The sequence below is a fragment of the Stenotrophomonas chelatiphaga genome (genome assembly GCF_032054965.1).
In the GTDB taxonomy this organism is placed as follows: Bacteria; Pseudomonadota; Gammaproteobacteria; order Xanthomonadales; family Xanthomonadaceae; genus Stenotrophomonas; species Stenotrophomonas chelatiphaga.
In genome coordinates this window covers 172142-287484 of the sequence record NZ_DAMBRS010000003.1, presented here as the reverse complement: position 1 = coordinate 287484, position 115343 = coordinate 172142, and the positions used below count along the sequence as shown (strand labels likewise).

General features: G+C 68.2%; 99 protein-coding genes (1 of these 99 cut by a window edge). 84 read left to right on the top strand and 15 right to left on the bottom strand.

The annotated features are described in order from the left end of the window. The 27 genes from RTX79_RS07455 to RTX79_RS07325 all read left to right on the top strand — a co-directional run. Positions 1–25, top strand: the 3' end of a protein-coding gene (locus RTX79_RS07455; RefSeq protein ID WP_312683003.1) for a hypothetical protein. Its footprint begins 1064 nt before the window's first position; the window shows 25 of its 1089 coding nt (coding positions 1065–1089); its start codon lies off the left edge, out of view; its stop codon occupies positions 23–25. Next, entirely contained in the window at positions 22–954 is a 933-nt protein-coding gene (locus tag RTX79_RS07450; protein ID WP_312683002.1) for a FliM/FliN family flagellar motor switch protein, read from the top strand. Before RTX79_RS07455 ends, RTX79_RS07450 begins: the two co-directional genes overlap by 4 nt. Continuing rightward, positions 951–1625: an EscR/YscR/HrcR family type III secretion system export apparatus protein gene (locus RTX79_RS07445; protein WP_312683001.1), complete on the top strand. Its 675-nt coding sequence runs from the start codon at positions 951–953 to the stop codon at positions 1623–1625. Before RTX79_RS07450 ends, RTX79_RS07445 begins: the two co-directional genes overlap by 4 nt. Positions 1626–1668: 43 nt before the next feature. Further along, complete coding sequence (gene sctS, locus RTX79_RS07440; RefSeq protein WP_309682186.1) at positions 1669–1926, top strand: type III secretion system export apparatus subunit SctS; 258 nt, start codon at positions 1669–1671, stop codon at positions 1924–1926. Beyond that, a complete protein-coding gene (gene sctT, locus RTX79_RS07435) occupies positions 1926–2726 on the top strand; it encodes a type III secretion system export apparatus subunit SctT (RefSeq protein WP_312683000.1) in 801 nt (266 codons plus the stop codon). The genes sctS and sctT overlap by 1 nt, the downstream gene beginning before the upstream one ends. Beyond that, positions 2723–3805 carry an EscU/YscU/HrcU family type III secretion system export apparatus switch protein gene (locus RTX79_RS07430; protein WP_312682999.1) on the top strand — a complete coding sequence of 361 codons (1083 nt, stop codon included), beginning with the start codon at positions 2723–2725 and terminating at the stop codon, positions 3803–3805. The genes sctT and RTX79_RS07430 overlap by 4 nt, the downstream gene beginning before the upstream one ends. A 27-nt stretch (positions 3806–3832) precedes the next feature. Next, positions 3833–4366 carry a SycD/LcrH family type III secretion system chaperone gene (locus RTX79_RS07425; RefSeq protein ID WP_312682998.1) on the top strand — a complete coding sequence of 178 codons (534 nt, stop codon included), beginning with the start codon at positions 3833–3835 and terminating at the stop codon, positions 4364–4366. Between the two features lie 193 nt (positions 4367–4559). Further along, positions 4560–6236 (top strand): type III secretion system translocon subunit SctE, encoded by a 1677-nt coding sequence (gene sctE, locus RTX79_RS07420; RefSeq protein ID WP_312682997.1) that lies wholly within the window; start codon positions 4560–4562, stop codon positions 6234–6236. A gap of 38 nt (positions 6237–6274) precedes the next feature. Further along, positions 6275–7555 (top strand): hypothetical protein, encoded by a 1281-nt coding sequence (locus RTX79_RS07415; RefSeq protein WP_312682996.1) that lies wholly within the window; start codon positions 6275–6277, stop codon positions 7553–7555. A 134-nt stretch (positions 7556–7689) separates the two neighbouring features. Beyond that, positions 7690–8628: an IpaD/SipD/SspD family type III secretion system needle tip protein gene (locus tag RTX79_RS07410; protein WP_312682995.1), complete on the top strand. Its 939-nt coding sequence runs from the start codon at positions 7690–7692 to the stop codon at positions 8626–8628. 13 nt (positions 8629–8641) lie between these two features. Continuing rightward, positions 8642–10615, top strand: a complete 1974-nt coding sequence (locus RTX79_RS07405) for a hypothetical protein (RefSeq protein WP_312682994.1) — start codon at positions 8642–8644, stop codon at positions 10613–10615. Next, positions 10612–10869, top strand: a complete 258-nt coding sequence (locus RTX79_RS07400; protein WP_312682993.1) for an acyl carrier protein — start codon at positions 10612–10614, stop codon at positions 10867–10869. Before RTX79_RS07405 ends, RTX79_RS07400 begins: the two co-directional genes overlap by 4 nt. Positions 10870–10922: 53 nt before the next feature. After that, positions 10923–11444, top strand: a complete 522-nt coding sequence (locus tag RTX79_RS07395) for a lytic transglycosylase domain-containing protein (protein WP_428695971.1) — start codon at positions 10923–10925, stop codon at positions 11442–11444. A 113-nt stretch (positions 11445–11557) separates the two neighbouring features. After that, positions 11558–12745 (top strand): PrgH/EprH family type III secretion apparatus protein, encoded by a 1188-nt coding sequence (locus RTX79_RS07390; protein ID WP_312682992.1) that lies wholly within the window; start codon positions 11558–11560, stop codon positions 12743–12745. A 29-nt stretch (positions 12746–12774) separates the two neighbouring features. Further along, the gene (locus RTX79_RS07385) at positions 12775–13086 is read left to right on the top strand and encodes an EscF/YscF/HrpA family type III secretion system needle major subunit (RefSeq protein WP_312682991.1); all 312 of its coding nucleotides are present in this window, start codon (positions 12775–12777) and stop codon (positions 13084–13086) included. Positions 13087–13138: 52 nt separating this feature from the next. Continuing rightward, positions 13139–13429: a type III secretion system inner rod subunit SctI gene (gene sctI, locus RTX79_RS07380; RefSeq protein WP_312682990.1), complete on the top strand. Its 291-nt coding sequence runs from the start codon at positions 13139–13141 to the stop codon at positions 13427–13429. Positions 13430–13432: 3 nt separating this feature from the next. Next, positions 13433–14233: a type III secretion system inner membrane ring lipoprotein SctJ gene (gene sctJ / locus RTX79_RS07375; RefSeq protein WP_312682988.1), complete on the top strand. Its 801-nt coding sequence runs from the start codon at positions 13433–13435 to the stop codon at positions 14231–14233. Next, positions 14226–14771, top strand: a complete 546-nt coding sequence (locus tag RTX79_RS07370) for a hypothetical protein (protein WP_312683031.1) — start codon at positions 14226–14228, stop codon at positions 14769–14771. The genes sctJ and RTX79_RS07370 overlap by 8 nt, the downstream gene beginning before the upstream one ends. Further along, positions 14752–15450: a hypothetical protein gene (locus tag RTX79_RS07365; protein ID WP_312682987.1), complete on the top strand. Its 699-nt coding sequence runs from the start codon at positions 14752–14754 to the stop codon at positions 15448–15450. Before RTX79_RS07370 ends, RTX79_RS07365 begins: the two co-directional genes overlap by 20 nt. Then, positions 15447–15731 carry a hypothetical protein gene (locus RTX79_RS07360; protein WP_312682986.1) on the top strand — a complete coding sequence of 95 codons (285 nt, stop codon included), beginning with the start codon at positions 15447–15449 and terminating at the stop codon, positions 15729–15731. The genes RTX79_RS07365 and RTX79_RS07360 overlap by 4 nt, the downstream gene beginning before the upstream one ends. Positions 15732–15811: 80 nt before the next feature. Continuing rightward, on the top strand, positions 15812–17596 hold the full coding sequence (locus RTX79_RS07355; RefSeq protein ID WP_312682985.1) for an autotransporter assembly complex protein TamA: 1785 nt from the start codon (positions 15812–15814) through the stop codon (positions 17594–17596). Continuing rightward, positions 17593–21447 carry a translocation/assembly module TamB domain-containing protein gene (locus RTX79_RS07350; RefSeq protein WP_312682984.1) on the top strand — a complete coding sequence of 1285 codons (3855 nt, stop codon included), beginning with the start codon at positions 17593–17595 and terminating at the stop codon, positions 21445–21447. The genes RTX79_RS07355 and RTX79_RS07350 overlap by 4 nt, the downstream gene beginning before the upstream one ends. Positions 21448–21809: 362 nt before the next feature. After that, positions 21810–28109 carry a hypothetical protein gene (locus RTX79_RS07345; RefSeq protein ID WP_312682983.1) on the top strand — a complete coding sequence of 2100 codons (6300 nt, stop codon included), beginning with the start codon at positions 21810–21812 and terminating at the stop codon, positions 28107–28109. A 167-nt stretch (positions 28110–28276) separates the two neighbouring features. Further along, positions 28277–28735: a hypothetical protein gene (locus tag RTX79_RS07340; RefSeq protein ID WP_312682982.1), complete on the top strand. Its 459-nt coding sequence runs from the start codon at positions 28277–28279 to the stop codon at positions 28733–28735. 87 nt (positions 28736–28822) lie between these two features. Further along, positions 28823–30970, top strand: a complete 2148-nt coding sequence (locus RTX79_RS07335) for a S46 family peptidase (RefSeq protein WP_312682981.1) — start codon at positions 28823–28825, stop codon at positions 30968–30970. A gap of 72 nt (positions 30971–31042) precedes the next feature. Next, positions 31043–34486 carry a PAS domain-containing hybrid sensor histidine kinase/response regulator gene (locus RTX79_RS07330; protein ID WP_312682980.1) on the top strand — a complete coding sequence of 1148 codons (3444 nt, stop codon included), beginning with the start codon at positions 31043–31045 and terminating at the stop codon, positions 34484–34486. Positions 34487–34584: 98 nt separating this feature from the next. After that, positions 34585–35787, top strand: a complete 1203-nt coding sequence (locus RTX79_RS07325) for a hypothetical protein (RefSeq protein ID WP_312682979.1) — start codon at positions 34585–34587, stop codon at positions 35785–35787. 18 nt (positions 35788–35805) lie between these two features. On the opposite strand, the gene mntP is transcribed toward RTX79_RS07325, so the two are convergent. From mntP to acs, 3 genes are all read right to left on the bottom strand, one after another. After that, on the bottom strand, positions 35806–36381 hold the full coding sequence (gene mntP, locus RTX79_RS07320) for a manganese efflux pump MntP (RefSeq protein WP_312682978.1): 576 nt from the start codon (positions 36379–36381) through the stop codon (positions 35806–35808). Between the two features lie 282 nt (positions 36382–36663). After that, positions 36664–37329 carry a response regulator transcription factor gene (locus tag RTX79_RS07315; protein ID WP_312682977.1) on the bottom strand — a complete coding sequence of 222 codons (666 nt, stop codon included), beginning with the start codon at positions 37327–37329 and terminating at the stop codon, positions 36664–36666. Positions 37330–37446: 117 nt separating this feature from the next. After that, the gene (gene acs, locus RTX79_RS07310) at positions 37447–39390 is read right to left on the bottom strand and encodes an acetate--CoA ligase (RefSeq protein WP_312682976.1); all 1944 of its coding nucleotides are present in this window, start codon (positions 39388–39390) and stop codon (positions 37447–37449) included. A gap of 280 nt (positions 39391–39670) precedes the next feature. On the opposite strand from acs, the gene RTX79_RS07305 reads away from it, so the two are divergent. The 5 genes from RTX79_RS07305 to RTX79_RS07285 all read left to right on the top strand — a co-directional run bounded on the left by RTX79_RS07305 (position 39671) and on the right by RTX79_RS07285 (position 45384). Continuing rightward, positions 39671–41092, top strand: a complete 1422-nt coding sequence (locus tag RTX79_RS07305) for a DcaP family trimeric outer membrane transporter (RefSeq protein ID WP_057507084.1) — start codon at positions 39671–39673, stop codon at positions 41090–41092. Between the two features lie 60 nt (positions 41093–41152). Then, the gene (locus RTX79_RS07300; protein ID WP_312682975.1) at positions 41153–42802 is read left to right on the top strand and encodes an MFS transporter; all 1650 of its coding nucleotides are present in this window, start codon (positions 41153–41155) and stop codon (positions 42800–42802) included. Positions 42803–42998: 196 nt separating this feature from the next. After that, positions 42999–43316 (top strand): DUF4156 domain-containing protein, encoded by a 318-nt coding sequence (locus RTX79_RS07295; protein WP_057507086.1) that lies wholly within the window; start codon positions 42999–43001, stop codon positions 43314–43316. A gap of 98 nt (positions 43317–43414) precedes the next feature. Next, entirely contained in the window at positions 43415–44431 is a 1017-nt protein-coding gene (locus tag RTX79_RS07290; protein WP_057507087.1) for a 3-oxoacyl-ACP synthase III, read from the top strand. A 62-nt stretch (positions 44432–44493) separates the two neighbouring features. Further along, complete coding sequence (locus tag RTX79_RS07285; protein WP_312682974.1) at positions 44494–45384, top strand: alpha/beta fold hydrolase; 891 nt, start codon at positions 44494–44496, stop codon at positions 45382–45384. Positions 45385–45512: 128 nt separating this feature from the next. On the opposite strand, the gene RTX79_RS07280 is transcribed toward RTX79_RS07285, so the two are convergent. Next, a complete protein-coding gene (locus RTX79_RS07280) occupies positions 45513–45938 on the bottom strand; it encodes a YkgJ family cysteine cluster protein (protein ID WP_312682973.1) in 426 nt (141 codons plus the stop codon). 104 nt (positions 45939–46042) lie between these two features. Here RTX79_RS07280 and oleC point away from each other — a divergent pair, with 104 nt between their 5' ends. The 7 genes from oleC (at position 46043) to xth (ending at position 52990) form a co-directional block, all read left to right on the top strand. Then, positions 46043–47701 (top strand): olefin beta-lactone synthetase, encoded by a 1659-nt coding sequence (gene oleC / locus RTX79_RS07275; protein WP_312682972.1) that lies wholly within the window; start codon positions 46043–46045, stop codon positions 47699–47701. After that, entirely contained in the window at positions 47698–48708 is a 1011-nt protein-coding gene (gene oleD, locus RTX79_RS07270; protein WP_312682971.1) for a 2-alkyl-3-oxoalkanoate reductase, read from the top strand. The genes oleC and oleD overlap by 4 nt, the downstream gene beginning before the upstream one ends. Before the next feature lie 63 nt (positions 48709–48771). After that, the gene (locus tag RTX79_RS07265; RefSeq protein WP_083491872.1) at positions 48772–48927 is read left to right on the top strand and encodes a DUF1328 domain-containing protein; all 156 of its coding nucleotides are present in this window, start codon (positions 48772–48774) and stop codon (positions 48925–48927) included. A 229-nt stretch (positions 48928–49156) separates the two neighbouring features. Beyond that, positions 49157–49792, top strand: a complete 636-nt coding sequence (locus RTX79_RS07260; protein ID WP_057507092.1) for a ubiquinone biosynthesis accessory factor UbiJ — start codon at positions 49157–49159, stop codon at positions 49790–49792. Further along, the gene (gene ubiB, locus RTX79_RS07255) at positions 49789–51444 is read left to right on the top strand and encodes a ubiquinone biosynthesis regulatory protein kinase UbiB (protein ID WP_312682970.1); all 1656 of its coding nucleotides are present in this window, start codon (positions 49789–49791) and stop codon (positions 51442–51444) included. The genes RTX79_RS07260 and ubiB overlap by 4 nt, the downstream gene beginning before the upstream one ends. After that, a complete protein-coding gene (locus RTX79_RS07250; protein ID WP_312683030.1) occupies positions 51441–52226 on the top strand; it encodes a pseudouridine synthase in 786 nt (261 codons plus the stop codon). Before ubiB ends, RTX79_RS07250 begins: the two co-directional genes overlap by 4 nt. Beyond that, entirely contained in the window at positions 52223–52990 is a 768-nt protein-coding gene (gene xth / locus RTX79_RS07245; RefSeq protein WP_057507094.1) for an exodeoxyribonuclease III, read from the top strand. The genes RTX79_RS07250 and xth overlap by 4 nt, the downstream gene beginning before the upstream one ends. 74 nt (positions 52991–53064) lie before the next feature. On the opposite strand, the gene RTX79_RS07240 is transcribed toward xth, so the two are convergent. Then, complete coding sequence (locus RTX79_RS07240) at positions 53065–53316, bottom strand: GlsB/YeaQ/YmgE family stress response membrane protein (protein ID WP_123700063.1); 252 nt, start codon at positions 53314–53316, stop codon at positions 53065–53067. Positions 53317–53400: 84 nt separating this feature from the next. Between RTX79_RS07240 and RTX79_RS07235 the strand changes: the two genes are divergently transcribed. The 12 genes from RTX79_RS07235 to RTX79_RS07180 all read left to right on the top strand — a co-directional run bounded on the left by RTX79_RS07235 (position 53401) and on the right by RTX79_RS07180 (position 66486). Then, positions 53401–54000, top strand: coding sequence for a 4'-phosphopantetheinyl transferase family protein (locus RTX79_RS07235; protein ID WP_312682968.1), 600 nt, complete (start codon positions 53401–53403; stop codon positions 53998–54000). Positions 54001–54038: 38 nt separating this feature from the next. Further along, positions 54039–54677 carry a 16S rRNA (guanine(527)-N(7))-methyltransferase RsmG gene (gene rsmG / locus RTX79_RS07230; protein ID WP_312682966.1) on the top strand — a complete coding sequence of 213 codons (639 nt, stop codon included), beginning with the start codon at positions 54039–54041 and terminating at the stop codon, positions 54675–54677. 111 nt (positions 54678–54788) lie between these two features. Then, positions 54789–55586 carry a ParA family protein gene (locus tag RTX79_RS07225; protein ID WP_309682301.1) on the top strand — a complete coding sequence of 266 codons (798 nt, stop codon included), beginning with the start codon at positions 54789–54791 and terminating at the stop codon, positions 55584–55586. After that, the gene (locus RTX79_RS07220; protein ID WP_425602090.1) at positions 55583–56509 is read left to right on the top strand and encodes a ParB/RepB/Spo0J family partition protein; all 927 of its coding nucleotides are present in this window, start codon (positions 55583–55585) and stop codon (positions 56507–56509) included. Before RTX79_RS07225 ends, RTX79_RS07220 begins: the two co-directional genes overlap by 4 nt. Before the next feature lie 8 nt (positions 56510–56517). Then, positions 56518–57483 (top strand): NAD-dependent epimerase/dehydratase family protein, encoded by a 966-nt coding sequence (locus RTX79_RS07215; protein WP_312682965.1) that lies wholly within the window; start codon positions 56518–56520, stop codon positions 57481–57483. Between the two features lie 91 nt (positions 57484–57574). Further along, positions 57575–58297 (top strand): glycosyltransferase family 2 protein, encoded by a 723-nt coding sequence (locus RTX79_RS07210; RefSeq protein ID WP_312682964.1) that lies wholly within the window; start codon positions 57575–57577, stop codon positions 58295–58297. Continuing rightward, positions 58297–58638 (top strand): lipid-A-disaccharide synthase N-terminal domain-containing protein, encoded by a 342-nt coding sequence (locus RTX79_RS07205; RefSeq protein ID WP_312682962.1) that lies wholly within the window; start codon positions 58297–58299, stop codon positions 58636–58638. The genes RTX79_RS07210 and RTX79_RS07205 overlap by 1 nt, the downstream gene beginning before the upstream one ends. An 84-nt stretch (positions 58639–58722) precedes the next feature. Continuing rightward, entirely contained in the window at positions 58723–60498 is a 1776-nt protein-coding gene (locus RTX79_RS07200) for a DUF885 domain-containing protein (RefSeq protein ID WP_428695970.1), read from the top strand. Between the two features lie 97 nt (positions 60499–60595). Then, complete coding sequence (locus RTX79_RS07195; protein ID WP_312682961.1) at positions 60596–60973, top strand: hypothetical protein; 378 nt, start codon at positions 60596–60598, stop codon at positions 60971–60973. Positions 60974–61032: 59 nt separating this feature from the next. Then, positions 61033–62322, top strand: a complete 1290-nt coding sequence (locus RTX79_RS07190; RefSeq protein WP_312682960.1) for a TolC family protein — start codon at positions 61033–61035, stop codon at positions 62320–62322. Continuing rightward, on the top strand, positions 62319–63290 hold the full coding sequence (locus tag RTX79_RS07185; RefSeq protein ID WP_312682959.1) for an efflux RND transporter periplasmic adaptor subunit: 972 nt from the start codon (positions 62319–62321) through the stop codon (positions 63288–63290). The genes RTX79_RS07190 and RTX79_RS07185 overlap by 4 nt, the downstream gene beginning before the upstream one ends. After that, positions 63280–66486 carry an efflux RND transporter permease subunit gene (locus RTX79_RS07180; protein WP_428695969.1) on the top strand — a complete coding sequence of 1069 codons (3207 nt, stop codon included), beginning with the start codon at positions 63280–63282 and terminating at the stop codon, positions 66484–66486. The genes RTX79_RS07185 and RTX79_RS07180 overlap by 11 nt, the downstream gene beginning before the upstream one ends. A gap of 74 nt (positions 66487–66560) precedes the next feature. On the opposite strand, the gene RTX79_RS07175 is transcribed toward RTX79_RS07180, so the two are convergent. After that, positions 66561–66950 (bottom strand): RidA family protein, encoded by a 390-nt coding sequence (locus tag RTX79_RS07175; RefSeq protein WP_057507107.1) that lies wholly within the window; start codon positions 66948–66950, stop codon positions 66561–66563. Between the two features lie 128 nt (positions 66951–67078). Between RTX79_RS07175 and RTX79_RS07170 the strand changes: the two genes are divergently transcribed. From RTX79_RS07170 to RTX79_RS07160, 3 genes are all read left to right on the top strand, one after another. Next, positions 67079–67975, top strand: a complete 897-nt coding sequence (locus RTX79_RS07170) for a LysR family transcriptional regulator (RefSeq protein WP_312682958.1) — start codon at positions 67079–67081, stop codon at positions 67973–67975. A 62-nt stretch (positions 67976–68037) separates the two neighbouring features. Next, a complete protein-coding gene (locus RTX79_RS07165) occupies positions 68038–69348 on the top strand; it encodes an AAA family ATPase (protein ID WP_312682956.1) in 1311 nt (436 codons plus the stop codon). Then, positions 69345–70220, top strand: coding sequence for a hypothetical protein (locus RTX79_RS07160; protein WP_312682955.1), 876 nt, complete (start codon positions 69345–69347; stop codon positions 70218–70220). Before RTX79_RS07165 ends, RTX79_RS07160 begins: the two co-directional genes overlap by 4 nt. Here the strand turns inward: RTX79_RS07160 and RTX79_RS07155 are convergent. Next, entirely contained in the window at positions 70154–71431 is a 1278-nt protein-coding gene (locus RTX79_RS07155; protein WP_312682954.1) for a glycosyltransferase, read from the bottom strand. The two genes, RTX79_RS07160 and RTX79_RS07155, sit on opposite strands and share 67 nt — an antisense overlap. A gap of 246 nt (positions 71432–71677) precedes the next feature. Here RTX79_RS07155 and rpmB point away from each other — a divergent pair, with 246 nt between their 5' ends. The 7 genes from rpmB to RTX79_RS07120 all read left to right on the top strand — a co-directional run bounded on the left by rpmB (position 71678) and on the right by RTX79_RS07120 (position 81084). Next, a complete protein-coding gene (rpmB, locus tag RTX79_RS07150; RefSeq protein ID WP_312682953.1) occupies positions 71678–71914 on the top strand; it encodes a 50S ribosomal protein L28 in 237 nt (78 codons plus the stop codon). Positions 71915–71924: 10 nt separating this feature from the next. Continuing rightward, complete coding sequence (rpmG, locus tag RTX79_RS07145; protein ID WP_182339464.1) at positions 71925–72092, top strand: 50S ribosomal protein L33; 168 nt, start codon at positions 71925–71927, stop codon at positions 72090–72092. Between the two features lie 112 nt (positions 72093–72204). Beyond that, positions 72205–73623, top strand: coding sequence for a cardiolipin synthase (gene cls / locus RTX79_RS07140; protein ID WP_312682952.1), 1419 nt, complete (start codon positions 72205–72207; stop codon positions 73621–73623). 34 nt (positions 73624–73657) lie between these two features. Further along, entirely contained in the window at positions 73658–75058 is a 1401-nt protein-coding gene (locus RTX79_RS07135) for an FAD/NAD(P)-binding protein (protein ID WP_312682951.1), read from the top strand. Positions 75059–75067: 9 nt separating this feature from the next. Then, on the top strand, positions 75068–77254 hold the full coding sequence (gene uvrD, locus RTX79_RS07130) for a DNA helicase II (protein WP_312682950.1): 2187 nt from the start codon (positions 75068–75070) through the stop codon (positions 77252–77254). Positions 77255–77270: 16 nt separating this feature from the next. Next, complete coding sequence (locus RTX79_RS07125) at positions 77271–77597, top strand: low molecular weight protein tyrosine phosphatase family protein (protein ID WP_312682949.1); 327 nt, start codon at positions 77271–77273, stop codon at positions 77595–77597. 376 nt (positions 77598–77973) lie between these two features. Next, positions 77974–81084 carry a hypothetical protein gene (locus RTX79_RS07120; RefSeq protein WP_312682948.1) on the top strand — a complete coding sequence of 1037 codons (3111 nt, stop codon included), beginning with the start codon at positions 77974–77976 and terminating at the stop codon, positions 81082–81084. A 15-nt stretch (positions 81085–81099) separates the two neighbouring features. Here RTX79_RS07120 and RTX79_RS07115 read toward each other — a convergent pair whose 3' ends face one another. Continuing rightward, positions 81100–81813 (bottom strand): ThuA domain-containing protein, encoded by a 714-nt coding sequence (locus tag RTX79_RS07115; protein ID WP_312682947.1) that lies wholly within the window; start codon positions 81811–81813, stop codon positions 81100–81102. A 129-nt stretch (positions 81814–81942) separates the two neighbouring features. Here RTX79_RS07115 and RTX79_RS07110 point away from each other — a divergent pair, with 129 nt between their 5' ends. Continuing rightward, positions 81943–82389, top strand: a complete 447-nt coding sequence (locus RTX79_RS07110) for a universal stress protein (RefSeq protein ID WP_123700078.1) — start codon at positions 81943–81945, stop codon at positions 82387–82389. Positions 82390–82507: 118 nt separating this feature from the next. Here the strand turns inward: RTX79_RS07110 and RTX79_RS07105 are convergent, their stop codons facing one another. Then, a complete protein-coding gene (locus RTX79_RS07105; protein WP_309682368.1) occupies positions 82508–82750 on the bottom strand; it encodes a hypothetical protein in 243 nt (80 codons plus the stop codon). A gap of 16 nt (positions 82751–82766) precedes the next feature. Continuing rightward, positions 82767–83063, bottom strand: coding sequence for a DUF2782 domain-containing protein (locus RTX79_RS07100; RefSeq protein ID WP_428695968.1), 297 nt, complete (start codon positions 83061–83063; stop codon positions 82767–82769). An 87-nt stretch (positions 83064–83150) separates the two neighbouring features. On the opposite strand from RTX79_RS07100, the gene polA reads away from it, so the two are divergent. Next, positions 83151–85928, top strand: coding sequence for a DNA polymerase I (polA, locus tag RTX79_RS07095; protein ID WP_312682944.1), 2778 nt, complete (start codon positions 83151–83153; stop codon positions 85926–85928). Between the two features lie 290 nt (positions 85929–86218). Here the strand turns inward: polA and hemF are convergent, their stop codons facing one another. From hemF to RTX79_RS07075, 4 genes are all read right to left on the bottom strand, one after another. Continuing rightward, positions 86219–87115 (bottom strand): oxygen-dependent coproporphyrinogen oxidase, encoded by an 897-nt coding sequence (gene hemF, locus RTX79_RS07090; protein WP_309682374.1) that lies wholly within the window; start codon positions 87113–87115, stop codon positions 86219–86221. 91 nt (positions 87116–87206) lie between these two features. Then, positions 87207–88490, bottom strand: coding sequence for a hypothetical protein (locus RTX79_RS07085; protein ID WP_312682942.1), 1284 nt, complete (start codon positions 88488–88490; stop codon positions 87207–87209). A gap of 37 nt (positions 88491–88527) precedes the next feature. Next, on the bottom strand, positions 88528–89091 hold the full coding sequence (locus RTX79_RS07080) for a hypothetical protein (protein WP_312682941.1): 564 nt from the start codon (positions 89089–89091) through the stop codon (positions 88528–88530). Between the two features lie 69 nt (positions 89092–89160). Beyond that, positions 89161–91530, bottom strand: a complete 2370-nt coding sequence (locus tag RTX79_RS07075; protein WP_312682940.1) for a S9 family peptidase — start codon at positions 91528–91530, stop codon at positions 89161–89163. Positions 91531–91972: 442 nt separating this feature from the next. Here RTX79_RS07075 and RTX79_RS07070 point away from each other — a divergent pair, with 442 nt between their 5' ends. From RTX79_RS07070 to RTX79_RS06970, 21 genes are all read left to right on the top strand, one after another. After that, positions 91973–93370, top strand: a complete 1398-nt coding sequence (locus RTX79_RS07070; protein WP_312682939.1) for a cytochrome ubiquinol oxidase subunit I — start codon at positions 91973–91975, stop codon at positions 93368–93370. Between the two features lies 1 nt (position 93371). Beyond that, positions 93372–94385, top strand: a complete 1014-nt coding sequence (gene cydB, locus RTX79_RS07065; RefSeq protein ID WP_312682938.1) for a cytochrome d ubiquinol oxidase subunit II — start codon at positions 93372–93374, stop codon at positions 94383–94385. Between the two features lie 115 nt (positions 94386–94500). Then, complete coding sequence (locus RTX79_RS07060; RefSeq protein ID WP_312682937.1) at positions 94501–95241, top strand: beta-ketoacyl synthase chain length factor; 741 nt, start codon at positions 94501–94503, stop codon at positions 95239–95241. Further along, positions 95231–96037 (top strand): lysophospholipid acyltransferase family protein, encoded by an 807-nt coding sequence (locus tag RTX79_RS07055; RefSeq protein WP_312682936.1) that lies wholly within the window; start codon positions 95231–95233, stop codon positions 96035–96037. The genes RTX79_RS07060 and RTX79_RS07055 overlap by 11 nt, the downstream gene beginning before the upstream one ends. Beyond that, positions 96024–96281 carry a phosphopantetheine-binding protein gene (locus RTX79_RS07050; protein ID WP_057507129.1) on the top strand — a complete coding sequence of 86 codons (258 nt, stop codon included), beginning with the start codon at positions 96024–96026 and terminating at the stop codon, positions 96279–96281. Before RTX79_RS07055 ends, RTX79_RS07050 begins: the two co-directional genes overlap by 14 nt. A 14-nt stretch (positions 96282–96295) precedes the next feature. Then, positions 96296–96553: an acyl carrier protein gene (locus tag RTX79_RS07045; protein ID WP_057507167.1), complete on the top strand. Its 258-nt coding sequence runs from the start codon at positions 96296–96298 to the stop codon at positions 96551–96553. 22 nt (positions 96554–96575) lie between these two features. Beyond that, complete coding sequence (locus RTX79_RS07040) at positions 96576–97127, top strand: hypothetical protein (protein ID WP_245625250.1); 552 nt, start codon at positions 96576–96578, stop codon at positions 97125–97127. Continuing rightward, entirely contained in the window at positions 97120–98808 is a 1689-nt protein-coding gene (locus RTX79_RS07035) for an AMP-binding protein (protein ID WP_312682935.1), read from the top strand. Before RTX79_RS07040 ends, RTX79_RS07035 begins: the two co-directional genes overlap by 8 nt. Beyond that, positions 98798–99568 (top strand): glycosyltransferase family 2 protein, encoded by a 771-nt coding sequence (locus RTX79_RS07030; RefSeq protein WP_312682934.1) that lies wholly within the window; start codon positions 98798–98800, stop codon positions 99566–99568. Before RTX79_RS07035 ends, RTX79_RS07030 begins: the two co-directional genes overlap by 11 nt. Beyond that, positions 99568–100515: an acyltransferase gene (locus RTX79_RS07025; RefSeq protein WP_312682933.1), complete on the top strand. Its 948-nt coding sequence runs from the start codon at positions 99568–99570 to the stop codon at positions 100513–100515. The genes RTX79_RS07030 and RTX79_RS07025 overlap by 1 nt, the downstream gene beginning before the upstream one ends. After that, positions 100505–102055 carry an HAL/PAL/TAL family ammonia-lyase gene (locus RTX79_RS07020; RefSeq protein ID WP_312682932.1) on the top strand — a complete coding sequence of 517 codons (1551 nt, stop codon included), beginning with the start codon at positions 100505–100507 and terminating at the stop codon, positions 102053–102055. The genes RTX79_RS07025 and RTX79_RS07020 overlap by 11 nt, the downstream gene beginning before the upstream one ends. Next, positions 102048–102464, top strand: coding sequence for an acyl-CoA thioesterase (locus RTX79_RS07015; protein WP_057507135.1), 417 nt, complete (start codon positions 102048–102050; stop codon positions 102462–102464). The genes RTX79_RS07020 and RTX79_RS07015 overlap by 8 nt, the downstream gene beginning before the upstream one ends. Continuing rightward, positions 102461–103087 (top strand): outer membrane lipoprotein carrier protein LolA, encoded by a 627-nt coding sequence (locus tag RTX79_RS07010; RefSeq protein WP_312682931.1) that lies wholly within the window; start codon positions 102461–102463, stop codon positions 103085–103087. The genes RTX79_RS07015 and RTX79_RS07010 overlap by 4 nt, the downstream gene beginning before the upstream one ends. Beyond that, on the top strand, positions 103080–105428 hold the full coding sequence (locus RTX79_RS07005; RefSeq protein WP_312682930.1) for an MMPL family transporter: 2349 nt from the start codon (positions 103080–103082) through the stop codon (positions 105426–105428). The genes RTX79_RS07010 and RTX79_RS07005 overlap by 8 nt, the downstream gene beginning before the upstream one ends. A gap of 1 nt (position 105429) precedes the next feature. Further along, positions 105430–105978 (top strand): DUF3261 domain-containing protein, encoded by a 549-nt coding sequence (locus tag RTX79_RS07000; protein WP_312682929.1) that lies wholly within the window; start codon positions 105430–105432, stop codon positions 105976–105978. Next, a complete protein-coding gene (locus tag RTX79_RS06995; protein ID WP_312682928.1) occupies positions 105975–107168 on the top strand; it encodes a beta-ketoacyl-[acyl-carrier-protein] synthase family protein in 1194 nt (397 codons plus the stop codon). The genes RTX79_RS07000 and RTX79_RS06995 overlap by 4 nt, the downstream gene beginning before the upstream one ends. Continuing rightward, positions 107165–107617 carry a hotdog family protein gene (locus RTX79_RS06990; RefSeq protein WP_057507140.1) on the top strand — a complete coding sequence of 151 codons (453 nt, stop codon included), beginning with the start codon at positions 107165–107167 and terminating at the stop codon, positions 107615–107617. Before RTX79_RS06995 ends, RTX79_RS06990 begins: the two co-directional genes overlap by 4 nt. Then, on the top strand, positions 107614–108345 hold the full coding sequence (locus tag RTX79_RS06985; RefSeq protein ID WP_057507141.1) for a 3-ketoacyl-ACP reductase FabG2: 732 nt from the start codon (positions 107614–107616) through the stop codon (positions 108343–108345). The genes RTX79_RS06990 and RTX79_RS06985 overlap by 4 nt, the downstream gene beginning before the upstream one ends. Then, positions 108345–109595 carry a beta-ketoacyl-ACP synthase gene (locus RTX79_RS06980; RefSeq protein WP_312682927.1) on the top strand — a complete coding sequence of 417 codons (1251 nt, stop codon included), beginning with the start codon at positions 108345–108347 and terminating at the stop codon, positions 109593–109595. Before RTX79_RS06985 ends, RTX79_RS06980 begins: the two co-directional genes overlap by 1 nt. 127 nt (positions 109596–109722) lie before the next feature. Continuing rightward, positions 109723–109983 (top strand): YcgL domain-containing protein, encoded by a 261-nt coding sequence (locus RTX79_RS06975; protein ID WP_312682926.1) that lies wholly within the window; start codon positions 109723–109725, stop codon positions 109981–109983. Beyond that, positions 109976–113317 (top strand): ankyrin repeat domain-containing protein, encoded by a 3342-nt coding sequence (locus RTX79_RS06970; RefSeq protein WP_312682924.1) that lies wholly within the window; start codon positions 109976–109978, stop codon positions 113315–113317. Before RTX79_RS06975 ends, RTX79_RS06970 begins: the two co-directional genes overlap by 8 nt. A 98-nt stretch (positions 113318–113415) precedes the next feature. Here the strand turns inward: RTX79_RS06970 and RTX79_RS06965 are convergent, their stop codons facing one another. Then, entirely contained in the window at positions 113416–115209 is a 1794-nt protein-coding gene (locus RTX79_RS06965) for a monovalent cation:proton antiporter-2 (CPA2) family protein (RefSeq protein ID WP_312682923.1), read from the bottom strand. Positions 115210–115343 lie beyond the last annotated feature (134 nt).

Here is a 115343-nt window from a genome sequence, read left to right as displayed (position 1 = left end):
TGATGTGCCGGAAGACGAAGAATGAGCCGGCCGCTTGCCCTGCTGGCCCGGATCGATCCGCAGACGCTGCACATGCAGCAGCTGCAGCATGCGTTGCGCGGCTGTGGTGTGGACGCGCACACAAGCACGCCGCCGCCGTCTACGTGCCTGCGCTTCCAGCTGGCATCGGGGGGCGGGGCGATGGTCTGCCGTGTCGATGCAAACGACTGGGCGGCCGTGCATCTGCCGGGCCTGGTCGGGCTGGACTGGACCGCGATGGACCCGCTGGTACTGGCGGGCCTGACCGACGTGCAGCACCCGCTGCAGTTCGCGCATGACGCCCTTCGCTATGACCACGCGCAGGCGCTGCCGGCGTCTACCGCAGCGCCCGAATCCCTTGGCCTGACGACCGTGCCTGCGGCGGAAGGCGCGGTGTGGATCGAATCGTGGACTGCACCGCTTCCGCAGGCGACGCAGGCGCCGCGCCTGCCCGCCGCGCTGGCGTTACCCATCCGCCTGCAATTGGGCGCGACTGCGCTGACGCTGCGGCAGCTGCGGCGCCTGCATGGCGGCGACATCGTGCTGATTTCCGACCCCGCAGCGCGTGCCTGGCGCGGCCGCCGCCCGCTGTTCGATTTCCACCTCCAGACGGATTCCCTGCTCGTGACCACTGTCCATTTCCCTGCCCATGCCGGCGTTGCTACGCCCGGGTCTCTCCTGCCGTCGGACGAACCCATGCTGGAAACAGCCGACCTTCAGGACCTGCCTCTGGAACTGCACGTGCTGCTGTGCCGCATCGACCTCTCGCTGGGTGAGCTGGCCGGGCTGCAGGAAGGCAGCGTGGTGATCCTGCCTGAAAAGGCCATCGAGCGCGTCCAGTTGCTGCACAACGGACGCCCGCTGGTGACCGGTGAGCTGGTGCAGGTGGGTGAACGCCTTGCCGTGAAGCTTGCGCAGGCGCCGAGGCTGACATGAGCGTCGTGCACATCAACAACGATGTGTCGCTGATCGCAATACTGGCGGCGGCCGCGATGCTGCCGTTCCTGGTAGCGGTGGGTACCTGCTACATCAAGTTCAGCGTGGTGTTCACCCTGATCCGCAACGCACTGGGCCTGCAGCAGGTGCCGTCCAACATGGTCATCAATGCGCTGTCGCTGATCCTTGCCTTCTATGTCATGCACCCGATCGTCAACTCGGTGAGCACGGCCTACCAGGAGCTTGGCCAGCCGCTGACCACGGTGCAGGAAACTACGGATTTCCTCGACGGCAGCCTCGGCGAATACCGTGCCTACCTCGCCCGGCATGCCGACCCGGAACTGCTGCGCTTCTTCGAGCGGGCGCAGGTCACCGACGGCGCGGACGTTCCGCCGGCCGATCTCGCCGCCGAAGAGCGCTCGCTGTTCGCGCTGTTGCCCGCCTACGCGTTGAGCGAGCTGAAAGACGCGTTCCTGATGGGCTTCTACCTGTACCTGCCGTTCGTCGTGGTGGATCTGGTGGTGTCCAGCATCCTGCTTGCGCTGGGCATGATGATGATGAGCCCGGTCACCATCTCCGCGCCGATCAAACTGATCCTGTTCGTGGTACTGGATGGCTGGAGCCTGCTGTCGCAGGGACTGGTGCTGCAATACCTGGACGTGCCGGTATGACCCGGGGGAGGCCATCGGCGGTCCGCGGGCAGGGCGCACGGCCATGAACGAACTGATGGCGATCGGCAACAAGACCCTGATGCTGGTGCTGATGTTGTCGGCAGGCCCGGTGATCGTTGCGACCGTGGTGGGCCTGCTGATCGGCCTGTTCCAGACCGTGACCCAACTGCAGGAACAGACCCTTCCGTTCGGCGCGAAGATGCTCGCCGTGGTGGTGACGGTGCTGGTGATGCTGGGGTGGATGGCGCGCACGTTGATTGACTTCGGCAGCCTGGTATTCGGCCGCGCGCTGGGGGTGTAATGCAGATCGGCCTGAGCCCGCTGGATGGTGCGTTGCTGGAGGCGCTCGGTGAGTACGCCGTGCCTGCGACGCTGGGCCTGGCCCGGCTGCTGGCGTGCTTTGCCTGGCTGCCGTACCTGTCCAGTGGCGCGGTTCCCTCGCGCATGGTCAGGACGGTGCTGGCGCTGGCGGTGCTGATCGGTCTATGGCCGGTCACCGAGTCCCTGCAGCGCCCGGTGGACATGCCGTCGCTGGCGCTGGCCGCACTGCGTGAAGCCATGGCCGGCACCGTGCTGGGGATGCTGCTTGCGCTGCCTTACCACGTCTTCCATGCCATCGGTTCGGTGATCGACACCCAGCGCGGTGCCGGCGTCGGCGCGATGCTCGACCCGCTCACCGGCGTGGAGGCCACCGAAATGGCCAACCTGCTGCAGATGATGAGCGCGGTGGTGTTCCTGGTGGCGGGCGGGCTGGTGCCGTTGCTGGAGGCCATCCAGGGCAGCTATGTGCTGGTGCCGATGGGGGGCGGCTTCCTGCCGGAGCTGTCCAGCATCCATTCGTTCGTGGATATCGTGCTGTCGGCGGCGATGCGCATGGCCGCGCCCGTGCTGCTGCTGTTGCTGCTGGTGGAAATCCTGTTGGGCGTGATCTCCCGCTTCGCGCAGCAGCTCAACGCCTTCTCCGTATCGCTGTCGGTCAAGTCGGTGCTGGCGTTCGCCGCGATGCTGGTCTATCTGATGCTGGCCATGACCGACCAGGTACCTGCCTTGTGGCGGCAGTATCCGGCGCTGCGCGGCCTGCTGCCCGGGGTGCCGGGATGAGTTCCGGCGCCAGCGAGAAAACCGAGAAGCCGACCGCGCAGCGGCTGGAAAAAGAGGGCAGGAAGGGCAAGTCATTCAACAGCCGTGACCTGGTCGCCGCCAGCGTGCTGTGGCTGGGACTTCCGGCGATCGCGCTGCTCGGTTCGCTGGCGCCGTTGGCGCAGCTGTACGTGGACATCGTGCGCGGCGGGTTCGCCATCACGCCCACCGCTGCGGCATTGGCGGCGTTGAAGGGGTTGTTGCTGGCGCTGGCCCCGGTGCTGCTGGCGGCAGCGGTGGGTGTGGTGATCTGTTCGCTGGCGATGAGCAGGGGACGCATTGCCACCGAAGCGATCCGCTTTGATCTGAACAAGCTCAATCCCATCAACGGCTTCAAGAACCTGTTCTCCGCCCGGGTGCTGAAGGACCTGCTGCGCACCGTGCTGTACCTGCTGTGCTGCGGGCTGTTTGCCTGGCTGGCGCTGGGCATCTGGGGCACCGATCTGTTCAGTCAGGTGCAGGCCGGCGATGCACAGCTCGTCGCCGTCTGGCGGCACGTGGCGCTGCTGTTCGGCCTGGGCCTGCTGCTGGCAATGGCGCCGGTGTACCTGCTCGCCGGCTGGCTGGACCACTTCCTCTTTATCCGGGAAATGAAGATGGAAAAGCACGAGGTCAAGCGCGAGCGCAAGGACAACGAAATCAAGCCGGAGATCAAGAAGCGCCGGCAGCAGGTCAACGACGAGCTGTCGGCGCAGGTAGAGGCCGACACCCGCGGCTCCACCGTTGTGCTGGCCAATCCCACCCATATCGCCGTCGGCATTTTCCTGATGGACGACGACACGCCGCTGCCGTTCGTGGCAGTGCGTGAGCGGGGCGCGCGCGCCCGCAAGGTGATCGCGCTGGCCGAAGCCAACGGGGTCCCGGTGGTACGCGATATCAAGCTGGCGCGCGACGTCTACTTCAGCACCCGCCGCTACCAGTTCGTGCACGACCGCAGCATCGATCCGGTGATGCAGATCGTCCGCTGGCTGCGCGACGTGGAGCGTGCCGGAAAGCCGGACGCGGACCCTGACGCCGTGCCGCCCGATTCGTCCGATTGACCCCCTGTCCCACCACTGGAGCACTGCATGACCATTGACATCGATCCGACCCGCTCCCCGGAGTCCCCTGCCGAGGACCAGGACATCACCCGGCTGATTCTGGAAGGGTTGCGTGAGGGCGCCACGGTTGCCGACCTCAAGGGGGTGAGCCGCGACACCCTGGAAGGGGTGTATGCCATCGCCCACCGCTACTACGAAAACGGACAACTGGACGAGGCCGAAGCGTTCTTCCGCTTCCTGTGCCTGTACGACTTTTACAACGCCGACTATGCCTTGGGCATGGGGGCGGTACTGCACCTCAAGCGTGAATACGAGAAAGCCATCGGCATGTACGCGGTGGCCCAGGCGCTGAACCTGAGCGATGACCGTGCGATGTTCCATGTCGGCCAGTGCCACCTCGCACTGGGACGGTCGAGCAAGGCCCGGGAATGTTTCGAAGCGGTTGCAGCACGCGCCGTGGGCAACGACCTGGGGACGCGCTCGGCGGCCTATCTGAAGGTGTTGAAGGAGGCCCCGGACGCCGCTGACAGCACCGACACCGACGCCACCGAGGACGCATGAGCGGCGGCTGACAGACAGGCGTCACAGCGCCACGGAGCGTGCCCGTACACGGGCGGAAACTGAAAGCCGTGGCGCTTTCGCATCGGGATACTCACCGCACTGAATCCGTTGCCCGCCGCCACAGTGCAGTCCTGCACGGCGTCGGCCCAACCCGGCCTGGCCGGCCGTCACCGCAGAAGGATCACCCATGCCCATGTCCCTATCACCCGTACCCGCAGCGCCGCTTCCCCTGGTGCTCCGTCGCAGCGGCCACGAGTCCGCCATCCAGGCCGCCCAGGGGTTTGGCGCCAGTCTGCCCGCCGCACAGCTTGAACGGATCAATGCCGAGGTATTCGCGACCTTCGCCGCCAGCACGCCGCGCGACGCGGGTAATCCCCAACCCAACAATGACGCGGTGGCCCTGCGCACCCCCGACCTGGCCCGGCTGCACCGCGCCGCCGGCGACGAAGGCCGGCGCATGTCGCCGGAGAGCCTGCTGACCCTGTGGCTGGGCAAGCTGCAGGCGGCCCTTGGTGACCAGCGACTTGATCGGGTCGAGCAGCGGCTGCAGACCTACCGGATCCAGCTGCTGGCACGTGCGCAGCGCGCCGAAAACCTGTCGGCCGAGATGCAGGCCGCGCTCGACGCTGCGATGGCGGCACAGGACGCGGCGGAGGCCGCAGCGGGTGAAGCCGGTGCCCAGGAAGGGGCCCTGGAAGCGGCGCGCGAGCACGTCCAGCGGCTGCAGAGCGAGCTGGACGCACTGGATCCGTCCGACCCGGCCGCTGCAGCAAAGCGGGCTGAACTTGCGGCTGCGCGTGAGGTGCTGCAGCAGGCGCAGTCGCGTTTCGAAGCGGCATCCAAGGCGCTCTACGAGGCCGTTGCCGTGCTGGATGCCAGGCTGGGTGAACTGGACGAGGTGGAGGCAACGCTGCGCGGCTTCAACCACGACCAGCCGATGATGGCCGGCGACGGCGAGCGGAAACTGAACGCGACCGACACGCTGGCCATGCTGATGGGAATCATCAGCCAGCTGATGGGAAAGCACGCTGACAACACCCTGAAGAGCATGAGTGAGGTCACCATCCAGACCATCAAGGCGCGCCAGGCGAAGGAGCGCGAGCGCATCCGCCAGCACGATGAAGAACTGCAGCGCGCACGCGATGCGCAGAAGAAGACCGGCTGCGCCGGAAAGATCTTCGGCTGGATCGGTGCCGCGATAGGTGCGGTCGCAAGCATCGGCGCCATCGTGGTCGGCGCGCTGCACGGCAACGTGGCGCTGATCGCCGGCGGTGTGATGGGGATGATGCTCACCATCGACAGCATCGTCGGCATGACCACCGGATTCTCGGTGGTCGGCAAGGTGGTGGAGCAGCTTGGCAAGGTGATTGCCAGCGCGCTGATCGCTTTCGGGGTCGCTGCGGATGCCGCCAGGCAGATCGGTTCGATCGTTGCCACGGTGCTGGTGGTCGTGGCGATCGTGGCCGCGATGATCATCACCGGCAATCTGGCGGCAGCAGGCCGCGCCGCAGCGAACGCGGCAAAGACGGCAGTGGAAACCACGGCGATGACCGCGGCCCAGATGGTGGAGCAGGCCACGAAGGTGCTGCAGTTCGTGGCGCTCGCGGCGGGTGCCATCGGCCAGACCGTGCACGACGTCGGCCAGGTGATCGTCGCCGGCATCATGATCGAGGTCAAGAAGCTGCTGAAACTCATCCAGGAAAGCCTGTTCGGCAGCCAGGTGCTGCAGGACATGATGCGGATGATCGCCGAGGCAGGAAGCAAGACCCATCGCCTCGCATTTGAGCTGGTAGCGCAGATGAGCGAGGTCCAGCAGGACCGCGCGGATACGACCGCACACATCATCGGCCACATACGCAACCGCGCCTGAAAACAGCGACGCCGCCTCTTCTTACAGGAAACATTCCAATGAACCCGATCTCTGCAAACCTGCAACTGCCTTCGCAGCACGCCACCGCGCCGCGGGACACCCGCGCCGCGCCCGCCTCGCCGGATGCAGAGCAGGCGCGCCGCGCGGCCGAAGCCGCGGTACAGCACACGGTGCGCCTGCAGCTTGACGCGTCCCGTCGTACTGCGCCCCAGCTTGCCTTGCCGGCTGCCACCGCCGTCGGGGTCGGCGCGCTGCTGCCGCTGATCGTCGGACAGCATCCGGCCATGGTGCCGGGCGCGACCGCAGAAGCGTTCGCCACGCTGCACCGGACCGCCGCGTTGCATGCCGCGGGTGAGGACCACACGGCTGCCCTGACCGAGCAGGCGCAGCAGCTGGTACGGCAGGTCGCCGGCGAAGGCGAGCTTGTGCTGCCCAGCCGGACCGAGATGCGCGCGCTGGCCGGCGATGGCGAAGGGCTGCAGACCGATCCTGCGTGGCTGCGCGAGGTACTCGACGATGAACCTTCCGTTCGTGCGGCGCTGGACGAAGCGGCGCAGCAGGCTGACGAGCCCAGGTGGGGCGGCATGGGTGGCAACCCGCGCACCGATTTCGTGCTGGTGCTGGTCGCCCTGCTGATGAAAATGAGCGCCAGCCAGCGCGAGCAGGCGGTCGCCATGGTGCACCTGGCGGTGCAGTCGTTGGCCGCGATGACCCAGAGCATGGTGGACAGCGCGAAATCCAACCAGGCGGCGAAGATCACCGCTGCCGTGGTGGGCGGGTTCGTGGCGGCGGCCGGCGTCGGCATGGCCGGGGTCGGTGCCTACAAGGGCGTGCAGAACCTGCGCACCAACAAGATGGCGGCAGACGCCTCCAACGCCGAAGCCAACCGCCTCAACCACCAGACCGCAGTCGGCATGAACAACGCACCGGCCGGCGCCACGGCACGCCCGTCGCACCTGGAGGCCCTGCGCCAGCGTCCGCAGGCGCTGCAGGAAGCGGCCGCGGTGCACGAGACGCAGTACGCCATCAACAACACCGAGCTCGGCGTGCTCAACAACGCGGCGCAGGCGGTCACGAACACTGGCGCCAGCATCGGTACCGCAGCGGCCACGCCGCTCGACCTCCAGAGCAAAGATCACGACGTGGATTCCGAGCGCGACCGTGTCAGCAAGGACATCCAGGTCGATCTCGGCAGCAAGACCAACCAGGATGCCAGCAAGACCGGCGAGAGCCAGCAGGCGATGTTCGCCACGCTGGTCAGCATGGAACAGGACAACTACGACGCCGCGAAACACATCGTCAGCAACATGCGCCGCTGACCGCCCCACCCACTTCCGGGTCCGGGGCGCATCGCGCGCCGGCCCCTGCCACGGAGCATTCCATGCCCATTGAAGCCAGCCTTCCCCTCGCCCGCAGTCCGGCGCCGTCATTCCTCCCTGCAGAACGCGGCGCGGTGACCGCGCTGGTCGCCGAGCAGCCCGCCCCCATGCGGCGGGCGTCCGCCTCGCCACTGTTGGCCCACATCGCCCGCTTCGCCGATGGCAGCCCGCTGCCAGCAGCCGATGTCGAGGCCATGCTGCAGCTTGCGACCCACCAGGAGTCGCTGTCACTGGAAAGAAAGCGGGCGCCGGCCGCCGATGCGCTGCGCCATTCGCCCTGGCCGGCGCTCGCCGACGCCGAACCGGGCGATGAGCACGCACAGCAGGTGATGCAGGAAGCGCGCCGCGCCCTGCATGAACTGCTTCCGCAGCGCCTGCTGCAGGATGCCGAGCAACGTGTAGGAGGATCGCACAGCGATTTCTTCAAGGAGATCGCCGCGCTGATCAGCCGGCTTGATGCGGACTGGATCAGCAGGTACAGCGAGATGCTGGCGGGATACGTGGAGTTCTATAGGGAACTCACCGATGCGCTCAAGGATCTCGGCAAGAAACTGCCGCCGCCGGACAAGGACGGGAACATCGAGTTCGATCCCACGGACCTGCACGAGGCCTTCGATGCCCTGAAGGAGAAATGGTCCAAGCAGGGCTTCGGTCCTGTATACGAAAATCAAGCGGACGCGCAGGCGTTTCTCGATGAGCTGGGTATCGAGGGCCTGAAGATCATCGCGACCGACCCCGGCCCTGGCTGGCAGGTCAGCATCGATCCTGACCTCATTACGGATCTGGCCAGCGTGTTCCCTGACAGCGCCGGCAAAGTCAGTGCGAGTGCACTGAACGAAATGATGACCCAGAAGGAAATCATGATGGAGCGCTTCAACTTCATCAACCGGGCGTTGCCTGAGAAGTATCAGCGGCAGCTGCAGAGCTGGGACATGCTGGTGAAGATCCTCAGCAGCACGATCGACGCGGTGACCGAAGGCGATCGCGCGGTCATCCAGGCAATGGCAGGCTAAGAGGAGATTCGATATGCCAGGTTCCAATGCAATTTCACTCGCAAACTTCCAGGAAGGTTATTTGCCCAGGGTGAACCCGACCCAGGCAAAGGGGTTCGACAAAGTCGCCGTGGGAAACGGCGTTATTCCACGTCCGTTGCAGCCGCCACTGATCGGTGTCGCGCCATCGCAGCTTTTCCATGCGCATGCAGGCTCGCCGCCGGCATATGAAACCCCGCTTCCAGGCGGGAACAGCCCCATCAAACACGGGCGAGTGGATCATCCTTCACTCTTCGGAGGTGACTCCTACAGAGATGGCGGCGCGGGCGGTGATTTCCTGCTGCCGGAGAACCCGGACGTCCTGACCTACCCGCCCAAAATTACACCGGAGGGGGAGCCCTGGGCGTCGTCCAATGAGCCGGCAGCAAGCTTCCCACTTCACAGGGCCCCGTCGTTGGAAAGCCTGTTTGCTCCGGGCGAATTCGGCGAAATGCAGCAACCCTCAGACCTTGGTGACGGCCTCGGCATGTATGGCGGCGGCGCCGGAGGCGATGGCCCGCAGCGCGCGGACTTCCTGCCGCAATTCGACCGAGGCCATCCGCTTGATCTGGGCCGGCAATCGCCCACCTATCAGCTGCAGCACCACAAGGATGTCGCACGCGAACTTTCACCGGTGACGCAGCAGTGGGACCAGCAGGCTGGCGCAACCACCAGGCACCGGGCCGCAACCGGCGAAACGCCGCCCGACGCGCTGTTCAACGAGGCGCAGACGCAGGCATCCAACATGTCGCGCGAGCAGGCGGCGCGTAGCGTGCTCAGCGATCTGGGGGTCCCCCGGAGCGAGGTGGATGCCCTGCTGACCCGTCACGCCAACTCGGCCGGTGGCGTGGAAGTTCTCAACGCGTGCCGGCTGCTGTCCATGCCGGAAGTGAAAGCAGACACGAAGGTCCGCGCAGCCCTGGAAAAACAGCTGGATCGCTATCTGGATGCGGACAAGGGCCGTTACACGGGCCTTTATCGTGCCTTCGGCAAGAACGCGTCCAAGCCACTCAAAGAACTGAAGGAGTCCATCGAGAAGACGTTTGAGGTCATAGGGCGTTCTGTGATCGAGAATCGACTTCTGACCGATTCGACCGCTGCGGTGGTGGGTTCCTTGGCGCGGAAGAATCCCGATCTGTCATCTGAAGCGCTGCGGCGCCAGTTGCCGGATCTCATCAACGCCCAGGCATTCTCGGCCTACCGCCAGCGGCTGGAGGGCGCAGACGCACGCGGTGTATTGCAGGACACTAAGCTGCTGCCGCAGCTGGCCCAGGCCGCAGAACGACCGCAGCCTGCGCCGGCCAACAAGGCCGCCGATCCTGTGAATGATTTCGCCAAGCACCTGGTCAGCGTGCTGGGCGCGATCAAGCTCCCCGATATCCACGTCGAGAACAACGCCCGCAACATCGTCAACCAGGATGGCTGGAATTTTCAGGGCAACAAGGACCCGCGCCCGGCGCCGGCGGTGGAGGCAGCAGTAGAACCGATACCGCTGTTAATCGACGAGCTTCCGGAGGTGGACGATGCCGAGTCGCAGGTGCTGGACGCGATCGTTGACGCCACCGCGAGCGAGCTGGATATCGAAGAGGACACTAACGAGTTGGATGACGAACAGGATCCGCCTGAGGTGCTCCATACAGTGCGCGACGACCACCAGCGTCACCAGTTGACCCACAGCACAGGGCGTAATGCGGCTCCGGTCCATCCGCTGCACGGAAACTTGATGAAGGACCTCATGGCGAACTCGCGTTTCGACTTGGTTGCCAACGGTGGTGTTCATCCGAACCTTGAGCACCTCATCGCGGTTCGCTCAGACCGCGTTGATGAGGAAGAGGAGGAGACTGGTGCAGGGAATGGACACACGAGGAATACGGACAAGCCGGACCGTTTTTCACCGTTCCAACGATTGGCATCGCCCTTCCCGCTGGGGCAGCGCGCCCATGACGTGCGTGGCAGGACACGGGAGTGAGCAGGCCTGACGGCCCCACCCACGACGTGCGGCCGTTGATCGCCCTGGTCACCGGCTCGATCGTCGCGGCCGATATCCGCCGCGGCGACAGGCTGGTGGAAGACCTGGGCATGGACTCGCTGGAAATCGCCGACCTGCTGGTGACGATCGAAGAGCAGTTCGACGTGGTCATCAGTGCCGATACGCTGGCCGGTGCCCGCACGGTGGCGGAGCTGGAGGCCGCCGTGGGCCGGCTGCAGTGCGTCGCCGGGTGATCCAGGCAGGGCCGCTGGCAGCGGGTATCTTTCTCGCTGCCAGCACGGCCTCCGTGCAGGCGACCTCCTTCTACGCCGGGGTGTCTGCCGATGGCCGCCTGGTGGTGGCCGAGCAGCCCGCGCGCGGGCTGCAGGCCTTTCATCTGTACCCCCGGCGCCCAGTGCAGGGGGGAGCGCAAGGCGGCAGCGCGGCCCCATCACGCTGGCGTCCGCTGCTGCGCCAGATCGCCGAAGAAATGGACATGGACGCAGCGCTGCTGCAGGCCGTGGTCGGCCAGGAATCCGGCTTCGACCCGCTGGCCGTCTCGCCTGCCGGCGCGGCGGGCCTGATGCAGCTGATGCCGGCCACCGCCCGGCGTTTCGGCGTGCGGGACCGCTTCGATCCCGCGCAGAACCTGCGCGGTGGGGCACGTTATCTGGCGTGGCTGCTGCAGCACTTCGACCAGGATCTCGACCTGGCCCTGGCCGGTTACAACGCCGGTGAAGGCAGCGTGCACCGGCATGGCAACCGGGTTCCGCCCTTTGCCGAAACCCAGGCCTATGTGCGCGCCGTCCGGCAGCGCTACGGGCACTGAATTCCAAGCTTCAGCAAGACCATCATTTACAACTCGGCTTATGGCGCCGACGCACCTGCGCCCGCAGCATAGCCAGCGCCAAACACGGCACGTCACCCTCCGTTGATCATCCCATGTTGCATGTACTGAGAATCCTTGCGGGCAGCCTGAGCGGCGTCGAATATTCCGTCGCCGTCGGGGTAACCGTGTTTCATGTGGGCCCGCAGGAAAACCTGGCCAATGGCCGTGCCGCGCAGTTGCTCGGTGCCGATGATCGTGCCTATTACATCCCGGCGGACGTTCCGGCGGCCGCATTCGCGTTGCAGGCGGCTGATGCGGAGGGCACGCTGCAGCTGGGTGAGCGCAGCGACGAACACGCTGCATGGAGTTGGCGGACACTGCCGCTGCAGCAACCGATCCAGGCGGCCGGCGTCTATTTCGCCGTGCGCGAACAGCATGCGGAATGGTCGGCGCAGGTGCTTTCGTTCGTGCCACCGGCGCTGCCGATGGAGGTGCCGGCCACCGCAGTGCCGGCTGATGGAAAGCACGCCCGACGTCGTCGTCCGGCACTGCTGCTGGGCATTGCTGCGCTGCTGGCCGCAGCAGCAGGCGCCACATGGTTCTACTGGCAGCACCAGCCGGAAGCCCGCGTGCGCGGCTTGGCCAGCGTGCTGTCGCATGCGCCGGCGGCGTATGCAATCGCCGCCGGTAACGACGGCCACCTGTATGCCTTCAGTGACAGCGCTTCGGCGCGCAGCTGGGGCGAGCGCGCCAGTCGCCGCGCGCAGCGGCGCAACGACATCCACCTGCTGCGCCGCGAAGAAGCCCTGCGCCTGGAGCAGGCACTGATCGCCGCCGGCATGGACGTGGTGGTCGTGCGGCTGAACGACCCGGAACGGCCGGACGTGGTGCTGAGTGGTCGCCTGACCGACGCACGCACCCGCCAGGTCGGTGCCGTGCTGGCACCCCACGCGCCGTATCTGAAGCAGGCGCGGGTGTCGGCCGTCAGCGACCAGCAGCTGATCGCGCTGGCGCGGCAGCAGATGCGCGTCTTGGGCATCAGCACCCGCACCGAACCGCGAGGCGAGCGGGTCAGCATCGTCAACGACGTGTTCCTCGACGATGCCGGCCTGAATGCCATGGCCGGTGCAGCGCATGCCTTCCACCAGCACTGGGGAACACGCCGTATCCGCGTGGCGCCCCAATTGTGGGACGACCTGCTGCAGGGCCGTTCCTATCGCTATTCCCCGGGCCAGCTGCTGTCGGTCGGCAGCGGCCGCTGGGACTACGCCCGCGCTGCCGTATCCCAAGCGGCGCCCTGACTGTCCTAAACCTCTGATTGGAGAACTCCATGAGCGATATCATTGCCCCTCCTCCCACCAAGCTGGGATGGGAAGACCCCGGCGACGGCGGCGACGGGAACAAATGGAAGGGATGGATGTCCAACCATTCCGGCATGTTCGACCTGGGCGTGAATGACCTGAAGGCGAAAATGAAGGCAATACTGGAAAAACTGGGCGAGGACGGCAACGCCAGCGACCCGGCGATGCTGGCCAACTACCAGGCGGCGCTGTCCGAATACAACATGTACCGGATGCTTCAGTCGAATTCGACCAAGAGCTTGAGCGACCAGAGCAAGTCGGTCATCCGCAACCTGGCTTGAGCCCCGCGGCCCGCGCGCTGCGTGGGCCGTCCTTCGCGACGAGGAGTTTCCCATGATCACTATTGCCCCGGTATCGGCGGCGGTATCCCCGCTTGCCGCAGCGGACGGCGTGCCCGTTCCGCTTTCCCGCCGGTTCAACCAGGCTCTTGCCGAAAGCTATGTGTGGGCAGGCCAGGAACGCGATGCCATTCTGGCCGCGGCCAACGATCCGGCGGTCGCCAGCGACCCGGCCAGGCTGCATGCGCTGCAGCTGCAGCTGGATGCGTACACCAAGCAGATCGCATTGAGTTCATCGCTGGTCAGCCACGCGACCAAGGGCATCGAAACGCTGGTGAAGAGCTGAGCCATGACCGCTTTCCCGACGCGTCGCGTAGCGCCCCCGCTGCTGTGCCTGCTGCTGTGCCTGCTGCTGGCCGGCTGCGCGCGCTCCGAACTGCTGCAGGCACTGGACGAGCGCCAGGCCAATGAAGTGGTGGCGGCGCTGCTTCACCACAACATTCCCGCCGAAAAGCGCCTGCAGGGCAAGGCTGGCTTCGTGGTGCGGGTGGGTGCGGATGACCTGGCCGAGGCGATCGACCTGGTCCAGCTGAAGGGCCTGCCTTCCGCCCCGCGCACCCAGATCGCCACGTTGTTTCCTGCCGATGCGATGGTCAGCACGCCGCTGGCCGAGCGCGCACGGCTGCTGTCGGCCATTGAACAACGCCTGGAGGAATCGCTGACCACGCTGGTGGGGGTGAAGCGGGCGCGCGTGCACGTGAGCTACGACGCCGGCCCGGTCGAAGGCAGCCTGCAGCAGCGCCGGCCGCCGGCGATGCATGTCGCCGCCGTGCTGGCGCATTCGGCGGACATGGACCAAGCGGTGCTGCTGGCCACGGCCAAGCGTTTCCTGCGTAATGCCTTCGTCGATGTGGCCTACGACAACGTGTCGGTGGTGCTGACGCCGGCAGCCGAGCCGCGCAGCCTGGTGGTGACGCCGGCCGGACCGCAACGCCCGATGTGGGTGTGGCTGCTGCTGCCGTTGATCGGCCTGCTGCTGGTGGCTGGCGTCGGTGGGTGGCTGTTGAAGCGTGGCGACCCGCGTGCGCGTGGCGTGCTTGATCGCCTTCGCCGCGGTCGCCAGGATGCGTCCGGTGGCCCCCATGCATGAGCGCCTGCGCATCCTGCATGATCCGGTCGCCTACTACCGGCCGTGGCAGGCCGCACCCGCGCCATTGTCTGCATCACAGCGCAGCGCGTTGAACCGTTGGCTGTGCCACGCCCATCGCCTGCCCTCCGCGCCCGCCGACGGAGGTACGCCGGCACCGCTGGTAGAGCGCCTGGTGCGCGGCTGGGGGCGTATCCCGACGGCGGCCTGGCTGCTGGCCTGCGCCGGGCATCGGCGACACGTGCTGGGCGCCCGTTGGCTGGCAACCCAGCCGCCTGCCCTGCACGCCTTCCTGCGGCTCGGGTTTCCCGAGGCCTGTGTCCGTTGGTCGCAGCCGCCGCCGCCGGCGATGCTGCTGGCCTGGGGCGGGCAGCAGCTGCAGCAGGGGCTGCGCAGCCAGCTTCCGGACTGGCTTCATGCGCGGATCGCCCTGTGGTTCGACGGCCTGCCGGCCCTGCCGGAAGAAGCCCTCGCCGGCGTCCACCCGTTCGACATGACCTGCTTCCTGAGTGCCTGGAACCATGCTGAAGACCTATCCTGAAAGCCTGCTGGAACGCGCTGTCGACCATGTCATCCAGGCGGCCAGCGTGCAGCAGGGCATCGACCTTGCCCGCGTCCAGGCGTTTTCCCGCCGGCGGGTCACGCGCGAGCAGGAACAGGCCAGGCTGGAGGCGCATGAACTGCGCGCTGCCGCCGCCTTTGAAGGCTATCGAGACGGGGTGCTGCACGCATTGGGCGCCCTGCAGCACGTGATCGAGGGCATGCAGCGGGCGCAGTCGACGCTGGCTTCGGCCGTACGCGACCACGTCCACGCCACCCTGCAGGCGATGAACACTGCACCGGATGTCGTCATCGAACCGATCTGCACTGCCTTCGCCCACCGGTTGGCGCAGGCCGACGCCGCCGACCCGGCCGTGCTGCATGTTCCGCGGCAGCATGAAGCGCTGCTGCAGGCACTGCGCGAGGACCCGCGCCTGCATGCGTTGGAGGTCCGGCCGGCGGACCGTCAGCTGCCGCTGCTGGAACTCGGCGCGCTGGCATGGGAACTGGACCTGCAGGGCAGCCTGCTGGAAGACGTGGAGGTTGCACTGGGTCAGGCGCTGCCCGGCGTGCAGGACCGCTTGAATACCCTCGCCAGCGGCTATTGCGCGGAGGTGCTGGAGGCGCTCGATGCCGCCCGCCAGGCTCGCCGTTTCACCCACTTCAAGGAATCCCGATGAACTCGATTATTGCCGCAACCGCCCCCTCATCGACGCCATGGCAGGAAGCGGGGCGTCCGCTGTCGCTGGCCGAGCGCGTGCTGGCCCGAGGTCGGGACGCCGCCGCCAGCGAGGACGCAGACGACACCAGCGCAGGGGACGGCGAGCTGACGCCGCTGCCACGCCCGATCTCTCTGATGGAGGGCCTGATCAATGACTGGGCACGACAGATGTTCATCGAGACCATGATGACCGGCGACGAAGAAGCTACCGGCGTTCCCCCACTCAGCATCGACATCTGATCTGACGGCAGCCGTGGGCGTGGGGGCGATATCGCGTCGCCTTCATTCCCGATGCCATCGCCCCCCGCTATGCTGTAGCGATGCAGCTACCGAAAATCGCCCTTCCCCTGATCTGCCTTGCCCTGCTGGCGAGCCCGCTGGCCCATGCGCGCGGCACGATTGAAAAGGTGGACATCCACGGCCTGGATAAAGGCGACGACGCCGAGATCATCGAGAACATCGAGGTCTCGTTGTCGCTTTATGACACGATCGGCAAAGTACAGGGCGAATCGCGGCTGGAGTATCTGCTGTCGCAGGCCGAGCGCCAGACCCGCGAGGCGCTGGAGCCGTTCGGCTTCTACAACCCGACCATCACCGTCGATGCGCCCCGCACCGGCGATACCCTGCGGGTGGTCATCAATGTCGTAAAAGGCGAGCCGGTGCGCGTCCGTAGGGAGCACATCGAGATCACCGGCCCGGCGATGTACGACCGCTACCTGCAGGAAGACCTGGACGCGTTCAGCCCGCGAAAAGGCCAGCCTTTCGAACACACGCGTTATGAAGCCAGCAAGATCACGGTGACCCGGCGGCTGGCCGAGCGCGGCTATTTCGATGCCGATTACACCCAGCACCAGGTGCAGGTCACGCGCGCGGAAAATGCCGCCGACATCGACCTGGCCTGGGACAGCGGGCGCCGCTACAACATGGGCCCGATCACCTTCAAGCAGAACTATTTCGTCGACAAGCTGTTCGACCCGCTGGTGTACTGGGAAGAGGGCAGTTACTTCCACGAAGGCAAGCTGGACCGGTTGCGCGAATCGCTGACCAAGCTGGATTACTTCAGCACCATCGACATCCAGCCGAAGCCGGAAGAAGCCGACGAAAACGGCAATGTGCCGGTGGACGTCAACCTGACGCGGGCCAAGCGCAGCATCTACACCACCGGCCTCAGCTACGGCAGCGAAAGCGGCGCCGGTGTGCGCGGCGGCCTGGAGCGGCGCTGGCTCAACAGCCGCGGGCACAAGATGAACACGCAGCTGGACTATGCCCAGAAGCGGAAAAGCCTGACGACCAGCTACCGTATCCCCGCGTTCCGCTGGCTCGACGGCTGGTATACGTTCGCTGCCAGTGCATACGATGAGCAGACCGATTACATCGATCTGCGCAACCTGAAGCTGATCGCCAGCCGCAGTGGCCAGATCAACGAATTCTGGACCGCCACCGCGTCGATGAACGCACTGCGTGAGCGCTGGGGCTACGCGTCCGGTACCGAATTCACCGATGCGGTGTACCAGTATTCCACCCTCGTCTATCCCCAGATCGCGGCCGACTACGTCAACGTGGATGACCGCCTGTTCCCGCGCAGTGGCATCAGCGGCAGTGCGACGATGCGCGGCGGCGTGGAAGGGGCAGGCTCGGATACCAGCTTCGTGCAGGCCAACATGGTGCTGCGCTGGTACGTGCCGCTGGGCGAAACCAACCGCCTGATCCTGCGCGGTGAAGGCGGCACCACCTGGACCAGCGACCTGGTGGCGATGCCACCCAGCCTGCGTTACTTCGCTGGCGGTGACCGCAGCATCCGCGGTTATGCCTGGCGTGAAGTGGGCCCGCGTACGCCGGAACCGGACAAGTTCGCCCTGGGTGCCAAGCACCTGGTGGTCGGCTCGGCCGAGTACGAACACTATTTCAACGACGGGCCATGGGGTGCAGCGGTGTTCGTCGACACCGGCAGCGCCTTTGACAACACCATCGATCTGCATACCGGTGTCGGTTTCGGCGTGCGCTGGAAGTCACCGGTCGGCCCGGTGCGGGTGGACATCGCGCATGGCCTGAACGATCCGGATTCACAGTTCCAGATCTACCTGAACATCGGAGCCGACCTGTGAGCACGCCGACCCCGACCCCGCCCAATGCACCCAACGCACAGGCCCCGGTGCCGCGTCGGCGCTTCTACCGCCGCCGCCGTTTCTGGGCGTGGTCCGGCGTGGGCGTGCTCGGCCTGGTGCTGGTCGCGCTGCTGGCGGTGTACTGGCTGCTGCAGACCGTGGCCGGCCGCGACGTGCTGCTGGCCCAGGTGATCGCACGCCTGCCGGCAGGCGCCAGTTTCACCTGGGACAAGGCCGAAGGCCCGGTTGCAGGGCCACTGACCCTGCACAACGTCGATTTCCGCTACAACGACATCCACTTCCATGCCGACCGTGCGCATCTGGAACCGGACCTGCGCCCGCTGCTGGGCCGCAAGCTGCTGCTGGACCGCCTGGAACTGGACAACGCCACGCTGAACCTGGCCAAGAGCGAGGAGCCGTTCGAGCTGCCGTCCTGGCCCGGTTCGTTGCCGCAGATCGAAATGCCGCTGGCCATCCAGGCCGACTTCATCCAGGTCAATGGCCTGCGCGTCACCACCGCCGGTGAGCCGACCATCGACATCGCCCGCATCGGCGGTGGCCTTGAAATCGCCAATGGCGAGTTCAAGGCCAACCAGTTGCTTGTCGACAGCGACATGGGCAATTTCCGCGTCAACGGGCATTACATTCCGGCCAACGATTACGACACCGACCTCAGTGTCACCGCCATCCTGCCGGCGCCACGCGGCCGCACCCCGGCCAGCCTGGGCCTGGTGGCCCGCGGTGACCTGGGCCATATGGAAGTGGCGGTGGCCGGGCGCGCACCCAACCCGCTGCGCGCGCTGCTGGTGTTCGACGGTCGCATCGATCCCACCTGGAAGGCCAGCGTGCGTACCGACGCGCTGGACGTGCGCCTGCTGAACCCGGCCTTGGCCGCGTCCACCGTGGAACCGCTGACGGTGGATTTCAGTGCCGCCGGCAAGGGCGGCAATGCCGACCTGCAGGGGACCGCGCAGCTGGGCGGACAGACGATCGAACTGGCACCGTCCAAGGTGCAGCTGGAAGACCAGGTACTGAATGTATCGCCGCTGGTGGTCAAGGCCTTCGGCGGCCAGGTTCGGCTGAAGGGCAGCGCCGACTTCCGCCAGCAGGACCAGCAGAAACTCAATTTCTCCATCGTCGCCAATGACCTGACCTATACGCCGGCGGCCGATCCCAACACCGCCGGCAGCGTCGCCGTGCCGGTGACCCTGAAGGAAGCCCGCATGGGCCTGGCCGGCACCCTGCAGGCCTGGGCGGCGATCGGTACGGCGGACATCGAGCGCGACGGCCAGAAGGCCGCGCTGCAGTTCGATGTGCGTGGCAATGAAAGCGCCGCACGCATCGAGCAGCTGCAGGCGCGTACGCCCGGCGGCACGCTGGGCGTGGAAGGCAACGTGGCGTGGGCACCGCAGCTGCAATGGGATGCGAAGGCAACGCTCAACGCCTTCGATCCCGGCTACTTCCTGCCGGGCTGGGATGGTCGACTGTCCGGCAACTTCGCCAGCACCGGTCGCCAGCTGCCGGTGCCGGCCAATGCCGCGCCGGGAACCACCGGTGTCATCGAAGCGACCGTGGACCTGCCGTCACTGAAGGGCACCCTGCGCAAGCGTTCGGTGGACGCACAGGGCAAGTTCGCGCTGCAGGGCAGCCAGGGCGAAGGCCAGCTGAAGCTGGCGATCGGCACGAGCCGGGTCACCGCATCGGGCAAGGTGGGCGACCGCCTGGATATCGATGCACGCTTCGAGCCCCTGCAGCTCAGTGACCTGCTGCCCGGCGCTGACGGCGGGCTGCGCGGCACGGTGCAGGTCACCGGGCGCCGCGATGCGCCGGACATCACTGCCGACCTGGTGGGCAGCAGCCTGCGCTGGGGCGACTACGCCGCCGAAGCAATCAGCCTGAAGGGGCGTCTGCCGTGGAGTGGCGACAGCGGCACGCTGGCGCTGCAGGGCCGCAACGTCAACGCCGCGATGCTGCTGGATAGCCTGAACGTGGATGCGCAGGGCAGCGTCAGCAACCTGCGGCTGAGCGCGCAGGCCCGCAACGAGATGGGCGCGCTGGACCTGCAGGGCAACGTGCGCCAGCAGGGCCAGCAGTGGCGCGGCAAGCTGGAATCCCTGCGCCTGGCGCCGCAGAAGGGCGATCCCTGGGTGTTGCGAGGGGCGTCTGATTTCGCGGTCAACGGCAGCAATTACAGCCTGACCGAAACCTGCCTGGCGCCGGCCACCGGCGGTGCGCTGTGCGTGCATGCCAACTGGCCGCGCGAAGGGCTGGTGGTGCGCGGAGACGCGCTGCCGCTGACCCTGGTGCAGCCGTGGTTGCCGCCCACGTCCGGGCGTCGCATCTTCCTGCGCGGTGAAGTGACGATGGACGCGCAGATCCGTCCCCGTGGCAACGCGTGGGAAGGCAACGTGGAAGTGCGTTCGCCCGAGGGCGGCATCCGCCTGGGCGACAACGCACGCGGTGAGCTGGTGTCCTACGATCAGTTCTCGGTCAAGCTGGACATGACCCCGGCACGTATCGAGGCGTTCCTTGGCATGGGCTTCAAGGGCAATGGCTTCGTCAACGCCAAGGTGCAGACCGGCTGGGATGCCAGCGCCCCGTTGAACGGCGAGCTGTATCTCAACATGGCGCGGTTGTACTGGCTGGAACTGTTCTCGCCGGACATCGTGCGCCCGACCGGCCTGATCGAAGGACACGTGAGCCTGCGCGGGACCCGCAGCCAGCCGCTGCTCGGGGGCGAGGCCACGCTGAGCGACTTCAAGGGCGAATTCCCTGCGCTGGGCCTGACCTTCGAACAGGGCAAGGGCAGCTTCACCGCACAGCCGGATGGCTCGGCGAAGATCACCGCACAGGCCAACTCCGGCAAGGGCACCCTGTATGTCGACGGCGGGCTGTCCTGGTTCGGTGATGCGCAGCCGCTGCAGCTGCATATCCATGGCGAGAACGTGCTGCTGTCCAACACCAGCGAACTGCGCGTGGTGGCCAACCCGAACCTGGACTTCACCCTGGCCGGCACCACGATGCAGCTGAAGGGCGAGGTGCTGGTGCCGGAGGCGGACATCGACCTGGAGCGGCTGGACCGCGGTACGTCGGTGTCCGAAGACGTGGTGGTGCTGGACCCGGTGGATCCGGAAGAAACCGCCAGCTCGCCGCTGGACATGGACCTGACCGTGAGCCTCGGTGACAACGTCAAGATGGCCGGCTTCGGCCTGAAGGGCGCACTGACCGGCAAGATGCAGGTGTGGGCCAAGCCGGGTCGCGAAATGACCGCCAATGGCGGGTTGGAAGTGAGTGGTCGCTACAAGGCCTACGGCCAGGACCTGACCATCACCCGGGGCCAGCTGACCTGGAACTACAACCCGGTGTCCGACCCGCGCATCAACCTGCGTGCCGAACGCCGCATCGGTGATGTCACCGCCGGTATCGATGTCACCGGCCGCGCGATGCAGCCACGTGCCCAGGTGTGGTCGGATCCGTCGATGTCGCAGTCCGAAGCGCTGGGTTACCTGGTGCTGGGTCGCAGCCTGACCGGCGCCACCAGCGACCAGACCCAGCAGGTCAACGCCGCATCCGCCGCGTTGTCGGCCGGCAGCGGGCTGCTGGCATCGCAGCTGGGGGCGAAGCTGGGCCTGGACGATGCCGGCGTCAGCCAGTCGCGCGCGTTGGGCGGGTCGGTACTGGGTGTCGGCAAGTTCATCTCGCCGAAATTGTATGTCGGCTACGGCGTTTCACTGGTGGGCAGCGGTTCGGTGCTGACGCTGAAGTATCTGCTCAGCCGTGGCTTCGATATCGAAGTGGAATCGAGCACGGTGGAGAACCGCGGTTCGTTGAACTGGCGCCGCGAAAAATAGCGGCGCCACGTTCAATGTGAACGGACGGCCGGGTTCAAACAGGGCGGCGTGTTCGATGGGCGGGAATTGAAAGGCGAAAAGAGCGGCGACGGCAAGAATCGCGCTCCGGCTACGGCCTTACGCCTTTCCCCTCGGATCGTTCCATGAACTCTGTCGTTTCTCCTCCCGCCCCTTCCTCTTCGCCGAGCGTTCGCCACAGCGTCGAGGTACTCGATCCGATCCCATTGCCCGGTTGCGCGCGCCGTCCCCTCACGCCGCAGCGGGTGAGCAACCGGTCGCGGGATGCAGAGTCTGATCCGGCACCGGAATCGAGCCGCCGCACGTCGTTGCACAACGCGCGCCTGGCGGCGGAATTGTTGGCGATGCCGCTGACCTCTTCCGGCCTCTCCTTGCGGCAGCATCTGTGCGACTGGCTGCAGCATGGCGCGCAGCCTGGACATGACGAACGCCAGCTGCGCGAGGCTCTGCAATGGCTGCACACACCATTCGGCGACGCGCTGACCGCGGCCTACGGTGACGCATCGCGGGTGCTGGTGCCTTATGTGCTTGATCAACTGCTGGTGGCGCTGTTCCCCACGCTGCAGGATGCGCAGCGCCAGCGGTTGACCGCCGATATCCGCGCGCGCGCGCAGGAGGTGCCGCTTGCCACGTGGGTGCGCGCGCTGGCATTGCCGCGGGGTGAGCGGGACGGCCCGATCTGCCTGCGTCCGCTCGACGACGCCGCGCAATGGGACGCCCTGCGCGCGGCCCTGGTCCCGCGTGCGGTGCAGGGCAACGGCGTGGCACAGAGCGCGCTGGCGATCGCCGCGCTTGGCGCTGCTGCGGTAACGTCCACCGTCCTGCCCGGGGTCGCCGTGCCAGCCTTGCTGGCCGGTAGCGCGGGCTTCCTCGGTATTGCCGGGGGCGTGGCCGTACGCGATGCGCTCGCCACGCCCGCAGGCCAAGCGCAGTCCAAGGCACTGCGCAGCCGCGCTGATGAACTGTTGCAGACCCTGCTGCCCCGGTGGAACCGTGCGCAGCGCGATGCCTTGTACGCGGTCTGGGCGGAACGGCCGAATGACCGCTCACTGCTGTCCACCGTCGCGCAGGCGGGGCATGCGCTGGACGCTGCCGACGGTTGCATCGAATCGGCCGTGGCGGCGGTGAGAGCGGCCTCGCGGCAGACCATGGACGCGCCCGTCCCGGGCGGGCCAGCGGCCATCGCCGATGCGCTGGCAGGGCTTCTCATTACCTTTTCGGCGCAGGGCGCTGGGATGCATGCAGGCAGCGCACCCGTTGGCCTCGCGCGTCCCCGCGGGGTGTTCAATGCTGACGATGCGATGCCCATGTGGCCTGCTTCGGCGGGGCTGGCCCAGCTTGCAGGACACACGGCGCGCATGGCCTACCAGGCCAGCGTGCTACAGCAGATCGACCAGCTGGGCAAGGATCCGGATGACCCACGGACCACGCGGCAACGTCGTATCGACAAGGCCCACCTGCGCCTGCATCAGGCCCGATCTGCCGCACCGGGATCGGGGCGCCGACAAGGTATCGCTGCGGCACGTGCGCGGCTGGACGACCTGCTGAATCCCGCTGAGCTGATCGCCAGCGCGCGGGCAGGCGACGTGCGCCGGGCGATGGAACTCAATCGCGCTGCGGCGCTGCATCCGGAAAGTGGCGTGAGACCGGATCATGCTGCCGCTGTGTCCAACCTGCCGTTGGCCGCACGCGCCGGCGCACTCACCGAGCCCGGCATCGCATCGCTGGCGGCCCTTGGCGAGGCGGGTTCCTCCAGCGGCATGGGGGCTGTGGCAATGCCGATGCGGGCCCCTGTCGACCCGGCCCCCGTTGCTGACGTTGCGGCCGGGCCGCAGCCTCCGACGGCTGTCTTGCTGCTGCCAGCCGCCGAGTCGGCGCCGGCGTCGCCACGCACCCGGCTCGGGCGGTGGCTGGGCCTGATGCCGGACGTGGCGGGCGCGGGCCAGGAATCTGCGATAGCGGATTACCTCGGCCTGCAGGCGGTGACGCGCGGTGGGCAGCCCAGCACGGTGCGTGCCGAGCTGACGCGGGCCTGGGGCGAGCAGCTGCAGCAACAAGCGGAGGCCGGCAGGGCCCGGAACACGTTGAGCGCGGCTGCGGCCGAGCTGGTGACGCAGCTGGTGGAGCAGGACCGCCAGGGCACGCCCGCGGCCGCACAGGCCGTGGGTCGTTTCGGCCTGCTGCTGCAGGTGGATGGCTGCAGCGGCGTGGCCGTGCCAGGCGCGGTGGTGATCACCGGCTCGGCCACCGATACCTCCCCGCGCAGCGCCAGCGGGCCGATCGTGGTGATGCTGCCGGGCATCGGCCTGCTGGAGTACGCCGCCGGCGGACTGGACACCCTGGTGCGCGACATGGACGCCCATCCCGTGCTGCGTGCGGCGTTGTACGGATTGATCCCTCTGGAGCGCCTGCAGCCGGCACCCGGTGGCAGGGGCGAGGTCACGCTCGGCTTCACCGCGCTGGACGCGGACCGTACGGGCGAGGAGGTGCTCGAGCGCGTCCTGCAGGGCGGCATCGATATCCGGCGTGCGGGCGCGCGGCGGGCGCAACCAGTGCGGCCGCTGGCGGAGCTGGTCGCCCCCTACCTGGGTGCGGCCGGCGTAGTGGAACAGGCGCTGGCACAGCTGTCCGACCACGGCCTGCTGCAGGCTCCCGTGCAGGACGCCGCGCACGCGCTCGGCCTGGCCACGGCGTGGATCGATTATCTGAACGCCCTGGTCGATGCACCGACGGTGCCCGGCCTGCAGTCACCGCAGGATTATGCCACCGGCGATCAGCTGCAGCGGCACATCGGTGAACGCCTGCGCGCACGCCTGGACGGCATCGGCATCGCCGCCACGCCAGCCGATATCCGCGTGCGCTGGCACGAGGTCCGCTTCCGCCCGGAGCCGCTGGGCTTGCCGCACAACCCGGCCGGGGCGCGTCAGCTGCCGCCGATCCAGCATGATGTCAGCCTCGCCGAGCTGGCCGCGCGCAACATCGGATTCGTCAACGTCCCGTTCGGCGCCGGAGCGCAGGCCTTCGATGCGCAGGGACAGCTGCTTCCCTCGCTGACCGCTGCGCTGATGCACGAATGGATCCGCGAACTGGATCTGGATGGATCCTACCGGCAGCACCTGCAGCAGCAGTTCGACAGCAGCCGGCGTGGCAGCCCCGGCGAACTCCGGTTGCGCGCGTTCCGCCACACGTTCCCGGCGCGGATCGCACTGGAGGAACAGCTGGCGTTCGCCCATCACACCCTGCAAGCGCCATCCGTGCTGCGGCAGATGCTGGCGCACCCGGGATCCCGCGCTGTGGACTACCAGGGCAGGGTCCAGCAGGTGCGGTTCGGACCGCTCACGCTGACCACCCATGCCGTGATCGATGACATGTACGTTTTCGACCGGACGTCCGCGCTGCCTGGCAGCCTGGCCGTACGAACCGAAGATGGCCACGTGGAGGCCTACGTGGCCGGCCTGCGTCCGACCCCGTTCCTTTCCGCTGACAACGACGCCGAGTTCAACGCGCTGTTGGACGGCGCCGCGATGCGCGACTGGCTGGAAGCCCATCTGCCGGACGCCCGCCACCGCCACGACATGGAGCACCCTGGCGCCTGGTCGGAACTGTCGGTAGCCCCGGACCAGGGCGATGCCCTCGACGCCTGCTACCGTCGTTGGGTCGAGCAGCTGCAGCGCCAAGCCGACGATCTGGTGGTCTCAGACCGGGAGCAACTCGGCAAGGACATCCTCGATGTGCTGAGCGGGGTGTACGAGTTCGCCGAGAACCTGCTGCCGTTGCGCCTTGAGGTGTTGTCGATGGCGGCCCGGACCTTGGCGCCCCTGCTTTCCCGCAGCGGCGTCTCCGGGCCGGCCGGCCGGCTGGCCGCGGAAACCGCGCTGCTGCGGGTGTTCAGCCACGCCGGCACGGGCACGGCGCTGGCGGTTGCGCCGAGACGGCCGCTGCTGGCTGCCGGCGTACCGCGATCGTTGCGCCAGCAGGCCGGTGGGACCGGCGCGGCCTACATCCAGACCCGGCAGGGCGATTACCGCATCCCCGAGGGCAGTGACATCCGTGCGTCGGGCCTGGCGGTGCTGCTGGATCCCGCCAGCGGGCTGCCGGCGGGGGGCGTGGCGCGCTACGACCGAACGACCCTGCAGTGGCGGATCGAACCGGCACAGCCCAGCCGCAGCGCGGACTACGCGCACCTGGCAGAGCACCTCGACGACCTCAGACGTCGCCATCTCAGCACCCAGGGCAATGGCGTGTATGACCTGGAGGGTGCGCAGTTCGTCCGCATCGACGGGCACTGGTTCCGCAGCGAAGTGCGCTCCGAACTCGGCGGCGGCCGATACCTGGTGGCGCCCGGTGGCCGCGTCCGCAGTGATCTGCTGCTGGCCCGCGCGGACGACGCGTGGCAAGTGACGCAGCGGCCGCGCGGAGGATTGCGCGGCGGCGCACCCGTACCCGCAGACACGTCCGATCTGGCCGTGCTGAAACGTGCGGTGCCGGCCACGCGGCTGCTCGATGACACGGCCCTCCAGCGCGCGCTGAGCGTGCATGGCCCGGTTGGCGGGCAGGTCCGTGCCACGCTGCGCCGTGACCTGCGTGACAGCGCGCAGCAGACCATGCTGGGGCGCATCGGGGCAGGCAAGGCCGCGTTTGACGGACCCGACTTCGGCGCAGCGGGGCGCATGGCCATGCTGTGCGCACTCACCAGCGACCCGCTGCTGGGACAGGGTCGGCGCATCGAGCTGTATACCGGCTCGGCGGTCACCGGCCAGCGACGCATCGTCATCGGCCGGGGTAAAGAGCCGTTGTTCCGGCTGCAGTACGAGTCGGAACTGCCGACGCTGGAGCAGGTGATCGTGCTGCTCAATCCGGACGTCGTAGCGGCGGCGTTGAAGCTGCCTGCAGGTACCACGGCAGCGGCCCTGGTGGGCCCAGTCACCGCTCATCTGCAGCAGACGGTGAAGAGCCGTCGCGCCGACGTACAGGTGTCGCTGCGCACGTTGGCCGACGATATCGACGTGGCGAAGCCGGAGGTTGCTGCCCTGCAACTGCAGTTCGGCGTTGATCGCGCGCTGGCCGAGGACGTCCTGCAGCGGCAGCCGGACCTCACCGACGCCATCCTGCGCTACGAACGGCCGCAGCGGCTGGTTGATGCCATCGCCGACGCATCGGCACGGCTGGGCGAGCGCACGCTGCGGCAGGCGCTGCTGGAGGGGCGGGTGCTGTCGATCGATGCGCTGACGCTGTTGCAGGAGGTGCTTGCCGCGCTGTTGCCCAAGTGGAAACTGGTGAGCGACCTGCATGCCGATGGCAGTCCGCAGTTGCACATGGCGCTGGCCGATGGGGCGCGAATGCATACGCTCGTGCTGCATGCCGATGGCGTGCAGGTCAGCGGTCACGCGCAGCCCTACGCTAAATGGCAGCAGGCGGTGAGTGCGGTGCTCGGCACTGAATCGGCGATGGCTCTGCGCAACGCCAAGGGACTGGGAAGCGCGGTAGCCGAGCGGCTGCGCTCGCTTGGAACGGACGCGCCGACGGCACGCATCGAATCGTACCGCCGCGCCCTGCTCGAGGCCGCAGGCCAGCCCGCCTGCCCGACCGCGGCGGGCAGCTGCCCGGCCAGCGCGCGCCGCCCGGACCAGCACGACCTGGAGCGGCAGTCGATGCTGCGTGACACAGCCGTGAACCTGCGACTGGACGCCGCAACCGCCCTGGACCAAGCGCTCGCACAGGCACGTACCGCAGCGGGTGACTGGTTGGCAAAGGACACCTCACGCACGGTAGCCACCTACTGGCGGGGAAATCATCCGCCCGGCCGCCATGCCGGTGACGATGAGCGCCTGCGGAATTTCATCAAGGCACATTGGAAGTCTGCCGCCGCCGCACCGCAGGAACTCTCCGACTTCGTGAAGGCATTCGCTGCCCGTGAGGCGTTGCCCACGGCCAACATCCTGGTGGCCGAGGTCACGCTGCAGATCGACGGACGACCCCTTGCCTGGGACAAGCAGGCATTCGTCTCCAACGCTCAGTTGGGGGGCATGCACGGGTTTTCGAACGTGGAGGGAGTGAAGGTGCAGAAGGTGATGGTGCCCGCGCGCCGGCGACCGGGCCACGAAGGCATCGACACGCCGGGAGAGGCCGATTTCGAAGCTCCGCAGGAGTTGCTGCACCGGGTCATGACCAACGACCATCCCTTCGGGCGCTATGTAGTGGAACCGCGCGTCCAGCTGCCGGACAGCGCGCCCCGGGGCGCGCCGGACACCGAACTGCACTGGATCCGCAGCGAGGCTGAACTGCGACGCCTGCTGCGCACCCACGTCAACGTAGGCGGCAAGCCGTTGCAGGTAGGTGATCCGGTCTATCTGTCATCGGTGCGGCGCTGCACCGAATCGCAGTTCCTCAACGAGGTCGCCGATGCGGTGGAGGCGGAGCTGCCCGGCGTGTGGCAGAACCCGCAGATGCTGGATCGCGTGACCGGCACGGTTGCCCTGTTTTCGGACCGGGTGCCCTGCCTGAACAACTGCCAGTTGCTGATGCATGCGGCAGCGGAGACATTGCCGGGTGTGGACATCAAGATGGGCTATGGCGATCCGCCGGGCCATGGCGGGGTGATCCGGCCGCACCGGAACCCGCCGCGCCTGTTTCCGCTGCCATGAGCCCGGACCTGCGCGATGACAGGCATCGCTCATCGGCGTCGGCGGTACGCTCCGGCGCCGGCCTACGGCCTTACGCTTCTCCCCTCCTGCATCCGGCCCATCCCATGTCCTCCATCGATTCCATACCTCCCCTTTCACCGCCGCACCGCGTTCCTGCCCGGCTCCCGATGCACACCGGGCCGCTGGCGGCTCATCGCGCCGCCATCGAAAGCTGCATCGCGCAATGGGAAAACGACCAGCTGCTCGACGCTGGCGGGATCGCGCAATTGCGTAGCCTGCTGGCTTCGACGAGTGCGCCGCCGGCAGCACGCTTCGATGCAGCGCAGATCGACCCGAGCGGCGAGTGGGGCGACAATTGGCTGCAGCTGACCGCCGCCGTTGACGGCGAGGTGCTCTACCTGGGTCCCGATCCGCAGGCGCCGCCGCTGCTCCCGTGTGCCCCCGATGCCCAGACCCTGGCCCCGGACATGGTGGTGTTGAAGGTGGACCGTGCCGAGGACGACGGTGTCTTCGATGTACGCCGACTGCGCGCGCTGGTCTGGTGGCGGGAGGTGGCGTGGACGCTGCAGCTGACCGACCACGGCGATGGCAAGTGCATCGTGCAGCTGTCCGGGCTGCCCGACTGACAGCCAGCAGCCCAACCTCCGGCGGTTGTCGCGTGGGGCACGCAGAGGCTAAGGTCACTGACTCACCTGATCCGCCGGATGCCCCGCATGTCCCTCCGCAGAACCCTTCCCGTTTCCCTGGCCCTGGGCCTGACCATGGCGGCAGGCGCACAGGCCGATGAAGGCATGTGGATGCCGTCCCAGTTGCCCGAGCTGGCCAGGCCGCTGAAGGCGGCGGGCTTCAAAGGGGATCCGGGCGCGCTGGCGACCGTCACCGCGCCCCCGCTCAGTGCGGTGGTGCGCGCGGGCGGCGGCACCGGTTCATTTGTTTCGCCCGACGGCCTGCTGTTGACCAACCATCACGTGGCGATGGGGGTCATCCAGTACAACAGCAGCGCCGAGCACAACCTGATCGACGATGGCTTCATTGCCCGTGACCGGGCCGATGAGCGCCCGTCGAATCCGGATTTCCGCGTGCTGGTCACGGTGGGCTTCGACAACGTGACCGACCAGGTGCTGGCGCAGGCCAGGGGCAAGACCGGCCGCGCGTACTTCGATGCGGTGGATGCGGCCAGCAAGCAGATCGTGGCGGACTGCGAACGCGAAGGCAACGTGCGCTGCAGCGTGGCCGATATGTACTACGGCACCGATTTCTACCGGATTTCGCAGCTGGAACTGACCGACGTGCGCCTGGTGTACGCACCGCCGCGGGCGATCGGCAATTACGGCGACGAGATCGACAACTTCATGTGGCCGCGGCATACCGGTGACTTCACCCTGCTGCGTGCTTACGTGGGCAAGGACGGCAAGCCGGCTGCCTACAGCGCCGACAACGTGCCGTACCAGCCGCCGGCACACCTGCAGATGTCGCTGCAGGGACCGAAGGAGGGCGATTTCGCGATGCTCGCCGGCTACCCCGGCATCACTTACCGCCACCGCACCGCGGCCGAGTTCGCCAGCCAGATCGACGCCGTGCTGCCGCGCCGCGTCGCGCTGTTCCAGCAGATGATCGACACCATCGAAGCGGCGACCAGGGACGACACGCAGGCACGCACGCGCTACGCCTCGCAGTTGCAGTCGCTGAAGAACAACCGCAAGCGCGCCGCCGGTGAACTGGAGGGCCTGCTGCGCAGCGATGCGAAAACCCGGCGCGCGGCCGACGAGCAGGCGATGCTGGCCGATGCCGATCCGCGCTATCGCGGCGATATCCAGGCCCTGCTGGGCACCCTGTCGCAGGGCGCGGCGGTGGGCGAGCGTGACCTGCTGCTGGACCAGGTTGCCAACCAGACCCAGCTGCTGCGTTCGGCGCTGCTGCTGGAACGGCTGCGCATCGAATCGGCCAAGCCGGACGCGCAGCGCGAAACCGGCTTCCAGCAGCGCGACCAGGCGCTGATCGAAGGGGTGCTGAAGCAGGCGCAGCGTCGCTACGACCCGGCGGTCGAGAAGGCCTTGTTGAGCGCGCTGCTGGCGCGCTACCAGCAGCTGCCCGACGCCCAGCGCCTGCCCGAATTCGATACTGCCTTCGGCCGCACTCCGCAGGCGCTGGCGACGGCACTGGATGGGCTGTACGCGCGCACCACGCTTGGCGAGGAAGCGCAGCGGCTGTCGCGGTTTGCGGCGGCACGCGAAGGCAAGGCGCTGGCGCCGGACCCGTTGCTGGCCCTGGCCGGCCCTTTGGTAGCCGCGCAACTGCGCATCGAAGACGAGAAGAAGACCCGCGACGGTGAGGGCCTGCGCCTGCGACCGGCCTACATGCAGGCCCTGTTCGCCTGGCGCGCAAAGCAGGGACGTGCGGTGTACCCGGATGCCAACCGCAGCCTGCGTATCAGCTATGGCAAGGTGGAAGCGCTGAGCCCGCGCGATGGCGTGCATTTCGATCCGGTGACCACCGTGGCCGGTATCGTCGAAAAGAACACCAATGCCTACCCGTTCGATGCGCCACGCCCGCTGCTGCAGGCGATCGCCAAGGCTGACTTCGGCAGCACCGCCGATCCGGCGCTGAAGACCCAGACGGTCAACTTCCTGACCAACCTGGACACCACCGGCGGCAACTCCGGCTCCCCTGTGCTGAATGCCAAGGGCGAGCTGATCGGCCTCAACTTCGACAGCAACTGGGAGTCGGTCAGCGCCAGCTGGTGGTTCGATCCGCGCTTCAAGCGTGCCGTCCACGTGGACATGCGCTACCTGCGCTGGCTGCTGGCCAAGGTCTATCCGGCGCCCGCACTGCTGCAGGAAATGGGCGTGCCGGCCGAATAAGCCGCCGGTAGGGGTGCGGGCGACAGAACCCTCTACACTGTTGCCATCTGCTGATCACGGAAACTGGCCTGAGTGTCGAGCTGGATCCTGCTGCTGGTGTCCGTTGCCTATGCTGCGCTGCTGTTCGGCGTGGCGTGGTGGGGTGACCGACGGCCGCTGTACCCGGACCGGCCCTGGCTGCGACCGGTGGTCTACAGCCTGGCGCTGGCGGTGTACTGCTCGTCGTGGACCTTCTACGGCGCGGTCGGCACCGCCGTGCGCAGCGGCATCGGCTACCTGTCGATCTACGTCGGCCCGCTGCTGATGATGCTGTTCGGCTGGCGCATCATCGAGCGCCTGGCGCTGGTGGCGCGCAGCCAGAACGTGGTCTCCATCGCCGATTTCATCTCCTCGCGCTTCGGCCGCTCACGGCGGCTGGCCGCGCTGGTGGCGATCATCGCGCTGATCGGCGTGGTGCCCTACCTGGCGCTGCAGTACAAAGCCGTGGCCATGAGCCTGCAGGTACTGACCGGCGACAGCGGACCGACCGGCTACTTCAGCGATCCGGCGCTGTACGTGGCGCTGCTGATGGCGCTGTTCGCCACCCTGTTCGGTACCCGCCAGGTGGACGCCACCGAACACCACCACGGCATGATGCTGGCCATCGCGCTGGAGTCGGTGATCAAGCTGCTGGCGATGGTGGCGGTGGGCGTGTTCGCCTACCTGTGGCTGAGCGAGCGCACCGATGCGGTGGTGCAGTCGGCGCATACGCTGTTCACCTCGCTGCCGCCGGTGGGATTCATCTCGCAGACGCTGCTCAGCTTCCTGGCCATCGTGTGCCTGCCACGGCAGTTCCACGTGGCGGTGGTGGAATGCGGTGATGTGCGTGACGTGCGCCGCGCTCGCTGGATGTTCGGCGGCTACCTGGTGGTGATCTCGGCCATGGTGATCCCGATCGCCACCGCCGGCGTCACCCTGTTCGGCACCGGCGGCACGGTGGCCGACGATGCCATGGTGCTGGCGCTGCCGCTGCATGAAGGCCGCAATGCGCTGGCGCTGATCGCCTACGTAGGCGGCTTCTCGGCCGCCACCGGCATGGTGATCGTGTCGTCCATCGCGCTGGCCACCATGATCAGCAACGACCTGGTGATGCCGGTGCTGCTGCGCCGCAGTGGCGGCACCGGTGAAGCCGCGGACGTGGCATCGAGGGTGTTGTGGATCCGCCGCCTGGCGATCCTGTTCCTGGCGTTGATCGCCTATACGTACTACCGCAGCAGTGGCAACGACAACTCGCTGGCGTCCTACGGGCTGATGGCCTTCGCCGCGGTCGCGCAGTTCGCGCCCGGGCTGATCGGCGGGCTGTACTGGCGCGGCGCCAGCCGCCGCGGCGTGGAAACCGGCATCGTGCTCGGCTTCGCCACCTGGATCTACACCCTGCTGCTGCCTGCGCTCACCCAGTCCGGGCTGCTCGATGCGGGCTGGTTGAACGAGGGGCCGTTCGGGGTGGCGTGGCTGCGCCCGCAGCAGCTGTTCGGCATGAGCGGCTGGGACCCGTTGACCCACGGTACGTTCTGGTCGCTGCTGGTCAATGCGGCGACGATGATGCTGGTGTCGGCGCGCTGGCGGCCCAGCGTGGACGAGCGCCTGCGCGCGGCACCCTTCCTGGACCCGTATGCGCAGCGGCCCTCGGTGGCCAGCGGCTGGCCCGGCCACGTGCACGTCGGTGACCTGCTGGCGCTGGCATCGCGGGTGGTGGGCGAGCGCCATGCACGGCGTTCGTTCTTCGAACAGGCACAGTCGCTGGGGCGCGAACTGCAGACCCAGGTGCCGGCCGACCGGCCGTGGGTGCAGTTCACCGAACGCCTGCTGGCCGCCTCCATCGGCGCGGCATCGGCGCGCCTGCTGCTGACCAGCCTGCTGCGCGGTTCCGGCATGGACCTGGGCGAAGTGGTGGCGGTGCTCGACGAAGCGGGCCAGGAGCTGCGTTTCAACCGCGAGATCCTGTCCACCACGCTGGAGAACATCAGCGCCGGGGTCAGCGTGGTCGACCCGGACATGCGCCTGACTGCGTGGAACCGTCGCTACCAGGACATGTTCGGCTATCCCGACGGCATGCTGTACGTGGGCCGCCCGGTGGCCGACCTGATCCGCTACAACGCCGAGCGCGGTGAACTCGGCGAAGGGGACATCGAACGCCAGATCAGCCGGCGCATCCGGTACATGCGCGCCGGTTCGCCGCATGTGTTCGAACGCACGCGCAGCGATGGCAAGGTGATCGAGATGCGCGGCCAGGCGCTGCCGGGCGGTGGCTATGTCACCAGCTACAACGACATCACCGACTACAAGCACGCGGAAAAAGCCCTGCTGGAAGCCAACGAAACGCTGGAACAGCGCGTGGCCGAACGCTCCAACGCCGCCGAGGCCGCGCAGCAGTCCAAGACGCGCTTCCTGGCGGCGATCAGCCATGACGTGCTGCAGCCGCTCAACGCGGCCCGCTTGTTCGCTTCGGCGCTGCGCGAAAGCCACCACAACAATGAAGAGCAGCGCCACCTGGCAGAGCGCGTTGACGCCTCGCTGCGTGCCGCCGAGGAGCTGCTGGATGGCCTGCTGGATGTCTCCCGCCTGGATGCCGGCGGACTGCACCCGGTGATCGGCGAGTTCGATGCCAGCGCCCTGATGCGCGAGCTGGCGGCGCAGTACTCGCCGGTCGCCGCGGGCCGGGGCCTGCGCCTGGACCTGTTCGCACGCCCGGCCTGGGTACGCAGTGACCGCCGCCTGCTGCGCCGGGTGATGCAGAACTTCCTGGCCAACGCGCTGCGTTACACCCGCCAGGGCCGCATCGTGCTGGCCGTGCGCCTGCGTGGCAACGAAGTGGAGCTGCAGGTCTGGGATACCGGACCGGGCATTCCCGAACACCACATGCAGCAGATCTTCGATGAGTTCCACCGCTACCAGCAGCCGTTCGACTGGGGCGAACAGGGACTGGGGCTGGGGCTGTCGATCTGCCAGCGCATCTCGCGCCTGCTGGACCATCGCCTGAATGCCCGCAGCCGGGTCGGCAGCGGGTCGATGTTCTCCATCGCGCTGCCCCGCGTGGCGGCCACGCCGGGTGCCAGCGAGCAGGAGCTGATGGCGGCGACCCCGGCTGCGGTACGCGCCGACTCGCTGGCCGGCATGCGCGTGCTGTGCGTGGACAACGACGAAGAGATCCTGGATGGCATGCGCGCGCTGCTGGGGCGCTGGCAGGTGCAGGTGATCACCGCCAGCACGGTCGACCAGGCGCTGCAGAAAATGGCCGAGCACCCGGACGTGATGCTGGTGGATTACCACCTGCACGACCGGCTGGACGGACTGGATACGCTGGTCGCCCTGCGCGAGGCGGCCGGCAGCGACCTGCCTGGCGCGCTGCTGACCGCCGATGGTCGCGACGAACTGAAACGCATGGCCCGCGACCGCGGTTATCGCCTGCTGACCAAGCCGATCAAGCCGGCTTCGCTGCGCGCGTTCCTGGCAGCGTATTCGACGCTGCGCGGATGAGCGCGCAGCGCGATCATCACGTCTTTCGTATTCTGCCCATGTAGTTGCCTTGGCAGGCAGGTTATCAAAGGGCTCCTTCATCACCGGGAGCCCTTTCCATGCAGTCGATTCCCTCTGGCGCGCCCTCTGTCACGGTGGCCGCCTCCTGCAACGGCTTTGGCGACAGCCGCGCCGGCCCGTGGGCCCGGCTGCAGGCGCTGCGCAACCTGCCGATGGAGGCGCCGGCGGCGCGTCCCGTCGCGATGGTGCTCGGCGCAATACTGGGCGGGTCAACGGCCCTGGTCATGGGCGCCCTTGCCCCCCTGCCTGCTGCCGTGCTCGGTGCGCTGCTTGGAGAAACCTCGTTGCTGCTCTCACGCGCGGACCAATGGGAGCAACAGCAGTATCCCCGGTGGGTTCGCCTGCTGCAGGCCTATCCGGGCTTGCGGCAGGTGGCACGTCAGTCGAAACTGGACCTTACCGACCGGGACCGTGTCCGTCGTATTTACGAGGGACTGCAGCAGCAGATGCAGTACATGGTGGAAACCCACCGCAAGCACTGCATTGCCCACGGGCTGCCGCACAGCGATGTCGTGGACAATGTCCTCAAGGCGTTCTACCTCAGCTTCTGCGCGGACGCGCCACCGTGCATCATCACGTGCCCGCAGAAGGGGTGGCGCTACTTCGTCGCGGTTGATCGCGCGGCGCTTCCTGCGATCAAGCACGACATCAACGTGCGTGGGCTTCGTCCTGACCAGGCACTACGCCGCAGACGATGCGCCTTCATGAGGGTGGACGTCCTGGGACAGCAGCTGCGCGGCGCAGCGGGGTTCCGCATTGACCGCCGCCAGCAGGAGTGGCAGGTCAGTCCGACCCTCGTCCCGGATGCGGAGCCGCTGCTGGATTGCTACAGGCCCACCACCACGGCAGTGGTGCAGGTGCAGCAGCACAGGGTGACGGTGCGCCGGCGGGCCACGCCAGACGCACCGGCGGCACGGCCAGGGCCTGTTGATTCCCCGTGTACGCGCGCGGTCGAGGTCCGGTGGGGAGGGCGCTTGCGGGACCAGCTCATGCATCTTCCGCCGGACAGCGTGACCCGGCGGGCCCTGGCCGATCTGCAGCAGGACCTTCGCGAGGGGCGGGAGCCGGGGCATTGGATCAAGCTGAGCGGGGAGGCCTGGCTGGCGAGCGATGCGCGCATCGAAGGCCTGAAGGGGCGCAACCTATGGCGCGTCCTGTACCGTAGAACGGGTGATGCCTACACGTTGGAGGGAATCGGCAACTACCACGGTCTGTCCAACGTAGAGTGGTGGAACGGTTGATCGGTCGGCGTCACCCCATCACGCCGCGCCGCTGAGGTGCTCGTAGAGGATGGTGGCGCCGATGGCCATCAGGATGACGCCACCGATGATTTCCGCGCGCTTGCCGACCATGTTGCCGAGTACCCGGCCCAGCATGATGCCGGCGGTGACCATGGTCAGCGTGCACAGGCCGATGACCAGGGCCATCACGCCGATGTGCACGTCCATGAAGGCCAGGCCGATGCCGACTGCCATCGCATCGATGCTGGTGGCGAAGCCGGTGACTGCCAGGCGCCAGAAGCCATGATGGCGCGACGGATCCTCGTCGGTTTCATCGTCGTGCGGACGCAGGCCGTTGACGATCATGTGCAGGCCCAGCGCCACCAGCAGGCCGAACGCGATCCAGTGATCGAAGGCCTCCACGTAGTCCAGCGCGGCGCGGCCGAGCAGCCAGCCGATCACCGGGGTGATGGCTTCGATGGCACCAAAGATGAGACCGGCGCGCAGCGCATCGCGGAACACCGGCTTGCGCATGGCGGCGCCCTTGCCGATCGCCGCGGCGAACGCATCGGTGGACATGGCAAAGCCGATCAACAGAATCGAAACAGGGGACATCAGGATCACGGCAGGTCGGGCGAGGACGGACACGACGGCCCGCGTTCGCGCCCAACCTGTCGTTGCGCACGCGGACCGCTGGTCTCGCCAACCAAGATGGCTGCCCGCACCACGGCGCACTGGCCGAGCATGTTGATACGGGCGTTTCCTGCAGCAGGAAACCGGCTACTCCCCAAGGGGAGGCGAAGCTTAGCACCGGGGTTGCGGCCTGTGACGTCACCGCGCGATTGCGCAGGTGAAGCTGGTTTTCATAGCTGAGGCTATATCGCTACCCGCAACGGCTCACTCTTCTTCGGGCGGCAGCACGATCTGCTCGTCGTCGATGGCCAGCTTGCCGGCCATCAGCACCGCCTGGGTGCGGTTGGTCACGCCCAGCTTGCGCAGGATGGCGGTGACGTGGGCCTTGATGGTCGCCTCGGACACGTTCAGGTCGTAGGCGATCTGCTTGTTCAAGCGTCCAGCGCCAAGCATCTGCAGCACGCGGAACTGCTGCGGGGTGAGCTCGCGCAGGCGCTGGCCGACTTCGCGCTCCTCGCGCCCGGTCGGCGGCACGTTGTGCGCTTCCGGTGGCGCCCAGGTTTCGCCATCCAGGATCATTCCCAGCGCATGGCCGATGGTGTCCGAATCGGCCGATTTGGGAATGAAGCCGAACGCACCGTGGTCGAGCGCGCGGCGCATCACCGTGGGTTCTTCGCGGGCGGACACCACCACCACCGGCAGGTGCGGGTGCAGCGAACGCATGTGCACCAAAGCGTTGAAGCCCTGGGCACCGGGCATGTTGAGGTCCATCAGGACCAGGTCGGCGTCGTTGTGCTGGTCGGCCAGCGCATACAGCGCTTCCACGCTGTCGGCTTCGAACAGCTGCACGCCGGGGATGACGCGCTGCACCGCGCCCCGGAGGGCTTCGCGGAACAGCGGATGGTCGTCGGCAATCAGGAGGGTGGGCATGGGATCAGCTTACGGAAAACAGGAGGGCAGGGGGCGGGCGCCGCTCGCTTCGCCATGCGCAACAGGCGGCTCCCGACGCGCGGACCGGGCCCTCCTCCCGGTCCACGGCGTGGCGTGTTACTTGACCTTGCGTTCGTCCACCAGCGATGCCACCACCGACGGATCGGCCAGGGTCGAGGTGTCGCCCAGCTGGTCCGGCGCGTTCTCGGCGATCTTGCGCAGGATGCGGCGCATGATCTTGCCCGAACGCGTCTTCGGCAGGCCGGGGGCCCACTGCAGGTGGTCGGGCGTGGCGATCGGGCCGATCTCCTTGCGTACCCACGCCACCAGTTCCTTGTGCAGTTCCTCGCTGGGCGCCTCGTCGGCGATCAGCGTGACATAGGCATAGATGCCCTGGCCCTTCACCTCGTGCGGGAAGCCGACCACGGCGGCTTCAGCCACCTTCGGATGCGATACCAGCGCGCTTTCCACTTCGGCCGTGCCGATGCGGTGGCCCGAGACGTTGATCACATCGTCGACGCGTCCGGTGATCCAGTAGTAGCCGTCTTCGTCACGGCGGCAGCCGTCGCCGGTGAAGTAGGCACCTGGATAGGTGCGGAAATAGGTATCGATGAAGCGCTGGTCGTCGCCGTACACGGTGCGCATCTGGCCCGGCCACGAATCGCGGATGATCAGGTTGCCTTCGGTGGCACCGTCCTTGATTTCGCCATCGGCATTGACCAGCGCCGGCTGCACGCCGAAGAACGGCAGGCTGGCCGAGCCCGGCTTGAGGTCCACCGCGCCCGGCAGCGGCGAGATCAGGATGCCGCCGGTTTCGGTCTGCCACCAGGTATCGACGATCGGGCAGCGGCTGTCGCCCACTACCTCGTAGTACCAGCGCCAGGCTTCGGGATTGATCGGCTCGCCGACGCTGCCGAGCAGCCGCAGCGACGCGCGGGAGGTGCGCTTGACCGGCTCCTCGCCTTCGCGCATCAGGGCGCGGATGGCGGTCGGCGCGGTGTAGAACAGGCTGACCTTGTGCTTGTCGATCACGTTCCAGAAGCGCGAGGTATCGGGGTAGTTCGGCACGCCTTCGAACATCAGCGAGGTCGCGCCATTGGCCAGCGGGCCGTAGACGATGTAGCTGTGGCCGGTGACCCAGCCGACGTCGGCGGTACACCAGTAGATGTCGTCTTCGCGCAGGTCGAACACCGCCTCATGGGTGTACGCCGCGTACAGCAGGTAGCCCCCCGTGGTGTGCAGCACGCCCTTCGGCTTGCCGGTGGAACCGGAGGTGTAGAGGATGAACAGCGGATCTTCGGCGTTCATGCGCTCCGGTTCGCACTCGGCCGGCTGGCTGTCCACCACGTCGTGGAACCAGCGGTCGCGTGGGGCCTGCATGTCCACCGCGCCGCCGGTATGGCGCACCACCAGCACGGTTTCCACCGTGTTGGTACCGGGCAGCTTCAGCGCCGCATCGACGTTGGCCTTCAGTGGGATCTTCTTGCCGCCACGCAGGCCTTCATCGGCGGTGATGATGAGCTTGCTGGCGCAGTCGCTGACGCGATCGGCGATCGAGTTCGGGGCAAATCCGCCAAACACCACCGAATGGATGGCACCAATGCGGGCGCAGGCCAGCATGGCCACGGCGGCGTCGACGATCATCGGCAGGTAGATGGTGACCCGGTCGCCCTTCTTGACGCCCAAGTTGCGCAGCGCGTTGCCGAGACGGCAGGTGCGCTCGTACAGCTCGCGATAGGTCACGTGCTGGGCCGGCGCGTCCGGGCTGTCCGGCTCGAACAGCAGGGCCGTCTTGTCGCCGCGCTTTTCCAGCTGGCGGTCCAGGCAGTTCACGCTGGCGTTGAGCTCGCCGTCTTCGAACCACTTGATGCGGAAGTCGGCCAGGTCATAGCTGACGTTCTTGATGATGCTCGGTTGCTTGAACCACTGCAGCCGCTGCGCCGCTTCGCCCCAGAACGCATCCGGGTCGTCGATCGACGCCTGGTACTGCTGCTGGTAGGTGGTCTTGTCGATCCGCGCGTTCTTGGCGAACTGCGGGTCGACGGGATAGAGATCAGCCATGGCACCCTCACTTGCACGTGGACTTTGATGTGCGGTTGCAGCATACGGCGCAACCGTTGCCACCCAGTTTGCCCGATCCGTCCGCCCCCGCCACACCGCGGCGCTTAGACCATGGTCGCAAGCGCGAGGCGCAGCGGCCGCACCCGGTGGCGATGGCTCCCGCCTGGCCCCCCAGGTACGACTAATGGCCAATAGCCGGTGTGCGTCAACCGGTCGCACCCTCGGCTTCGACCGTGCCCCACGCGCGTCTTTCGATTTGCCACTTGGGAGAGAGGGCAACATGAATCACCGTACGTTGAAGACGCTGCGCACGCCGTTGGCTGCCTGCATGCTGGTCGCACTGGCTGCACCGGGCATGGCGTTCGCCGAAACCGCGAGGGAAAAGGCGCTGGAAGCACGCGTGGGCGAGCTGGAACGCCAGGTGCAGCTGCTGCTGTCATCGCAGCAACAGCAGCAGAGCCAGATCAGCCAGACCCAGCAGGCGGTCACCGAAGTCAGGACGGTGCAGGCCGAACAGAAGCCGGCGGTGCCGGCAGGCAAGCAGCCGATCCAGGTCACCACCATCACCCCGGGCGCTGCGCCGGGCACCACGGTCAAGATCGGCGGCTTCATCAAGGCCGACTTCCTGGCCACCCAGACCGGCGATGGCCAGCTGGCCGATGACGCGACCGGCCGCGCGCTGTACCTGCCGGGCCAGACCCCGGTGGCCGGCGCAGGCGGAACCGGTGAGCGTTCGGACGTGGACTTCAACGCCCACGCCAAGTTCTCGCGCTTCAACATCGGCGTGGACAACGTCAGCGAAAGCGGCAACAAGGCCGGCGCGTTCTTCGAGATGGATTTCTTCGGCAATTCGCTCGGCAACCAGACCGCCACCAACACCTACGGCGTGACCCTGCGGCATGCCTACATGTACTGGAACAAGTGGACCGCCGGCCAGACCTGGACCAACTTCATGGATGCCGCTTCGATTCCCGAAGCTGCCGATTTCGTGGGTCCCACCGATGGCGTGGTGTTCATCCGCCAGGCACAGATCCGCTACACCACCGGCGGCCTGAGCGTGGCGCTGGAGAACCCGGAAACCACCACGCTGACCGGCGTGCGTAATCCGGTCACCGGTGCCTGGACCAACGCCAGCGCCAACTCCGATCGTGGCGGCCTGCCGGACCTGACCGTGCGTTACGGCTGGAAGGGCGACTGGGGCACCTTCGGCGTGGCCGGCCTGGTGCGCCAGCTGAAAGTGGACAACCAGACCACCGGCGCGGACGCCGACAAGATCGCCGGCGGCCTGACCCTGGGCGGCAAGTGGGTGATGGCCGACTCCGATACGCTGCATTACCAGCTCACCGGCGGCGAGGGCATTTCGCGCTACATCGGCCTGGGCATCACCGCCGACACCGCCTATGACATCGCCCGCGACGAACTGGCGACCACCGGCGTGCTGGCCGGTTACGTGGGCTGGCGGCATGCCTTCACCCCGAAGCTGCGCACCAACCTGATCTACGCGCGCAGTGACTACGACAACGACGGAACGCTGGGCCCGCTGGTCACCAAGAGCGTGCAGAGCATCCGCGGCAACGTGTTCTATACGCCGATGCCCAAGGTCGATATCGGTGCGGAATACATGTACGGCGTGCGCGAAATCGAAGACGGTCGCAAGGGCGACATCAACCGCGTGCAGTTCACCACCAAATACAGCTTTTAATTGAGTGCCGACCCCGGTCGGCACCCACCGTCAACGATTGCTTCGGAGGGGAAGCGTCCCATGTCAACAACACCTGCACCCGCACAACTCACCAAGGGTCACAAGAAGGTCATCTTCGCGTCGAGCCTTGGCACCGTCTTCGAGTGGTACGACTTCTTCCTGTACGGCTCGCTTGCGGCGATCATCGCCAAGCAGTTCTTCAGTGGCGTCAATGAAACCACGGGCATGATCTTCGCCCTGCTGGCCTTCGCCGCCGGCTTCTTCGTGCGCCCGTTCGGCGCGGCCTTCTTCGGCAGCCTCGGCGACCGCATCGGCCGCAAGTACACCTTCCTGGTCACGATCCTGATCATGGGCATCTCGACCTTCCTGGTCGGCGTACTGCCCAACTACGCCTCGATCGGGTTCGCCGCACCGGTGATCCTGATCATCCTGCGCCTGGCCCAGGGCCTGGCGATGGGTGGCGAGTACGGTGGCGCGGCGACCTACGTCGCCGAACATGCCCCGGCCAACAAGCGCGGCCTGTACACCAGCTTCATCCAGTGCACCGCCACGCTCGGCCTGTTCATGTCGCTGCTGATCATCCTGGCCTGCCGCTACTTCCTGGGCAACGAAGCCTTCGAAGCCTGGGGCTGGCGCATCCCGTTCCTGGTGTCGATCGTGCTGCTGGGCATTTCGGTGTGGATCCGCCTGCAGCTGAGCGAATCCCCGCTGTTCCAGCAGATGAAGGCCGAAGGCAAGGGCTCCAAGACCCCGTTCCGTGACAGCCTGAAGGACGGCAACCTGAAGCTCATGCTGCTGGTCCTGCTGGGTGCAGCGGCCGGCCAGGCGGTGGTGTGGTACGGCGGCCAGTTCTACGCGCTGTTCTTCCTCAGCAGCATGCTGAAGGTCGATGCCACCACCTCCTACCTGCTGATCGCCGCGGCGCTGGCGCTGGGCGTGCCGTTCTTCATCTTCTTCGGCTGGCTGTCCGATCGCATCGGCCGCAAGTGGATCATCCTGGCCGGCTGCCTGCTGGCTGCGGTGACCTACATCCCGGTGTTCAAGGGCCTGACCCATTTCGCCAACCCGGCCATCGAAGAAGCCCGCAGCAGCTCGCCGGCCCTGGTCATCGCCGATCCGAACACCTGCTCGTTCCAGTTCGATCCGGTCGGCCTGCGCAAGTTCACCAGCTCCTGCGACGTGGCAACCGCCGCGCTGACCAAGGCCGGCGTGCCGTACGACGTACAGCCGGCACCGGCCGGTTCGCTGGCGGTGGTCAACGTCGGTACGTCCAAGGTGAGCTCGTATGAAGCGGCCGGGCTGGCCAAGGAAGACGGCAAGGCCAAGGCCGATGCCTTCGGCACCGAGCTGAAGGCCGCGCTGGTCGAGGCAGGCTATCCGGCCAAGGCGGACAACGCGCGCATCAACATCCCCGGCACGATCTTCATGCTGTGGATCCTGGTGCTGTACGTGACCATGGTGTACGGCCCGATCGCCGCCTACCTGGTCGAACTGTTCCCGACCCGCATCCGATACACCTCCATGTCCCTGCCCTACCACATCGGCAACGGCTGGTTCGGTGGCTTCCTCCCGGCGATCTCGTTCGCGCTGGTGGCCGGCACCGGCAATCTGTACTACGGCCTGTGGTACCCGATCGCCATCGCGTTGATGACGGTGGTCATCGGCGGCCTGTTCCTGCGCGACACCAGGAACGTGGACATCACCAAGTAACGGTGGCGGACACGTAGTGAACGAAGGGCCGCGGCGAAATCCGCGGCCCTTTCGCGTTCAAGTCCCGTAGTGACGGCCGCTGGCCGTCATGCACGTGCCGCTGCCTGCGCCGCTGCGCTCGCCGAGCGTGGCTCGGCGCTACCTCCTGTTCAGCCTGTTCAGGCACAATCGCGGAAACCTCATCCGGTACTCCGCCATGCGCTTCCTGCTGATCTCCACCCTGCTGCTCGCCACCACCGCCTGCACGTGGGTGCCGATCGAGTCGTCCGGCAAGACCGTGCGCGTGCTGGCCCCCGGCGCCGTCCCGGCCGGCTGCCTGACCAAGGGCGAAGTCGTGGTGACGGTGAAGAGCAAGGTCGGCTTCTACAACCGCAACCCGCTGCGCGTGCAGGAAGAGCTGGAAACCCTGGCCCGCAACGAGGCGCCCAGCGCCGGGGCCAATGCCGTGCAGGCCGCCGCGCCGCCGGCCGACGGCAGCCAGCGCTTCGCCGCCTTCCAGTGCCCGCCGCGCTGAAGGGCACCATACGGCCAAGGCTGAATCGGTAAAGGTGCGGTCAGGCCAAGAGGGTTATAGAATGACGCCCCCTTTGCCTGAGCCTTGGCGCTAACTCGATGCTCTTCAAGAATGTCTCGATCGCCGGCCTGGCGCATGTCGACGCGCCCCACACGCTAACGACCAAGGAAATCAACGAACGCCTGCAGCCCACCCTGGACCGCCTCGGTATCCGTACCGACGTGCTGGGTGACGTTGCCGGGATCCATGCGCGCCGCCTGTGGGATGAGGGCACGCTGGCCTCGGACGCGGCCACCATGGCCGCCCGCAAGGCACTGGAAGACGCCAACATCGGCCCGGCCGACGTCGGCCTGGTGATCAACACCTCGGTCAGCCGCGACTACCTGGAGCCGTCCACCGCCAGCATCGTGTCCGGCAACCTGGGCGTGGGCGAGGAATGCGTCACCTTCGACGTGGCCAATGCCTGCCTGGCGTTCATCAACGGCATGGACATCGCCGCGCGGATGATCGAACGCGGCGAACTGAACTACGCGCTGGTCGTCGATGGTGAAACCGCGAACCTGGTGTACGAGAAGACCTTGGAGCGGATGACCGCCCCGGGCGTCACCGCCGAAGACTTCCGCAACGAGCTGGCAGCGCTGACCACCGGTTCGGGCGCGGCGGCGATGGTCATGGCGCGTTCGGAACTGGTGCCCGACGCCCCGCGCTACAAGGGCGGCGTCACCCGTTCGGCCACGGAATGGAACCAGCTGTGCCTGGGCAACCTGGACCGCATGGTCACCGATACCCGCCTGCTGCTGATCGAAGGCATCAAGCTGGCCCAGAAGACCTTCGCGGCGGCGAAGATCGCGCTGGGCTGGGCGGTGGAGGAACTGGACCAGTTCGTCATCCACCAGGTCAGCCAGCCGCACACCGCCGCGTTCATCAAGAACTTCGGCATCGATCCGAAGAAGGTGATGACCATCTTCGGCGAGCACGGCAACATCGGTCCGGCTTCGGTGCCGATCGTGCTGAGCAAGCTCAAGCAGCTGGGCAAGCTGAAGAAGGGCGATCGCATCGCACTGCTCGGCATCGGCTCGGGACTGAACTGCTCGATGGCCGAAGTGGTCTGGTAACCCAGGCCCGGACATGTCTTCCCAAGGGCCGGTACTACCGGCCCTTTTTACAGGTGCACCGCATGCGCGATCTTCCCGGCTACCCGTCCACTCCCCATCGGTTCGAGGTCCGTCCGGGCCTGTCGATGAACTACCTCGACGAGGGTCCGCGCGACGGCGAGGTGGTGGTGATGGTCCACGGCAATCCGTCGTGGAGCTATTACTGGCGCACGCTGGTGGCCGGCCTGTCCGACCGCTACCGCTGCATCGTGCCGGACCATATCGGCATGGGCCTGTCGGACAAGCCGTCCGACGATCGTTACGACTACACCCTGCAGTCGCGCGTGGATGACCTGGACGCGCTGCTGGCGCATCTGGGCATCACCGGTCCGGTGACCCTGGCCGTGCACGACTGGGGCGGGATGATCGGGTTTGGCTGGGCCTTGTCCCACCATGCCCAGGTCAAGCGCCTGGTGGTGTTGAACACCGCGGCGTTCCCGATGCCGGCGGCGAAGAAAATGCCGTGGCAGATCGCGCTGGGCCGGCACTGGAAGGTCGGCGAGTGGATCATCCGCCGCTTCAACGCGTTTTCCGCCGGGGCCTCGTGGCTGGGCGTCGAGCGCAGGATGCCGGCCACCGTGCGCCGCGCCTACGTGGCGCCGTATGACAGCTGGGACAACCGCATCAGCACGATCCGCTTCATGCAGGACATCCCGCTGTCGCCGGCCGACAAGGCGTGGTCCCTGCTTGAGCGCTCCGGCCAGGTGCTGCCGTCGTTCGCCGATCGTCCCGCCTTCATCGGCTGGGGCCTGCGCGATTTCGTCTTCGACCATCACTTCCTGAAGGGCTTCCAGGCGGCGCTGCCGCAGGCGGAAGTGCACGCGTTCGAGGATGCCGGTCATTACGTGCTGGAAGACAAGCACGAAGTGCTGGTGCCGGAAATCCGCGCCTTCCTGGACCGCAATCCGTTGTAAGCAGGACGGCGGCAGGTGACGGGGTCAGACTCCTTTCGCGCAGCGAAAGGACTCTGACCCCAGCCTCTGACCCCCGACTCTGACCCCCGACTCTGACCCCCGACTCTGACCCCCGACTCTGACCGCACTCAGGCTGCGATCGGTGCCTGCGGCGCGGGGCTGTTGCCGTTGTCGTCCGGGTGGTCGTCGTCGTTGCCGGCGGCGTCGCGCCAGCGCCAGTCGGCCGGGGTCAGCGGGTCCAGGCCGTAGGCGATGCGGGCTTTCTCGCACTGCGCGCTGGGCTTGCCGTATTCCCATGAAGCGTCCACCTCGCGGCACACGCTGGGCCGGCTGGGATGGATGGTGCAGCGTGAATACACCCCGATCTGCGCGTCCAGCGCCACGCAGCGCACCGGTGCCGAATGGGTGCCGCGCATGCACAGGCGATGCGGGTCGAGCGCTTCGGTCAGCTGGTGCGGTACGCCGCCGGGCGTCACTTCGTCCGATTCCATCCAATGGAAGGCGACACGGTACTGGGTGCAGCAGGCGCCGCAGGTCATGCAGGGGTGTTGCATGGGCAAGGCCGCCTCGGGGCGGGCATAGGACAGGGACGAAGACGCGGATTTTCCACGATGCGGGCCCGCGCGCAAGAAATTCCGTATCCGGCGACAATGAACGGATGAATCGATACAGCAATATCGCCGCGCGGCTGCCTGAACTGGCGCGTGAGCGGCCCGACCAGATCGCCATCCGCTGCCCGGGACGCCGCGGCCCGGGCAATGGCATGGCCGCCTATGACGTCACCCTGGACTACCGTCAACTGGACGCCCGCAGCGATGCGATGGCCGCCGGACTGGCCTTGCACGGCATTGGCCGCGGGGTGCGCGCGGTGGTGATGGTGCGGCCTTCGCCGGAGTTCTTCCTGTTGATGTTCGCGCTGTTCAAGCTGGGCGCGGTGCCGGTGCTGGTGGATCCGGGCATCGACAAGCGCGCGCTGAAGCAGTGCCTGGACGAGGCGCAGCCGCAGGCCTTCATCGGCATCCCGCTGGCCCACGTGGCCCGGCTGGCGCTGCGCTGGGCGCCGTCGGCCACGCTGCTGGTGACCGTGGGCCGCCGCCTGGGCTGGGGCGGTACCACGCTGGCTGCGCTGGAGCGTGCCGGCACGGGTACGCCGCCGATGCTGGCCGCCACCGATGGCGAAGATACCGCTGCGATCCTGTTCACCAGCGGCTCCACCGGCGTGCCCAAGGGCGTGGTCTACCGCCACCGGCATTTCGTCGGCCAGGTCGAGCTGCTGCGTTCGGCATTCGGCATGGAAGCGGGCGGGGTGGACCTGCCGACCTTCCCGCCGTTCGCCCTGTTCGACCCGGCACTGGGCCTGACCTCGGTGATTCCGGACATGGACCCGACGCGGCCGGCCAAGGCCGATCCGCGCCGCCTGCACGATGCGATCAAGCGCCACGGCGTCACCCAGTTGTTCGGCTCGCCGGCATTGATGCGGGTGCTGGCCGATCACGGCCAGCCGCTGCCGGGGGTCAAGCGGGTGACCTCGGCGGGGGCGCCGGTGCCGCCGGACGTGGTCGCCAGGATCCGCCGGCTGTTGCCGCCCGACGCCCAGTTCTGGACGCCGTATGGCGCCACCGAATGCTTGCCGGTCGCGGTGATCGAAGGGCGCGCGCTGGAAAACACCCGGGCCGCCACCGAAGGCGGTGCCGGCACCTGCGTGGGTGGAGTGGTGGCGCCCAACCAGGTGCGGATCATCGCCATCGATGACGCGGCGCTGCCGGACTGGACGCAGGTGCATGAGCTGCCGGTGGGCGAGGTAGGCGAGATCACCGTGGCCGGACCCACCGCGACGGACAGCTATTTCAACCGTCCGCAGGCGACCGCGGCGGCGAAGATCAACGAGACGCTGGCCGATGGCAGCACCCGCGTGGTGCACCGCATGGGCGATGTCGGCTACTTCGATGCGCAGGGCCAGCTGTGGTTCTGCGGGCGCAAGACCCAGCGCGTGGAAACCGCGCAGGGGCCGCTGTACACCGAACAGGTCGAGCCGGTGTTCAACACCGTGGCCGGCGTGGCGCGCAGCGCGCTGGTCGGCGTCGGCGTGCCGGGTGCGCAGGTGCCGGTGCTGTGCGTGGAGCTGCTGCCCGGGCATTCCGATTCCGCCGCCCTGCATGAAGCGCTGCGGACCAAGGCCGCCGTGCGCCTGCCCGAGGCCCGTCTGCAGGACTTCCTGGTGCATCCGGGGTTCCCGGTGGATATCCGCCACAACGCCAAGATCGGCCGCGAGAAGCTGGCGATCTGGGCCACGAAACAACGGGAAAAACAGGCATGAAGATCCTTGTCACCGGCGGCGGTGGATTCCTGGGACAGGCCCTGTGCGCCGGCCTCGCCGAACGCGGCCACCAGGTGCTCAGCTTCAACCGCGGCCAGTACCCGGCGCTGCAGGCCATGGGCGTGGGCCAGATCCAGGGCGACCTGGCCGATGCGCAGGCGGTGCTGCATGCCGTGGCTGGCATGGACGCAGTGCTGCACAACGCGGCCAAGGCCGGTGCCTGGGGCAGCTATGACAGCTACTACCAGGCCAACGTGGTCGGCACCGACAACGTGATCGCCGCCTGCCGTGCGCAGCAGGTGCCGAAGCTGGTCTACACCTCCACCCCCAGCGTGACCCATCGCGCCACGCATCCGGTGGAAGGGCTGGGCGCGGACGAAGTTCCGTATGGGGAAGACTTCCAGGCACCGTACGCCGCAACCAAGGCGATCGCCGAACAGCGCGTGCTGGCGGCCAACGATGCCGCGCTGGCCACCGTGGCGCTGCGCCCGCGGCTGATCTGGGGGCCGGGTGACCTGCAGCTGGTACCCCGGCTGGCGCAGCGCTCGCGCGCCGGACGCCTGCGTCTGGTCGGCGATGGCAGCAACCTGGTGGACACCACCTACATCGACAACGCCGCGCTGGCGCACTTCCTCGCATTGGATGCACTGGCGCCCGGCGCGGCGTGTGCGGGCAGGGCCTACTTCATTTCCAACGGCGAACCGCTGCCGATGCGCGAGCTGCTCAACAAGCTGCTGGCCGCGGCGGGTGCACCGGCGGTGACGAAATCGGTGAGCTTCAAGACGGCGTACCGCATCGGTGCGATAGCCGAAAAACTGTGGCCGCTGCTGCGCCTGCCGGGCGAACCGCCGCTTACCCGCTTCCTTGCCGAACAGCTGTGCACGGCCCACTGGTACAGCATGGAACCGGCGCGCCGCGACTTCGGTTACGTACCGGTGGTCAGCATTGACGAAGGACTCACGCGGCTGAAAGCTTCATCAATCGGCGAGATTTCCGTCACCCGATGAACACCGCCGGCACGTGAGTATGGTCCCCAACGCCACCCCGGCACGTTAACCGCGAGGATCGCCATGCTGCACTACGCCGTCATCTTTTTCGTCATCGCCCTGATTGCCGCCGTGCTCGGTTTTTCCGGTATCGCCGGTGCCGCCAGCAACATCGCCTGGATCCTGTTCGTGGTCTTCCTGGTGCTGGCCGTGATCTCGATGTTCCGCAAGCGGACCTGACCTTCGGTCACGTTGCTTGAAGACGAAGCCGGGCATTGCCCGGCTTTGTTGTTTCTGCGGGATGCTGCCGCAGCGTGACGGCCAGCGGGCGTCACTACCGGAATGGCGGCGGAGGCAACGGCGTGACGACCAACGGTCGTCACCCACCACAGGCACAGCATGACGGCCAGCGGCCGTCACTACCGGGTTGGGCGGCGGTCAGTACCGCATCGCAGGTAGAATGCCTGCCATGCCTCTTTCCCTGCTCAAGTCGCTCAAGCCGGTTGCCGGCCGTGCCCTGCAAGCCGCGCTCAACCGCGCGCTCGCGCTGGATCCTGATACCCGCCAGGCGCTGACCGCGCTGGACGGCCGCCATATCGACCTGACCCTGGAAGCGCCCGCGCTGGCGATGCGCATCAGCGTGCACGGCGAGGCACTCGAAGTGGGCCCGGTGGACCATCGCGAAGCCGACCTGGCCGTGCGCAGCAGCCTGTCCGGTGTGCTGGCCCAGCTGCCGCTGCTGGCGAAATCGCGCGGCGCGCAGGCCAACCCGGCCGGCCGGGTGCGGGTCGCCGGTGATGCCGAACTGGCGCGCCGCCTGCAGCAGCTGGCGAAAGGATTCGACCCGGACTGGCAGCTGCCGTTCGTGCGCGTGTTCGGTGAAGTGCTGGGCGTGCAGGTGGCCAATACCCTGCGCAGCGCCCTGCAGCACGCGCGCCGCGGCGCGTCCGACCTCGCGCATACCGCCGCCGAGTTCGTCACCGAGGAATCGCGTGACGTGGTGCCGCGCGGCGAACTGGACGCCTTCCATGACGACGTGGACGTGCTGCGCGACGACGTCGAGCGCATCGCCGCGCGCGTGCAGCGCCTGCGAGGTGCCGCATGAAGGCGCTGCTGCGGGCCAGCCGGATCGGCCGCATCATCCTGCGCTACCGCCTGGACGACCTGCTGCAGGGCACCCCGGCCGAGCGCTGGCTGCGGCTGGCCAAGCCGTTCGTGCCGCGGGCATCGGCCGATATCGCCGCACAGACCCGCGGAGCGCGGCTGCGCCTGGCGCTGCAGGACCTCGGCCCGATCTTCGTCAAGTTCGGGCAGATCCTGTCCACCCGCCGCGACCTGGTGCCGCCGGACGTCGCCGTTGAGTTGACCCTGCTGCAGGACCGGGTCAAGCCGTTCGATGGCGATACCGCACGCCGCATCGTCGAACAGGCGCTGGGCATGCCGGTCAGCGCGGCCTTCGCCAGCTTCGACACCGAACCGCTGGCGTCGGCGTCGATCGCCCAGGTGCACGCCGCCACGCTCGGCGATGGTCGCCAGGTGGTGGTCAAGGTGCTGCGCCCGGATATCGAAAAGCAGATCGTCGCCGACATCGCCCTGCTCAACTCGCTGGCGACGCTGGTCGAGCGCACCCATCCGCGCGCCGACAAGATCCGCCCGCGCGAAGTGGTGGCGGAGATCGAAAACACGCTGTCGGCCGAACTGGACCTGCAGCGCGAAGGCGCCAACGCCAGCGTGCTGCGCCGGTTCTGGGAAAACTCGGACGACCTGTACGTGCCCGAGGTGATCTGGAGCCACACCGCCGAACGCGCGCTGACCTTGGAACGCGTGTGGGGCATTCCGTCGGACGACATCGATGCGCTGGACCGCGCCGGCATCGACCGTGTCGCGCTGGCGGCCAAGGGCGTGCGGGTGTTCTACACCCAGGTGTTCCGTGACAACTTCTTCCACGCCGATGCGCACGCCGGCAACATCTGGGTCGACCTGGATCCGCAGCGCCGCGCCAATCCGCGCTTCATCGCACTGGATTTCGGCATCATGGGACAGCTCTCGCAGGAGGACCAGTACTACCTCGCCGAGAACTTCATGGCCATCTTCAACCGCGATTACCGGCGCATCGCCGAACTGCATGTGCAGGCGGGCTGGATGCCCGACCACGTGCGCATCGACGAGCTGGAATCGGCGGTGCGTTCGGTCTGCGAACCGTACTTCACCCGCCCGCTGTCGCAGATTTCACTGGCGGAAGTGCTGATGAAGCTGTTCCGCGTGGCGCAGCGCTACCAGCTGACCCTGCAGCCGCAGCTGATCCTGCTGCAGAAGACCCTGCTCAACATCGAAGGCGTGGGCCGCCAGCTGGATCCGCAGATCGATATCTGGGCGGTGGCCAAGCCGGTGCTGGCGAAGATCCTGCGCGCGCGCTACAGCCCGCGCCGGGTGCTGCGCGAGATCGGCAAGCGGGTGCCGGAAATCATGACCCATGCGCCGGACATGCCGCGGTTGGTGCACGCCTGGCTGAGCCAGCAGGTGGAAGGTCGGCACGAGCTGTCGATGCGCTCGCGCGACCTGGCGGCGCTGGACGCCAGCCTGCAGCGCCTGCAGAAACGCGCCGTCGGCGCGATCACCGGTGTCGGCCTGCTGGCGATCGCTGCGCTGATGTACGTGCTGCAGCCGCCGGGCCTGTACTTCGGCGACATGCCGATCTGGAGCGGGGTGTCCGGCGCGCTGGGTGCACTGGCGCTGGCGCGGGCGTGGTGGCGATGACGGGCAGCGCGACGGTGATCGATGAAGTGAGTCCGGACGACGACACCGCCGCCGTGGCGCCGCTGCCGCCGCTGCAGCTGCTGCACCAGGACGAGCGCCTGGCGGTGGTCAACAAACCGGCCGGGCTGATGGTCCACGACAGCAAGCTGGCGCGTGGTGAGGATGACTTCCTGGCTGATCGGCTGCGCGAGCAGCTGGGCCGGCAGATCTTCCTGGTGCATCGGCTGGACCGCGCCACCAGCGGCTGCCTGCTGCTGGCCTTCGACCGCGAAACCGCAAGTGCGCTGGGCAAGTCGCTGATGGGCGGTGAGGTGCAGAAGGACTACCTGACCGTGTGTCGTGGGTGGCCGGCAGAGGAAAGCTGGCAGGTCGACCACGACCTGGATGGCGGTCCCGGCAAGCCGGTGAAGAAGCCGGCGGTGACTGATTTCCAACGCCTGGCGACCGGCGAGCTGGCGGTGCCGAGTGGGGAGTTCAGCACCTCGCGTTATGCGCTGCTGCGCTGCCAGCCGCAGACCGGGCGCTTCCGCCAGATCCGCCGCCATCTCAAGCACCTCTCGCACCACATGATCGGCGACACCAGCCATGGCGATGGGCGGCACAACCGCATCTTCCGCATGCAGGGCGTGCACCGCATGCTGCTGCATGCCGAGCGCCTTCGCTTCCCGCATCCGGATGGCGGCACGCTGGACGTACGCGCGCCGGTGGATGCGGCCTTCCAGAAAGCGCTGGACCTGTTCGGCTGGGACATCCCGCCGGGCGGGCTACAATCACCGCCATGAAAATCGCCTCGTGGAACGTCAATTCGCTCAATGTCCGCCTGCCGCACCTGGAGCAGTGGCTCAAGGACTTCGGCCCGGACATCGTCGGCATCCAGGAAACCAAGCTGGAAGACCACAAGTTCCCGGATTCGGCGCTGATCGCCGCCGGCTACCGCAGTGTGTTCGCCGGCCAGAAGACCTACAACGGCGTGGCGCTGCTGTCGCGCGAGCCGGCGCAGGACGTGCAGATCGGCATCCCCGGCTTCGAAGACGAGCAGAAGCGCGTCATCGCCGGCACCTTCGGCGACCTGCGGGTGATCAATCTGTACGTGGTCAACGGCCAGGACGTGGGCACGGACAAATATGCCTACAAACTGCGCTGGCTGGAGGCGGTGCACGCCTGGATCGCCAGTGAACTGCAGCGCTACCCGAAGCTGATCGTGATGGGTGATTTCAACATCGCCCCGGACGAGCGTGACGTCAACGACCCGTTGGTCTGGAACGAGAACCACATCCTGACGTCCACCGCCGAACGTGGCGCGTTGAACAAGCTGCTGCAGCTGGGCCTGCACGATGCGTTCCGCCTGCACAGTGACGAGGCCGGGGTGTTCAGCTGGTGGGATTACCGCGCCGCCGGCTTCCGCCGCAACCTGGGGCTGCGCATCGACCTGACCCTGGTATCGGATGCGCTGAAGGCGTCGGCCGTGGCATCGGGCATCGATCGCGAACCGAGGACCTGGGAGCGCCCCAGCGACCACGCCCCTGCCTGGGTGCAGCTGGGCTGAAAACAACGAGGCCCGGCAGTTGCCGGGCCCCGTCGTGATGCCGCATCCGGCCAGCGGCCGGGACGACCGCGGCGTCAGCGTATGCTCTTGCGGGTGAACAGGTTGACGATCGCCAACAGGATCACCGCGCCAAGCAGAGAGAACAGGAAGCTGCGCAGCGTGATCGCGTCGTTGATGCCGTTGCCGAACAGGAAGCCTGCAATCAGCGCACCGACGATGCCGACCACCACGTTGAGGATGATGCCCTGCTGGCCATCGCGCCTCATGATGATGCTGGCCAGCCAGCCTACGATGCCGCCTACGATCAACCAGATGATGATGCCCATCGCCGCACCTCCACGTCCCAAGGGACTTCAGTTGACGCGTACTGCCGTGAACCGCTTGTGCAGCCGCGCCGGCAGGTCCGCGCAGTGAGCGCGCCGGCGTCCCTCGAAGGCCCGTGGCGCTTCGGTCCGGTGACGGTCTGGCGCCGCCCGCACGTACCGGGGCAGCGCGGCGAACCGCAGGCGCGACAGGTGCTGGCCGAAGCGCTGGGCGGCGATCCATTGGCGCTGCCGCTGGTCCGTGACCCGCGTGGCCGCCCGGAGCTGTCCGCTGCGTTGTCCGGCTATGGCACCGGCTGGAGCCACAGCGGCCAGCTGCTGCTGGTGGCGCTGGGCGAAGGCGTGCGGCTGGGCGTGGACCTGGAACTGCTGCGGCCACGGCCGCGCCTGCTGGAGATCGTCCGCCGCTTCTTCCACCCGGCGGAAATCGAATGGCTGGAGAGCCTGCCCGAGGCCGATCGCGAACACTGGTTCTTCCGCGTCTGGTGCGCCAAGGAGGCCATGCTGAAGGCGGACGGGCAGGGCATCTCCTTCGGCCTGCACCGGCTGCAGTTCGCCCCCGCCGCCGACGGCAGCCTGCAGCTGCACTGGTGCGACCCGGCGCTCGGACCGGCCGCGCGTTGGCACCTGCACGAGTGGCAGGCGCACGCCGATTTCCGCGCCGCGCTGGCCTGGCACGCGGCCTGAAGCGCTCGTGGCCGGGTGAAACCGGCGATAATGCCGGCATGAGCGAACACAATCTCCCGCCTGCCGTCGCCGACACGCTGCAGCGTGGCCTGGCCGACATGCGGCTGGCCGCCGAGCTGGCGCCGCCGCTGCTGCGTTACCTGGCCCTGCTGCACCGCTGGAACCAGACCTACAACCTCACCGCCGTGCGCGATCCGCAGGAGATGGTGACCCGCCACCTGCTGGATTCGCTGGCGATGCAGCCGCACGTGGCCGATGGCACGCTGGCCGATCTGGGCACCGGTCCCGGGCTGCCCGGCATTCCGCTGGCCATTGCCTGCCCGGGCCTGCAGGTGACCCTGGTGGAAAGCAACGGCAAGAAAGCGCGCTTCATGCGCGAAGCCGTGCGTCAGCTGCAGTTGGGTAACGCGCGGGTCGCCGAATCGCGCGCCGAAGCCCTGGACGAACCCGGCCAGTACGACCAGATCACCGCGCGTGCGATGGATACGCTGGAAGGCATCGTGCGCGTCGGCGGCCACCTGCTGCGTCCGGGTGGGGTGCTGCTGGCGATGAAGGGCATCCATCCGCACGAAGAAATCGCCGCGCTGCCGGCCGGCTGGCGCGTGCGCGAGGTAGTGCCGCTGCAGGTTCCCGGGCTGTCCGGCGAGCGCCACCTGGTGACCATCACCGGTCCTTGAAGGGCTGCGCCGGTCCTTGTCCGGCAAGGTCCCGGCACATCCCGATTTCCGCCCGGGGCCGGTTGTACGCATAATGACCAGCCCCAGCAACCGTCGACGAGGCTCACCCGCATGGCCCGCATCATCGCCATCGCCAACCAGAAGGGTGGCGTCGGCAAGACCACGACCGCCGTCAACCTGTCCGCCGCCCTGGCCCACGCCCCCAAGCGCGTCCTGCTGGTGGACCTGGATTCGCAGGGCAACGCGACGATGGGCAGCGGCGTGGAAAAACGCGAGCTGGTCTCGTCCACCTACGACCTGCTGCTGGGCGAAAGCACCGCGGCGGAAGTGCGGGTGAAGTCGGCCGAAGGCTACGACCTGCTGCCAGGCAACATCGACCTGACCGCCGCCGAGATCCAGCTGATGGGGCAGGGCGAGCGCGAACAGCGCCTAAAGCGCGCGCTGGCACCGATCCGCGATGAGTACGATTACATCCTGATCGACTGCCCGCCGGCGCTTTCGCTGCTGACCCTGAACGCCCTGGCCGCCGCCGATTCGGTGCTGGTGCCGATGCAGTGCGAGTACTACGCGCTGGAGGGCCTGAGCGCGCTGGTGGAAACCATCGAAGCGCTGCGCGGCAACCTCAATCCGGCACTGGAAATCGAAGGCGTGCTGCGCACCATGTTCGACGTGCGCAACAACCTGGCCAACGCGGTGTCCGGCGAGCTCACCGAACACTTCGGTGACCTGGTGTTCCGCACCATCGTGCCGCGCAACGTGCGCCTGGCCGAAGCGCCCAGCCATGGCCAGAGCATCGTCGGCTACGACCGTGCATCGCGCGGCGGCGTGGCCTACCTCGGCCTGGCCGGCGAGATCATCCGTCGCAACAACGATCGCAACAAGGCCGCCAAGGCCGTGGAGACTGCCTGATGACCACCAAGCCCGCCGCAGGGAAGAAGCGTGGCCTCGGCCGCGGCCTGGACGCCCTGCTGGGACCGAAGGCTTCGGTGAGCCAGGTGCAGGCCACTGCGGTGATCGAGCCGCTGCCCGGTGAAGTGCTGCGCCGGCTGCCGATCGGCCAGCTGCAGCCGGGCAAGTACCAGCCGCGGCGCGAGATGGACCAGGCCAAGCTCGCCGAGCTGGCCGATTCCATCCGTTCGCAGGGCGTGATCCAGCCGATCCTGGCGCGCCAGCTGCCGGGCGGCAATTACGAAATCGTCGCCGGTGAACGCCGCTGGCGTGCATCGCAGCTGGCCGGGCTGGACGAAGTACCGGTGGTGGTGCGCGAACTGGAAGACCGCACCGTCATCGCGATGGCGCTGATCGAGAACATCCAGCGCGAAGACCTCAACCCGTTGGAAGAGGCCGAAGCGCTGCACCGGCTGATCAGTGAGTTCACCCTGACCCATGCCGAAGCGGCCGAAGCGGTCGGCCGTTCGCGTGCGTCGGTGTCCAACCTGCTGCGCCTGCTGGAACTGCCGATCGCGATCCGCGTGCTGCTGGAATCACGCCGGCTGGAAATGGGCCACGCCCGCGCGCTGCTGACGCTGGCCCCGGAACTGGCCGGCAAGCTGGCCCAGGAAGCGGCCGACGAAGGCTGGTCGGTACGCGAAGTGGAGCGCCGCGCGCAGGCATTCGCCGCCGGCAAGGTACCGGGCAACCGCCCGCAGCCGGCGCCGCGCACCGCGCCGCAGGCCGATATCGCCTCGCTGGAAACCGAGCTGAGCGAATCGCTTGGTGCCAAGGTGGCGATCAACCACGGCCGCGGCGGCAAGGGCAAGCTGGTCATCCACTACACCGATCTGGACACGCTCGATGGCGTGCTGGAAAGGCTGCGGGCCCAGCGCGGCTGAGCCACGGCATGACGATCCTGCTCACCGGTGCTGCGGGATTCATCGGGGCCTACGCGGCGCAGGCGCTGCTGCAGGCCGGCCAGGCGGTGGTCGGCCTGGACAACTTCAACACCTATTACGATCCGCAGCTCAAGCGTGACCGCGTGGCCGCGCTATGCCCACAGCTGGATCTGCGCACGCTGGAGCTGACCGACCGCGACGGCCTGGCCGCGCTGTTCGACCAGGTGCAGCCGCGCGCGGTGATCCACCTGGCGGCGCAGGCCGGCGTGCGTTATTCGCTGGAAAATCCGCAGGCCTACGTCGACAGCAACCTCAGCGGCTTCGTCAACATGCTGGAGGCCTGCCGCCGTCATGGCGTGCAGCACCTGGTCTACGCCAGCAGCAGTTCGGTGTATGGCGATTCGGCGATCCCGCCGTTTTCCGAAGACCAGCGCGTGGATCAGCCGCGCTCGCTGTATGCCGCCACCAAGGCCGCCAACGAACTGATGGCCTACAGCTACGCCCAGCTGTACGGCCTGCGGGCGACCGGTCTGCGCTTCTTCACCGTGTACGGCCCCTGGGGGCGACCGGACATGGCGCCGCTGCTGTTCGCGCGTGCGGTGCTGGCCGGGCGCCCGATCGAGGTGTTCAACGAAGGGCGGATGCAGCGGGATTTCACACATGTTTCCGACATCGTGGCCGGCATCCTTGGCGCGCTCTCCCATCCCAGTACCGAACCGGTGCCGCACCATGTGTTCAACCTGGGCAACCATACCCCGGTGGAGCTGGAGCGGTTCATCGACGTCATCGAGCGCGCCGCCGGGCGGGCTGCCTGCAAGGTCTACAAGCCGATGCAGGCCGGCGACATGGTGCGCACGATGGCCGATACCCGTCGCGCCCATGACGCTTTCGGCTACTCGCCGTCGCTGCCGATCGAACAGGGCCTGCCGCCGGTGGTGGCATGGTGCCGGGCGTATTACGGCGAGCGCGCCTGAAAGCGGCGCATCTGGGCAACCGGGTTCATCTTCGGATAACCTCGGCTGCGGAGAATGCGCGCTGTTTGTCCCTCCCTTCGCCGAGTTCCCGATGAGTCATCCTGAGCTTTCCGTCGTCGTCCCGGTGTTCAACGAGCGAGACAACGTCGCCGCGCTGGTGGCGGAAATCACCGCGGCACTGCGCGGACGCACCGCCTTCGAGATCGTCTACGTCGACGACCACTCCCGCGACGACACCCTGGCCGTACTGCAGGGCCTGAAGGCCACCACGCCGGAGCTGCGCGTGCTGCACCATGTCAGCCAGAGCGGCCAGAGCACGGCGGTCCGCACCGGGGTCAAGCAGGCGCGCGGTACCTGGATCGCCACGCTGGACGGCGATGGCCAGAATGATCCTGCCGACATTCCGAAACTGCTCCAGGCCCGCGCGGCCGCCGATGCCCGGGTCAAGCTGTTCGCCGGCTGGCGGGTCAACCGCAAGGACAGCGGCAGCAAACGCTGGGCCAGCCGTTGGGCCAATGCGATCCGCGCGCGCGTGCTGCAGGACGCCACCCCCGATACCGGCTGTGGCATCAAGCTGTTCGAACGCGAGGCGTTCCTGGACCTGCCTTACTTCGACCATATGCACCGTTACCTGCCGGCACTGATGCAGCGTGCCGGCTGGAGCACGCAGAGCGTGCCGGTCAACCACCGCCCGCGCACCGCGGGGGTATCCAAGTACAACAACCTGCAGCGCGGGCTGGTCGGACTGCGCGATCTGCGCGGGGTGGCGTGGCTGATCACGCGCAGCCGCCGTACCGCCGTGGAAGAGCGCTGATGGAGCAGTCCCTGCTCGACCAGCCGCTGACCTGGTTGTACTGGACCGGGCTGCACGTCACCGGCTGGAAGTTGATCGGCTACACCGGCGCGCTGATGTTCGGCGGCCGCTGGCTGGTGCAGTTCGTCGCCTCGCGGCGCGCCGGCAAGCCGGTGATCCCGCGGCTGTTCTGGTACATGAGCGTGGTCGGCAGCCTGATGACGCTGAGCTACTTCCTGTTTTCGGCGAAACAGGATTCGGTCGGCGTGCTGCAGAACCTGTTTCCGGCCTTCACCGCGCTGTACAGCCTGAAGCTGGATATCGCCCACCGCGGCTGGAAGCGCGACAAGGCCGTTCACTAGGCAGCGGGCAGGACGTTCGACCCATGTAGCAGGGCCGCATCGGTGCCATCATCGAAGGCCTGCCTCCCCGGGAATCTGTCGCTCGTGAAAACCCGCCTTGCCGTTGCCCTGCTGCTTGCCCTGTCTGCTCCCGCGCTTGTCCATGCGGCCCCGCCGGTCGCCACGGCGGCGCCGGCCAGCGTTGCCAATGAAAGCGCAGCCGATGCTGCCTTCCGCGCGATCTACGAAAAGGAATGGGCGTGGCGCCAGGCCGGTGGAGGCGAAGCCAGCGAGGACGGTGACGCCCCGGAAAGCGCCGCGCGCATGCCCGATGTCGGCCCGGCCGCACAACAGGCACGGCTTGCGGTCTGGGACGGCGTGCTGAAGCAGCTGGATGGAGTGGATGCCAAGGCCCTGTCGGCGGTCAACCAGGTCAACCTGGCGATCTACCGCGACCAGGTGTTCAACCTGGCCGAGGAAGTGCGCCTGCGCAGCTACGAGATGCCGTTCAACTCGGATTCCTCGTTCTGGTCCAACCTCTCCTTCATGGCCCGTCGCGAGATGAAGACCGCGCAGGACCATCGCAACTACATCGCGCGCCTCAACGACGTGCCGCGCTATTTCACCCAGCAGACCGACAACATGCGGGCCGGCCTGGCCCGTGGCTTCAGCGTGCCGCGCGCGGTGCTGGACGGCCGCGAAGTAGCGATCTCCAACGTCGCCGACCTCACCGATCCGACCCAGTCGCCGCTGTACGCACCGTTCAAGAAGCTGCCTTCCAGCATTCCCGCCGCCGAGCAGGCGCAGCTGCAGGCGCAGGCCCGCGAAGCGATCGCCGGCAAGGTCATCCCGGCCTTCCAGCAGCTGCGCAGCTTCTTCCTGCAGGAGTACGTGCCCAAGGCACGCACCACGCTGGCCGCCGAGGCCATGCCCGACGGCAAGGCGTTCTACAGGCAGCAGATCCACGAATACACCACGCTGGACCTGAGCCCCGATGAGATCCACGCGATCGGCCTGGCCGAGGTGGCACGCATCCAGTCGGAGATGAACGCCATCATCAAGCAGGTGGGCTTCAAGGGCAGCTTCGGCGAGTTCCTGACCTTCCTGCGTACCGATCCGCAGTTCTATGCCAAGACCCCCGACGAGCTGCTGCATCGCGCGGCATGGATCTCCAAGCGCGTGGACGGGGTGATCGGCAGGTACATGACGCTGCCGCGCGCGCGCTTCACCATCGTGCCGGTGCCACCGGACATCGCCCCGTTCTGGACCGCCGGCCGCGGCGGCATGGGCACCTACTGGCTCAACACCTACAACCTGCCGGCGCGCCCGCTGTACAACCTGCCGGCACTGACCCTGCACGAGTCCGATCCGGGCCATGCGCTGCAGGGTGCGCTGGCGGCCGAACAGGGCGAACTGCCGGAGTTCCGTCGCAACAGTTACATCTCCGCCTACGGCGAAGGCTGGGGCCTTTACTGCGAAAAGCTGGGCGTGGAGATGGGCATCTACGAAACCCCCTACGAAGACTTTGGCCGGCTGACCTACGAAATGTGGCGTGCGGCGCGGCTGGTGATCGATACCGGCGTGCACAGCAAGGGCTGGAGCCGCGACCAGGCGCTGGCCTACCTGCGCGACCACACCGCGCTGAGCGAACACGAAGTGACCACCGAAGTGGACCGCTACATCTCCTGGCCGGGCCAGGCGCTGAGCTACAAGCTCGGCGAGATCGCGATCGTGCGGCTGCGCGCGCAGGCGGAAAAGGAACTGGGTGACCAGTTCGACATCAAGGCCTTCCACGACGCCGTGCTGCAGCAGGGCTCGGTGCCCTTGCCGGTGCTGGAAAAGCAGATCCAGGCATTCATCGCCGAACGCCGTAAAAGCTGATTCCAGGAAGTCCGGATCCTGCATCGGGCAGGCACGGGGGGCCGCCGCGCCGCACTGCGATTGTGTAACGCGCGCTGCGCTCGCTACCCTGCCGGTGATGATCCGCTCGCTGCGCCGCCGCCCGCTGTTCCTGCTCCGCCTGCTGATGCTGGTGGTGGTGGCGCTTGGCACGGCCGGGGGCGCGTTGGCGTCGGCGCTGGGTGACCTGCACGAACTGTCGCATGCCGATCATCCCGCGCTGCCCCATGGGGACGCAGAAGCCGAAACCGGCCATGACGACGACGACACCAGCGCGCGCCTGCTGCATGCGCTGGTGCACTGCGGTCATTGCCATGGCCAGGGCGGCGTGCTGCCCTTCGCCCATGCAGGCTGGGAACTGATTGCCGCGCCGGCCCGGGTGACCCACGGCCCACTGGATGCCAGCTGGCGTCCCGCCCCGCAGGACAGCCCGCTGCGTCCCCCGATCCAGGCCTGATCCGCGATCCGCCGCTGGCGGAGCAACCGATCCTGTCCTGAGATTGCTGGAGAAACCCCATGTTCAAACGCCTGGCCGCGCTTGCGGTCCTGGTGCTGTCGCCATGCGCCAACGCGCAGGTGACGTTGCCCGCTGCCCCGTTGACGCTCGATGCGGCGGTCGACCGTGTTGCACGCACCCATCCCGACCTGCGCCTGCTGCCGTTGCAGCAGCAGGCCGCCCGCGCCCGCTTCGACGCCGCCAGCCTGGCACCGCCGCTGGTGTTCGGCGTGGACCTTGAAAACGCACTCGGCAGTGGCGACAGCCGCGGCGTCGACGCGCTGGAGACCACCGTGTCGCTGGCCGGTGTACTGGAACGGGGCGGCAAGCTGGATGCGCGCCGCGCCGTGGCCCAGGCCAACCTTGATGCGCTGGCGCCGCAGCGCGAGATCATCCGCCTGGACATGATGGCCGAGGTAGCGCGTCGCTACCTGGCAATCACCCTCGCTGCCGCTCGCCAGCGCATCGCACTGGATGACATCGAACAGCGTCGCCGCGCGGTGCAGGCGGCGCAGCTGCGGCTCACCGCCGGCGCCTCGCCGGCGTCCACGCTGATCACCGCGCAGGCGGCCCTTGCCCAGGCCGAGCTGGACAGGGACCGTGCCCTGCAGGAGGGCAGCGCGGCGCGGCTGTCGCTGGCTGCGCTGTGGAATGCACGCGAGGTCGACTTCGACGTGGCCACTGGGGATCCGCTGCAGCTGCCTGCCCTGCAGGACTTCAGCCAGCTGGCCGACCTGCTCGAACGGACACCGGAGCTGGCGCTGATCGCTGGCGAACAGCGCGTGCGCCAGGCCCAGCTGCAGCTGGCCAGCAGCCAGCAGCGCGGCGATGTGTCCTGGCAGTTCGGCGTGCGCAACGACCGCGCCAGTCGCGATTCGTCGCTGGTGGGCAGCTTCAGCGTGCCGTTGGGCAACGCCCGGCGCGCGGATCCGGAGCTCCGTGCCGCACGCAGCGAACTGGAAATGAGCGGCGTGGAGCGGCAGGGCCGCGCGCTGCAGCTGCATGCCACCCTGGCCGAAGCACACGGGCGTTACAGCACGGCACGGCTGGAGGTCACCCGCATGGACCGCGACGTGCTGCCGCAGCTGCGTCGTGCCGAAAAGGCCGCCGAAACCGCGTGGCGTGCCGGTGCCATCAGTTACCTGGAATGGGCCCAGCTGCAGGCGATGCGGATCGAGGCCCGGCAGCGACAGCTGGATGCCGCGCTTTCCGCGCAGCTCGCCCTGATTGAACTCCAGCGGCTGACCGGTCAACCGCTGGTCGCCACCGCCACCGCCACCGCCACCGCAACCGAAGGAACCGCACCATGACCCGCACCGCCGTGGCCATGCGCCGCATGCTCGCGATCCTGCTGCCGTGCGCCCTGCTGGCAGGCTGCAGCGGCAAGCCGGCTGGCCCCGCCTCCGCCGAAGACACCCACGCGCACGCCGAAGGCGAAGCGCACGAGGACGAAGCGGCTGCGGAAAGCACCCGGATCACCGACACGCAGGCACGCGCTGCCGGCATCGTCAGCGCCGCGGTGGGCCCCGGCACCATCGCCGATGAGCACGAAGTACAGGGCCTGCTGGCGCCGGTCGATGGGCGCAGCGCGCAGGTCACCGCGCGTTTTCCCGGACCGGTGCGCGCGCTGCGCGCCAATGTCGGTGACCGCGTGCGTGCGGGCCAGCCCTTGGCCAGCATTGAAAGCAACCTCAGCCTGACCACCTACAGCATCGCCGCGCCGATCTCCGGCGTGGTGCTGTCGCGGCAGGTGCAGCTGGGTGCGGTGGCAGCCGAAGGCCAGGTGCTGTTCGACATCGGCGACCTGTCCCAGCTGTGGGTCGACCTGCACATCTTCGGCGCTGACACCCAGCACATCACTGCCGGCGTGCCGGTCACCATCACCCGCATGACCGACGGCATCACGCAGACCGCGACCCTCGAACGCGTGCTGCCCGGTACCGCCACGGCCAGCCAGAGCACGGTGGCCCGGGCCACCATCGACAACGCTGATGGCCTGTGGCGGCCGGGTGCCGCGGTGCGCGCGCGCATCGTGGTGGCCAGCACACCGGCGCCGCTCGCGGTACCGCTGACCGCACTGCAGTCACTGGAAGGCAAGGACGTGGTGTTCGTCCGCGAAGGCGACACCTACCAGGCACGCGTGGTCCAGTTGGGCGCACGCGATGCGCGCCAGGTCGCGGTCACCGCGGGCCTGCAGGCCGGGGAACAGGTGGTGGTGGAGCAGAGCTACACGGTGAAGGCCGACATCGGCAAGGCGGGGGCAGCGCATGAGCACTGAGCCGCGCGACGATCGCGCCCGTCCGGGCCTGCTGGAACGCATGATCGGCGGGGCCATCACCCATCGCTGGCTGATGATGGCGCTGACCGCGGTGCTGGTGCTGGTGGGCATCTGGAGCTTTGGCCGGCTGCCCATCGATGCCACGCCGGACATCACCAACGTGCAGGTGCAGATCAATACCGCAGCGCCCGGCTATTCGCCGCTGGAGAGCGAACAGCGCATCACCTATGCGGTGGAAACCGCGATGGCCGGGCTGCCGGCGCTGGAGCAGGTGCGTTCGCTGTCGCGCTATGGGCTGTCCCAGGTAACCGTGGTGTTCGACGACGGCACCGACCTGTACTTCGCCCGCCAGCAGGTGGCCGAACGCCTGCAGCAGGTCCGCTCGCAGCTGCCCGCCGGACTGGATCCGCAGCTCGGGCCGATCGCCACCGGGCTCGGCGAAATCTTCATGTACACCGTCGACGCCGCGCCCGGCGCGCGCAAGCCCGATGGCACCGCGTACACCGCCACTGACCTGCGCACCCTGCAGGACTGGGTGATCCGGCCGCAGCTGCGCACCGTGCCCGGGGTTACCGAGGTCAACACCATCGGCGGCTTCCAGCGCCAGGTCCACATCACTCCGGACCCGGCACGTCTGCGCGCACTCGGCTTCACCCTGGAAGAGGTGGCCGCTGCGGTGGAAGCCAACAACCAGAACGTGGGCGCCGGCTACATCGAGCGCAACGGACAGCAGTTCCTGGTGCGGATCCCCGGCCAGGTGGCCAACCTGGAAGAGATCGGCAACATCGTGCTGGACCGCCGCGAAGGCGTGCCGATCCATGTGCATGACGTGGCCGAGGTCGCCGAAGGCGCGGAGCTGCGCAGTGGCGCGGCCACCCAGGACGGCCACGAAGTGGTGATGGGCACGGTGGTGATGCTGGTCGGTGCGAACAGCCGCGAGGTGGCCCAGGCCGCCGCCGCGAAACTGGCGCAGGCACAGCGCAGCCTGCCCGAAGGGGTCACCGCCACCGCCAGTTACGACCGCACCGCGCTGGTGGACCGCACCATCACCACCGTCGCCAGGAACCTGCTGGAAGGCGCGCTGCTGGTGGTGGTGGTGCTGTTCCTGCTGCTCGGCAACGTGCGCGCGGCGCTGATCACCGCGGCGGTGATCCCATTGGCGATGCTGTTCACCCTGACCGGCATGGCCCGTGGCGGGGTATCGGCCAACCTGATGAGCCTGGGTGCGCTGGACTTCGGCCTGATCGTCGATGGCGCGGTGATCATCATCGAAAACTGCCTGCGCCGCTTCGGTGAGCGCCAGCATGCGCTGGGACGCGACATGAGCGCCGCCGAGCGCTTTGCCGAAACGGCCAGCGCGACCGCTGAAGTGATCCGCCCGAGCCTGTTCGGCCTCGGCATCATCACCGCGGTCTACCTGCCGATCTTCGCGTTGACCGGCGTGGAAGGAAAGATGTTCCACCCGATGGCGATCACCGTGGTGCTGGCGCTGAGTGGCGCGATGCTGCTGTGCCTGACCTTCGTGCCGGCCGCCATCGCGCTGTTCCTCGGTGGGCGCGTGCAGGAAAAGGAAAACCGGGTGATGGCGTGGCTGCGCCGGCGCTACCAGCCGCTGCTGGGCGTCGTGCTGCAGCGTGGGCGCTGGGCGGTGGCCGCCGCGCTGGTGCTGGTGGTGGGCTGCGGCGTGCTGGCCAGCCGCCTCGGCAGTGAGTTCGTTCCCAGCCTGGACGAGGGGGACGTGGCGATGCATGCCATGCGCATCCCCGGCACCAGCCTGGGCCAGTCGGTACGGATGCAGGTGCAGATTGAAACGCGCCTGCTGCAGGTGCCCGAAGTGGCCAAGGTGTTCTCCAAGATCGGCACGCCGGAAGTGGCGTCGGACCCGATGCCGCCGTCGGTCGCCGATACCTTCGTGATGATGAAGGACCGCCGCGACTGGCCCGATCCGCGCAAGCGCCGCGACGTGCTGCTGGGTGAACTGGAAGCGGCGGTGGAACAGCTGCCCGGCAACAACTATGAGTTCACCCAGCCGATCCAGATGCGCATGAACGAGCTGATTTCCGGCGTGCGCGCGGACGTGGCCGTGGTGGTGTATGGCGATGACCTGGACATGCTGGCGCAGGTGGGCCGGCGCGTGCAGCAGGTGGTTTCCGGCGTGCCCGGCGCCGCCGACGTGCGGCTGGAGGAAACCAGTGGACTGCCGCTGCTGACCGTGCGCCCGGACCGCCAGGCATTGGCCGGCTACGGGCTCAATCCGGGCCAGGTGCAATCCACCGTGGCCACGGCAGTGGGCGGCACCGTGGCCGGACAACTGTTCGAAGGCGACCGCCGTTTCGACATCGTGGTGCGCCTGCCCGAAGCCCTGCGCCAGGATCCGGCGGCGCTGGCGGACCTGCCGGTGTCACTGGAGCCTGCGCTGGCCAACGGCAACGCCGACGAGCTGAGCCGCGGCGGTAGCGCCGCCAGTGGCGGACCGCGCACGGTACCGCTGCGTGAACTGGCGCGGATTGAAACCAGCGAAGGGCCGAACCAGGTCAACCGCGAAAACGGCAAGCGACGCATCGTGGTCACCGCCAACGTGCGTGACCGTGATCTTGGCGGTTTCGTGGCCGAACTGCAGTCCGCCGTGGGTACGCAGGTAGTGGTTCCCGATGGGTACTGGATCGACTATGGCGGCAGCTTCGAACAGCTGATTTCGGCCAGCCAGCGCCTGGCGGTGGTGGTGCCGGTCACCCTGGTGCTGATCTTCGCGCTGCTGTTCTGGGCCTTTGGTTCCGGTCGCGATGCGTTGGTGGTGTTCAGCGGGGTGCCGCTGGCGTTGACCGGCGGCGTGCTGGCGCTGGCACTGCGCGGCATGCCGCTGTCGATCTCCGCCGGGGTCGGCTTCATCGCCTTGTCCGGCGTCGCCGTGCTCAACGGGCTGGTGATGATCAGCTTCATCCGCCAGCTGCGCGGGCAGGGACTGGCGCTGCCCGACGCGGTGCGCGAAGGAGCGCTGGGCCGCCTGCGACCGGTGCTGATGACGGCCTTGGTCGCATCGCTGGGCTTCGTGCCGATGGCCTTCAATGTCGGTGCGGGTTCGGAAGTACAGCGGCCGCTGGCAACGGTGGTGATCGGCGGCATCGTGTCTTCCACGCTGCTGACCCTGCTGCTGCTGCCGGTGCTGTACCGCTGGCTGCACCGCCGCGAACACTGACCACCGCAAGGGGAGTGACGGCCGCTGGCCGTCATCCCCCACACGGTAGTGACGGCCGCTGGCCGTCAACGCAGCTACGCCGGCAGCTTCGCGATCACCTTGATCTCGAACTGGAATCCGTACAGCCAGGTCACGCCGATCCCGGTCAGGGTGGGATGCGGCGCTTCACCCCAGTACTCCGGCACGATCGCCCAGGCCTTTTCGAAATTCTTCTCCGGGTCGACGATGAACACCGTCACGTCGACCACGTCGTCGAAGCTGCAGCCGGCCGCCGCCAGCACCGCGTTGAGGTTGTCGAAGGCGCGGCGGACCTGGGCTTCCAGCTCGGGCTCGGGCGAGCCGTCTTCGCGGCTGCCGACCTGCCCGGACACGAACAGGAAGCCGTTGGCACGCACCGCCGGCGAATAGCGATTGCGTTCGTACAGGGCCTGGCGGCCAGCGGGAAACACGACATCACGGGTCATGGGATTGCTCCGTCAGGGCTGCAGCAGGCTGCCGCAGCACGGGGTTACATGCTGGACCGCCTGTTCCGCTGGATAAACCGACAGAAGCCGCCTAGATTGTTCGGCAAATCCGACAGATCAGGCCCTGCATGGACCGTTTCGACGCAATGCGCGCCTTCGTCCGGGTAGTGGAAACCGGCAGCTTCACCAAGGCGGCGCAGACGCTGCAGCTGGGGCGCACGCGGGTGACCGAGCTGGTCCAGCAGCTGGAGTCCCACCTGCGCGTGCGCCTGCTCAACCGCACGACCCGCCAGGTCAACCTGACCGCAGATGGCGAGCTTTACTATCCCCGGGCGGTGCGCCTGCTGGCCGAACTGGAAGCGGCCGAAGCCAGTCTCTCCACCGCCACCGATGCCCCGCGCGGGCGCCTGCGCATCGATGTGCCCAGCCCGTTCGCCCGCCTGCTGCTGGTGCCGGCGCTGCCGGACTTCCACGCGCGCTATCCGGACATCGAACTGCAGATCGGGGTCAGCGACCGCGAGGTCGACCTGATCGGTGACAACGTCGACTGCGTCATCCGCGGCGGTGAGCCGATCGAGCAGTCGCTGGTGGCGCGGCATATCGGTGATCTCCGCTTCGGCATCCATGCCAGCGCCGGTTATCTGGAGCGCCATGGCGTACCCGCCCATCCCCGCGAACTGGAAGGGCCGGACCACCTGACCGTCGGCTTCCTGCGACCCCGAACCGGACGCACGCGCCGCTTCGTGATGCAGCGGGGCGAGGAACAGATTGACGTACGCGGGCGCCACGTCATCGCCATCGACGACGGCGATGCCTATCTCGCCGCCGGCCTGGCCGGCCTGGGCATCATCTGCGTGCCGGAGTACATGGCGGCCGCGCCGGCCGCGCGCGGCGAACTGGTGCAGCTGTTCGACGACTGGCGGATCGAATCCATGCCCATGCACGTGATGTTCCCGCCCACCCGGCATGTGAGCCAGCGCCTGCGGGCGTTCATCGACTGGGTGACCGCGCTGATGCAGGCATGAACCGACCGCGCTGCCTCTGGTGGGTGCATGCCGGTGCCGCCTAGGCTGCAGGCACGGCGCGCATGCCAGTCATGCTCGCCGCGCAGATCGCCCGGCCGGGCGTCCACAGGGCTGCCAGCGTGCACGTAGAAGCCATCCGCATCCAGAACCTGCGCGCGTTCAGCGACGCCAGCATCGATTTCCGCCACGACGGCGACGCCGCCGTGGGCGCGCCGCTTGCCAACGTGCATGTGCTGCTCGGCGGCAACGGCGCGGGCAAATCCAGCGTGCTGCGGGCGATCGCGCTCGGCGTGCTGGCACCTGTATTCGAACGCGATGCCACGCTGGAGCGCACCGGCTGGGTACGCAGGCCGCCAGGCAACGGTGCCGGCGCCTGCGTGGCCGAGGATACCGCGCGCATCGACATCGACCTGCGCCTGCATGGCCAGGACCTGCTGGCGTGCGCCGGACGGCCGCTGCAGGCACTGCCGATACAGGCCCGGATCGAGCGTGTCGGCGACATGGAGCTGCTTGACTGGCTGCGCCCGCAGCAGGCCGAGCTGGGCCGCGACCTGCGGCTGATCCAGCAGGTGCGTGAGCCCAGTGCGTTCTTCCTGGTGGCCTACGGCGCCTCGCGCTGGGTCGACCACGCGCAGGCTGCCGCGGATGCGGCACCCGTGCCGGTGGGACGGCAGCGACGCCAGCGCGTGGCCAGCCTGTTCGACAACCGCGGACTGCTGCCGCTTGCCGCCTGGTTGCCTGCGTATGCGGCGCAGAATCCCGGCCGCCATCGACAGGTGGTCACCCTGATGAACCGGCTGCTGCCGCACGGCTGCCGGATGGCGACCACGGCGTCCCAGGAGCCGCCGCTGTTCGAGATCGACGGCGCGCAGCTTCCCTTCTCCGGCCTGTCCGATGGTTACCAGGCCTATGTCGGCTGGATTGGCGACCTGCTCCACCAGTTGTGCTTGGGCGCACCGTCGGGCCGTCGGCTGGCCGACAACCAGGGCGTGGTGCTGGTCGATGAGATCGACCTGCACCTGCACCCCGCATGGCAGCGCTCGCTGCTGTCCACCCTGTCCCAGGCGCTGCCGAAGCTGCAGTTCATCGTGACCACCCACAGCCCGCTGGTGGTCGGTGCGCTGCAGCCGCACAACCTGATCGTGCTTGATCGCACGGACACGCTGGGCACGCGTTGCCGTCGGTTGCCTGAGCGGGTGCATGGTCGCAGTGCCGACGAGATGCTGCTCAGTCCGTATTTCGGGCTGGCCAGCACCCGGCCGGCGGCGGTAGGCGGCAGGCTGGAGCGCCTGCGGCTGGCCAGCCAGCACGGCGATGCCGCCGCGGCGGTGGCCTATCTGCAGCTGCTCGCCTCGGGGGAGGGCCTGGCGTGATCCGCATCCGCGTGGGCGAAGCGCAACTGCGTGCACTGGTCAGCGCGCACGACCGCCGCTGGCTGGACAAGGCGCGGCTGCGCACCGCCGAGTACCGGCGACAGGGCCGCTACGCCGAAGGCAGCGAATTCTGGGGCGACATCAAGCAGGTCTACATCGAGCTCCAGCATGAGAAATGCGCCTACTGCGAAAGCCGCCTGGCCGGCCACGCGCTGGCCAGCAAGGTCCACGAGGTGGAGCACTTCCGGCCTAAATCGAGGGTCAGCGCGTGGCCACCCGCCACCGGCAAAGGCGCTGTGGGCTTCCTGCCGCCGTGTGCGGTGGGCCGGGCCAGCACGCGCGGTTACTACCTGCTGGCCTACCATCCGCTGAACTATGTGATTGCCTGCACGCGCTGCAATTCGACGTTGAAGGCCGACTTCTTCCCGGTACGCGGCAGACGCAGCACGCGCGCATCCACGCCACGCTCGGCGCGCGCTGAAGACCCGCTGCTGGTGTATCCGCTCGGTACCCTGGACACCGATCCCGCGCGCATCCTGCGCTTCGATGGCGTACTGGCCGTGCCACGTCGCACGCGCGGTGGCGACCATGAGCGCGCGCGGGTGACCATCGAATTCTTCCAGCTCAACCACCAGGACCTGACCAGCCGGAGGGCACGGCTGCTGGGGGCGTTATGGCTGTCGTTGCGCGCCGTGCAGCTGCCGGGCTTGCCGGATGACCTGCGCCAGCTGCAGCAGCAGTCGATCGCCTACGCACAGTCCGACCGCGCCGAGTTCGCCGCCTGTGCACGCGACTTCGTCGCGCTTCATGGTGCTGACAGGGAACGCGCGGACGCGCTTGGCAGCTTGGCGCTGCAGTTGGCCGCGGGCTGACCGAGCAGCTGCGCCACGGCCGCCACGCCGGTCGCCACGCCGTCTTCGGCCGCCATCTGCCGGCCGAGTGCCGCCGCGCGCCCGCGCACGTCCGGGCGTTCGGCAAAGGCGAGTGCCGCAGACAGTCGCCGGGGGTCCAGCCGCCGGGGCGAGAGCGCCGCCGGCGACACGCCGAGTCGATGCAGGCGGTCGGCCCAGAAGAACTGATCGGCCGCGAACGGCATCACCATCGACGGCACACCGGCGCGGCAGGCCGAATGCGTGGTGCCGCTGCCGCCATGGTGGATGACCAGCGAGGTCAGCGGGAACAGGGCTTCATGCGGCACCGGCCCCACCACGTGCACGTCGTGCGGCAGGGCCAGCGCCGGCGTGCCCGACCAGCCCGGTGACAGCAGCACGCGGCGCCCTTCAAGCATGCGCAGCAGGGCCGACAGCACGGCGTCGCGGTCGAACCCGGTCATGCTGCCGAAGCCCACGTAGACCGGCGGCGCGCCGGCATCCAGGAACGCCTGCAGGGCGGGCGGGGGCGACCACCCGGCGCTGTCGGGCAGGCGCCACTGGCCGCAGACCAGATGGTCGGCCGGCCAGTCCGCGGGCGCGGCCACCAGGCTGGGCGACACGCCGTACAGCATCGGCGCATCGATCCACGGGGTGGTCGCCGGGGGCAGGCCCAGCACCGCGTGCCGGGCCTGGTTGACCGGTGCGCGGAACTGCTGCCAGATCAGCCGGGTGACCAGCCGGTGGCTGATCCGGTTCAGCGCCGCCGGTGTCCAGCCCGGTGGCAGGAAAGGGGAGGGGAAGGCGCGGGTCGGGGTGATCGGGATCATGCCGGTGCCGATCACCGGAATGCGGTGGCGTTCGGCCACGCTCAGGCCGACGAAGGCGGCCAGCCCCCCGGCCAGCACCGCGTCACAGCCTGCAGCGGCCCGGTCGGCCTGGCCCATCCAGTCGGCCACATGCCGCCGCGCCATCCGGGCCAGTCCACTGCTGGCGGCCCGTGGGCTGTTGCCGCGCGACAGCAGTGCCACCACTTCTTCGTGGATGTCGCCCTGCAGGGCGGCGTGCGGCACCTCCAGTGCCTGCGCGCTGCCCAGCGTGCCGGCGTCGGCGAGCAGCATCACCTCGTGGCCGGCGTCGATCAGCCCGCGGCAGAGCAGGGTTAGGGGGCGGGTGTCGCCTTCGGTGCCGTAGGTGAGTGCGAGTAATTTCATCCCGCCTGTGTAACAGGCCGCGGGCGAGGGTACCGTGGAGCGGCCCTGGCTTGCAGGTTCCGCCTGATCCGGGCATACTTCGCGGCTCGCTGTGTCCGGTCAACCCCGGGTGGCGGTACCGGTAACACGTCCTCCGGTATGCCCAGGTCAGCGTAACCCTTTGATTCTCTTGACGTGTGATGGGAAACCATCGAGGCCGCCGTCCCCCAGGCCATGGGGAGACACCCATCACCATCGAGGTGCGCAATGTCCCGCAAGTGCCAGGTTTCCGGCAAGCGAGTGCAGACGGGTAACAACGTCTCGCACGCCAACAACAAGACCCGTCGTCGTTTCCTTCCGAACCTGCACGTCCGCCGTTTCTGGGTGGCGAGCGAAGGCCGTTGGGTCAAGCTTCGTGTTTCCGCGCATGCACTGCGCACCATCGACAAGAACGGCATCGACTCCGTTCTGGCTGAGCTGCGTTCGCGCGGCGAAAAGGTCTGAGGAGTAAACGATCATGGCAGGCAAGCGCGACAAGATCCGTCTGATTTCGACGGCCGGTACCGGCCACTTCTACACGACGGACAAGAACAAGAAGAACACCCCCGGGAAGATGGAATTCCTGAAGTACGATCCGGTCGTGCGCAAGCATGTCCCGTACAAGGAAGGCAAGATCAAGTAATCCGCCAGGATGCTTGAGCTTCCCGAGTGAAGAAACCCGCCGCGAGGCGGGTTTTTTTATGGCCGTGACCCACCCCGTGCCAGAATGGCGCTCCCTTTGCGCAGGTGGGGCGATGCTCTTGGAATGGACGCTGGGCTCATGGCTGCTGCTGCTGGACTGGCTGATCCGGTTGGCCGCGCTGTTGTGGATTCCCGCCCGCACCACCCCCGGCGCCGCACGCAGCTGGCTGCTGCTGGTCGGCTTCGTGCCCCTGCTGGGCCTGCCGCTGTACCTGCTGTTCGGCCACCCGTGGCTGTCCGGCGAGCGCCTGCGCCGTCAGGCCGAGGCCTCGCAGGTGATCCGCGAAGAACAGGCGCTGCAGTCCGCCCTTCGCTGGCAACCGGACGCCGATACCACCGTCGCCGAAATGGTGCCGCTGGTGGAACGGCAGGGCGATTTCATGCCCGTGCACGGCAACGCGCTGGACCTGCTGACCGGCTATGACGATTCGCTGGCCCACCTGATCGCCGATATCGACCAGGCCGAAGAGCGCGTCCACCTGCTGTATTACCTGATGTTCGACGATGCGGTGGGCGATGCCATCGTGGAGGCGCTGCAGCGTGCCGCCGCGCGCGGCGTGCAGTGCCGCCTGCTGCTGGATGCGGTGGGCGCCAAGCGCGGCCTGCGTGCCTACCGCAAGCGCCTGCTGGCGCGCGAGGTGGAGGTGCGTGCGATGCTGCCGGGCGGCCTGCGCTGGCGGCGCAGCGGGCGCATGGACCTGCGCAATCACCGCAAGATCGCGGTGATCGACAACAAGGTCGGCTACATCGGCTCGCAGAACCTGGCCGATGCCACGTTCGTGCGCGGCCGTCCCAACCGCGAACTGGTCGCGCGCCTGCGCGGTCCGGCCGTCGCCCACCTGGAGGCAGTGTTCGCCAGTGACTGGTACATGGAAACCGGCCAGCGGCTGGACGTGATGGCCGACGTGCCGGTGTGCAGCGAAGACGTGGCCACCCAGCTGCTGCCCAGCGGCCCGGCCTACCCCTTCAGCAACGCGCGCGATGCAGTGAATGCGATGATCCACCTGGCACGCCGCCGCATCGTGCTGGTCACCCCGTACTTCGTGCCTGACGAGGCCACGCTGAGTGCGCTGCGCATCGCCGCGTTGTCCGGGGTGGACGTGCAGCTGATCGTATCGGCCACCAGCAATGCACGGCTGACCGCATGGGCGCAGGAGGCGTACTACGATGAGCTGCTGCGCAGCGGCGTGCGCATCGCGCTGTACGAGCCGCATTTCCTGCACGCCAAGCACCTCAGCGTGGACGAGGACATCGCGCTGCTGGGATCGATCAACCTGGACATCCGTTCCTTCGCGCTGAATGCCGAAATCGGCCTGCTCTGCTATGACCGCACGATCGTGCGCCAACTGCTGGATATCGAAGAAGACTACCTGCGCCAGTCGCGACCGCTGGAGCTTTCGCAGTGGCGCAAGCGGGCCACCTGGCGGCGCAGCCGCGAAGGCATCGCGCGGCTGGCCGATGCGCTGATGTAAAGGCGCTGGCCGATCCATCGCCTACAATCACTGCATGAACGATACAGCGACTCCGCACCGCATCGACCTGGCCATCATCGGCGGTGGCGCCGCCGGTGCGCTGACCGCCCTGCACCTGCTGCGCCACGCCAAGGCCCCGCTGCAGGTCCAGTTGTTCGAGCCGGCCTCGACCCTGGCCGAGGGCATCGCCTATGCCACGCCGGCACCGCAGCACCTGCTCAACGTGCCGGCCGGCCGGATGAGCGCGCTGCCGGACCAGCCCACGGATTTCACCGATTACCTGCGCCAGGTCGACGCCTTCCCGCAGGATGATGATGCGTCGCTGGCAGGCCGCTTCGTGCCGCGTCGGCATTACGCGGCGTATCTGCGCCAGCGTCTGGCGGAGGCGGGCGAGGGCAGCCCGGTGCAGCTGCAGGTGGTTCCGCAGGCGGTGCTGTCGCTGCGCCGGCACGCGGGCGCGGCACGGCTGGAACTGACCGATGGCACCGCGGTCGATGCCGGCCACGTCGTGCTGGCCTGCGGCAACAGCGTGCGCCCGATCCCGCTGGCCGGCGCCGACGCCCTGCCACACCACTGCATCGCCGAAGCCTGGGATTACGACGGCGTCCGCCTGCTTGCGGGCGAGCAGGCCATCGGCATCATCGGCTCCGGGTTGAGCATGGTGGACAGCGTGGTGGCGTTGTTCGCGGCAGGCCAGAGCGGCGTGCTGCACGTGTTTTCCCGGCACGCGCTGATGCCGTTGCCGCATGCCCACGGGGCGCCGGCGACCTATGACCCGCAGCCCTTGCTGGCGATGCCGCTGCGCAGCCGGCTGCGCACGCTGCGCCGGCATGCCCGCGAGGCCGCAGCGCAGGGCATTCCGTGGCAGAGCGTGATGGAGCGCATCCGTCCGCTGGGCAAGGCGCTGTGGCAGACCCTCGATGACGCCGACCAGCGCCGCTTCCTGCGCCATGGGGTGCGGCACTGGGACGTGCATCGGCACAGGATTGCCGAAGAAGTCCACGTACAGCTGCGCGATGCACTGGCCGACGGCCGCCTGCAGCTGCACCGCGTGCGCCTGCAGGGCGTGGTGGAAACCGAGTCGGGCCTGCGCCTGTCCGCCTTGTCCCACGGCGCAGCGGTGCAGTGGGATCTCGGCGCACTGGTCAACGCCACCGGCGTGGAGACGCGTGCCGAGGGCCTGCGCAATCCATTGCTGAGGCAGCTGCTGGCCGAAGGCATCGCGCGCCCCGGGCCGCATGGCCTGGGCCTGGACAGCCAGGCCGCAGGCGACCGGCTGATCGATGCCGACGGCAACGCGGATGACGCCATCGGCGTGCTGGGCAGCCTGCGCATCGGCACGTTGTGGGAAAGCCTGGCCGTGCCTGAACTGCGTCAGCAGGCGGAGGATGCGGCACGCCACGCGGTGCGGGAGCTCGAAGCAGCGATGCCGTAAAATGGGGGCATGGATGTCTCCCACCTGCTTGATGGCCTGAACCCGGCCCAGCGCGATGCCGTGTCCGCCCCCCCTGGCCACCACCTGGTGCTGGCCGGTGCGGGCTCCGGCAAGACCCGCGTACTGACCCACCGCATCGCCTGGCTGCACGAAGTGTTCGGCGTGCCGACCCATGGCATTTTCGCGGTGACCTTCACCAACAAGGCTGCCGGCGAGATGCGCCATCGCATCGACGCGCAGCTGCCCAATGGCAGCCGCGGCGCCTGGATCGGCACCTTCCATGGGCTGGCCAACCGCCTGCTGCGCCTGCACTGGGCCGAAGCCAAGCTGCCTGATTCGTTCCAGGTGATGGACTCCGATGACCAGCTGCGGCTGGTCAAGCGCGTGGTGCAGGCACTGGAGCTGGACGACGGCAAATACCCGCCCAAGCAGATCGCCTGGTGGATCAACGAACAGAAGGACGAGGGCCGCCGCCCGCAGCATATCCAGCCCGAACCAAACGACGCCTGGCTGGACACCATGCGCCAGGCCTACACCGAATACCAGGCGCGCTGCGACCGCGCCGGGTTGGTCGACTTCGCCGAGCTGCTGCTGCGCGCGCATGAGCTGCTGCGCGACAACCCCGCCCTGCTGGCGCACTACCGCGCGCGTTTCCGCGAGATCCTGGTCGACGAATTCCAGGACACCAACTCCATCCAGTACGCCTTCGTGCGCGTACTGGCCGGCGACAGCGGACATGTGTTCGTGGTCGGCGACGATGACCAGGCCATCTATGGCTGGCGCGGTGCGAAGGTGGAGAACGTGCAGGGTTTCCTGCGCGATTTCCCCGGTGCGCAGACCATCCGGCTGGAACAGAACTACCGCTCCACCGCCAACATCCTGGGCGCGGCCAACGCGGTCATTTCGCACAATCCGGACCGCATCGGCAAGGAACTGTGGACCGACAGCGGCGACGGCGATCCGATCGACCTGTACGCGGCCTACAACGAAATGGACGAGGCACGTTACATCGTCGAGCGTGCCCGCCAGTGGGTGCGCGATGGCGGCAGCCACGGCGAAGTGGCGGTGCTCTACCGCAGCAACGCGCAGTCGCGCGCGCTGGAAGAAGTGCTGCTGAGCGAGCAGGTGCCGTATCGGGTGTATGGCGGCATGCGCTTCTTCGAGCGCGCCGAAATCAAGGACGCGCTGGCCTACCTGCGGCTGCTGTCCAACCGCAACGACGACGCGGCCTTCGAGCGCGCGGTCAACACCCCGACCCGTGGCATCGGCGACCGCACCCTGGACGAGGTGCGCCGCGAGGCGCGCGCGCAAGGCATTTCGCTGTGGGAAGCCACCATGCTGGTCACCCAGAGCAACACCTTGGCGGCACGCGCGCGCAATGCGCTGGCGGGCTTCCTGGTGCTGGTCAATGAACTGCAGGGGCAGACCCTGCACATGACCCTCGCCGAGCGCATCGACCACGTGCTGGCACGTTCGCTGCTGCGCGAACACTGGAGCAAGGAAAGCCGCAACGCGCTGGACTCCGAATCGCGCACCGACAACCTCGACGAACTGGTGTCGGTGGCCTCGCGCTTCGTGCGCCGGGCCGACGATGTCGAAGAAGTGGAGGACATGGACGAGCTGGTCGCCTTCCTCGCCTATGCCGCGCTGGAAGCGGGCGAAGGCCAGGCCCAGGCCAACGAAGACGGCGTGCAGTTGATGACCCTGCATTCGGCCAAGGGCCTGGAGTTTCCGCTGGTGTTCCTGGCCGGCATGGAAGACGGCCTGTTCCCGAGCGCGCGTTCGCTGGAAGAAAGCGGGCGGTTGGAGGAAGAGCGCCGGCTGGCCTACGTCGGCATCACCCGCGCGCGGCAGAAGCTGGTGCTGTGCTACGCCGAATCACGGCGCATCCATGGCCAGGACAACTACGGCGTGCCGTCGCGCTTCCTGCGCGAGATCCCGCGCGAGCTGTTGCATGAAGTACGGCCGAAAGTGCAGGTCTCGCGGCCGGCATCGCTGGGTGCCAGCCGTGGCGGGCATGCCGCGCTCGAAGCGCCGCCGCTGAAGCTCGGCACGATGGTCACCCATCCCAAGTTCGGCGAAGGCATGGTCACCGACTACGAAGGCAGCGGCGCGCATGCGCGCGTGCAGGTGGAGTTCGCCGATGCCGGCAGCAAGTGGCTGGTGATGGCCTACGCCAACCTGACCGCGCTGTAGGGTCGGCTACCGCGCCATGACCCGCCACGTGCTGTTCCTGTGCAGCCAGAACCGCCTGCGCAGCCCGACGGCCGAGCAGGTGTTCGCCGACTGGCCCGGTGTCGAAACCGCGTCGGCCGGACTGCTGGCCGATGCGGACGAGCTGCTGGGGCCTGAGCTGCTGGCGTGGGCCGATCTGGTATTCGTGATGGAGCGCGCGCACCGCACGCGGCTGTCGGCACGCTTCGCGCCCTGGCTGAAAGGCAAGCGCGTGGTGTGCCTGGATATCCCGGATGACTATGACTACATGGACCCGGTGCTGGTCGAGCTGCTCAAGCGCAAGGTCAGTCCGCACCTGCGCTGACCATCGGTTTAGGCGTTCCGCTTCTCCGTCCGTCTGCCGGGTAGCGGTGTCATCCTGAGCAGCGCCGTATTTATGAAAGCCAATGCCTATCGCTGGAGGCAGTATTTCCTTCTTGTTCAATGAAGGAACGCGCATGCCTGCTGTTGGCCCCTCGTCGCAGACAACGCCTGCGGGGATTCGCGGGCGGCATCACTCCGATCCCCTGCAGGACCGCGTCGCAGGATCAGGCATCGGCAGCCCGCAGGTCAGCAACACCGGCCCGGTGCGCGGATGCCTTCCGCCTGCGCCAACAGGGCCGCGGCGCGTATCGGCGGACCACTCCCCGCCTGCCACCGCGTCCGTCTACGCGCTGCGGCAGACGACGACGCTGCGCGCCTTGAACGCCCCGGGGGAGGCGGTGCAGGGCATCGACCAGATCGTCCGCATATCCAATCCCGATGCTGCAGCCGAAGAGGAATGCGCGGCACCCGTGCGCCGATGGATCGGCGCCGGCAGCCGTCCCGCAGCGCTGGTCACCCTCGACGGCGCAGACTGGAGGGTCAAAGAAACCGGCGACAGCGGGCTCAGCGCGATGGAGGCCAGCCTGTCCCGTGTGTTCCAGCTCACCGGTCTGGTCGCGCCGGACACCCGCGTGGTGGCAGCCGACCCTTCGGTGCCGGGCGGCAGCCAGCGCTTTGCTTCGCGGCTTGAACCCACCTTCAAGGACCTTGGCCGCTATCTTGATACGCCGGCCGCCGAAGCATTGGCCGCCGCAGGTGATGAAGGCGCCAGGATGCGTTACGCGCAGCTGCGCAGCGACCATGCAGCGGCGGTTTCCGACTGCGATGCGGTTCTGCAGCGCGCCGGGGCCGAGCATTTCTGGCAGCTGCAGGATCCGGGACTGCAGGCCGAGCACGCCGTCGCCGACAGACGACGATTCGATGCGCTGGAGGCGATGAATCGCTTGCTGCCGACCGCACAACGCAGCGACCAGGTCCGGCATTTCATCGCCTCGCGATGGCTCGGAAACTGGGACCACCTGAACTTCCGGATGGAGAATTTCGGCTACGCCGAGCGTGACGGACAACCGTTGGCGATGACCGTCGATTTCGGCTCGTGCGGGCCACTTGGATTCGCCACGCTGGACGCGCGCAGGCTGATGTTGCCCAAGCAGGCCAGTGGCGATATCGCGCTGCTGCAACGTCCCGCATCGCTGTTTCCCATTCCCGATGCCTTCCTTGAAAATGCGGCGGAGTTCGATGCGATGGGCGAAGATCCCGGTGGGCTGCACGACACGCTGGGCTGGCCCTACGGCTTCCAGTCGGACAGCGTTGCCGACCTGATGCGCACGCCTGGCGTGCCCGACCCGGCCATTGCCGATGCAATGGCGGAAATGGGCTACCGCCTCGCGTTGGTTCCTGCAGCCACCGTGCATGCGGTGATCGGCGCAGGATGGCAGGTACCCGCCGGCGCGCCGGCGGGGCGCTGGCCGGACGCCGCAACGATGGCCGGCATCCTGGTGCAGCGCCGTCTGGTACTGCTGGCCCAGTACGCGCCGGCACAGATCCGTGACTGGATCAACGCCGACCCCGAGCGGGCCGCCCAGGTGCGGCAGCAGATGCTGGACGGCATCGGTGCTGCGCTGGGGGGTGATGCCGATCCTGCCCTCCAGCAGGAACATGCCGATGCACTGCAGGCCAGGCATCAGATGCTGCTGGACGGCGACATCGCCGCCATCATGGGCGATGCAAGGGCGCGCGATCCCAACGCCACCACGGCACGGATCAGGACCCTGCAGCGGCTGCATGACTGCAACCGAAGGCTGGCGGCCGCGCTGGACATCAATGCGGAGGCGGACATCCGCGCGATCGCCGAAGAGCTGTTGTCCTCATCGGTGTTCGGGCAGCTGTTGATGGACCTGGAACTGGGGCCGGGCTCGGATGCCCTGGGGCGCGCAAGCTTCGAGGCAAACCGCGATTGGCTGTTGCTGGTGAACCGCCTGGTGGATTCGGGTCATCTCGCTGCCGCGCAGGTCACGCATTGCCTGCTGGAACCGTTCGACGGAGCCGCCTATCCGCCCAACGTCGGCGCGCATGCGCATCGCGACCCCGCGCTCGGGATGGCATTCATCGACCTGTTGGAGACCCTGATGGCCAAATCGGCGGAGATCACGCCGGCCATGCTGCGTGAGGGCCTGCTGACGGCAAAGGTGAAGGGTTTCCCCAACTATTACGCCGCGCTGGCGGCATCCGGCGCATCCACCGCCTGGGACCAGCGCCTGCAACAGGCCGAGCTGTTGCCGGGCAACGCGGAGTACATCCGCTTGAGGTCGTGGCGCAGCTGGGCGGTGAAGAAGGTGTCCTATGAGCCGCGGCGCGGCGACGATCCGCTGCGGGTCGATGCGCGCGCACGACAGCGGGCCGCGCTGCCGCTGCGTGAGCTCGTGCAACAGGTGGACGGTGCCTACGGTACCCGCCGCATGATCGAACTGGAGCTGCCTGTGATGCGCGGGAACCTGCGCATGAAGTTGACCAGCCATGTCGAGGACGAGGCACTGCACGCGCTTGTCCAGGGCAGCGTGGAAAGCGCCTGGAAGGACGCCCTCGCCAAGCATCGGCTTCCGTCTGGCACGCCGGTACCCCCCAGGATGCTCGACGACCTCCAGCGCGGCGCGCTGGGCGATTATCGCGAACAGATGAAGAAGCTGCGCAAACCGGAGGCCGATGCGCTTGTCCAGGCCGCTGAGCAGCGCTACACGGACGCGGTGCTGGCGCAGCCAGGCATGTTGTTGGCCGAAAGGCGGCAGCTGCTCGAGCAGTGTGCCGACGAGATCAGGATGGGCATCAGCAGCATGGTCCGCGCTGCGGCCGGGTGCGACGAACCGGTGCTGGATGCAGGCGGCATCCAGCAGCGCGCCCAGCAGCAGGCCGCCACCACGGCAGTCGAGCTGGCCGCCGCGCATGCGACCGAGCAGGCGCAACTGGACGCGCAGGCACAGGCGCGGGCCAAGGCCGAACAGCAGGCGCGCAGCAGGGCCGGTGAATCCGCCCAGCGCGCATCCACCCGCGCTGCTGCGAAAGCCACCCACGCCGCGGCTCTCGCCGCCTCCTCACAGGCCACTGCGCAGGCCCAGTCCACCGCGCGTAGCGAGTCAAAGCGCCGTGCAGAGGAAAAAGCAGCCAAGGACGCATCGGCACGTGACGCGCGCGATGCGATCGTCCACAGCAGCCAGTTCAAGAATGAGGTGCAGACGCGCCTGGCCATGCTGCGCGCGCCGACCCCACCCGGTGCGACGTCCTCGTCTTCCCGGAAGACGCAAGGGCAGATAGAGCAGCGTGCCGCCGCGCTCAGGAATGATCGCCTGAATGCACCGCTGCAGGCGCGCCTGGATGCGCTCAGGGCGGACGCTCCAGGCGCAGCGGCAGCCGCTCGCTCCAGTCCCGGTCGTCAACGCACCCGGCAGTACGTGGATCCCCGCAGCGGAGCATCCGGCAGCACGACCCGATGATCCGCCGGTGCTCCGTCAGCAGTGCGGGCTTGTGCCCACCGCATAGGCCAGCCCGCGCCGCAGCAGCGCGCGCACCTGGGGATCGGCGTAGGCCGCCGCATCGTGGCCGAAACCGGTGTACCAGCTGCGTCCGCGGCCCATCCGCCGGCACCAGGTAATGGGATGGTCAGCGCCCATGGTGCCGCCCGGGTAGCTGGCCTCATCCACCGTCGCCAGCACCTGCACCCAGGGTCGCGGGTTGCGCCGGTAGTTGTATATCTCGTCGGTGATCGACCATTGGCGGCCATCGTGGCCGCCGCCGTGCAGGGTTACCTTGGCGGTCTGCAGGCCCGGTGGATGCTTGTGGAACCAGGCGCCGACCAGCTCGCCGTAGAACGGCCAGTCGTATTCGGTATCGGCCGCCGAATGCAGGCCGAGGAACCCGCCGCCGCCTTCGATGTAATCCTTGAAGGCCGCCTGCTGGGCCTCATCCAGCACATCGCCGGTGGTATTGGCGAACACCACGGCGCGATACGCCGCCAGTCCCTCGCCGGTGAAGACCGCGCTGTCTTCGCCGTGCACCACCCGCAGGCCCTGCTCGGACGCCAGTGACCGCAGCGTATCCACGGCCACCGGAATGGAGTCGTGGCGGAATTTGGCCGTGCGGGTGAAGACCAGGATCGCGTCGTCGGCAACGGCCGGCCAGGGCAGCAGGAACAGGGCCATGCAACAGCAGAGGAGGGTACGCATGCGGCGGATTCTGCCACGCACCGCGCGTCGGGCCATGCTGCACTGCATTGATCCTGCTCAAGGCATGGCCTGCACGGCGGGTGTGTAATGCTCGCGTTCCAACACGGCAGACCACCGAGGAGCCCGGCCATGTACAAGCGCATCCTGATTGCCACCGACGGATCGGAACTGGCGGAAAAAGGCCTGATGAAGGGCCTGGAGCTGGCCAAGGACCTGGACGCGGAGGTCGATATCGTGACCGTATCCGAGCCTTGGGCCGTCGGCATGTACGACGCCATGGGCTGGAGCGTGGGCTACATGAACAGCCCGGAATACAAGGCCGACCGCGAAGAGACGGCGCAGAAGATCCTGCAGCCCGCACTGGCCACCGCGCAGGCGCAGGGCGTGCGGGCCAACGGCGTGCACGTGCTGGACCGCTATGCCGCCGACGGCGTGATCGACGTGGCCGGCGAGCGCAGCTCGGACCTGATCGTGATGACCTCGCATGGCCGGCGCGGGATGACCCGCGTGCTGCTCGGCAGCCAGACCGCCGAAGTCCTGGCCCGCAGCAGCATCCCGGTGCTGGTCATCCGCTGACGCCGGCCGACCGGGGTCGGCGCCAGCGGGCACAGCGTTCCCTGGGGAGGGGACCCGGCGTCGGTCGCAGGAAGCGGCCGGCGCCGTTTTTCTTCCGGGCCTGGCGCCCGCGCCACGTTCAGTCGCGCAGCTTCAGGGTCTGCGATTCGTCCAGGCTGCCATCGGCCTGCAGCACTACGTAGCGTTCGCCGCTGCGGTCGAACAGCACCGGGATCGGATCGCGGAACAGCGGCCGCCGCACGAAGCGCAGCTGCCAGCCGAAATGTTCCAGGGTCTGCACGGCGGACAGCTGTTCGGCGGTCAGCCCGTGGCGAAGGGCGGCCTGGTCGATCGGCAGGTTGCGGCGTTCCACGTTGCTCATTTCGAAAGAACGTGCATCACCAGCTGTAGAGCTTCCAGTACACCGGTGACACGCCATCCTTGGAATTGTCCATGCGGCCATCGCCGTTCTGGTCGTAGATGAAATAGGGGGCACCGCGCAGCGGGGTCACCTTGACCATGCGCAGCTGGCCCGCCACCCGGTACTCCTCCAGCACGTCGCCGTTGTCCAGCGTGCGCTTGGCGATGTCGGCACCGGCCACGTCGACCGGCGGTGCACCGGCGCCACCGGAGGTCGCGCAGCCGGCCAGCAGCAGGGCCAGCAGCAGCGGCGCGGCGAGCATCATGGGTTTCATGGTCAGGAGTCCTTGGCCGGGTGTGCAGGGGATTATGCCCCAGCCGGCGTGACCGACGCGCAGGCGCGGGGCGCGTAGAATCGTCGCATGAGCAGATTAGTCCTTATCGACGGGTCCAGTTACCTGTATCGCGCGTTCCACGCGCTGCCGCCGCTGTCCAATCCGCAGGGTGAACCGACCGGTGCGTTGTTCGGCGTGGTCAACATGCTGCGCGCAACGCTGAAGGAGCGCCCGGCCTACGTGGCATTCGTGGTCGATGCGCCGGGCAAGACCTTCCGCGACGACCTGTACGAACAGTACAAGGCCAACCGCCCGCCGATGCCGGACGAGCTGCGCAGCCAGGTCGAACCGATGTGCCGCATCGTCGAAGCGCTCGGCATCAGCATCCTGCGCATCTCCGGCGTGGAGGCCGACGATGTGATCGGTACGCTGGCCCTGCAGGGCGTGGCGCGCGACCTCAGCGTGACCATCTCCACCGGGGACAAGGACTTCGCCCAGCTGGTGCGGCCGGGGATCGAACTGGTCAACACCATGACCGGCAGCCGGATGGATTCGGACGCTGCGGTGATGGAAAAATTCGGCGTGCGCGCCGACCAGATCGTCGACCTGCTGGCGTTGATGGGCGATGCCGTGGACAACGTGCCCGGTGTCGAGAAATGCGGCCCCAAGACCGCCGCCAAGTGGCTGGGCGAGTACCAGCACCTGGACGGGGTGATCGCCGCCGCGCCGGGCATGAAAGGCAAGATCGGCGAGAACCTGCGCGCGGCGCTGGAGCGGTTGCCGCTGAACCGCGAGCTGGTGACCATCCGTACCGACGTGGCGCTGGAGGCCGGCCCGCAGGACCTGCCGCTGCGCGAGCGCAACGTCGAGGAACTGCGCGAACTGTACGCGCGGTATGGCTTCACCCAGGCATTGAAGGAGCTGGAAGGCAGCGCCGGGCTGGCGCCGAGCGTGGCGAGCGAGGCAGCGCCGAGCCTGCGCGGCACCGCCGCCGGCTTCGCCCGCGGTGGCAGCGACACGGCGCCGGTGGCTGACCTGGACCCGTCGCTGTCGTTGCCGGGCGAGTACGAGACGGTCCTCGAGCCGGCCCAGCTGCAGGCCTGGGTCGAGCGGCTGCAACACGCGGACCTGGTCAGTTTCGATACCGAAACCGATGCGCTGGATGCCATGCGGGCGCGGCTGGTGGGCATCAGCCTGGCGGTGGAGCCGGGCAAGGCCGCCTACATCCCGATCAACCACGATTACCCCGGCGCGCCGGCCCAGCTGCCGATGCAGCAGGTGCTGGATGCGCTGCGCCCGGTGCTGGAAGACCCGGCGAAGAAGAAGCTCGGCCAGCACGGCAAGTACGACCTGCACGTGCTGCGCCGGCACGGCATCGACGTGCGCGGTTACCACGACGACACCATGCTGGAAAGCTTCGTGCTCAATTCCACGGCCACGCGGCATGACATGGATTCGCTGGCGCAGCGCTACCTCGGCTACACCACGATCAAGTTCGAGGACGTCGCCGGCAAGGGCGCCAAGCAGATCTCGTTCTCCCAGGTGGGCATCGACGAGGCCAGCCGCTACGCCGCCGAAGATGCCGATGTGACCCTGCGGCTGCACCGCGCGCTGGCGCCGCAGTTGCTGGCGCTGCCGTCGCTGGACCAGGTGTACCGGGAAATCGAAATGCCGCTGGTGCCGGTGCTGGCCAGCATCGAAGCCAACGGCGTGCAGGTGGACGTGGCCGAACTGCGCCGCCAGAGCCAGGACCTGTCCACGCGCATGCTGGCCGCGCAGCAGAAGGCCACTGAACTGGCCGGGCGCAGCTTCAACCTGGATTCGCCCAAGCAGCTGCAGGCGGTGTTGTTCGACGAACTCAAGCTGCCCGCCCTGGTGAAGACGCCGAAGGGCCAGCCGAGCACCAACGAAGAAGCGCTGGAGGCCATTGCCGAACAGCACGAGCTGCCGCGGGTGATCCTTGACTACCGTGGGCTGGCCAAGCTGCGCAGTACCTACACCGACAAGCTGCCGGAGATGGTCAACGCCGATACCGGCCGGGTGCACACCAGCTATCACCAGTCCGGCGCGGCCACCGGGCGGCTGTCATCGTCCGATCCGAACCTGCAGAACATCCCGATCCGCACCGAGGACGGCCGCCGCATCCGTCGTGCCTTCGTGGCACCGGAGGGCAAGCTGCTGCTGGCCGCCGATTACTCGCAGATCGAACTGCGGATCATGGCCCACCTGTCCGAAGACCCGGGCCTGGTACGCGCCTTCGAACAGGGTGCGGACGTGCACCGCGCCACCGCCGCCGAAGTGTTCGGGCGCCGCCTGGACGAGGTGACCAGCAACGAACGTCGCGCCGCCAAGGCGATCAACTTCGGCCTGATGTACGGCATGAGTGCGTTCGGCCTGGCACGCAACCTGGGCATCGACCGCGGCCAGGCGCAGGATTACGTCGCGCTGTATTTCAGCCGGTATCCGGGGGTGCGTGATTTCATGGACCGCATGCGCCAGCAGGCGCGCGAACAGGGCTACGTGGAAACCCTGTTCGGCCGGCGCCTGTATCTGAACGACATCAACGCGCGCAACCAGGGCCTGCGTGCCGGCGCCGAGCGGGCGGCCATCAATGCGCCGATGCAGGGCACCGCGGCCGACATCATCAAGCGGGCGATGGTGGACGTGGATCGCTGGCTGCAGGCGTCCGCGGCGCCGGCACGGATGATCCTGCAGGTGCACGATGAACTGGTGTTCGAGTGCGAGGCCGGTTTCATCGACGAACTGCGTACCGCGGTGGTCCTTCATATGTCGCAAGCGGCACAGTTGAAGGTGCCGCTGGTGGTCGATACCGGGCACGGCCAGAACTGGGACGAAGCCCATTGAGTCGTATCCAGCGCTTTATGACGCTGAATGGGTTAATGGGACCGATTTAGCTGACTAAATGATGAATATTCTGGTGAGGGTGGTCGGCTAAATGGGCCGCCTTCACGATTCATCAATGTTCGAAGTGCTTCCATAGGCTCCAACAGGCGCAACGCCTGTTGTGGATCTCTCCCATCCCCTGGAGAAGATCTCGGAACGGGGGCTCCTCCCCAAGCGCCCGTTCCCCGGCCCCGTTGACCTCCCCCTGGTCAGCGGGGCTTTTTATTTGCGGCGTCGGCAAGGCGTCGCCGTTACAGCCAGTCGCGCGGTACCAGGTAGTCGGCCAGCCGTGCTTCGGCGCTGCCGGGTTCGGGCTGGAAGCCGTATTCCCAGCGCACGCGAGGCGGCAGGCTCATCAGGATGCTTTCGCTGCGGCCCCCGCTCTGCAGGCCGAACAGGGTGCCGCGGTCGTAGACCAGGTTGAACTCCACGTAGCGGCCGCGCCGGTACAGTTGGAACTCGCGCTCGGCATCGCCGTACGGGTCGTCCTTGCGCCGCGCCACGATCGGCAGGTAGGCGTCCAGGAAGCCATCGCCGACCGCGCGCAGGTAGTCGAAGTCGCGCTCGAAATCGCCATGCAGATCATCGAAGAACAACCCGCCCACGCCGCGCGTCTCGTTGCGGTGGCGCAGGAAGAAGTACTCGTCGCACCAGCGCTTGTGCGCCGGGTAGCGCTCGGGGCCGAACGGCGCGCACAGGTCATGCGCGGTCTGGTGCCAGTGCTGCACGTCTTCGTCGAACGGATAGAACGGGGTCAGGTCGAAGCCACCGCCGAACCAGCGGGCCACCACCTGTCCCTCCCGTTCGGCCTGGAAGAAGCGCACGTTGGCGTGGGTGGTGGGTACCCGCGGATTGAGCGGGTGGAACACCAGTGATACGCCGGTGGCGCGCCACGAGGCGCCCGCCAGCTCCGGCCGGTTGGCCGAAGCCGAAGGGGGCAGGCGGCTGCCGGCCACGTCGGAAAAGCCGATGCCTGCCTGCTCGAACACGGCGCCGTCGCGCAGGATGCGGGTGCGGCCGCCGCCGCCTTCGGCGCGCTGCCACAGGTCTTCCTGGAAGCGGGCCTGGCCGTCGACGCCTTCGATGGCGGCGCAGATGCGGTCCTGCAGGTCGGTGAGGTAAGCGCGGACGCGGTCGAACTCGTTCATGCGTGCAGTTTAGCCGGTGCCCGCGGCCCACGGCAGGTCGCGCCGCGCGTTCGCCGGGCACGGCGCGGCGCCAGCGGCTGGCAGAAGGACCTCAGCGCTTGTGGTTGCCGGTGCGCGGGGCGGCCGGTGCGTCGTCCTTGCTGCTCCCCTCGGCGGCGTCCTGCAGCGCCCGCCCCAGCTCCATCAGCGTCCAGTTACGGGTGGCCACCACGTCGCAGGCCACGTGGCGGCCGCTGCGGTCGGCCTCGCACAGCTGCTGCAGCTGCGCCCGCGCGTCCACGTCGGCGCTGTTTTCCTGCGCACTGGCCAGGTTCTCGCAGCCTTCGCGCACGCCGGCGCGGCACACCTGCAGGTAGCTGCCGGCGGCCTGTACCCACTCACCGGACAGCGCCTGCTGGTTGCCCAGCGTGTTGCAGCCCTGCAGGCTGCCGGCCTTGCAGCAGGCGGCAGCCCCGTCGGCGCTGCCGGCCTGCGGGCAGTCACGCGGCAGCGGCACGACGTTGAAGACCACCGGCGCGGTGCACTGCGCCGGACCCCCGCTGCGCTGGAAGACGCGCATCCGGGTCCACTCGTCCATGCCGACCAGCTTATCGCCGGGCAGGGCCTGGAACACGAAGTCCCCGCCCTTGTCGTGGCGCAGCCGGATCTCACCGTCTTCCAGCCGCGCGCGCGCCTGCGCGCCCATGCCCAGTCCCACCAGGCCGCCGTCAGCGAAGTCCAGCGTGTCCAGCAGCCCGCCGTCACTGCGGTACTCGCCGCAGGGCAGGGCGGTGGCCGGCTGCGGCCGTGCCGCGCTGCCGAGCGCCTGCAACGGCGCATGCAGCTCGCAGGCGCGCTCGTCGCCGCTGTGGCAGCTGAGCTGCAACGCCGCCACGGCCTGCACGAAGGCGCCGGCCTTCCACTGTTCCTCGGCCACCTCGCGGCAGAAATCGCCGTCCGGATGGTCCACGCACAACGACTGCAGGGACGCCAGCCGGCCTGCCGGCAGCACGATCTCACGCTGGTCGAACACCCCGGTCAGCGCCATGCCCATCGCCTTGGACAGCGCCGCCTTGGCCGCTACCTCGCAGGCCTGCTCGTCATAGGCGGGGTCGGCTTCCTTGCACACCGCCGGTTCCTGCAGGTCCGGGTCGTCATTCGGGGCGCGGGTGTCGGCCTGGCGCGCCTCGCTGACCCATTCGCGCAGCAGGCCGCTGCAGGCCACGCCGGTGCCCTGTTCGCACCACTGCTGCAGGCGCGTTGCATCGGCGCTGTACAGCTGGTTGCCACAGGTGGCTTCATCGTAGACGGCACAGTCCTGCGCATTGGCCACGGCAGCAGCGGACAGGAGGAAAAGCGCGGCGATCGCGCGTAGCGGCAGCGTCATCACTGACATGCAGACTCCGGGGGAAAAAAAGAAGAAAGAGGGGAGGTCAGTAACGCGAACGGATGTCCGGGCGCATCAGGCGCCACGCCAGCCAGCCCTGCAGCACCGCGAACAGCACGCAACTGCCGAGCACGGTGGCGGTGAACAGGATGCGCTGGGCATTCAGTGCCTCGACCACATCGGCCTCGCCGAGTTTGCCGATCAACACCGCGGCAATGCGATCCATCCACCATGCCACGCCGATGTTGGCGATGCCGGTGATCACCAGCAGCCAGACAAAGCTCAGCAGCCCCCAGCGGGTGCCCTTGTACAGGCCCCAGCTGGAGACCAGTGACGGCACGCAGACCGCGGCCAGCAGCAGGCTGGTGGCCACCGGGTGGGCCAGCATCCAGCGCAGGCTGGACGGCCACTCGCTTTCCTCGGCCAGCGCGACCAGCATCTGCCACGGTTGGCTGGCGGCGATCGGCCAGGCCACCAGCGCCTGCAGCAGGAACCACGCGATCATGGCCACGCAGACCAGCAGGGTGGTCAACGCGATCGGGCGCACGAAATCCGTGCGCGCTGGTGTGCCATGGCGCGGCGTGGCCAGGGTGGGGGGCAGCTGTGACATCCGGTGTCCTTGCAGGGGGAGACGACGCCAGCCGGGTCGTGCCGATCGCAACCGGCACGACCCCGTTGGTTATTTCACGTTTTCGTTGAACAGCTTGAGGATGCGCTTGTACTGGTCCAGCCAGGAATCGGCACGGGTGTAGCCATGGCGTTCCAGCGGGTAGGGCGCGATGGTCCAGTTGTCCTTGTGCAGTTCGATCAGGCGCTGGGTCAGGTTGACCGAATCCTGGAAGAACACGTTGTCGTCCATCATGCCGTGGCCGATCATCAGGTGGTCCTGCAGGTTCTGCGCGTACTCGATGGGCGAGGAAACGCGGTACGCCTCCGGGTCGATGTCCGGCGTGTTGAGGATGTTGGCGGTGTAGGCGTGGTTGTAGTTGTGCCAGTCCACCACCGGACGCAGTGCGGCGCCGGCCTTGAACGTGCCCGGCGAACGGAACAGCGCCATGAAGGTCATGAAGCCGCCGTAGGAACCGCCGTAGATGCCGGCGCGGTCACGGTCGCCCTGCTGGGTTTCGGCGAGCCAGTCCAGGCCGTCCTTGTAGTCTTCCAGCTCCGGGTGGCCCATGTTGCGGTAGATCGCGGTACGCCAGTCGCGGCCGTAGCCCTCGCTGCCGCGGTAGTCCATGTCCAGCACGATGTAGCCCTGCTGCACCAGCAGGTTGTGGAACATCTGTTCGCGGAAATAGGCCGGGTAGCGCTGGTGCACGTTCTGCAGGTAGCCGGCACCGTGCACGAACATCACGATCGGATACTTTTTGCCGGGTTCCTTGTTCTCCGGCTCGTAGTACTTGGCCCAGACCACGCCGGCACCGTGCTTGGACGGCACCGCCACCAGCTTCGGCTGGATCCACTCGCGCGCCTTGAATTCGGCGCTGCGGGTATCGGTCAGCACGCGCGCCTGGCCGCCGGTCGCCGGCACCACGGCCAGCTGGGCCGGCAGGTAGGCGCCGGAGTAGCGCACCAGCAGCTGCTGGCCATCCGGAGACACGCTGAAATCCTCAACGCCGTTGAGGGCGGTCAGCTCGCGCACCTGGCGGCTGGCCACGTCGACGCTGCACACTTCATAGTCGTGCGGGGCCTGCTGGTTGCACAGGAAATAGAAGCCCTTGCCATCGGCCGACAGCGCCGGCGCGGAGGTCTCCCACTTGCCGCTGGTCAGCGCCTGCGGCTTGCCGGCACCGGCCTGGGTGTACAGGTGCGAGAAGCCGGATTCCTCGGACAGCAGCCACAGCGTGCGGCCGTCGGCCATCCAGCCGTAATCATTGAAGCCCCAGTTGATCCAGGCCTGGTCGGTAAGGCGGTGGCGGTTCTGCAGGCGGCCATCGGCCGCGGCCACGCTGACGATCCAGCGGTCCTTGTTGTCGTTGGCGCGCAGCATGATCGCGGCCTGCTGGCCATCGGCGCTCCAGCGGATGCCGCCGCCCATGAAGTCGCTCATCAGTTCCAGCGGGCGGTTGCCCTTCAGCGCGTCCTTGCCGGCCTGTCTGCGCAGGCTGGCCAGCGGATCGGTGCCGATGCCGGGCAGCGCGTCCAGCGACACCTTGTCGGCCTTGCCGGTGCGTGCATCGACCAGCCAGAAGGTGTGCGGTTCCGGGTCATTGCGGCCGACGCGGGTGCGGGTGTCTTCGGTTTCTTCGTAACCGGATTCGGTCACGTACAGCGGCATCTTGCTGGTGCGACCTTCTTCGAAGCCCTTCGGCTTGGTCACCACCACCAGGTGCACGCCATCGGGCGACAGCACGCTGTCGACGATCTCCACATCGGCGCCGAGGAACACCGGACCCGGCGCGCGGGTCGGGTCGGTCTCGCGCCAGCGCTGGTCCTGCTCCTTCAGCGCCTCGCGCTGTTCGCGGTCGCGGCGCAGGGTTTCCAGCGTGCGCAGCTGCTGCTCGCGCAGGGTATCGGCCTTGGGCGCGTCGGACGGATTCTTCTCGGCCTTCAGGCTGGCCACCTGGGCGACGCCGCTGGCGGCGGTCCAGTGGAACCAGTTCTGTCCGTTGCGCCAGATCACGCCGCCGTCGGTGGCGAAGTTGATGCCGCTGGAGCGTTCATTGCCACGGGTGAGCTGGGTCAGTGCGCCACTGCGCAGGTCGCGCACGAACACATCGCCGTTGCGGGCGAAGGCCATGCGGCTGCGGCTGCTGTCATACACCGGATTGGCCACGTCCAGGCTGCCGCGCTGGTCGTCGGCCACCTGGGCGGCGACGCCCCCGCTGAGCGGCTGGCGGAACGTGTCGCGCACCGGGCTGCCCTTGCGCTTGAGCTGGTACTCGACCTGCTGGCTGTTCCAGGACCACCAGGCGCGTTCCACCGGCGGCCCGATCCAGTCCGGGTCGGCCATGGCCTGTTCGATGGTGATCGGGGTCGGCGCGGCCTGTACGGCCGGAGCGGCCAGCAGGGCGGACAACAACAGGGACAGCGGCAGCACTCGGGACATGGACGGGACGCACCGTGAAGGAGAAAACCGGCCAAGGGTAGCAGCCCCTCCCCGGCAGGGGCTGGCCCACAGGTCATGGAAGGGTGTGCGGCTGCTGGCGGCTTGGGGATCTTCCAGCGGTGGCTGGGCCGGTCGGGGTACCTATGCGGGGCACGCGTGAATACGTCCATGTAGCTCTTCGCGGCTCCTGCCGCTCAAGGCCCCGCATAGCCACCCCGATCGGCCCCCGGACAGATGGCGGTGGCCGCCAGCCACGCAGGAAAAGAAAAAAGCAGGGGTTTCTCCTGCCCCGCCAACACGCAGCCCTGCAGCAGCTGCTGCTGCCGTTGCCAGCATCGCTGCGACAAAGTGAAGCAGGGCGGCATCCGGTCGCATCCCCTGTTAACGCAAATCCACCCAGACTGGTCCGGTATCCCCACCCGCGCCCGGCAGGAGGCGTCCCTTGGACGCATTGTTGTTGTCCCGTTTCCAGTTTGGATTCGTGGTCAGTTTCCACGTGCTGTTCCCCGCCTTCACCATCGGCACCGCCAGCTGGCTGGCCTTTGTCGAGTGGCGCTGGCTGCGCACCCGCAACCCGATCTGGCGCGAGCTGTACTTCTTCTGGCAGAAGATCTTCGCCGTGTCCTTCGGCATGGGCGTGGTCAGCGGCATCGTCATGGCCTTCCAGTTCGGCACCAACTGGCCGCGCCTGACCCAGGTGGCCGGCTCGGTGATCGGCCCCTTGCTGACCTACGAAGTACTGACCGCCTTCTTCCTGGAAGCCAGTTTCCTCGGCGTGATGATGTTCGGCTGGGGCCGGGTGTCGCCACGGCTGCACTTCCTGTCCACCTGCATGGTGGCGCTGGGTACGCTGTTTTCCACGTTCTGGATCCTGGCCTCCAACAGCTGGCTGCATACCCCCGCCGGCTATGAAATGGTCAATGGCATCGTGCATCCGGTCGACTGGTGGAAGGTGGTGTTCAACCCGTCCTTCCCGTACCGGCTCACCCACATGGCGCTGGGTTCGTTCATCACCACCTGCTTCGTGATCGGCGGCATCGGCGCGTTCTACCTGCGCCGTGGCGTGCACGTGGAAGCGGGTCGCCGCATGCTCACCGCCGCGGTGATCTTCGCGGCGATCACCGTACCGGCGCAGATCTTCGTCGGCGACATGCATGGCCTGAACACCCTCAAGCACCAGCCGATGAAGATCGCCGCGATGGAAGCCCACTGGCACCAGACCCAGCCCGGCGAGGGCGTGCCCCTGGTGGTGTTCGCCCTGCCCGACGAAGAGCAGGAACGCAACGATTTCGAGGTCGCCATCCCCAGGCTCGGCAGCCTCATCCTGACCCACTCGCGCGACGGAACCTTCGCCCCGCTGACCTCGGTACCGGCCAGCGAACGGCCGCCGGTGACCCCGGTGTTCTTCGCCTTCCGCATCATGGTGGGGCTGGGCACGTTGATGCTGCTGCTGGCGCTGGTGTCGGCCCTCGCGCTGTGGCGCGGCAGGTTGCTGCAGTCGCGATGGCTGCTGCGTGGCTGGAACTGGATGCTGCCCAGCGGCTTCATCGCGCTGGTGTCGGGTTGGTTCGTGACCGAAATGGGGCGCCAGCCGTGGGTGGTGTACGGCCTGCTGCGCACCGCCGATGTAGTGGGGCCGCAAAGTGCCTGGATGACCGCACTGTCGCTGGGGGTGTACGTGGTCGGCTATGCCTTCGTGTTCGGCTGGGGCATCTGGTACCTCGTGAAGATCCTGCGCCAGGGCCCGCATCCGCATGAAGAAGGACCGTCGCTGGACGGCGGCCACCACACCCCGGCGCGTCCGCTGTCCGCTGCCGATGAACCGCTGGAGGAGCGCTGACATGGACCTGATGACCTGGCTGCCGGTGGCATGGTTCGCGGTGATCGGCTTCGGGGTGCTGATGTACGTGGTGCTGGACGGCTTCGTGCTGGGCATCGGCATCCTGGCGCCCTTCGCGCACAGCGAAGAAGAACTGGACCAGATGATGAACACCGCCGCGCCGATCTGGGACGGCAACGAGACCTGGCTGGTGCTCGGCGGTGCGGGCCTGCTGGCGGCCTTCCCGAAGGCCTATTCGGCGCTGCTTTCGGCGCTGTACCTGCCGGTGCTGCTGCTGGTGATGGCGTTGGTGTTCCGCGGCGTGGCGTTCGAGTTCCGCTTCAAGGCGCACCGCTCCAAGCGGCTGTGGAGCGTGGCGTTCGGGCTGGGTTCGCTGCTGGCCAGCTTCGCCCAGGGGGTGATCCTGGGGGCGCTGGTGCAGGGCCTTCCGATCGTCGACGGGGTCTACCAGGGCGGCGCGTTCGGCTGGTTCAGCCCGTTCGCGATGCTGACCGGCGCCTCGCTGGTGGCAGGCTATGCATTGCTGGGCAGCACCTGGCTGATCCTCAAGACCACCGGCCCGGTGCAGGTGCTGGCGCGGCAGCTGACCCGGCCGCTGGTGGCGGCGGTGATCGTGGCGATGGGGCTGGTCAGCAGTTGGCTGCCGTTCCTGCAGTCGCACCTGATGCAGCGCTGGTTCGCCGATGGCAATTTCTGGTGGCTGTCGCCAGTGCCGATCCTGACCCTGGCGGTGGCCGCTGCGCTGTGGCGCAGTGCCGTGCATCCCAAGCGCGACCTGCCGCCGTTCCTGCTGACCCTGGCGCTGTTCGTGCTCGGGTTCGCCGGGCTGGTGCTGGGCATGTGGCCCTACCTGCTGCCACCGAGCATGACCCTGTGGGACGCAGCGGCGCCGGCGACTTCGCTGGGCTTCAGCCTGGTCGGCCTGGTGGTGCTGCTGCCGGTGATCCTGGGCTACACGGCGTGGTCGTACCGGGTGTTCCGCGGCAAGGTGGAAGCCGGCGCGGGCTACCACTAGGCGCGGCTGGCGATGGCCGTTGGCTGCGCTGGGTGACGACCGTTGGTCGTCACGCTCTTCGCCCCGGCCGTGCTAGCGTGCGGCGCTCCGCGCAACCGCAGCCTGTTCTCCCGCAATGATCGAGTTTTCCGTTGTCGACTGGGCCGCCTGGGCGCCCGGGCTGGCCACCCGCAGCGCCTGGCAGGACTGGGCGCAGGCACCGTGGCTGCCCGAAGGCGAGGACACCCCCGGGCTGCCGGAGGTACCGGCGATGCAGCGTCGCCGGATCGAACGGCTGGGTCGCATGGCGATCCAGGCCGCCTGCTGGTGCGAAGCCGGCGAGGGCGCGGACAGCCGCGTGCCGCTGGTGTTCGCCAGCCGCCACGGCGACGTCGCGCGTTCGATGGAACTGCTGGCCGCGCTGGTGGCCGAAGAAGCGTTGTCACCGACCACCTTCGGCCTGTCGGTACACAATGCGATCGGCGCGCTGTACTCCATCACCCGCGGCCACCGCGGCAACAACCTGGCACTGGCGGCGGGCAAGGCCACCGCCGAAGCGGCCTGCCTGGAAGCGGCCGGACTGCTGGCCGATGGCGCCGAGGAAGTCCGCATCGTGGTCTACGACCCGCCGTTGCCGGCACTGTATGCGGAGTTCATCGATGAGCCGGCACCGTTCCATGCCTGGTGTTGGCGCGTCAGGCGCCCCGATGCCGCTGGCGTGCGCCTGCAGCTGCACTGGCAGGCCACCGATGCGCCCGATGATCCGCCCGGCCTGCTGCCGCATGCGTTGGACCTGCAGCGTTTCCTGTTGTCCGCGCAGCCGCGCTGCGAACGGGTGATCGACGGCCAGCGCTGGACCTGGACGCGTGGCGGCTGAGGCCCTTGCTCGCGGCCTGGACCGGGCCTGGCGGGTGCTGGCCACCGGCGTCAGCTTCGCGGCGTTCGGGCTGGGCGGGTTGATCGCCGGCGTGGTCGTGGGACCCTTGCTGCTGGTCCTGGTGCGCGATCCCGCGCGTCGCCGTCGCCTCGCGCGTCGCGGCGTCCAACATGGATTCGCCCTGCAGGTGGCGATCATGCGCCGCCTCGGCGTGCTCACGGTGTCGGTCAGTGGCGCGGCACGGCTGCAGCGTGAAGGCCTGCTGGTGCTGGCCAACCATCCCACCCTGATCGACGTGGTGCTGCTGGTCGCGCTGCTGCCGGATGCGGACTGCGTGGTCAAGCGCGCGGTGGCCCGCAATCCGTTCATGCGCGGCACGGTCGGTGCCGCCGGCTATATCGTCAATGATGACGGGCCGGCGCTGGTCGACGCCGGCATTGCCGCGGTGCGCGGCGGGGGCTGCCTGGTGATCTTCCCCGAAGGCACCCGCAGCGAGCCCGGCCAGCCGCTGAAACTGCGCCGTGGCGCGGCCAACATCGCCGTGCGCGGCCGGCTGGACATGACCCCGGTACGGATACGCTGCGACCCGCCGACGCTGGAAAAGGGACGGAAATGGTATCGTGTGCCCCCGCGACGCTTCCACGTTTCGCTGGAGGTCGGTGAGGACATTCCGATCGATACGTTTCTCGACGAAGACGCAGTGGCAGGAGGGGAAGCCCTGGCCGCGCGGCGCGTCACCGATTACCTCACCCATTACTTCCAACCCTGTGGAGAGCTGCCCCGTGCAGGAACTTGAGCACGAGATCAAGGAGCTGATCATTTCGGCGTTGTCGCTGGAAGACGTCTCCGCCGCCGATATCGATGCGGCCGCGCCGCTGTTCGGCGAAGGCCTCGGCCTGGATTCCATCGATGCACTGGAGCTGGGCCTGGCCCTGCAGAAGCAGTACGGCGTGAGCCTGTCCGCCGATTCGGAAGAAACCCGCCGTCATTTCGGCAGCGTGCAGGCCCTGGCGGCCTTCGTCGCCAGCCACCGCGCGTGAGTGCGGGTGCCGCCATGACCAAGACCGACCTGTTCGCGCATATCGCGCGGCTGTTGACCAGCAGCTTCGAGATCGATCCGGCGCTGATCGTGCCCGGCGCGCGCCTGCATGCCGACCTGGATATCGACAGCATCGACGCCGTCGACCTGATCGTGCAGTTGAAGCCGCTGCTGGGCCGCAACCTGCAGCCGGACGCCTTCAAGACCGTGCGCACCGTGCAGGACGTGGTCGATGTGGTGCATGGCCTGTTGCCCGACCCGGCTGCTGCCTGACCGCGCGCACCGGACCGCCATCGTGTCCCATCCGCGCAGGGTCGCTTTCGTGCTGCTGTCGCTGGCCTATCCGCCGCTGATGTACCTGGCGATGGGCCGGTTCGAACCGCGCTGGCTGTCGTTGCTGTTGTTCGCGGTGGCGCTGCTGCGCGCACTGGGCACCCGCGAACGGCTGTGGATCTGGTCGGCCGCCGGCACCGGGCTGTTGGCGGTGGTGGCGCTGCTGGGCAACGAGGCGCTGCCGCTGAAGCTGTACCCGGCACTGGTCAACGCGGTGCTGCTGGTGTTCTTCCTGGTCAGCCTGCGCCATCCCCCGACCGTGGCCGAGCGCTTCGCACGCCTGCAGGATCCCCAGTTGCCGCCGTTCGCCATCGCCTACACGCGCCGCGTCACCCAGGTCTGGTGTGGCTTCTTCGTGGTGAATGGCGCACTGGCGCTGGCCACGGCCCTGTGGGCGTCCGATGCCACCTGGGCGTTGTACAACGGCCTGCTGGCCTATCTGTTGATGGGCCTGCTGCATGCCGCCGAATGGACCGTGCGACGACGGGTGAAGGCGGCCCACGGCCATGTCTGAGTGGATACCGCTGCACCTCCTGCTGCAGTCCGCACGGCCTGGCCGCACGGTGGGCGCGCTCGACGGCGCGGTGCTGGACCACGCCGGGCTGCTGGCCCGGGCGCGCGGCTGGCAGGCGGCGTTCGCGGCCGCCGAAGGGCGCGACTGGGCGCTGTACTTCACCGACAGCCTGGCTTTCGCCGCCGCGCTGCTGGGCGCCTGGTCGGCCGGCAAGCGGGTCCACCTGCCGGGCGATGACCTGCCCGGGACGTTGCAGGCGCTGCGACCGCACGTGGATGGTTTCGCCGGCGATGTCGATGCGTGCTGGCAGCCGCTGCACGCGGCGCCGCCCACCGACGCGCCCCCCGTTGGCGCCGTGCTGGATCCACAGGCCTGCCGGCTGGTGGTGTTCACCTCCGGCAGTACCGGCGAACCTGCGGCGATCGAAAAGCGCCTGGACCAGCTGGGCAGCGAAGTCGAGGCGCTGCAGCAGGCGTTCGGCGCGCTGCTGGCCGGTGCCCACGTGCACGGCACCGTCTCCCACCAGCACATCTACGGGCTGCTGTTCCGCGTGCTGTGGCCGCTGGCCGCGGGCCGGGCGATCGAGCGGCGGCGTTTCTTCCATGAAGACCTGGTCGCCGCGCTGGCCGCCGCACCCAGCGTGCTGGTGGCCACCCCGGCGCACCTGAAACGACTGCCGCCGCAGCTCGACTGGGCCGGCGCGCGCGGCCAGCTGCGCGCGGTGTTTTCCTCCGGCGGGCCGCTGCCGGCACAGGCTGCCGCGGAGGTGCGTGCGGTGCTGGGCATCGCGCCGATCGAAGTGTTCGGCAGCAGCGAAACCGGCGGTATCGCCTGGCGCCGTTGCGAGGGGGAAGCCCCCGCGTGGCAGCCGTTGCCGGGCGTGCAGTGGCGCATCGATGACGGTCAGCTGGCGGTGGCATCGGCGCACCTGGCGCAGGACGGCTGGTGGCGCAGCGAAGACCGTGCCGAAGCCAGTGTTGACGGCGGTTTCCGCCTGCTCGGGCGCGCCGACCGCATCGTCAAGATCGAAGAGCGCCGGGTATCGCTGGGTGCGCTGGAACAGGCCCTGTGCCGCGACGCCGGCGTGGCCGAAGCGCAGGTGCTGGTGCTGCCCGGCGCGCGCGCGCAGCTGGCCGCGGTGATCGTGCCGCACGACCGCGCACTGGCACAGGCCGGCGATGCCGAGCGACGCGCCTTCATCGGCCGCCTCACCGCGCTGTTGGCCGAAGGCCATGACGCCGTGACCCGGCCGCGGCGCTGGCGGCTGGTTGCCGCGATGCCGGTCAATGCGCAGGGCAAGCCGACCCAGGCGCTGCTGCAGGCGCTGTTCCAGAAAGCGCTTCCAACGCCGCAGTGGCTGGCACGCGACGCCACCACGGCGCGGGTAGCGTTGCTGCTGGCGCCGGAGCTGACGGCCTTTGAGGGGCACTTCCCCGGCGTCGCCGTGCTGCCGGGCGTGGCCCAGGTGGACTGGGCGATCCAGCTGGCGCGCGAAGCCTTCGACCTGCCGCCCCGGTTCCTGCGCATGGATGCGCTGAAGTTCCAGCAGGTTGCGCGCCCGCACGACGTGCTGCAACTGCACCTGGACTGGGACCCGGTCCGATGCGTGCTCGGATTCCGGTTCAGCTCCGATCACGGCATTCACGCCAGTGGCAAAGTACTGTTCGCCGATGCCGATTGATTCCCTGGTTCCCGCCGCCGAGTACGCCCTGCTGGTCGTGGTACCGGTTTATGACCATGAGCACGCCATCGCTGACGTGGTGGCCGGTATCCGCGCTGCGGGACTGCCGTGCCTGCTGGTCGACGATGGTTCGCATGCGGACTGTGCGGCCGTGCTGGGCGGGCTTGCACGGCAGCCGCACGTCGGCCTGCTGCGGCTGCCACACAACCAGGGCAAGGGTGGCGCGATGCTGGCCGGATTCAGCGAGGCGGCACGGCTGGGCTATACCCATGTCCTGCAGATCGATGCCGATGGCCAGCACGACACCACCGAGCTGGGCCGTTTCGCCGCGCTGTCGCGGACCCACCCGGAGGCTGTGATCTGCGGCATCCCGGCCTACGACGAAACGGTGCCGAAGATCCGCCTGTACGGGCGCTATGGCACCCATGTGTGGGTCTGGATCAACACCTTGTCGCTGCACCTGCGCGATTCGATGTGCGGCTTCCGGGTGTATCCGCTGGCGCCGGTGCTGCAGGTGATGGCCGAGGAAACGATCGGCCGGCGCATGGATTTCGACACTGAGATCCTCGTGCGGCTGTACTGGCGCGAGGTGCCGGTGCATCACCTGGCCACGCCGGTTACCTATCCGAAGGATGGCGTGTCGCACTTCGATGTGTGGCGCGACAACCTGCGCATCAGCGGCATGCACGCGCGGTTGTTCGGGGGGATGCTGCGGCGCGCTCCGCAACTGCTGCGGCGACGCCTGCGGGGACAGCCCTGATGGCGGCGCGTCCCGGTCCTGCCGCACCGCACTGGGCCGACATCGGCGAGCGCACGTCGATACGCGGCGTGCTTGCGCTGTGCTGGATCCACCGCTGGTTCGGGCGCTGGCCGTACCGGCTGTGCGCCTGGCCGGCGGTGGCCTGCCACTGGCTGGCCAACGGTCTGGCACGCCGCGCCTCGCTGCAGTACCTGCAGCGGCTGCAGGCGTACAGCGGGGCGCTGGGCCGCGCGCCGAACTGGCTGGACAGCCTGCGCCACTTCGCGCTGTTCGGCGACACCATGCTGGACAAACTGCTGGCACTGGGGCGGCGTTATCCGGCGCAGCGCCTGCGGCTGCACGACAACCCCGCCCTGCAGCGCATTGGTCGCGCGCAGGGCGGGGTGTTCCTGACCGCCCACGTCGGCTGCCTGGAGCTATGCCAGGTGCTGGCCGAAAAAGTCCCCGGCCTGCATCTCACCGTGCTGGTCCACACCAAGCACGCGCAGCGCTTCAACAGCCTGCTGGCGCGGCTGGATCCGCTGGCATCGGTGGAACTGGTGCAGGTGACCGACGTCGGCCCGGCAATGGCGATGACCCTCGGCCAGCGGGTCGCCGCAGGCGGCTTCGTGGCGATCGTCGGTGACCGCGTGCCGGTACACAGCGAACGCGTGGTGCACGCCGACTTCCTCGGCCATCGCGCACCGTTCCCGGTGGGCGGCTACGTGCTCGCCGCCGCGCTCGGCTGCCCGGTGTATACGCTGTCCTGCCTGCACCAGGACGATGGTTACCGGATCCGCTTCGATCTGTTCGACGAACGCATCGTGCTGCCGCGCGGATCCCGCGACGCCGCGCTGCACGACTGCGCGCAGCGATATGCCGCATGGCTGGAACAGCAGGTGATCGAATCGCCGCTGGACTGGTTCAACTTCTTTCCGTTCTGGGACCAGGCCGCCGATGCCGATTGAACCGCTTCCCTCCTGTCGCTTCGGTGCCGGCCCGCTGACCATCGAAGACGTCGTTGCGCTGGCGGACCGCCGCGCGCAGGCCGTGCTCGACGACGCGCCCGGATTCCGCGCCCGGATCCAGCGCGGCGCGGATTTCCTGGACCGCCTGCTGCGCGAGGACGGCGTGGTCTACGGGGTGACCACCGGTTACGGCGACTCCTGCACCACGGTGATCCCGCCGTCGCTGGTGGCCGAACTGCCGCACCATCTGTACACCTACCATGGCTGTGGGCTGGGTCGTTTCCTCGATGCACAGGAAACGCGCGCGGTACTGGCGGCGCGGTTGGCGTCGCTGTCGCAGGGCATGTCCGGCACCAGCGTGGCCCTGCTCGAAGGCCTCGCCGCCCTGCTGCGGCATGACGTGCTGCCGCGCATCCCGGCCGAAGGTTCGGTCGGTGCCAGTGGCGACCTGACCCCGTTGTCGTACGTGGCGGCCGTGCTGTGCGGTGAGCGCGAGGTGCTGTTCGAAGGCAGCGTGCAGTCCGCCGCCGAGGTGCTGCCGCGGATCGGCCTGCAGCCGCTGCGGCTGCGGCCCAAGGAAGGCTTGGCGCTGATGAACGGCACCGCGGTGATGACCGGACTGGCCTGCCTGGCCTGGCATCGCGCGGACTACCTGTGCCGCCTGGCCACGCGCCTGACCGCCTTCAACGTGCTGGCCAGCGATGGCAACGCGCACCATTTCGACGAAACCCTGTTCGCCGCCAAGCCGCACCCGGGCCAGGCGCGCATCGCCGCGCGACTGCGTGCCGACCTGCACAGCGATCGACCACCGCGCAACGAACAGCGCCTGCAGGACCGTTACTCGCTGCGCTGCGCACCGCATGTCATCGGCGTGCTGGAAGACACCCTGCCGTTCCTGCGCCAGTTGATCGAGACCGAGCTCAACAGCGCCAACGACAACCCGCTGATCGATCCGGACGAAGAACGCGTGCTGCACGGCGGGCACTTCTACGGCGGGCATATCGCGCTGGCGATGGACACGCTGAAGAACACCGTGGCCAACCTGGCCGACCTGCTGGACCGCCAGCTGGCGCTGCTGGTGGATGCGCGGTACAGCCACGGCCTGCCGGCCAACCTGTCCGCCGCGACCGGCCCGCGCGCCGCCATCAACCATGGCCTGAAGGCGCTGCAGATCAGCGTCTCGGCGTGGACCGCCGAAGCGCTCAAGAACACCCTGCCGGCGTCGGTGTTTTCGCGTTCCACCGAATGCCACAACCAGGACAAGGTCAGCATGGGCACCATCGCCGCGCGCGACTGCCTACGGGTGATCGAGCTTGCCGAACAGGTGGTCGCCGGCATGCTGATCGCCGCACGCCAGGCGGTGGCGCTGCGTCAGCGGGTGGGCCTGCAGGCGCAGCTGCAGGGGGAACTGGCCGCGATGTACGATGACCTCGGCCAGCGCATCGCGCTGATCGAAGAAGACCGCGCGCTGGATGGCGAGCTGCGCCAGCTGCTGCAGGACATCCGCAGCCGTCAGTGGGAGCTGTACCGCGATGCATGAGCTGGTCGAAGAGATCACCCTGGCGCCCGCCTTCCACGACTGCGACCCGATGCAGGTGGTCTGGCATGGAAACTACTTCAAGTACTTCGAGATCGCACGCTGCGCGCTGCTGCAACGATACGACTACGACTATCCGCAGATGCAGGAATCGGGCTACCTGTGGCCGGTGGTGGATGCGCGGGTCAAGTACGTGCGCCCCCTGCGCTTCCAGCAGCAGCTGCGGGTGCGGGCACGCATCGTCGAATGGGAAAACCGTTTGAAGATCACCTACGAAATCTTCGACGCCGGCAGCGGCGAACGGCTGACCCGCGCGCACACCGTGCAGGTCGCCGTTGCTGCCGCCAGCGGTGAAATGCAGTACCTGTGCCCGCCGATCCTGTGGCAGAAACTCGGAGTTCCCGCGCCATGAAATTGAGTCACTGCCTGCGCCTGCTGGCGCTGTCCAGCCTGCTTGTCGTTTCGTTCGTCGCGGGCGCTGCCGACGACGCAGTGCAGGCGATCGCCCGCGATGTCGCACGGCCAGCGGTGCTGCGCGGCGAGTTCAGCCAGGAAAAGCAGGTCGCCGGCTTCCGCAACCCGCTGCGTTCGCAGGGCCGCTTCGTGGTGGCGCGCGAGCGCGGGGTGATCTGGACCACGCTGAAGCCGTTCCCTTCGGAGATGGTGATCACCGCCGAGCGCATCCTCAGCCGGCAGCCCGATGGCAGTACCCGGGTAGAGCTGGATGCACGCGAACAGCCGGCGATGCGCTCGGTCAACGCGATCCTGTTCGCGCTGATGAGCGGCGACGTGCAGGCCCTGTCCAGCCAGTTCACGGTGGAGGCGCAGCGCGATGCGAAGGGCTGGACGCTGTCGCTGACACCGAAGTCGCCGATGCTGGCCAAGGCCTTCAGTTCGTTGCAGCTGCGGGGTGACCGTTACGTCCGCCAGGTCGACATCGTCGAGGCCAGCAAGGACCGTACCCGGCTGACCTTCAGCGCCCTCACCGAGGCGCCGGCCACGCTGGCAGCGGACGAGGCGGCACGCCTTGACTGATCGCGGACCGGTGGCCGACACCCCCCATCGCGGCTGGCGCTGGCTTGCCCTCGCCTGGCTGCTGGTGCTGTTGGCGCTGGGCGTGCAGCAGGCCCTGCAGTGGCGGCAGCATGCGCCGATCGACACCGATATCCTCGCGCTGCTGCCACAGGATGCACAGGACCGGCTGCTGTCCGACGTAACCCGGCGCATCGCCGATGCGAACTCGCGCGACGTGGTGGTGCTGCTGGGCAGTACCGACGCGGCCGCCACGCTGCGCGCGCAGGCGGCCTTCGCCGCTGCGCTGGCCGGCGATGCCGACGCCGCGCTGCTGCAGCCGGCCGGTGCGCTCGACGGCTGGTTCGATGAGGCGCGCACGTTCTACGCGCCGTACCGTGACCGCCTGTTGACCCCCGCACAGCGCGACACCCTGCAGCACACCGCGCCGGATGCGCTGGCGCAACAGGCGTTGGCCCAGTTGTACGGACCCATGGGGGGGCCGCGGCTGACCGCCTGGCTGCAGGATCCGCTGGGCCTGTGGCCGGCATGGTGGCAGCAGCAGGCAAAGGCGGCCGGCCTGCGACTGGGTGAAGACGGCCTGCTGCAGGCCGAAGAAAAGCAGTGGGCGGTGCTGCGCCTGGGCACCCGCGATTCGGCGTTCCAGCTGGACGGCGAACCGCATATCGGTGCGCTGCTGGAACGCGCGGGGCAGGCCGCGAGCGCCGCCACGCCCGGACTGGAGATCCTGCACGCAGGCGTGCCCCTGCATGCCGAAGCCGCGGCGGTGCAGGCCAACCGCGAGATCAACACGATCGGCTGGGGCTCGCTGGCCGCGGTGCTGCTGCTGGTGTGGCTGGCGTTCCGTTCGCTGCGCCCGATCCTGCTGGTGGCGATGTCGCTGCTGGTCGGCTGCGGGGTGGCGCTGGCTGCGACCGTGCTGGTGTTCGGCAAGGTGCACCTGCTGACGCTGGTATTCGGCGCCTCCCTGGTCGGCGTGGCCGAAGACTATGGCATCCACTGGTTCGCCTCGCGCCAGGCGGCGCCGCGGCAGAGCCGCTGGTCCCTGCTGCGCTACCTGCTGCCCGGGTTGTGGCTCGCCCTGCTGACCAGCGCCTTGGCCTATCTGGCGCTGGCCATCACCCCGTTCCCCGGCCTGCGGCAGATGGCGCTGTTTTCGGTGGTCGGGCTGGCGGCCGCGTTCGTCACGGTAATTTTGTGGTTCCCTTGGCTGGATGGTGGAACGGTACGCCAGACCCGTTTCTCGCACTGGCTGGGCAACACGCTGCAGCGCTGGCCCCGGCTGCGCGGCCGGTCGCTGGGTGGCGTGGTCACCGCGCTGCTGCTGTTCTGCGCCGGTGGCATGCTGTTCCTGCACGTGGACGATGACCTGCGCAGCCTGCAGTCGTCGCCACCGGCGCTGATGGAACAGCAGATCCGCATCTCGCGCCTGCTCGGCATGCCCAGCCCGGCGCAGTTCTTCCTGGTGCAGGGCGCCGATGCCGGCCAGCTGCTGCAGCGCGAAGAAGCCTTGACCGCACGGCTTCGCGCGCTGGAAGGGCAGGGCCGCATCGGCAGCCATCGCGCGCTGAGTGACTGGTTGCCGTCTCCGTCGCAGCAGGACGCCGACGCCCGGCTGGCCGCGCAGGCGGAGTCAGCGGTGCTGCAGGCGGTCGGCGCGGTCAGTGGCGAGGCGCTGCAGCGACCGACGTTCGCCAGCACTCCGATCGACCTGCAGGCGTTCCTTGCGTCGCCGGCCTCGGCGCCGTTCCGGCCGCTGTGGATAGGTGCGCTTGGCGAGGGCGTGGCCAGCGTGGTGCTGGTCGATGACCTCTCGCAACCCAGTGCACTGGCCGACCTCGACCAGGCCGGCGCCGGCCTGCCCGGTGTGCGCTGGGTCGACCGCACCGCGGACTTTTCGCGCCTGCTGGGGCATTACCGCAAGCTGATGAGCGGCATGCTGCTGGCCGGCGTGGCGCTGGTGTTCGCCGCATTGTGGTGGCGCTACCGCCGCGATGCCTGGCGGGTGATCGTGCCGACCCTGCTCGCTGGTAGCCTGACGCTTGCCGTGCTGGCCCTGCTTGGCCATCCGTTGCAGCTGTTCAACGTGCTGGCATTGATGCTGCTGCTGGGCATGGGCATCGACTACGGCATCTTCCTGCTGGAACACCGCGGCGATCCCAGCGCGTGGGTGGCGGTGTGCGTGGGTGCGGCCAGTACCTGGCTCTCGTTCGGCCTGCTCGGGCTGTCCGCTACGCCGGCGCTGCGGGCCTTCGGTATGACCCTGCTGCTCGGCATCGGGCTGGTGTGGCTGCTGTCGCCGTTGTTCCGCCCCGCGCCCCCTCCCACCACAGGAACCCCGTGACATGAGCCGCCTGCTGCCTGCGATCCTGCTCACCCTGCTGCTCGCCGCCTGTGCCGGCCGACCGGTGCGTACCGAAGGTGCGCTGCCGCCGCTGCGCCTGTCGCCGGCCAGCCTGCAGGGCACGCTCGCCCTGCAGCAGCAGCTGCACTTCCGTTTCGGTCGCGCCGAACGCGACCTGGACGCCCTGCTGGAAGCCGATGCCGGGCAGGTGCAGCTGCTGGTGCAGGCAATGGGCCAGACCGGCTTCCGCGTGCAGTGGGACGGCCAGGACCTGCAGGAACAGCGCGCTGCGTGGTTGCCGAAGCAGGTACGTGCCGACCGCGTGCTGGACGACCTGCAGTTCGCGCTGTGGCCGACCGCAGCGATTGCCGCGGTGCTGACCGATGGCTGGCAGGTGGTCGATGATGGCCGCGTGCGCCGGCTGCAGCGCGGTGGGGTCGAGGCCCTGCGGCTGCAGCGCAACGACGATGGCAGCCTGCAGCTGGACAACCGCGTTGAAGGCTATTCGCTGACCATCCGCTCAGTGCCGACGGGCGACCAAGCGCCATGAACGCGCCGATTTTCCTCAACGACATGGGTGTCGTCTGCGCGCTCGGCGCCGGACGCGCGCAGGTCGCCGCCGGTCTGTTCGCCGACCAGCCCGGCGGCCTGACCGACTGCGACGACGTGCTGCCCGGACGCACCCTGGCGCTGGGCCGCGTGCAGGCCGCGCTGCCGGACCTGTCCGCGCTGCCCACCGCGCTACGGGGCCGCAACAACGCCCTGCTGGACCTCGCGCTGGCGCAGATCGCGCCCGCCGTGCAGGCCGCCGTTGAGCGTTACGGTGCCGGGCGGGTCGCGGTGGTGATCGGCACCAGCACCTCCGGCATCGGCGAAACCGAGCCGGCCCTGCGTGCGCGGCACGCAACCGGGCACTGGCCGGAAAGCTTCGCCTATGCCCAGCAGGAAATGGGCAGCGCGGCGGCGTTCGTACGCCACCGCAGCGGTGCAACGGGACCGGCGTGGACGCTGTCCACTGCGTGTTCGTCCGGGGCCAAGGCGCTGGCATCGGCGGCGCGCCTGCTGCGTGCCGGCATCGTCGATGCGGTGATCGCCGGCGGGGCCGATTCGCTGTGCCGCTTCACCGTGGCCGGTTTCAACGCACTGGAATCGATCTCCGACACCCGCTGCCTGCCGTTCTCGGCAACGCGTGCGGGCATCAACATCGGCGAAGGGTCGGCGCTGTTCCTGCTTACCCGCGAACCAGGTCCGGTACAGCTCGCCGGCTGGGGAGAAAGCTCGGACGCGCACCACATGTCCGCCCCCGAACCGAGTGGTGCCGGCGCCATTGCGGCGATGCGCGAGGCGTTGGACCGCGCCGGCTGGGCACCGACGGACGTGGACTACATCAACCTGCACGGCACGGCCACCCGCCACAACGATGCGATGGAATCGCGTGCGGTGCAGGCAGTGCTCGGCGGGCAGGTCGCGGCCAGTTCCACCAAGCCGCTGACCGGCCACGCGCTGGGCGCGTCCGGTGCGATCGAAGCGGCGCTGTGCTGGATCGCGCTGGCCGACAACCCGGCCGGCCGCCTGCCGCCGCACTGGTGGGATGGCCAGCCCGATCCGGAGCTGCCCGCGCTGGCGCTGGTGGCGCCGGGCGCGGTGGCGGCCGGCCCCCTGCAGCGCGTCCTCAGCAGTTCGTTCGCCTTTGGCGGCAGCAATGCCGTGCTGGCCCTGCAGCGGATGCCCGGCGCATGACGCTCTACCCGATCGAAGACGTGGTGCCGCACCGTGGCAGCGCGCTGCTGCTGGACCAGGTGCTGCGTTGGGACGAGGACAGCATCGACGTAGCGCTGGTGGTGCCGGCTGCGGGCCTGTTCAACGAGGCGGCCGGCGTGCCGGCGTGGATCGGCATCGAATACATGGCACAGGCCATCGCGGCGTGGGCGGGCTGCCGCGCGCGGCGTGACGGGCGCCCGCCGCAGATCGGTTTCCTGCTCGGCAGCCGCCGCTACAGCAGCCAGGTTCCGCTGTTCCCTGCCGGTACCGCGCTGGTGGTACACGCGCGGCGCGAACTGATGGGCGACAATGGGCTCGGCCTGTTCGCCTGCCGCATCACTGCGGGCAGCGAAACATGGGTGGACGCCAACGTGTCGGTATACGAACCGGCCGATGCGCAGGCATACCTGGAGAGGGGAAACGCATGACCGCCAACCTTGCCGTGCTGGTGACCGGCGCAAGCCGCGGCATCGGCCGTGCGATCGCCCTGCGCGCCGCCCGCGATGGCTTCGACGTGGCAGTGCACTGCCGCAGTCGCATCGACGAAGCCCAGGCCGTGGTCGCGGAGATCGCCGCGATGGGCCGGCAGGCCCGCGTGCTGGCCTTCGACATCAGTGACCGCGCCGCCGCGCGCACCGCGCTGGAAGCCGACGTGGCCGCGCATGGCGCGTACTACGGCGTGGTGTGCAATGCCGGCATCGCCCGCGACGGGGCCTTCCCCGCACTCAGCGAAGCAGACTGGGACCAGGTGCTGCACACCAACCTGGATGGGTTCTACAACGTGCTGCACCCGCTGGTGATGCCGATGGTGCGGCGCCGCCAGCCGGGCCGCATCGTCACCCTGGCGTCCGTTTCCGGTCTGATCGGCAACCGTGGCCAGGTCAACTACAGCGCCGCCAAGGCCGGCATCATCGGTGCCACCAAGGCGCTGGCGCTGGAGCTGGCCAGTCGCCGGATCACCGTCAACTGCGTGGCACCCGGGCTGGTCGATACCGAGATGCTGGACGCCGAGGTGGTCGAGCACGCGCTCAAGCTGGTTCCCGCCGGCCGGGTCGGCACGCCGGACGACGTGGCCGCGGCGGTGGCATTCCTGCTGTCGGCCGATGCCGGCTACATCACCCGCCAGGTGATCTCGGTCAACGGAGGCCTGGCCTGATGCAGCGCGAAGGACGCCGCGTGGTGGTCACCGGCGCAGCGGCGATCAGTCCGCTGGGCCAGGACTGGCCGAGCATCCACGCGCGCCTGCGTTCGCTGCGCAATGCCGTGCGCGCGATGCCGGAATGGGATGTCTATGCAGGCCTGAACACACGGCTGGCCGCGCCGGCCGAGGCGTTCGAGCTGCCCGAGCACTACAACCGCAAGACCACCCGTTCGATGGGGCGCGTGGCGCTGATGGCCGTGCGCGCCAGCGAACTGGCGCTGCAGCAGGCCGGCCTGCTCGACCATCCGGTGCTGCACGGCGGGCGCACCGGCGTCTCTTACGGGTCCTCGGCCGGCAGCCACGAGGCGATCAGCGAGTTCGGCCGAATGCTCAACAGCTTCACCACCGCCGGCATCACCGCCACCACCTACCTGAAGATGATGAGCCACACCGCACCGGTGAACATCGGGGTGTTCTTCGGCCTGAGCGGGCGCATCCACACCACGTCCAGCGCGTGCACGTCGGGCAGCCAGGGCATCGGCGAAGCCTACGAAACGATCCGCGCCGGCCGCCAGACGGTGATGCTGGCCGGCGGCGCCGAGCAGCTGGACGCCACCGCGGCCGCGGTGTTCGACACCCTGTACGCCACCAGCGTGCGCAATGAGACGCCGCAGGCCACGCCGCGCCCGTTCGATGCGGGCCGCGATGGGCTGGTGCTGGGCGAAGGTGCCTGCACCCTGGTGCTGGAAGAGCGCCAGCATGCGCTGGAGCGCGGCGCGCCGATCCTGGCCGAAGTCCGCGGTTATGGCAGCAACAGCGACGGCCAGCACGTGACCCAGCCCAGCAGCCCGACCATGGCGCGTGCCATGCAGCTGGCGTTGGACGACGCCGGCCTCGCGCCGTCGCAGATCGGCTACATCAACGCCCATGGCACGGCCACCGACCACGGCGACATCGCCGAAAGCCAGGCCACGGCCGCAGTGTTCGGGGCCGGCGTGCCGATCAGTTCGCTGAAAGGCTACGTCGGCCACATGCTGGGCGCCTGTGGCGCGTTCGAAGCCTGGCTGAGCATCGAGATGATGCGCGCGGGCTGGTTCGCCCCCACCTTGAACCTGGACGTGGTGGATCCGCGCTGTGCCCCGCTGGACCACGTGCAGGGGCAAGGCCGCACGCTGCAGGTCGACCACGTGATGAGCAACAATTTCGCCTTCGGCGGCATCAACACCTCGCTGGTGTTTGCCCGCCATCCGGCGACCCAAGACTGAACCGCGTCACGACATTGATGAATCCCGTGTCGGGAAACGGCGCGCAGCGGGTCCGTGCCTGACCTGACGCCTTCCGCCGGTGACGGGTTTCCGACACAATCATGTCTTGAAGGGTAAACCTGAAAGCATGCAAGCCTACGTCTACAAGAGCCAACGCAAAGACGATACCTACGTCTATCTCGCCGAGCGGGATGGCTTCGGCGTGCTGCCCGGGCCATTGGCCGCATCGCTGGGCCGGCTGACCCTGGTGCTGGAACTGGAACTGGTCGAAGGCCGTCGCCTGGCACGCGCGGATGTCGCGCTGGTACGCAGCGAACTGGCCAGCCGCGGGTTCTACCTGCAGGTGCCGCCGAGCATCACCAGCATGATGCCGCGTCACAATGACTGACCCGCATCCCCGACTGGTTCCTGCCGCGCTGGCGCTGGGTGCAGTGCTGGCCGCGGCATCGGCCGTCGGTGGCCTGCCCGGCGTACTGCTGGCCGCGCTTGCGCAGCCGGCCTTCGCGCTGGGCGTGTCCTGGCTGCGCCGCAGCCGGGTACCGCGTGCGCTGCCGCAGGTGATCCGCGAAGAACTACCCGCGCTGCTGGTGCTGTGGCTGGCCGGGCCGGCGGTGCTTGCCTTGCTGATGGCCTGGCCGTTGGCGGCGCTGCGCGAAAGCGGCAGCCTGGCCGCCGCGCTGGGACTGGCGGTATTGCTGGGCGTCGGCCTGCTGGCGGTGTGGCGCACGTGGCCGCTGTGGAGTGACGTGGAACGCCTGGCCGGTGGACTGCAGCGCCATGCCACGGGCCTGGCCGGCCGCGAACTGGGCGCCTGGCGCGGCCTGGCGGTGGCGGCGCTGGTTCTCGCGCTGTGCACGCTGGTGGTGATGCCGGCCTGGCCGGAACTGCTGCCGCCGGCACTGCGCTGGCCTGCGGTGGTGGTCACGGTGCTGCTGTCGCCCCTGCTGCACCTGCTGCTGCAGCGGGTGGTACCGGCCGGTACCGCGCCCTCCGCACCGTCCCACGGCATGCAGGAACTGCGCAGTGCCTGGCAGGCACACGAGCAGCCGGACGCCGATACCGCACCGGTCGCATTGGAAGCCATGCCCGCCGACGCGCTGGCGCCGGCGCTGTATGAAGCGGCACGCCATGGCCGCATCGACCGCGCGCTGCAGCTGCTCCAGGCGGGTGCCGATCCGCATGCCGCGCCGGACCCGCAGTGGCGCGACCAGCGCAACCTGCCGGTACTGGCCGCGGTGCTGCCGGACCTGCGCCTGCTGCGCGAACTGATTGCCCGCGGCGTCGATGTGAACGCCCCGCACAAGGGCATGACGCCGCTGCTGGCGGCCACGCGTGACAGCTGGCATGGGCGCCCGGAAGCGGTGATGACCCTGCTGGCCAACGGCGCGGATTCGCGCGCCACCGATGCCGACGGCAACACGCCGCTGCACCACGCCGCGCGCAGTTCCGATCCCGGCGTCGCCGCGCTGCTGCGCGATGCCGCCGCCGAAATCGACGCGCTCAACAACGAGGGCTGGTCGCCACTGGCGGTCGCCTGCCAGGTCGGCAACTGGCGCCTGGCGCGCTTCCTGCTGGAACGTGGCGCCCGTACTGAACCGGTGGAAGGCATTCCGGTGCTGCTGGCCGCAGCGGCCACCGAAGACGATGATCCGGCTGGCGTGCAGCTGCTGCTCAAGCACAAGGCGCGCGCCGATGCGCGCGATCGCCAGCGCCGCAGCGCCCTGCACGAAGCCGCACTGGCCGGGCATACCGCGATCCTGGATGCGCTGCTCGCTGCCGGTGCCAACCTGGAAGCCCGCGATGCGCTGGGCCGCACGCCGTTGCTGGAAGCGGCCGCCGGTGGGCGTGCAGCGGTGATCGAACACCTGCTGCGGCACAAGCCCGACCTTGCCGCCGTCGATGCCGATGGTCGCAATGCCCTGCTGCTGGCCGCCATGGCCACCGACGTACCGCCGTTGATGGTGAAGCGTCTGCTGGAGCTGGGGCTGGTCGCCGACCTCGACGACCCGCTGGCACGGCGCGCGGTGGACAGCGCGGCCGAAGCGGGCCGTTGGGCGATCGTGGCGATGCTCGATGCGTCCTACGCGCTTCCGGCCGCAGTCAGTGATGGCTTGTTGGCGTCCAGCGAAGACGGCGAAGTGGCCACGTCGTTGTTGCCGGACCGGCCGCCGCTCGAGCTGCTGCGCGAATCACTGCGCTTCGGCAACCTGGACGGCATGGAATCGATGGCGCGGCTGTGCCGTGCCGAAGAACTGGGCAGCCTGCTGCACGAACCCGAACTGGCGCTGGATCCGCGCGCCGTTGCCTGGCTGCTGAAGCAGGGCGCCTCGCACGAGGTACTCGATGCCTGCACCGATACGCCGATGTTCGCGCTGCTGGCGCGTGGCGTGGATGCGGTGCCAGCGCTGCAGGTGATGCTGGAGCAGGGCGTATCACCTGCCGGCGGTGGCGGGCTGGCACGCTTCCTGGCGGCCTGCGCGCAGCACGACCAGGCCAGTCGCGGGCTGGAACAGCTGGCATTGGAGCTGCTGGAGCGTGGCGCCGATCCGTTCGCTGCATCGCCGGCCGGCGACCCGCCACTGGCGCTGGCCGTGCGCCTGGGATGGCTGCGCCTGCAGCAGTCGCTGTTGGGCCTGGGCGTGGATCGCGAAGCACGCGACAGCCACGGCATGACCGCGCTGCACCTGGCCACCGCGCTGGGACGCGAAGCGGCGCTCAAGCTGCTGGTGCGCCATGGCGCGTCGCCGGAAGCACGCGCCGCCGATGGCCAGACGCCGCTGGGTGTCGCGCTGTCCAGTGGCCGTCGCGATCTGGCGGACTGGCTGGACTGGCGCGTCTGGTCGCTGCCGCGGCGCACGCTGCGCGAATCCGACCTGGCCGCTGCGGCCACCGCCGGGGACGTGGATGCGGTACGCCGGCTGATCGACCTCGGCTTCGCCGTGGACAGCGTCGACGCGCAGGGCTGCACGGCACTGCTGCGCGCCGCCGGTGGCGGCCATCTGCCGGTGGTGGACCTGCTGCTGGCACGCAGTGCCGATCCGCAACATGCGTCGGCCAGCGGCGCCACGCCGCTGTCGGCAGCGGTCAGCATGCGCCAGATGGACATCGTGTCGGCGCTGCTGGATGCCGGCGCGCAACTCGAACACCGCCTGCCCGGCGGCGTCACGGTGCTGATGCTGGCCTCTGCGCTGGGCCTGCCGGATATCGTGGCGCGGCTGTTGACCGCCAGCGCCGACGTGCATGCCAGCGATGCGCAGCAGTTGGCGGCGCTGCATTGCGCTGCGTTGTACGGATTCTCCGCCCGCGACCGCTCGCGCCTGCTGGCCCTGCTGGACACGTTGCTGCTGGCCGGCGCGGAGCCGGACAAGGCGGCTGCCGGCGAAGTGACCCCGCTGCTGCTGCTGCTGGGCGCGCGTGCCGAGCCGGGAACCGCCTGCGACGAACAGGTGGTGCTGGCCGGCGTGGAACGCCTGCTGGATGAAGACGTTTCGCTGGAAGTGCGCGATCCGCGCGGCTTCGGCCCGCTGCACCTGGCGGCGCTGCATGGATTGCCGCTGCTGGTTCAGCGCCTGCTGCGCGCCGGCGCGGATCCGGAGGCGCGCGACACGCTCAACCGCAGCCCGCGCGAGATCGCGGTGATGCGCGGCTTCATCGACGTGGCCGCCGAATTCCAGCCGCGCGTGCCCGGCGTGTCCTCGATGGCACGGTTCCTGCGCGAATGAACCGCCGGTAGTGACGACCGTTGGTCGTCACGCCTCTGCGCTGGTGGGTGACGACCGGTGTTCGTCACGCCTCCGCTTCCCGCTGCGCTCGCCGAGCGCTACCGGTCCTGCGGCGCGTCCTTTCCGCTGCCCGCATCGGCTTCGAACAGATGCATCAGGTCATTGCGTGCATCGCGCGAGGTCTGGATCACCGCCGCCTCGTCGTCGTACACCAGGTACTGGTCGCGCAGCAGCTTCTCATCATGTTCGCGGAAACGCTGCACATGCCGCCGCGCCGTTTCTTCGGACACCCCCAGCAGCCTCAGCACCTGTTCGCTGAGTTCCAGGCTGGTGCCGAACACTTCGCGGAACGGTTCGGCGCCCATGTCCATCAGCCGCCACGCATGCTGGCGGTTGCGTGCCCGCGCCAGCACCCGCGCGTTCGGATACAAGCGCCGGATCATCCGCGTCGCGCGCAGGTTGGTTTCCGGATCATCCATGGTGACCACGAACACCGCGATCTCCGCACCGCCCGCCGCGCGCAGCATCTCCGGCCGGGTCGGATCGCCGTAGTACAGCTGGTTGCCGAACCGGCGCAGGTCGGCCACGGTATCCGGATTGACCTCCAGCGCGACGAACGGCACTTTCTGCGCGGTCAGCAGTCGCGCCACCACCTGGCCAAAGCGTCCCATCCCGGCGATCAGCACTTTCGGTCGCTGGTCCGGGTTCACTTCATCTGCCGGCGGTGGCGTTGGCCTGGCCTCGGTTTCGCGGCCGATCAGCCGCAGCAGGGCGATCAGCAGCAGCGGGGTAAGGCCCATCGACAGGCCGACGATGGCCACCAGCCGGTCATGGTTGGCGCTGCCCAGCAGCAACGCGCGCTGGGCTTCGTTGAACACCACGAAGGCGAACTCGCCACCCAGCCACAGCACGCTGCCCAGCATCAGCGCCTGGCGCGCGCCCAGCCGGGCAAGCCGTCCAATCGCATACAGCAGCCCGAACTTCACCAGCAGCAGCACGCCGACGCCTGCGGCGATCATGCCCGGTTCGGCGACGATGCGGTCCAGGTCGATCCCCATGCCCACCGCAATGAAGAACAGGCCCAGAAACAGCCCCTTGAACGGTTCGATCTGCGCTTCCAGCTCGTGCCGGAACTCGGAATCGGACAACAGCACGCCGGCCAGGAACGCGCCCAGGCTCGGGCTCAGGCCCGCTTCCTGCAGGAACCAGGCGGTGCCCAGCACCACCAGCAGGGCGGTGGCGGTGAACATTTCCGGGCTGCGCGTGCGCGCGACCATGCCGAACACGCGGCGCAGCAGCGGCCGGCCACACAGGATCACCACCGCCAGCGCGCCGATGGCCACCGCCACGTCCTGCCAGTGCAGGGTCTGGTTGCGCGCACCGCCCAGCAGCGGAATGGCGGCCAGCAGCGGGATGGCGATCAGGTCCTGGAACAGCAGGATGGCAAACGCCAACCGGCCATGGTCGCTGTTGAGCGCCTTGTGTTCGGACAACAGCTGCAGGCCCACCGCGGTGGAGGACAGCGCCAGCGCCACGCCGACCACCAGCGCACTCTTCCAGTGGAAATGGTCCAGCATCAGCAGGCCGCCCAGCACCAGCGCGCAGGTCGCCACCTGCAGCGCGCCCGCACCGAATACCGAACGCCGCATCACCTTCAAGCGCGACGGCGACAGCTCCAGCCCGATCACGAACAGCAGCATCACCACGCCGATCTCGGCCGCGCCCAGGATGCGGTCGGTGTCCTGCACGAAGCCCAGTCCGTCCGGGCCCAGCACCACGCCCGCGGCGAGATAGCCGAGCACCGCGCCGAAGCCCAGGCGGCGGAACACCGGCACCGCGATGACTGCCGCAAGCAGCAGGACCAGGGCAAGTTCGAGCACGCCGCTATGCATGGGAAGTCGAGGTCATGGCCGCAGGGGGGAGGGCACGCCGGGTGGCAGCCGGCCCTTGCGCGACATTATGCGCCGCCCGCTGCCGCGCGCACGGCGATACAGCTGAGCCGCGCCAAACCGGCGGCCCCTGCGGG

What these genes read in the sequence shown, in the direction of transcription:
- RTX79_RS07285 (WP_312682974.1), top strand. Translation starts at nt 44,494, where the DNA reads ATGCGCGATCTTCCCGGCTACCCGTCCACTCCCCATCGGTTCGAGGTC.
- RTX79_RS07110 (WP_123700078.1), top strand. Translation starts at nt 81,943, where the DNA reads ATGTACAAGCGCATCCTGATTGCCACCGACGGATCGGAACTGGCGGAA.
- RTX79_RS07075 (WP_312682940.1), bottom strand. Translation starts at nt 91,530, where the DNA reads ATGTCCCGAGTGCTGCCGCTGTCCCTGTTGTTGTCCGCCCTGCTGGCC.
- RTX79_RS07300 (WP_312682975.1), top strand. Translation starts at nt 41,153, where the DNA reads ATGTCAACAACACCTGCACCCGCACAACTCACCAAGGGTCACAAGAAG.
- oleD (WP_312682971.1), top strand. Translation starts at nt 47,698, where the DNA reads ATGAAGATCCTTGTCACCGGCGGCGGTGGATTCCTGGGACAGGCCCTG.
- RTX79_RS07355 (WP_312682985.1), top strand. Translation starts at nt 15,812, where the DNA reads ATGCAGCTACCGAAAATCGCCCTTCCCCTGATCTGCCTTGCCCTGCTG.
- RTX79_RS07250 (WP_312683030.1), top strand. Translation starts at nt 51,441, where the DNA reads ATGACGGGCAGCGCGACGGTGATCGATGAAGTGAGTCCGGACGACGAC.
- uvrD (WP_312682950.1), top strand. Translation starts at nt 75,068, where the DNA reads ATGGATGTCTCCCACCTGCTTGATGGCCTGAACCCGGCCCAGCGCGAT.
- RTX79_RS07195 (WP_312682961.1), top strand. Translation starts at nt 60,596, where the DNA reads ATGATCCGCTCGCTGCGCCGCCGCCCGCTGTTCCTGCTCCGCCTGCTG.
- xth (WP_057507094.1), top strand. Translation starts at nt 52,223, where the DNA reads ATGAAAATCGCCTCGTGGAACGTCAATTCGCTCAATGTCCGCCTGCCG.
- sctI (WP_312682990.1), top strand. Translation starts at nt 13,139, where the DNA reads ATGATCACTATTGCCCCGGTATCGGCGGCGGTATCCCCGCTTGCCGCA.
- RTX79_RS07115 (WP_312682947.1), bottom strand. Translation starts at nt 81,813, where the DNA reads ATGCGTACCCTCCTCTGCTGTTGCATGGCCCTGTTCCTGCTGCCCTGG.
- RTX79_RS07280 (WP_312682973.1), bottom strand. Translation starts at nt 45,938, where the DNA reads ATGCAACACCCCTGCATGACCTGCGGCGCCTGCTGCACCCAGTACCGT.
- sctE (WP_312682997.1), top strand. Translation starts at nt 4,560, where the DNA reads ATGTCCCTATCACCCGTACCCGCAGCGCCGCTTCCCCTGGTGCTCCGT.
- RTX79_RS07085 (WP_312682942.1), bottom strand. Translation starts at nt 88,490, where the DNA reads ATGTCAGTGATGACGCTGCCGCTACGCGCGATCGCCGCGCTTTTCCTC.
- RTX79_RS06965 (WP_312682923.1), bottom strand. Translation starts at nt 115,209, where the DNA reads ATGCATAGCGGCGTGCTCGAACTTGCCCTGGTCCTGCTGCTTGCGGCA.
- RTX79_RS07315 (WP_312682977.1), bottom strand. Translation starts at nt 37,329, where the DNA reads ATGCCCACCCTCCTGATTGCCGACGACCATCCGCTGTTCCGCGAAGCC.
- RTX79_RS07205 (WP_312682962.1), top strand. Translation starts at nt 58,297, where the DNA reads ATGGAGCAGTCCCTGCTCGACCAGCCGCTGACCTGGTTGTACTGGACC.
- RTX79_RS07210 (WP_312682964.1), top strand. Translation starts at nt 57,575, where the DNA reads ATGAGTCATCCTGAGCTTTCCGTCGTCGTCCCGGTGTTCAACGAGCGA.
- RTX79_RS07295 (WP_057507086.1), top strand. Translation starts at nt 42,999, where the DNA reads ATGCGCTTCCTGCTGATCTCCACCCTGCTGCTCGCCACCACCGCCTGC.
- cls (WP_312682952.1), top strand. Translation starts at nt 72,205, where the DNA reads ATGCTCTTGGAATGGACGCTGGGCTCATGGCTGCTGCTGCTGGACTGG.
- RTX79_RS07360 (WP_312682986.1), top strand. Translation starts at nt 15,447, where the DNA reads ATGAACTCGATTATTGCCGCAACCGCCCCCTCATCGACGCCATGGCAG.
- RTX79_RS07190 (WP_312682960.1), top strand. Translation starts at nt 61,033, where the DNA reads ATGTTCAAACGCCTGGCCGCGCTTGCGGTCCTGGTGCTGTCGCCATGC.
- cydB (WP_312682938.1), top strand. Translation starts at nt 93,372, where the DNA reads ATGGACCTGATGACCTGGCTGCCGGTGGCATGGTTCGCGGTGATCGGC.
- RTX79_RS07155 (WP_312682954.1), bottom strand. Translation starts at nt 71,431, where the DNA reads ATGAAATTACTCGCACTCACCTACGGCACCGAAGGCGACACCCGCCCC.
- RTX79_RS07170 (WP_312682958.1), top strand. Translation starts at nt 67,079, where the DNA reads ATGGACCGTTTCGACGCAATGCGCGCCTTCGTCCGGGTAGTGGAAACC.
- RTX79_RS06995 (WP_312682928.1), top strand. Translation starts at nt 105,975, where the DNA reads ATGAACGCGCCGATTTTCCTCAACGACATGGGTGTCGTCTGCGCGCTC.
- RTX79_RS07135 (WP_312682951.1), top strand. Translation starts at nt 73,658, where the DNA reads ATGAACGATACAGCGACTCCGCACCGCATCGACCTGGCCATCATCGGC.
- RTX79_RS06980 (WP_312682927.1), top strand. Translation starts at nt 108,345, where the DNA reads ATGCAGCGCGAAGGACGCCGCGTGGTGGTCACCGGCGCAGCGGCGATC.
- RTX79_RS07450 (WP_312683002.1), top strand. Translation starts at nt 22, where the DNA reads ATGAGCCGGCCGCTTGCCCTGCTGGCCCGGATCGATCCGCAGACGCTG.
- RTX79_RS07045 (WP_057507167.1), top strand. Translation starts at nt 96,296, where the DNA reads ATGACCAAGACCGACCTGTTCGCGCATATCGCGCGGCTGTTGACCAGC.
- RTX79_RS07290 (WP_057507087.1), top strand. Translation starts at nt 43,415, where the DNA reads ATGCTCTTCAAGAATGTCTCGATCGCCGGCCTGGCGCATGTCGACGCG.
- RTX79_RS07260 (WP_057507092.1), top strand. Translation starts at nt 49,157, where the DNA reads ATGCCTCTTTCCCTGCTCAAGTCGCTCAAGCCGGTTGCCGGCCGTGCC.
- RTX79_RS07430 (WP_312682999.1), top strand. Translation starts at nt 2,723, where the DNA reads ATGAGTTCCGGCGCCAGCGAGAAAACCGAGAAGCCGACCGCGCAGCGG.
- RTX79_RS07100 (WP_428695968.1), bottom strand. Translation starts at nt 83,063, where the DNA reads ATGAAACCCATGATGCTCGCCGCGCCGCTGCTGCTGGCCCTGCTGCTG.
- RTX79_RS07325 (WP_312682979.1), top strand. Translation starts at nt 34,585, where the DNA reads ATGCAGTCGATTCCCTCTGGCGCGCCCTCTGTCACGGTGGCCGCCTCC.
- RTX79_RS07030 (WP_312682934.1), top strand. Translation starts at nt 98,798, where the DNA reads ATGCCGATTGATTCCCTGGTTCCCGCCGCCGAGTACGCCCTGCTGGTC.
- RTX79_RS07425 (WP_312682998.1), top strand. Translation starts at nt 3,833, where the DNA reads ATGACCATTGACATCGATCCGACCCGCTCCCCGGAGTCCCCTGCCGAG.
- RTX79_RS07180 (WP_428695969.1), top strand. Translation starts at nt 63,280, where the DNA reads ATGAGCACTGAGCCGCGCGACGATCGCGCCCGTCCGGGCCTGCTGGAA.
- RTX79_RS07345 (WP_312682983.1), top strand. Translation starts at nt 21,810, where the DNA reads ATGCCGCTGACCTCTTCCGGCCTCTCCTTGCGGCAGCATCTGTGCGAC.
- acs (WP_312682976.1), bottom strand. Translation starts at nt 39,390, where the DNA reads ATGGCTGATCTCTATCCCGTCGACCCGCAGTTCGCCAAGAACGCGCGG.
- polA (WP_312682944.1), top strand. Translation starts at nt 83,151, where the DNA reads ATGAGCAGATTAGTCCTTATCGACGGGTCCAGTTACCTGTATCGCGCG.
- sctS (WP_309682186.1), top strand. Translation starts at nt 1,669, where the DNA reads ATGAACGAACTGATGGCGATCGGCAACAAGACCCTGATGCTGGTGCTG.
- RTX79_RS07010 (WP_312682931.1), top strand. Translation starts at nt 102,461, where the DNA reads ATGAAATTGAGTCACTGCCTGCGCCTGCTGGCGCTGTCCAGCCTGCTT.
- hemF (WP_309682374.1), bottom strand. Translation starts at nt 87,115, where the DNA reads ATGAACGAGTTCGACCGCGTCCGCGCTTACCTCACCGACCTGCAGGAC.
- RTX79_RS07020 (WP_312682932.1), top strand. Translation starts at nt 100,505, where the DNA reads ATGCCGATTGAACCGCTTCCCTCCTGTCGCTTCGGTGCCGGCCCGCTG.
- RTX79_RS07035 (WP_312682935.1), top strand. Translation starts at nt 97,120, where the DNA reads ATGTCTGAGTGGATACCGCTGCACCTCCTGCTGCAGTCCGCACGGCCT.
- RTX79_RS07175 (WP_057507107.1), bottom strand. Translation starts at nt 66,950, where the DNA reads ATGACCCGTGATGTCGTGTTTCCCGCTGGCCGCCAGGCCCTGTACGAA.
- RTX79_RS07060 (WP_312682937.1), top strand. Translation starts at nt 94,501, where the DNA reads ATGATCGAGTTTTCCGTTGTCGACTGGGCCGCCTGGGCGCCCGGGCTG.
- RTX79_RS07025 (WP_312682933.1), top strand. Translation starts at nt 99,568, where the DNA reads ATGGCGGCGCGTCCCGGTCCTGCCGCACCGCACTGGGCCGACATCGGC.
- RTX79_RS07340 (WP_312682982.1), top strand. Translation starts at nt 28,277, where the DNA reads ATGCACACCGGGCCGCTGGCGGCTCATCGCGCCGCCATCGAAAGCTGC.
- rsmG (WP_312682966.1), top strand. Translation starts at nt 54,039, where the DNA reads ATGAGCGAACACAATCTCCCGCCTGCCGTCGCCGACACGCTGCAGCGT.
- RTX79_RS07335 (WP_312682981.1), top strand. Translation starts at nt 28,823, where the DNA reads ATGTCCCTCCGCAGAACCCTTCCCGTTTCCCTGGCCCTGGGCCTGACC.
- RTX79_RS07405 (WP_312682994.1), top strand. Translation starts at nt 8,642, where the DNA reads ATGCCAGGTTCCAATGCAATTTCACTCGCAAACTTCCAGGAAGGTTAT.
- RTX79_RS07185 (WP_312682959.1), top strand. Translation starts at nt 62,319, where the DNA reads ATGACCCGCACCGCCGTGGCCATGCGCCGCATGCTCGCGATCCTGCTG.
- RTX79_RS07370 (WP_312683031.1), top strand. Translation starts at nt 14,226, where the DNA reads ATGCATGAGCGCCTGCGCATCCTGCATGATCCGGTCGCCTACTACCGG.
- sctT (WP_312683000.1), top strand. Translation starts at nt 1,926, where the DNA reads ATGCAGATCGGCCTGAGCCCGCTGGATGGTGCGTTGCTGGAGGCGCTC.
- rpmB (WP_312682953.1), top strand. Translation starts at nt 71,678, where the DNA reads ATGTCCCGCAAGTGCCAGGTTTCCGGCAAGCGAGTGCAGACGGGTAAC.
- RTX79_RS06990 (WP_057507140.1), top strand. Translation starts at nt 107,165, where the DNA reads ATGACGCTCTACCCGATCGAAGACGTGGTGCCGCACCGTGGCAGCGCG.
- RTX79_RS07305 (WP_057507084.1), top strand. Translation starts at nt 39,671, where the DNA reads ATGAATCACCGTACGTTGAAGACGCTGCGCACGCCGTTGGCTGCCTGC.
- RTX79_RS07125 (WP_312682949.1), top strand. Translation starts at nt 77,271, where the DNA reads ATGACCCGCCACGTGCTGTTCCTGTGCAGCCAGAACCGCCTGCGCAGC.
- RTX79_RS07365 (WP_312682987.1), top strand. Translation starts at nt 14,752, where the DNA reads ATGCTGAAGACCTATCCTGAAAGCCTGCTGGAACGCGCTGTCGACCAT.
- RTX79_RS07215 (WP_312682965.1), top strand. Translation starts at nt 56,518, where the DNA reads ATGACGATCCTGCTCACCGGTGCTGCGGGATTCATCGGGGCCTACGCG.
- RTX79_RS06985 (WP_057507141.1), top strand. Translation starts at nt 107,614, where the DNA reads ATGACCGCCAACCTTGCCGTGCTGGTGACCGGCGCAAGCCGCGGCATC.
- RTX79_RS07415 (WP_312682996.1), top strand. Translation starts at nt 6,275, where the DNA reads ATGAACCCGATCTCTGCAAACCTGCAACTGCCTTCGCAGCACGCCACC.
- RTX79_RS07265 (WP_083491872.1), top strand. Translation starts at nt 48,772, where the DNA reads ATGCTGCACTACGCCGTCATCTTTTTCGTCATCGCCCTGATTGCCGCC.
- RTX79_RS06975 (WP_312682926.1), top strand. Translation starts at nt 109,723, where the DNA reads ATGCAAGCCTACGTCTACAAGAGCCAACGCAAAGACGATACCTACGTC.
- RTX79_RS07390 (WP_312682992.1), top strand. Translation starts at nt 11,558, where the DNA reads ATGTTGCATGTACTGAGAATCCTTGCGGGCAGCCTGAGCGGCGTCGAA.
- RTX79_RS06970 (WP_312682924.1), top strand. Translation starts at nt 109,976, where the DNA reads ATGACTGACCCGCATCCCCGACTGGTTCCTGCCGCGCTGGCGCTGGGT.
- RTX79_RS07225 (WP_309682301.1), top strand. Translation starts at nt 54,789, where the DNA reads ATGGCCCGCATCATCGCCATCGCCAACCAGAAGGGTGGCGTCGGCAAG.
- RTX79_RS07080 (WP_312682941.1), bottom strand. Translation starts at nt 89,091, where the DNA reads ATGTCACAGCTGCCCCCCACCCTGGCCACGCCGCGCCATGGCACACCA.
- RTX79_RS07015 (WP_057507135.1), top strand. Translation starts at nt 102,048, where the DNA reads ATGCATGAGCTGGTCGAAGAGATCACCCTGGCGCCCGCCTTCCACGAC.
- RTX79_RS07165 (WP_312682956.1), top strand. Translation starts at nt 68,038, where the DNA reads ATGCCAGTCATGCTCGCCGCGCAGATCGCCCGGCCGGGCGTCCACAGG.
- RTX79_RS07105 (WP_309682368.1), bottom strand. Translation starts at nt 82,750, where the DNA reads ATGAGCAACGTGGAACGCCGCAACCTGCCGATCGACCAGGCCGCCCTT.
- RTX79_RS07000 (WP_312682929.1), top strand. Translation starts at nt 105,430, where the DNA reads ATGAGCCGCCTGCTGCCTGCGATCCTGCTCACCCTGCTGCTCGCCGCC.
- RTX79_RS07385 (WP_312682991.1), top strand. Translation starts at nt 12,775, where the DNA reads ATGAGCGATATCATTGCCCCTCCTCCCACCAAGCTGGGATGGGAAGAC.
- RTX79_RS07240 (WP_123700063.1), bottom strand. Translation starts at nt 53,316, where the DNA reads ATGGGCATCATCATCTGGTTGATCGTAGGCGGCATCGTAGGCTGGCTG.
- mntP (WP_312682978.1), bottom strand. Translation starts at nt 36,381, where the DNA reads ATGTCCCCTGTTTCGATTCTGTTGATCGGCTTTGCCATGTCCACCGAT.
- RTX79_RS07445 (WP_312683001.1), top strand. Translation starts at nt 951, where the DNA reads ATGAGCGTCGTGCACATCAACAACGATGTGTCGCTGATCGCAATACTG.
- ubiB (WP_312682970.1), top strand. Translation starts at nt 49,789, where the DNA reads ATGAAGGCGCTGCTGCGGGCCAGCCGGATCGGCCGCATCATCCTGCGC.
- oleC (WP_312682972.1), top strand. Translation starts at nt 46,043, where the DNA reads ATGAATCGATACAGCAATATCGCCGCGCGGCTGCCTGAACTGGCGCGT.
- sctJ (WP_312682988.1), top strand. Translation starts at nt 13,433, where the DNA reads ATGACCGCTTTCCCGACGCGTCGCGTAGCGCCCCCGCTGCTGTGCCTG.